Origin of the sequence: Kribbella sp. NPDC058245, from assembly GCF_042882005.1 — a bacterium.
Lineage (GTDB): Bacteria > Actinomycetota > Actinomycetes > Propionibacteriales > Kribbellaceae > Kribbella.
Genome location: NZ_JBHVWY010000018.1, coordinates 1 through 112964 on the forward strand (window position 1 = coordinate 1; position 112964 = coordinate 112964).

Sequence of the window (112964 nt, forward strand, 5' to 3'; positions counted from 1 at the left end):
GCAGGCCGACCGACAGATCCACGCGAAGACCCGAAGTCAGTTGAAGGGTGAGTCAGGACGGCCACTGCGGAGCCACACCCACATCATCACTGTTGACGGGTGCTCAAGGTGTCGGGGCACGATGGGGGCTCGCCACGACCCGATCCCACCGGCCCGCCCCGGCCAGACCCACACCGACCACCGCCGGAGCTCACCCAGTGACCATTCCCAGCCCCACCTCCATCACCGCCGCCGAGGGCACCTTCGGCCTCACCCCCGACACGTCCATCACCATCGGATCGCCCGAGCTCGTCCCCCTCGCCGCACTCTTCGCCACCGAGGTCGGACTCGACACGAACCTTCCGCACTTGTTCTCGGCCGATGGGACCGGGTCGGCCGGGGTTCAGGTGACATTCGGGTCGGAGGGACTGGACGGCGTACCGGCTGTGGCTGGAGTTCGGGCTGATGGGGCGGAGGTGGATGAGCGCTACGGGGTGGAGGTCAGCCTCGACGGGATCCGGGTGTGGGGTGCAACCGCTGAGGGTGTGTATCGCGGGCTCACCACGCTTCGGCAGCTGATCGCCGTACATGGGAATCAAATTCCCTGCCAACGCATCATCGACGGACCGCGGTTCGCCTGGCGGGGGTTGTCGTTCGATGTGGTCCGCACCTTTCATCCGCCGGAGACGGTACGGCGGGTGATCGACATGTGTGCGCTGTACAAGCTCAACGTCCTGCACCTGCACCTCACCGACGACCAGGGTTGGCGGTTCGAGGTGCACAGCCGGCCGGAGCTGGTGAAGTTCGGGTCGCTCGGTGCAGTGGCTGATCGCCCGGGCGGTCACTACACGCCGCTGGAGTTGGCCGAGCTCAACCGGTACGCCGAGGAACGGTTCGTCACGCTGGTTCCGGAGATCGACTTCCCGGGTCACACCGGCGCGGTCTCGCTCGCCTTCCCCGAACTCACCAGTGAGCTCCCGAGCATCCCGCTCCCGAACGGTGACAAGCTCCAGTTCCATTCACTCGACCCGGCCGACCCCGAGGTCTGGACGTTCGTCGAGGACGTCATGGACGCGGTCATCCCGCAGTTCCCCCGCAGCGCCTACCTGCACATCGGCGGTGACGAGGCCTGGGGAATGTCCGACGACGCACACGCTGCGTTTGTACGACGGGCCGCGGAGCTCGTGCGGGAACGCGGCAAGCAGGTGGTCGGGTGGCAAGAGATCGCCCGTGCCGACGTCGATCCGGCGGACCTCACGCAGTACTGGCTGGATGTCCAGGACATCGACGCGATCTCCGAGCGCCCCGAGGTCCCGGCGTTCCTGATCGAACACCTCGCCAAGGCCAAGCACGACGTACCGAAGGCCTTGGAGCGCGGCGGCAAACTCCTCGTCTCCGCCACCACCTACCTGTACTTCGACCGCCCCCACGCCGCCCCGTCCACCGACCCCGCCCAAGAGGAGACCCGGGCCCGCGTCGGCCTCCGCGCCTATCCGCCGGCGACGATCCAGGACGGCATCGACTGGGACCCGGTCACCAACACCCCCGGCGTCACCACCGACGACCAGGTCGCCGGCGTCGAGGCCGCGGTCTGGTGCGAGACCGTCACGAGCCGCGACGACCTCGAGTTCCTGCTCCTGCCCCGCCTCCCCGGCGCCGCCGAAAAAGCCTGGTCTCACCAGACCCCCACCAACTGGCCGGTGTATGCCGCCGACCTAGCGGTGCAGGCCCCCACCTGGCGGCACCGCGGCTGGACCTGGTTCCAGTCCTCCGAAGTCGCTTGGGATGTACAGAAGGACTGGTAGTAGGCATCTACGTATACCCGCCCGCACGCCTGAGCCACGTCGCGGCGACCGCGATCCAGCCGCCCACTACCCGTTCTTCTGTACACAAACGAAGGGGCAGGCCGCGACGGTCTGCCCCTCCCCAAGCACCGTCAGCAGGTAGCGGTGGGAGCTGCCCAGTCGGCGCGGTCGTTGTAGCCGCCGTCGCCGGCGTCGCCGACCACGAGGTCGAGGACGCGGACGTTGGTCAGGTCGACGTCGAACGGCTTCGGCGTGAAGCGGTCCACGGTCCCGCTGTCGAACAGCACCTTGCCGTCACCCACGACCTGAAAGGTCGACGTCCCGCCATCAGGGCCGACGTTCCCGACCACATCGTCGATCCCGACCGTCCCGCTCAGCCGCGTGCATGCCTTGCCGAGGTAGTACCGAACCAGCGAAGGCGAAGCGACACCGATCCCCGTCGGGTACGTCGTCCCGGTCAGCTTGATCGGGTTACCCCCACCGACGCTCTCGTCGACGGCCGGCGACATCCAGCCGCTGGTCGCGGTGATCCACTGATGATGCGACAGCGGCACGGTCCCCTTCGGCGGGACCGGCGCAACCACGACCGGCGACAACACCGTTGCCAACCGCTGCACGCCGTACCCGAGAGCGTCGTACGACGTGGAAGCCGTCAAGCTCGCCGTACCTGGCGCGGCGTTGGCGGGCAGCTTCACCGTGAACAGGAAGTTCGATTGCTTGCCGCCAGCAATCAACACCGGAGCCTCCGACAACGACTTGACTGTCCACCCGGTACCGCCGGCAACTGTCACGGCCGGCTTCAGGACCGGGAGGAGACCGTCGTTGCGGACGTTCACCTGCACGGTCAGTTCGTCGCCACCGGCAACGACCGGCGCTGCACCTTCAGGCTGGGCGTCCGTGCCGACCTTGGTGACCTGCGGGATCCCAGCGGTCACGTGCGATACGCCCGGCAGACCGACGCTCGGCGAGACCCGGAAGAGCGCCGTACCGTGCGCCGGCACCGCCGCGCTGATCGTCCCCGCGCTCTCAGTGACCTTGTTCGTCCACGCATTCTTCAGCGTGAACCGCGCGCCGCTCAGACCAACAGCCTTAGCAGTCGTGGTCAGAGTCTTGGCGCTGTCGCCACGGTTGAGCAGCACGACAGCTCGGCTTCCATCCGCGAGCCGCTTCACCCACGTCTCCGTAGTACCAGCAGCGCCAACCCGCACTGCCTGGACCGCGGCCTTGTCCTGGTTGATCGCCAGTACGTCGGGATCGGTCAGCATCGAGACCGTGGTCGCGCTCAGCTTCCGCACGTCGCTACCGACCACGAGTGGGGCAGCAGCCACGGCCCACAAGGTGAGCTGCGATCGGAACTCCTCATCCGACATCCCCAGCTCCGGCGCCAGATAGTCCGGGTCACTGAATGCGCCCGGCTTCACGACCTCCGGGTGCCGCGCGTTCGCGTCGTAGTTGCGCAGCACGTCCTTGAACTTGATGTCGCCCTGGAACCCGACATCGGTGTAGGTCCGCCATGACTGCGCGATCCCCGGCGCGTACGTCCACGAGTTGATCGACTGCTGCGACTCGGGGTAGTTGCCCCAGTCCGGCGAGGTCACCGGGTTGCACAGGTTGAAGATCATCGGCCGGTGGCTCGCGTTGTTCCGCAGCGCCTGCGCGAACTCGGTGAACACCGTCTTCGGGTCGAGGTTCGCCGCGATCCCGCACAGGTAGTCGACCTTCACCGCGTCGAAGCCCCACGCCGCGAACTGGTCGGCATCGCGCTGGTAGTACCCGCCGCTGCCCAGCCCGCACTTGCCCGGGATGTACGGTCCGGCATCGGTGTAGATCCCGGCCTTGAGGCCCTTGCCGTGGATGTAGTCGACCACCGGCTTCAACCCGTCCGGGAACTTCGCCGGGTTGGCCACCAGGTCACCCGCCGCGCTCCGCGACTGGTCAGCCTGCCAGCCACCGTCCAGCCAGACGACGTCGTACCCGGCCTTGGCCAGACCGCGGCTGACCAAGGAGTCCGCGACCGACTTGATCGTGTCCGCGGTGAAGTCGCCACCGAGACCGTAGTAGGTGTTCCAGCCCATGTACGGCGTCGGGCTGAGTACCGGGGCTGTGATACCGGCCGCAGCCTGAGCCGCCACAGCCGCGGTCGTCGTGGTGGTCGCGAACGCGCCGGCCACCAGGGCCGCCGCGATCACCCCACCCAGGTATCGCCTCATGTTTTCCCCTTACTGAAGAGCACTGCCGTTGAGCGGAACGGGGTGGTCAGTCGATCGGTTCGACGACCAAGCAGAGCGAGTCGGTGGTGCCGTCGAACGTGACACCGACCTGCAGCAGATAGCTGCCCGGGAGGGTCTCGTTCCCCACCCGGTAGTTCTTCGCCGGATCGAGACCGGCCAACGGGACCCGCCGCGGTCGTGTCGGCAGGGTGCCGCGCACGTTGCCGTCGCCGGTCTCCCACAGGAACACCACGGATCGCGTGGCGCCGACGTACTGGACGCCGCACTCCAATCCATAGACCTTGCTCTCGACAACCAGGTCGCGAATGTCCTTGTACTGCTCGATATTCCGGGCAGCGGTCTTCAACTGAAGATCGGTCCACCGTGAGAGGTCCGCTCCGATCCCCAGTACGCCGGCCATCGCGACATGGAAGCGGAAATCGAGCGAGCGCTCCCGCCCGTCATGGGTGCCCTCGGCATCAGTCACCCACGAGCTCATCAGATGCGGCGCGAACCCGGTCCGGAACCCTTGCTGAATCCTGAGCCGATCCAGCGGAGCCGTGTTGTCACTCGGCCACAACGCGTCCACACGTGCCGCCATCCCCAGGTCGACGCGGGCACCCCCGCCGGCACATCCCTCGACGATCACGTCGGGGTGCTCGGCCCGCAGCCGGTCGAGTACGGCGTACAGGTTCGCCACGACGCGACCGTCGAGATCACGGCGCTGATCTCCACTGTCGAGCCGCGGCCGGTTCGCATCCCACTTCAGGTAGGAGATGTCATACGTTGACAACAGTTGATCAAGTGTTGACGAAACGAATGCAGTTACATCATCACGACTCAAGTCCAGTAGCAGTTGATTCCGGACCAGCACGGGTTCGCGGTCGGGGGTCCGCAGAATCCACTCCGGGTGTTCGGCCGCCAGCCGCGACCGCGGGTTGACCGATTCGGGCTCCACCCACAACCCGAAGTCGAGCCCGAGCTCCTTCAATTGCGCGATGAAGGTGTCCAGCCCGTCCGGGAATTTGGCCGGGTCGACCTGCCAGTCCCCGAGCCCACCGGCATCGTCCACGCGCCCTGTGAACCACCCGTCGTCGACCACGAAGGTCTCGACGCCGATCCCCGCGGCTCGACGGGCTAGCTCCAACTGGTGCTCGGCCCGGATGTCGAACTCGGTCGCGAACCACGAGTTGTAAAGGACCTTCGGCGTACGACGTCGCGACCGTGCCCGCTCGTAGTCGTGGAACACCCGCGCGAGCCCGTCGGTACCTTCCGCACTACAAGCCCCCACCGCCTTGGGCGAAGTCCACGTCTCCCCCGGCTGCAACTGCAATCCCTGACTGGACGAGACCCGACCGGCCTGCACGCGCAGCATCCCCGTGGTGTCCGCCTCCGCGCTCATCTCCCACGACCCGGACCACGCCAACTGCACGCCGTAGGCAACATCCCCGTCAACCACCAGGTACGGCGAGTACGAGTGCCCGGTGATCCCCTGCGCACTCCCCACCGTGAACCGGCCACGGTCCAACGTGATGGAGGACGGCTGGAACTCAGAGTTCCACTCGCCCCACAGGTACTTCACCGTGTTCCCACCAGGCATCGTGAACCCGGCGGAGTCATGCCGATGCAACGTGAGCACATCGCCCCCACCGTTGCTCACAGCAACCCACCGCTCCACCGCATCACCCTCAACGCGGTAGTGCAGCGAGAGCCGCACACCACGAACGGAATCGACGAACACCAACTCCAGACTGTCTTCCCCCGTAACCACCTCAGTGAAGACTGGTCGAAGCTCATCCACCCCATCGGGTCCGCTCACCACGAGGTCCACCGGGCCGGCGTACCGGACACCGCGGACGGCGTACTCGAGGGGCTCCACGTCTGCGCGCGGGAGGAAGTGTTCCGTGCCCACCGGCGCGACCACCGACGGGCCGTCGGCAACGGAATGTGGGCCCCAGGCAACCAGCTGAGCCCATTCGCCATCCGAGGGGACACCGACGACGTACGAGGTGGTTGCTCCGCGCAACGTCCAGGTCTTCACTTGACGGCTCCGATCGCCAATCCCCCGACGAAGTGCTTCTGGAACCGCAGGAACACCGCCACCGTCGGTACGGCGGCGATCACGGTGCCGGCAGCAATGACGTTCCACGATGACACGAACAGCCCCTGCAGACCCAGCAACGCGGGCGTCACCGGCATCTTCTCGCCGGAGCGGATCACCGTGATCGACCACAGCAGGTCGTTGAAGATCCAGGTGAACGACAGTGCGCCGAGCGCCGCCATCGCCGGCCGCGTCAACGGCAGGATCACGCTCGCGTAGATCTTCCCCGGCCCGGCGCCGTCAATCGTCGCCGCTTCCTGGATCTCCCGCGGCAGGTCCCGCATGAACCCGTGCAGCACGAACGTGTAGAACCCGAGCCCGAACCCCACATGCACGGCGATCAACGCGATCAGCGTGTCGTAGTACCCGATCAACTCCACGAACCGCGAGATCGGGATCAGCAGGATCTGCGGCGGCAGCAGGTTGCCCATCAACATCAGCAACAACACCGTCCGCCGGAACGGGATGTTGTACCGCGCCAGCCCGTACGCCGCGATCGACGCCAGCCCGAGACTCAGCAGCACCGCCGGAATCGTCACCAGCAGACTGTTGATCAAAGCCCGGAACTCGTCCGCATCCTCCCAAGCCTGCTTGTACGTCGAGAACGTGAACGAGTGCGGCAGCGATCCGAGCCCGTTCGCTGCGACATCGTCGAAGCTCCGGAACGAGATCACGATCACCCACAGGATCGGCGCTATCCACAGGAACGACACCAGCCCCATGGACACGTGGTAGCCGGCCGTCTTCAGGCGGTTCACGCTTCCTCCCGGAAAGCTCGGATCAAGTAGCCGAGGATCACGGCCAGCGCGAGGATGAAGATCACCACGGCGATCGCCGACGCGTAGCCGAGCTGCGTCGACTGGAACGCGGTCGAGTACATGTACGTGCTCAGCAGCTCGGACGAGTGGTACGGACCGCCCTTCGTCATCGACCAGACGATGTCGAACGATCTCAGCGAGTCGATCACGATCACCGACAGCACCACTGAGTTGACGCCCTTCAACTGCGGGATCGTCACATAGAGCGTCCGCTGCCAGGCCGATGCACCATCGACCTTGGCCGCCTCATACAGCGCCGGGTCGACCGCCTTCAGGCCGGCCAGATACAGCACCATCACATAGCCGATCTGCCGCCACAACGCCGGCAGGATCACGGCGTACAGGGCAGTGTCGGGGTCAGCCAGCCACGGCCGGATGAAGTCGCCGAGACCGACCCCGCGCAGAACGGAATCGACCAGTCCATCGGGCTGGTAGAAGACGCGCCAGATCAGCGCGGTCACCACCAGCGAGAACACAACCGGCGTGAACAACGCGGCCCGGTAGATGCCGACGCCACGCCGTTCGCGCTGCAACAGCAACGCCATCCCGAATCCGCCGATGACGCTCAGCCCGCCGAACAGCACCAGCCAGATCGCCGTGTTCTTCAGCGCTGTCAGGAAGATCGGGTCGGACGCCATGTCCTTGAAGTTGCCGAAGCCAACAAACGTCGGTGCCGACAATCCGTCCCAGTGCGTCAGCGCCAGCCAGAACCCCTGCAACGCCGGCCAGAACACCCACACCGCTTCCACCACGAACGGCACGAACACAAACACCAGGATGAGCGGCGAAACCTTCCACGCCTTCTTCGTACGGCGATCGCCACCGCCGCCGGCCTGGTGAGCAGGCCGGTCGGAGGTAGCCACCGCTTCTGCAACAGTCACGCCCTGAAGACTTTCTCGGCTGCGGCCTGCCAGTCCTTGAGGATCTTGTCGATCTGGTCCGGCTTGTCGAGGAACTTGGTCAGCGCGGCATCCGCAGTGGGCTGAAGCGCGTCGCTCGAGTCGCGGTTGAAGAACTGGGTGAGCTCGGCGGCGCTCTCGATCATCGCCTTGCCCTTCTTCACCAGCGGGGTGTCGGCGGACTTACCGTCCGGGTTGGCCGGGATCGCCGTACCGGAGGAGCTCTGGACGTAGATCTCCTGCGCCTCGGCCGTCGCCAGCCAGGTCATGAACTTCTTCACGCCGTCGGGGTCCTTGGCCTTCTTCGACGCGAAGTAGCCGTCGGTCGGCGCCTCTTCGGCGACCGGTACGGCGGGGTCGATGATCGGGAACTGGAAGAAGTCGATGTCGTCCAGGGCGTCCTTCGGCGCGGAGTCCGCGAAGAAGGTGCCGATCAGGAACATCCCGGTCTTGCCGCCGAGCAGCGCGGAGGTCGCCTCCTGGAAGGGGAACGACTTGCCCTTCGGGTCGAAGTACGGCAGCGCCTCCTGCCACTTGGTGAAGACCGCCTTCACCTTCGGGTCGTCGAAACGGCCGCGGCCGGCCAGCAGGTCGCGGTGGAACGGCGCGCCGTTGATCCGGATGTTCAGGTAGTCGAACCAGGCCGAGGCCACCCACGGGGTGTCGCCGAGGCCGATGCCGATCGGCGGAACGCCCTTGCTCTGAATGGTTTTGCAGACTGCCAGGAACTCGTCCCACGTCTTCGGCGGGGTGACTCCCCACTTCGCGAAGTTCGACTTGCGGTAGAACATGCCCCACCAGTAGTAGCTGGTCGGCACGAAGATCTTCTCGCCGGAGCTGCTCGTCGACAGGGTCTGCATCGACTTCGGGTAGTTGCCCAGGCCCTCCCAAACGCTCGACACGTCGAGCAGCAGGCCCTTCTTCGCATACGAGTCCGCGACCGAACCGGCGTACCAGGTGTAGACGTCCGGCGGGTTGGCGGAAGTCAGGTACGTCGGGAGCTGGGTGCGGTAGATCTCGGAAGCCACCGTGTTGAGCTTGACCTGCGCGCCACCGGTCTTGTTGTAGGCGGCAACCAATTTCTCCATCGCGCCCTTGGCCTGCTCGGCCGACAGGTTGGACTGCAGCGAGAGCTCACCAGTTGCCCCGCTGCTCGCACCGCCGCTCCCCGGACTCGGCGCATTGGTCGCGCATCCGGGCACCAGAGCGGCCGCGCCGAGCAGCCCGAGTCCCTTGAGGAAAGTACGTCGATCTGCTGCCAGACCCGTCATGCCTGAACTCCTGAGATCTGCTCGGCCGGCTTGCCAGTCGAGGGAGTGGTGTGTTGCCGACGATCTTGCGGCGAGCGAACACAGGTGTCAATATTAATTCGTAAATTACGAGCAAATCGCTTGACGTGATCAGCCGATCACGGTCAACTGGTGCCTCGTTCATCGTTGGAACGTGCCTGTCCGCATGCTTGGGTGGGGATGGGCTTGTGGAGGAGGCGCGCGTGCGGCTGGCTGGGCGGGTGATCGTGGTGACCGGTGCCGCGTCGGGAATCGGCGCGGCGTGTGCCGAGCGCGCCCTGAGCGAGGGCGCCAAGGTGGTGCAGGTGGACATCCACCCGTCGCGCGAGGTGCCGGGCAAGGCGCTCAGCGTGGTCGGCGACGTGACCTCACCCGACACCTGGGCGGAGGTCGTGTCGCGCGGCCGCGACGAGCTCGGACCGATCGACGGATTCGTCAGCAACGCCTATATCTCCGACGTACGGCCGGCCCACGAGATGACGCCGGCCTCCTGGCAGCGCCAACTCGACGTGAACCTGACCGCCGCGTTCCTCGGCTTCCGCAGCCTGTACGACGACTTGGCCGCGCGCGACGGATCCGTCGTACTGGTGTCGTCGGTGCACGCCTTGGCCGGGATCCCGGGGCATGCTGCTTATGCGGCGAGCAAGGGGGCACTGGTTGCGCTGGCCCGGCAACTGGGTGTCGAGTACGGCGGTTCGATCCGGGTGAACTCGGTGTTGCCGGGGCCGATCAAGACCGCCGCGTGGGATCGGTACGGGCCTGAGGACTTGGCGCGCAGTGCGAAAGCGACGGCGGCTGGGCGACTCGGGCAGCCCGATGAAGTGGCACAGGTAGTGGCATTCCTGCTGTCGGCGGAGGCGTCATACGTCACCGCCGCGAGCATTGTGGTCGACGGCGGCTGGTCCGCTGCGAAGGATTCGGCATGAGGGAGAGCAGCGTGGCGGGGATCCAACGGGGACTGCACGGACAGATCGTGGAGGAGATGGCGCAGCGCATCCTGTCGGGAACGATCCCGGAGGGCGCGACCATCAACGTGCCCGATCTGCAGGCCGACCTGGGGGTCAGCCTGACGGCGGTCCGCGAGGCGCTGAAGGTGCTGACCGCCAAGGGTTTGGTCGATGCGCGGCAGAAGCGCGGCACGTTCGTGCGGCCCCGGACGGACTGGAACCTGCTCGACCCGGACATGATCCGCTGGCACTTCAGCGACTCCGACGTGCGGCCCGAACTGCTCGAGGAGCTGCACGAAGTACGTGGCATCGTCGAGCCGGCGGCCGCGCGACTGGCCGCCGTACGGGCTAAGGACTCGCATCTGGAGGCTTTGGACATTGCGATGGCAGCGATGGAGTCGGCCACCGACGACCACGCCGCCGTCGCCGCGGACCTCGCCTTCCACCGAGCGTTGCTCGCGGCAACGGGTAACGAACTGCTGACCAAGATGGAAGTGATCATGGAGACCGGCCTGGCCGATCGAGATCGCCTTGTCCACAAGGTGAAACCGTCCGACGACCCGGTACCGAGCCACCGCCGGGTCCTGGAAGCGATCCGGGCGCACGACCCCGTCGCGGCCGAGGAAGCGATGCGCAAGCTGCTGGCCAAGGCCGCCGAGGACCTGCACGAGGTGCGGGGCAAATGAAGATCGAACGCATCGAGACGTTCCTGGTCCCGCCGCGCTGGCTGTTCTGCCGGATCGAGACCAGCGACGGCGTCGTCGGCTGGGGCGAGCCGGTGGTCGAAGGTCGCGCGGAGGTCGTCCGGGCGGCGATCGACGTATTGTCGGAGTACCTGATCGGCCAGGACCCGCTGCAGATCGAGCGGCACTGGCAGATCCTCACCAAGGGCGGCTTCTACCGCGGCGGCCCGGTGCTGTCATCCGCGGTCGCCGGGCTGGACCACGCGCTGTGGGACATCGCCGGCAAGGTGTACGGCGCTCCCGTGTCGTCCCTGCTCGGTGGTCGGGTCCGTGACCGGGCGCGCGTCTACGCCTGGGTCGGCGGCGATGAACCCGCCGCCGTGGCCGACCAGGTCGCCGAACAGGTCGCGGCCGGGATGACGGCCGTGAAGATGAACGGCAGCGGCCGCATCTCGCCCTCACCATCCGTTGCCGAGATCAACGACATCGTCGCGCGCCTCACGGCAGCCCGCTCCGCCCTCGGCGACGATCGCGACGTCGCCATCGACCTGCACGGCCGCGTCGGCGTCGCCGGCGCGCGCCGCATCCTGCACGCCGTCGAGGACCTGCAACCGATGTTCGTCGAAGAGCCAGTGTTGCCGGAGCACATGCTCCACCTGGCCGACGTCGTCAGCAGCTCAACCGTCCCAGTCGCCTTGGGCGAGCGCCTCTACAACCGCTCCGAGTTCGTCGCACCCCTGAACGCCGGCATCGCTGTCGTCCAACCCGACGTCTCCCACGCCGGCGGCATCTCCGAACTCCGCCGCATCGCCTCCCTCGCCGACACCCACGGCGCCATGCTGGCGCCGCACTGTCCGCTGGGCCCGATCTCCCTGGCCGCCAGCCTCCAGGTCTCCTTCGCCACCCCCAACTTCCTCATCCAGGAACAGTCGCGAGGCATCCACTACAACGTGTCGAGCGACCTCACGTCGTACGTCGTAGACCCCACCCCCTTCACCTGGGTCAACGGTCACGCCGAGTACAACCCGTTGCCCGGCCTAGGCATCACCGTCGACGAAGAAGCAGTCCGAACCGCCGACAAGACCGGCCATGCGTGGCGCAACCCCGTCTGGACCCAAGAAGACGGCACCTTCGCCGAATGGTGACGATTGATGCCGCCGATGGCGGGCGGTGGACCTCGTTGTGGCTGGCCGACCGGGAGTGGTTGTGGGCCGGTCCGGGTCTGCTCGACGGACCGCGTACTGGGCACACCGCGTTCACGGACGCGGGTGGGTTGGACGAGTGCTTTCCCACGGTTCGCGGCACGCCCGACCACGGCGGGTTGTGGAACCAGCCTTGGTCCGAGTCGGTTGCCTACGACAACACGGTTTTGACGCGCACATTCACTACGGGGCGCGACACAGTCACCGTGGACTACCAACTAACCGCGCCAGCTGGGTATCGGTTCATCTGGGCGGCTCATGCCTTGCTGGACTGTGCGGTCGGCGCCACCATCTCCGCCGAGCCGAGTGAGTGCCGCCTCTATCCCGAAGCCGCCCAACTACTTGGTGGCTGGCCGGCCGACGCCCCGTGGGTCTCCGCTTCGTGGCCGGCACTCGGCCTGGATACCTACGGACCAACAGACGGTACGGCGGTTGGCGCGATGCTGGTCGACTGCCCACGAGCGACCGTGCGTGATCGCGACACCGAGCTCACCCTGATCTTGAGTTGCCCCGGGCAACCAGTCTCCACCGCGCTCTGGCGGAACCTGGCCGGCGTTCCGGACGGAGCGCCGTACCGGAGTCTCGGCGTCGAGCCCATGCTCGGCCGCGTCTTCGACCTGGCCGAAGCAGGCCCCGGCGACGCGGCCGTCGTACCGGCGAGTGGTGAACTGGCCTGGCGGCTGACCCTCTCCGCCAGGCCAGCGTGATGTCAGCCGAGCGGCAGGTCCAGTACGACGTTCGGCACCGTCGTGCTGTTGGAGGTGCGGATGCTGCCGATCTCCGCCGCGGTCAGCGCCCGCTTGTAGATCCGGACCTCATCCATCGAGCCGTCGAAGTGATGCGCGCCGTCGATCCGCTGCCCGACGAACATCTTGAACGGCCGCCCCGGACTGACCGATCCCTCGGGCGAGGCAACGGACGCGACCTGCGCGCCGTCGACCCAGATCGCCAGCGTCCCGGCCTTCCGCTGCAGGGCCACGTGATGCCACGCATTGTCGTTGTACGCCTTGGTTGTCGCTACGACAGCAGTCTTGCCACCGGTGGTGATCAGCCCACGAATCCGGCTGTCCCCCGGCTCGGCGCGCAGCCAGAACTGCGAGTACTCGTTGATGTTGTAGCCCCAGAAGATCGCGTGGTTCCCGGTAGTGGCGCCGTACTTGATCCACGTCATCGCAGTGAAGTCCCCAGCCCCGACCGCCAGCGATTCGGCGAACGGGAGCTGGATCGCGTCGTCGACCCCATCGAGGTCCCGCGCCTGACCGAACTTGCCCGCGACCGACGTCGTACCGCCGCGCAGGTAACTGTTGTTGCCGAGCCCGGACACGTCCGGAGTCGTCGCACCGAGCGGCGCATCCGGGTGGCCGATGTCGTTCTCGGTGAACCGCGCGAACCGGATCTGGTCCCGCGCGTCGACCGGCCCACCCTCATACAGCAACCCGATCTCGCCGGTGTCGAGGATCGCCATGTCCGAGTATCCGGACCAGTCGCTGGTGATTCGGGTGCCCTCGGCAACGGTCTGCCAGGTGTTGCCTTCGTCGAAGCTGGAGCGGATCGTCATGTAGCGACGGCGTTCCGGATCAGCAGGCCCGGCGAACAGAATCCGGTTGTACTTGTCGCCTTGATCAACCGCCCGCAACCGCTGAACCGAGGTCTGCACGGTCGGCGTCGTCAATCCGTCCACAGTCTTGTACGGCGCGGCATAGGTCTCGCCACCATCGTTGCTGACCGCGGTCATCCGGCTCGCACCCGGGCCGCCGGCGTTGTTCCGCGCCATCGCGAGAACCCCGCCGTTGACCTTCTCCACCACACTGATCTCCTGCGGAACCTGACCGTCGGTCCGCAAATCCGTCGCACCCTTGTGCCAGGTCTCGCCCTTGTCGTCGCTGTAGACGAGCTGGCCGGCGTCCTTCCCGTCGATGTCGTAGTTGGTCCCGGCAACCATCCGGCCGGCATGCGCACCCCGCGTCAACTGGATGCCGTGCATCGGCCCGGTCGCATACCAACCCCAAGCGGGGTCGTCGATCTGACTGCCGATGTTCGTGGCCTTGCTCCACGTCGCGCCGTCGTCATCACTGAATTGCACGTACGGCGTCCGCGGGTAACTCGACGTACCGGGGTCCATCGTGGTCAGCAGCACGATCCGGCCGGTCTCCTGGTCGACGATCGGTACCGGGTTGCCACGGGTCACGGGTGCGTTCGGGTCGGTGTCATTGCCTGCCAGCACGGTCGTCGCCGCCGACCAGGTCCGGCCGTCGTCGTCCGACCGCTTCAGCACCAGGTCGATCTCCTGCGAGTCGTCGCACCACGTTCGCCGGGCCTCTGCGAACGCGAGCAGCGCACCCGTCTTCGTCTTGACTATGGCGGGGATGCGATAGCAGCCGTAACCGGCGTCCCCCTTGTTGAAGAGCACGGTCTGCGTGATCGCGGCAGGCTGGTTGTCGGCCTGCGCCGGGACCGCGAACGCTGGTACCAACAGCGTCGCGGCCAACAGCAGGGAAAGTCGTTTGGGCATGGGCGGATGCCTCCACATGAATTGAAAGTAAACAACCTCAATGGCTGTTCTCGCAGTAATTTAGCTCCTTTTCGCACCGCAAACCAGAGCACATCAGACGTCCTATGTCTCCAGGAGTCCTCATGGACCTGCTAGCCGAACTCCGCCGCCGCAAGATCCTCGCGATCATCCGCGCCGACTCCCCCGAACGCGCCCTCGACTGCGTCGACACCCTGGTCGCCGCCGGCATCACCGCCCTCGAGATCTCCCTCACCACCCCCGGCGCCGTCGAAGCCATCGCCCAGGCCCGCTCCGACCACGACTCCAGCATCCTGATCGGCGCCGGCACCGTGCTCACCCCTGCCCAGGCCGACCAGGTAGCCGCCGCCGGCGCCACCTTCGTCGTCACCCCCGCCATCACCCAAGGCGCCCACCGAGCCGTCACCCTCGGCCTCCCGCTGCTCTGCGGAGCGCTGACCCCCACCGAGGTAGTGGCCGCCCTCGACCTCGGCGCCACCGCCATCAAGATCTTCCCCGCCAAAGTCCACGGCCCCTCCTACCTCCGCGAACTGGCCGCGCCCCTCCCCCACGCCCCCTTGATCGCCGTAGGCGGCGTAGACGCCGAGTCGGCCCCGCAATACCTGGCCGCCGGCGCTCTCGCCGTTGGCGTCGGTTCCCCTCTCCTCGGCGACGCGGGGAGCGGCGGATCCCTCGCGGATCTCGCCGACCGCGCCAAAGCCTTCCTCGACGTCTGATCCCGGAGCCAGCGATGACCGACCTGCTCACCATCGGCGAGACGATGGTCTCCTTGCGTACGCCGCGCGCCATGCGCCTCGGGGGCGACGCGCATCTGTCCATCGCGGGCTCCGAGACCAACGTCGCGATCGGCCTGGCCCGTCTCGGTCACACCGCCACCTGGTTAGGTGCTGTGGGCAACGATGAACCCGGCCGACTGATCCAGCGCACGCTCCGGGCCGAAGCCGTGGACACCGACTGGATCCGCTTCTCCGACACAGACTTCACCGGTTTCATCGCCTTCGACCAGCCGTCGCACGACATCACCCGCGTGAGCTACCACCGCCGCGGCTCCGCCGGTTCCACCCTCACCGCGGCCGAATGCACCAAGGCCTTGGAGGCAGTCCAGCCGCGGCTCCTCCATGTCACCGGCATCACCCCGGCCCTCTCCGAGACCACGCGCGCCGCCGTACTGGCCGTCGTACAGGCTGCGGCGGCGAACGGCGTACAGGTCTCTCTGGACGTGAACTATCGAGCACGCCTTTGGTCGCGCGAAGAAGCAGCCACCGCGCTCCGTGAGCTACTCCCTCACGTCCACACCATCTTCGCCTCTGACGACGAGCTCGACATCCTCACGACCGCGGACGACCCCGTCGCCGACCTCCTGAAGACCGCCAACGAGGTAGTCGTCACCGCCGGCAGCAAAGGCGCCTGGTCGCACACCACCACGGGTACCCGCCACAGCCCGGCCCTGCCCGTCACCGTCGTCGACAGCATCGGCGCCGGCGACGCCTTCGTCTCCGGCTACCTCTCCGCCACCCTCGACAATCTGCCGCCCGCGGACCGCCTCACCCGAGCCACCACCTCAGGCGCCTTCTGCGTCACCGCCCTCGGCGACTGGGAATCCCTCCCCACCCGCCAAGACCTGACCCTCCTCACCCACGCCCAAGGCACCGCCCTCCGCTAAAGCGGACCGCCACCACCCACCAACTCAGCGGCCCCGCAGCTCTTCACGCTCACCAGCACCGCCCCGATGGCAATCCGAGGCGGTTAGTGGGTGGTGGAGGTCCGCCTCGCCCAGGTATGGCGGTACCGCACGAGCCCCGCCAGCAACCACACCGCCACTGCTCACGCCCATCGGTCGCCCCGACCAACTCACCGGCATGCAGGAGCCGCTCGGCCAAAGATTCCAAGTCCACGCCGGCCGCTGCAGTTACTCGTCACCCGGAGGCTCCTCGACCGGAAACAGGATCGGACTGAGCAAGTAGCGAGCACGATCCGGAGCAGCCTCATTCACCAAGATGGGCAGGATCGCCGCACGCATTCCCGCGATCAGCTGCAGCACCTCGTCCGGGCTGAGCCACACCGCATGCTGGCGGTAGCCGACCAGATCCCGCACCGGGTCGACTCCCTGCCGATCGAGGTAGGCATTGAACTCCGCGATCAGTACGGCGGCCGCCGCCACGAACCCTTGTCGATGATCCTCGAGGCTCACCTGGGCGGCCTGCTCCGGCGTGATCGAGGCCCGGTCGGCCCGCAGCCGGTAGCGGCGTTCGGTCGCCCCGCGGACTCGCCGTTCCTCGGCCACCTCGAGGATCCCGCCGTCGAGCAGCAGATCGACATGCCGGTACAGCGTCGCCTTCGAAACGTCCGCGATGCGCTCACCGAGCTCAGCCGTCGTCAGCAGCCGGCCGCCGCGCAGCGCGTGCACGATCCGCAACCGGACCGGGTGCCCGAGGAGTTCGAGTGGACCCATGGCGCAACATTCTCACGCCATGCTACCTTTCTCAAACATTGAGAAAGGTTAGAGATGACCGACTGGACACCACCGCCGTACGCCGATCCAACGTCCTTCACCGAGGAGGAGATCACCCTCGACGCCGCCGACCGCCGTACCGGCGGCACGTTGACGCTGCCGCAGACTCCAACCGGCCGGGGCGTCGTGCTCCTGACCGGCGGCGGGCCGCTCGATCGCGACGAGACCAGCGGCCCGAACAAACCACTCAAGGACCTGGCGTGGGGCCTCGCATCCCAAGGCGTCACCGTCCTGCGGTTCGACAAGTTCACCACCGGCCACCCCGAACTGATGGGCGAACCTGGGTTCACGATGTCGGCCGAGTACGTGCCGCACGGCGTGGCCGCGGTGCGGCTGCTGCGGAGGTACGTCGACCAGGTCTTCCTCGTCGGCCACAGCATGGGTGGCAAGGTCGCGCCCCTGATCGCCACCGAGGAACCACGGGTCGCGGGCCTCGTCATCATGGCCGGCGATACCCAACCCATGCAGCACGCCTGCGTCCGCGTCATGCGCTACCTGCGCACCACGAACCCCGAGGCCGTCACCGATGAACTGGTCGACCAGTTCATCCGCCAAGCCGCCGTCGTCGACAGCCCCGACCTCAGCCTCGACACCCCAGCCGCAGACCTACCCTTCGGCGCCCCACCCTCGTTCTGGCTGGAGCTCCGCGACTACGACCCCGTCGCGACTGCCGCGGCACTCGACCGGCCGATCCTTGTCCTGCAAGGCGGCCGCGACTATCAGGTCACCGTCGCCAACGACCTCCCCGCCTGGCGCGAAGGCCTCCCCGCGGCCACCATCAGGATCCTCGACAACGCCAACCACCTCTTCATCCCCGGCACCGGGCCCTCCACTCTGAGCGACTACGAGCGCCCCGGACACCTGGACCCTTCGGCCGTGGCCACGATCCTCGCTTGGTTGCCCTCGGCATCGGAAATGCACGCGATGTAGCCGTCGGGCCGGATCAGCACCAGCGTGTGCTCGCCTGCGCCGTACGCATCGGCAAGATGACCTCCAGAGTCGACAACGTCGCCAGGCTCGACCGGCTCGTCGACGACCTGCAGGGTCCTGATACCAGTCGCGTCCAGCCGGTGCGCACCGAAGTTCAGCAGCGTGAACTGACCACGTCCGGTCAGGTCGAATAGACGACGTACCCCATCCACAGTCATCAGCTCGGTCGCATCCGGAGCGCGGTCCCCGGCGCGCAAACGGGCCGTCTCATCGCGGTCGTCCCACACCAGGGCGGATCCACGATAATTGAGGTTGAGCTGCTTCGAGTCCCCGTCGCTCCGTACCGGAATCCCCTTATCTGCAAGGGTTTGCGCAAGCCGAGCGTTCGACAACGCCAGTACGCCGGCCGCTACCGGCCGTCGCTCGTGCTCGTAGGTATCGAGTGGCGCACCCAGCGCAAGCTTCCACCCAAGGTTGTACGCGTCCTGGATGCCGGTGTTCATCCCTTGCCCACCAGCGGGTGAATGGATGTGCGCCGCGTCGCCGGCCAGGAACACGCGCCCCTCGCGGTACCGCTCAACCAGCCGGATGTTTGCCCGCCACAACGTGACCCACTCCGGTTCGCTCAGGCGGATATCGGTCCGACCGGTACGCCGTTCGAGCGTCGCCTGCAGGTTGGTGAGCTCCAGACCGGGATCCTGCCCCGGCCCGATACTCGCCTGGTACTGGAAGAGATCAGTCGAGGGCAGCGGGCACAGCATGACCATCCCTTCCCGATGCCGCCACATCTGCCACGCATCCCGATCCAGCCCGTCGACCGCGACATCGGCGACGATCATCCGTACGTCGTCCAGCGTCTCACCCACGAACGCGATCCCGGCCTGCTTCCGGACCACGCTGTGCCCGCCATCGCACCCGACCAGCCACTTCACCTCGACGGTCTCCGCCACACCATCCCGGACGACGACCGCCGCGACGCCGTCATCCGACTGCTCGAACCCACTGAGCGCCGTACCGAACTCCACTGCACCGCCGAGCTCCGCCAACCGCAGCCGCAGCGCCTCCTCGATCCGCCACTCCGGCGTGATCAGCCCCAACTGGTACGGCAGATCGGGCCGCTCCTCGACCGGCTCACCACCGCTCTCCGCGACCCGTCCATCGGGCCCGGTCGAGCGGATCGGCATCCCCACCCGTCCGTTGGCGAGCACCCGATCGACGATGCCGAGATCCTCGAACACCTCCAGCGTGCGCGGCTGAATCCCCTTCCCCCGCGATCCGGGCTGCGGCTCGGCCGCCGCCTCGATCAGCCGGAACGGCACCCCGCCCCGGGCCAGCACGCACGCCAGCGTGAGCCCCGTCGGCCCGGCGCCGACGATCAGAACCTCGGTCATCCCGATCCCCCTCTAGATAGTCATTCCTTTCTACGCCCAGTTGCCAAGAAAGGCAAACCTTTCTACGGTGAGAGGGTGACTCCACCCCGTCGCCGGTACGGCGCTGAGCTCGAAGCCGCCCTCCTCACGGCCGCGTGGGACGAGCTGATCGAGACCGGGTATGCGCGACTGACCATGGAGTCGGTCGCCGTCCGCGCCCACACGAGCGAACCCGTGCTCTACCGCCGCTGGGCCAACAAGGACGAGCTGGTCCTCGCCGCCTTCGAACGCCATCGCAAGGACAACCCGATCGAGGTCCCCGACACCGGCGCCCTACGCACGGACATGCTCGCCTACCTGGCGTCCGCAAGCCATGCCCTGGCCGGCTTTTTCGCGATCGCCACCGCAGCGACCTTCTCCGGCTTCCTGGTCGGCCGCGGCCTCACCCCCGCCCAGGTCCGCACCAAGGTCATGGATCCCGAGGCGCTCGTGCGATCCCGCGCCATCTACCAACGCGCCCACGACCGTGGCGAACTCGACCTCGATCACCTCGCCGACGCCGTACTGGATCTACCGTTCGAGCTGATCCGCCACGACCTGCTGATGCACCTGGAACCCCCGGGCCCCGCCCGCATCCGCGCGATCGTCGACGACGTCTTCCTCCCGCTGACTAAACAGCCTCCGACAGCAACTCCGAGCCGGCGCGGTCGTAGTAAGTGATCGTCAACGCCTGCGTGTCGAACGTCCACTTCTCGACCCCGGCCGCGGCGAACGCCCGCGACATCTCGACGTAGCCGACCGACTCCTCCTCGACCCGCTTGAGCTCGGCCAGGAACGCGTCCTTGTCACTACTCGGCGCCACCTCCAACACCTCATGGGCGGGTCCGGTCGACACCTCGTGCCCATCCGCGCCGACGTACGTCGTGTGCCCGTCGATCAGGTACGAGTCACTCGTGACCACCCCGATCTCCCGGAGCGCCTCCAGAAACGCGCCCAGCGTCGACGCCTTCCCCAACCGCTCATGAATCTCGTCGACCTGCTCCAAGGTGAACATGCCCTCAGTCTCCTAACGACAGGACGTAGTCGTCTACGTATATGCCCGTTTGAGCGTGACTCTCGGCCGCAAGACCCCCGAAATCGGCCACACCTCCTGTCCTTACGCACACGACACGCCGCTCAGCCAGGACCGCGTCGTACCGGGGCCAGCAGAGTAGGTGGATGCGCAGCTCACGGCGGGGCTTTCTGGGGATGGCTGTGGTCGCGGCCGCTGGTTCACGGATGCTGACGGCATCCGCCGCGGCCGACAGGTATCCGTCGAACACAGCCCTGTACGCCGACCCCGCACTGACCGAAGGCGTCGACTACGCGCGGCGCTTCCGCAGGCATGAGTGGTTCGACGACGACCTGACCCAGCGGTACGGCGTCCAGCGCACAGTGATGCTGGCGCCACACGGCGGCGGCATCGAGACCGGTACGTCGGAGCTCTGCCTGGCGATCGCGGGCTATCACCCCGCCACGCTGGAGCCGAGCAGCCCGGTCCACGACTACTGGATGTTCGAGGGCCTCCGCGCATCCAACAACGGCGAACTCCACGTCACGTCGACCAACTGCGACGACCACGTCGCCCGCGCGCTCGCTGCCGGCTCACTCAACGCCGTCGGTCTGCACGGATGCACGGCCGCCCAGGCCGGTCTCGCGGACGGGACTGAGGCCGTGCTGGTCGGCGGTCGCAACAACGCCTTCAAGTCGCGGCTGCTGACCAGATTGAACGCCGCCGGCATCCGGGCGATCGACGCCGCCTCGATCCCAGACCTCAACGGTGACGAGCCCACCAACCTCGCCAACCGCACCCTGCTCGGCGCGGGCGCTCAACTCGAGCTGACCACCCCGCTCCGCGTAGCGATGTTCGGCACCAACACTCGCGCCGACCGCAAGAACACCACCAAGCCGGTGTTCTGGGCCTTCACCAACGCCACCCGCGCCGCGATCGCCGACGTCGAAGCGACCCAACCGATCATCTGACGGGCAGCTCGTAGAGCAACTCCAGCCCGTCCTCGTCGTCCCACTCCTCACCTACATGCACAAACCCGTACTTCGCCACCGTCGCCAACGACGCAACGTTGCTCGGACTGATCGAAGCCCGCACCACCTGTACGGCGGCCTCCCCTGCCGCTCGCTCGAGCAGCGCCCCGAGCATCGCCGTCGCATACCCCTGTCGCTGGTACGCCGGATCCACCGTGTACCCGACCTCCACCATGCCGCGCTCATCCGGCGCCCCGTGAAACCCGGCGTACCCAACCACCACGCCCTCGGGCTCCGCAACCACCGCCCGCGCAATCCACCCCGCAGCCTCGGGCTCATCCTCCAGTTGCTTCAGCCGATAACCCCACAGCCACTTGGCCCGATCACCGACAAACAACTCACCCAACTCGACCCCAGCCGAAGCTCGAGCCGCCGCCAAATCCCCAGCCACCAACGATGCCATCACCGCGGGCGGCAACTCCACAAACCGAATCGCCATCCCCCGATCATCCAGCCCACGCCACCGGCTTGTCTTGTTTGTTGTTGCGACAACAGCTAGGTTTGTAGTCACGACAACAGTTGGAGCTCGGCATGTACACGATCGAAGCGGACAGCGTCATCACCGGCGACCTCACCGAGGTCTGGGCCATCACCTCCGACGTCGCAGGCTGGCCGAGCTGGGACCCGCACGAACAGGACGCGCGACTGGACGGCCCCTTCGCCGCAGGCTCGATCGGCTGGTCGAAACCACGATCCGGCCCGGGGACGGAATGGACGATCACCGAGGTCGAGCCCGAGCATCGCTGGAGCTCCGAGTGCCGGCTTCCCGGCGGGATGATGCGCGGCACCTCAACCTTCACCGCCGCCGGATCTGGTCAGATCCGCTGCCACAAGCTGATCACCATCACCGGGCCGTTGGTTCCGCTGTTCGCCCTGTACTTCGGGCGCCGCATCCGAGCGGACCTGACCCTCACCTGGTCCGCGCTCGAGCAGGAGATCGCCCGCCGACGCTTGGCTGCGGCGTGACACCCGACCGTCCCGACTCAGGCCCTACGGTCTCGACCGGGTTCTGGCTCCATCACGCCGCTCTCTCCTGGCGTGCACGGCTATCCGAAGCGCTCAAGCCGCTCGGGCTGACGCACACCCAGTTCCTGCTACTCGCCTCGGTCGGGTGGCTCGCCCACGTCGGCCCCGCGCCGACTCAGCAGGAGGTCGCCGCCGAGGCCGGTACCGATCGGATGATGACCTCCAAGGTCATCAGCACCCTCGAACAACGCAACCTGCTCACGCGCGAGCGCGACAACACCGATGCCCGGATGCTGCGTCTGCAACTGACCACCGAGGGGCGCAACCTCGTCCGGCGGGCGACCAAGATCGCCCGCGACATCGATCAGGCCGTCTTCGGTTCAGACTCCAGCGCCCTGCGGACCACCTTGCGCGGGGTCGCTGCCCCGGATTAGCGCGCGGCCGCGGCCACGCGCCGTACCGGAATTCTGTGTCACTAGGAGATCAAGGATCCCTGGGCCTGGATCTCTGCCTCGGGATCTACCGGCAGCACGATCTTGAACCAGGTCTCGCCGGGCTTGGAGTCGACCCGGAGGTCGCCGTGGTGTTTCTTCACGACGATGCGCCAGGAGATGTCGAGGCCGAGACCCGTGCCTTCGCCGATGGGCTTGGTGGTGAAGAAGGGCTCGAAGATCCGGGTGCGGATGTCGGCCGGGATGCCCGGTCCGGTGTCGCCGATCTCGACGACGACGTACTGGCCGTCGCGACGGGTGCGGATGGTCAGCGTGCCGGAGCCGTTCATCGCCTGGACCGCATTGTCGATGATGTTCGTCCAGACCTGGTTGAGCTCCGCGGCGTACGCCGGGATCTGCGGCAGCTCGGGGTCGAACTCCTTCACGACCGTCAGGCCGTCGAGCTTGCCCGACATCATCACCAGTGTCGACTTCAGCAGTTCGCGCAGATCAACCACCTGGTACGGCGCTCGGTCGATCTGCGAGTACTGCTTGGCGGCGCCGACCAGCGTGGAGATCCGGGTGACCGAGTCGTCGATCTCGTTCATCAGCGACTCGGTGTCGATCGTGTACATCAGCCAGCGGACAGCACCTTCGAGGTACTCGTCACCGACCGCCCCACGCACGCCCTCCATCCAGTCGGCGTCGAGGCCGACCGCGGCGAGCACCGGCGCGACGTCCCAGCTGTCACGGACTCCGTGGTCGTCCAGCCAGTCGGACAGCTCGTCCTCGGCGTCGCTCTGCTCCATGACGGACATATCGCGGGCCTTGGCCACGCGCTCGACCGCATCCTCTTGGATGGCGACGATCTTGTGCAGCTTGGTCGCGTCGAGCGTCCCGTCAGCCAGCATCGCCAGCTTGTGACGCATGCCGGCCACGCGCTGCCGCAGCGTCGCCGCAGCTCGGACCGCAGCCGCCGCCGGGTTGTTGAGCTCGTGGGTCAGACCGGCCGACAGCGAGCCAAGAGCCAGCAGCCGCTCACGCTGGCCGATCGTCTCGTTGCTGCGGCGGGAGCCCATCACGAAGCCCTCGATCAGGTGCACGGCCATCGGGAACCAGGTGTTCATCATCGTCGCCATCGTCCGGGCGTCGATCACGAAGAAGTCCGACGGCTCCAGCACGTACATCGACGTGTTGTACGTGTTGCTCTCCTCGTCACCGAAGAAAGCACTGAAGGCACCTGCGTAGACACCGCGCTGGGAGCTGCGGTTGGTCTCCACCTCTTCGCCCTGCAGCAGCTTGCACATCCGGAGCGTCCCGGAGAGCAGCAGGTAGCAGCAGGTCGCCTCCGCGCCCTCCTGGAAGACCCGCCCCTCCTCGACGTGGATGACGTACCCCTCGCGCGCGATCCAGTCGAGCTGCTCGTCGTTCAGTGCCTCGAACAGGAACAGCGTGCGCAGCTCGTCCCGAGTCATCCGGCGGAGTTCGCCGGTGTCGTTGTCAGCCACAGTCATCAGAGCATCTCCAGGTATCGGTGCACCAGGGTCACGGCCATCGCACCGTCACCGACCGCCGAGGCGACCCGCTTGACGGACTCGGCCCGCACGTCCCCGGCCGCGAAGACGCCGGGCATGCTCGTCTCCAGGTGGTAGGGGTCGCGGTCCAGGGCCCAGCCGGGTGGCCGTCCACGCAGGTCCGGTCCGGTCAGCACGAAGCCGCGCTCGTCGCGCAGCAGGTCGCCGGGCAGCCAGTCCGTCCGTGGGGCCGCTCCGATGAACACGAACATCCACTCCGTGTCCACCTCCCGGCTCTCCCCGGAGGCACTGTTGACCAGCGTCACGCGCTCCAAGTGTTCCGAACCCTTGCAGGAGACCACCTGCGTGCAGGTGTGCACCTCGATGTTGTCGATGCCGGCGATCTGATCGATCAGGTACGACGACATGGTCGCCTCGAGTGAGGGACCTCTTACCAGCATATGCACGCGTGACGCATGTTTCGAGAAATAGACCGCGGCCTGACCGGCGGAGTTCGCCCCGCCGATGATGTAGACCTCCTGGCCGGCACAACTCGGGCCCTCGGTCGTGGCGGCGCCGTAGTAGATGCCGCGGCCGTTCAGGTCGTCCATCCCGGGAGCATCGAGCTGCCGGTACGCCACACCGGTCGCCAGAATGACGGAGTGGGCAGAGATCTCGCTGCCGTCGGAGAACTTGAGTCGCCGAGCCGAACCGATCGTCTCGAGCCCAACCACCTGCCGGGCCGTCAGTAGCTCAGCACCGAACCGGACTGCCTGCCGCCGGGCCCGGTCCGTGAGCTGAGCACCGGACACCCCGTCCGGGAAGCCCAGGTAGTTCTCGATCCGGCTCGACTGACCAGCCTGACCACCAGTGGCGACCTGCTCGACCAGCACGGTCCGCAGCCCCTCACTGGCGCCGTACACGGCCGCACCGAGACCAGCTGGACCGCCACCGACCACTACGAGGTCATAGAACTCAGCTGCCGGGTTGGTGGCCAGACCGACCTTGTCGGCCAGCTCCGACTCGCTCGGCGCGACCAGCACCTCCCCGTCCGGCGTGATGATCACCGGCAGGGTCGAACCGTCCACACCGGCCGCTTCGAGCAGCCGCTTGCTCTCCTCGTCGTCCACACCGAGCCACTGGTACGGCACCGCGTTCCGGGCCAGGAAGTCGCGGGCGGCGAAGGAAGGGGCCGACCAGCGGTGGCCGATCACCCGGGTCTCGTCGGACGACACCGCCGGTGTCGACTTCCAGAGCTCCAGCATCGAGTCGACCACCGGGTAGAGCTTCTCCTCCGGCGGGTTCCACGGTTTCAGCAGGTAGTGGTCGAGGTCGACCACGTTGATCGCCTGGATCGCGGCGTCCGTGTCGGCGTAGGCCGTCAGCAGGACGCGGCGGGCGAGGGGATAGAGGTCCATCGCGGCCTCGAGGAACTCGATGCCGGACATCTGGGGCATCCGGTAGTCGGCCAGCAGGAGTGCCACCGGCTCGCCCCGGAGCTTGAGCTCCTTCAGGGCGTCCAGGGCCTGGCCCGGGGTCTCTGCCCGGACGATGCGGTTTTCCTCGGCATACCGCCGGCGGAGGTCACGGGCGATCGACCGGGAAACGCCCGGGTCGTCGTCCACGGTGAGGATCACCGGGCGGGAAGTCGACGCTGTCATGCCTCATTGATACCAGCGAAAACCCACAAACAGGCAGCGATCATCCACAGGCCCCGGTTCGGTCCGCGGGGGCGGGGCGCGGACCGAACGACGGGGCCGGGCTCACGGCTCCCGTTAGGGAAGGGCCGCAAGGTACGGGGCGTGGCTGTTCCGGAACTCCCAGTTGTAGTACTTGTCCCAGTTGATCGACCACGTCATCAGTCCACGGAACGCCGGTGAGGCGCCGCCCCGCAGGGTGTAGCCACCGCAGTTCTGGCCCTTGGCCAGACAGTCCACCGCCTGCTGTACGGCGGCCGGTGCGGTGTACCCGTTACCCGCACTGGTCGCGGCCGGCACACCGAACGCGATCTGGTCCTCCCGCAGCCCGGGGAACGTCTGTCCGGTGGTCCCGACCGGGAAGCCCGCCTTGACCATGTCGGTCATCGCGATGTGGAAGTCTGCGCCGCCCATGGTGTGGTACTGGTTGTCCAGCCCCATCACGGGACCGGAGTTGTAGTCCTGGACGTGCAGGACAGTGAGAGAGTCCCGCAGCGCGTGGATCACCGGCAGGTAGGACCCCCGGCGGGCGTCACCACCGTTCGTGCCCGGACCGTAGAACTGGTAGCCGATCTGCACGAAGAAGGTCTCCGGTGCCATCGTCAGCACGAACTTCGACCCGTACTTCGCCTTGAGCGACTTCAGCGCCGAGATCAGGTTCACCACGACCGGAGTGGTCGGGTTGCGGAAATCTGTGTCGTTGGGGTCCAGGTAGAGCGAGTGGCCCTCGAAGTCGACGTCCAGCCCGTCCAGACCCCAGCGGTCGATGATCGCGCTCACTGAGTTCACGAACGTGTCCCGGGCCCCAGCGGTGGTCAGCTGGACCAGTCCGTTCTGTCCGCCGATCGAGAGCAGCACCTTCTTACCTGCGGCCTGTTTGGCCTTGATCGCGGCCAGGAAGTCCGCATCGCTCTCGACGCTCGGGCACTCGCTCACCGGGCAACGGTTGAACCGGATGTCTCCGGACGTGGCCGAGGTCGGCTCCCCGAAGGAGAGGTTGATGATGTTCCACTCACTCGGTACGTCGGCCATCCGCAGATACCCGGAGCCGTTGGCGAAACTCGCATGCAGGTAACCGATCAACGCATGCTTCGGCAGCCCGGTGTTGGTACACCCAGTGGTCGTCCCGGACACCGCACCTGACTTGGGAGACTCCCCCACACTGTTGTACGCGGCAACGGTGTAGCTGTGGCTGGTGCACGCCGTCAACCCGCTGACCGTCGCCGTCGTACCAGTCACTGTCTGTACGACGGTCGATCCCTCGTACACGCGATAGCCGGTGACCGTGCCGGTCGCGGCGCCCCAACTCAGTCCGATCGCACTGTTCGTCGTACTGGTCACACTCGGCGCACCAGGAGCACCAGGCGCCCCTGGGTTGGAGGGACCGCCCGGCCCGTCCAGGTTGATGTCATCGGCCTGGTACGCCGGTTGTCCGTACCAGCCGTGGACGTAGATCTGGGCGGACGTCTGACTCGCCGTGGTCGTGAACGAGACGCTCAACTGCGTGTAGCTCGCAGCTGACGGCGTCCAGGTAGAGGAGCCGCCGGTGACGCCCAGGTAGACATAAGAGCCGCGCACCCAGCCGGACAGTGTGTACGCCGTATTGGGCAGCACCGTCACGGTTTGACTGCACTGGGCGAAGTCACCACTCGACACTGCACCGTTGAGCGCGAAGCCCCCGGTATGCACCGGACTGCTGACGACAGACCCGCCCGAACAGGTCCAGCCGCTCAGCGAGCCGGTCTCGAACCCTGGATTGGTCAGGATGTTCGCCGCCTGCGCCGTCTGGGCTCCGCCGACGACCACCAGCAGCAATCCGACGAGGACAGTCAGGAACCGTGAACGCCAGGAACGCATGGTGGACCTCCCGGGGGCGGTTGGGGTGCATTTAGTAGAGAGGCTTTATAACTCCGGGGTCAATGCGTTGGCCTGTCGGGTTGCCGTCCCTGTCCGATAACCGCCAGGTCAGGGCGGTCGCAGCAGGCTCAGGGCCCACAGCTGAGACACGGCCAGAACCGACCGCAGCGCGAGCACAAACCGTCCGCCCCAGGCGCCGGCAACCACACCGCGGCACTCGGCACCGGGTCAACAGCAGCGCTCGGGGCAACGACAGCAGTGTCGGCTCGGGGCACCGGAGCCGGGTCGGACCACCAGTGCAGCAAGGTGCGCCCGTCCGTGGCGTGCACGGCGAGGAGCGCTTCGATGCGATCCCAGCTGGAGGTGCTCGCCCAAGGCCCACGCCAGCGCAGCGCAACGGAGCCGTCGGACCACTCCACCCCCTCGGCCAGCGTGCCGGTCCCCCGCAGCCCGGAGGCGTCGGCATGCCGCACCAGCCGAAAGAGCCGAGCCTGCCGCCGCATCGTGTTCATGCCAACAAGAATTGCCCACCTGCGACCTGCCCCACCAGGTGTGAGCAGTGGGCTCCCCGAACAGCCCACACCTCCACGGAACCAGCCCACACCCCACAGCAGCCCACACCCCACAGCAGCCCACACGTCTACCGGCCCAACACCACCAGTTTTGTCGGAGAGGCCTTGTAGCGTTCACGCCACGCACCGCAACCACCAGGCGTACCAGCGAGCGGGCCGGAGGGCCCGCAGCACGAACGGGGGCGATCCTGTGACCGAGGCCCGGACCGAAACCACATCCATCACGGCATCCGGCAGGCCGGCGTTCGGCCTGCAGTTGAGACAGTGCAGGCAGGCGGCCGGCTTGAGCCTGCGCCAACTCGCCGGCCGCGTCGGCTTCGACCACAGCTACCTGTCCCAGGTGGAGCGCGGCCAGCGCCCGGGATCGGCCGACCTGGCGCGCCGCTGCGACGGCGAGCTCGGCACCGGCGACCGGCTGTCCGAGACCTATCGCCGGACCCATCCCAAGCCCCGACCCACTGCACCCGCGGTCCAGCCAGATCCACTGGCCGCCGCCTGGCAGCAACTGGCGGCCACTTGCCCGGAGGCAGCTGACTTCCCCGAGGCGGATTGGGCGGAGTGGCTCGGCGGTCTGCAGTGCCTCCCCGCAACGCAGCGGTTGCCCGAGCTGGTGCGTGAGTTGAGCGCGCTGCAGATCGGACGGCAGACAGCGGATGAGACCCGGCAGACAGAGCTCAGTCTCTCGATCGCGGAGACCCTCACCGCCTGCGGGCGCTCCGGTGAGGCCAGGCGCTGGTGGTGGGGCGCCCGACAGCTGGCCGAAGCACTCGGCGAGCCCGGGCTGCGCAGTCTCGTGCTCAGTCGCGAGGTGACCAGTGGGCTTGCTGAGGGGCGCGCGCTGCCGCAGCTTCTGATGCTGGCCGACGAGGCGGTGACGTTGGCCCAGCAAGAACCACTCCGTCCGGACTGGATGCTCAGGGCCCGCTCGGCGCGGGCACGAGTCCTCGCCGAGCTCGATCGTGTCGTCGAGGCACACGTGTTGCTGCCACAGGTGCTCAGCCACGCCAACGAGTTGCCTACGGCAAGCACCGGCGGCGGCTGGACGCCGTACGAGGTGCTTGCGGTGGAGGGGAGCGTCTGCGCGAGCCTCGGCTACTGGACGGCCGGTTGTCTGATGTTCGCGCGCGCACTGGAGCTCTGTCCCAGCGAGAGATTGGAGCAGCGGGCCCTGCTGGAGCTGGCGATGGCCGAGTGCTTCACCGGGAGTGGCCAGGGCGCGGCTGCGCTGGCGACCGCTATGCGCGTGCTGATCGAGCTGCCGGACGAGTGGCACACGACGTATGTGTATGCCGCTGCCGAGCGCGTGCTGACCAGCACTCGCAGGCGTGAGCCAGGGCTGACCGGCCTGCACGACCTCGAGCTGCTGACGGCTCGGCGCGCGTGGACCGGCCGCACTGTGGGCAGCGAGTCGTCGTGGGGCCGCGGTCGGGAGTAGCGTGCCGGGGGTGACTGCAGAAACGACGGCGAATGACGTGTGGGACTTTGCAGTGGAGCTGCGAAGCGATCCGGCCAGTGCCGAGGCACGGGAGGCCATCCTGGCCAACCCGACCTTCGGTCTGAAGTTCACCGACCACATGGTGGTGGCGAACTGGACGCTCGACGGCGGCTGGCACGACCAGAAGGTGACGGCGTACGCACCCCTTCGGGTGAGCCCGGCCGCCGCCGTACTGCATTACTCACAAGAGATTTTCGAGGGTCTGAAGGCCTACCGGCATGCAGATGGATCGGTGTGGGCGTTCCGGCCGGACCGTAACGCCGCCCGGTTCACTGCGAGCGCTCAACGGCTCGCACTGCCGCAGGTGCCCGAGGACGCGTTCGTTGCGGCACTCCGAGCACTGGTGACAGTGGACGAGGTGTGGGTGCCGTCGTCCACCGATGGTGAGACCAGCCTGTACCTGCGGCCGTACATGATCGCCACCGAGGCCGCACTGAGTGTGCGGCCTGCCCACGAGGTGCTGTTCGGCGTCATCGCATCACCGGCCGGCCCGTACTTCGACACTGGCCCCCGGCCCGTCTCGATCTGGCTGACCACCTCCACCGTGCGCGCGACGCCAGGCGGGACCGGGGCAGCCAAGTGCGGCAGCAACTACGCCGCCAGCCTCGTCGGCCTGGCGGAAGCCGTCGCGAACGGCTGTGAGCAGGTTGCCTTCGTCGAGGCCATCGAGCGCAAGTGGCTCGAAGAGATCGGCAGCATGAACATGTTCTTCGTGTACGCCGACGGCCGCATCGTCACCCCGGAGTTGTCCGGCTCGATCCTGGCCGGCGTCACCCGCGCCTCCGTGCTTGATCTGGCGGCCGACCTCGGGCATCAGGTGGAGGAGCGCCGGATCTCCGCCGACGAGTGGAAGGACGGCGTCCGGACCGGCGAGATCACCGAGGTCTTCGCCTCGGGCACGGCCGCCGTCATCACCCCGATCGGCCGCCTGGCCTGGCCGGACGGCGACCTGACCATCAGCGAGGAGACCGGCCCGGTCACCGCCAAGATCCGCGCTGCGCTGCTCGACGTGCAGTACGGACGAGTGCCCGACACGCGCGGCTGGCTGACGCGATTGGCGTAGTACTGCCGTTTGTCTGTGGCTGCGGTTAGGTTGTGGGCATGGCCAAGGAGAAGTCTCCGGCGGTTGAGCTGGAGGTCGGCGAGCGGACGGTCCGGATCTCGAATCCGGACCGGGTGTACTTCCCTGCCCGCGGCGAGACGAAGCTGGACCTGGTCAACTACTACCTGTCCGTGGCCGACGGCATCGTCCGCGCGCTGCGGGAGCGGCCGTGCATGCTGCACCGATTCCCATCCGGGGTCTCCGGCGACAAGGTGCATCAGAAGCGCCTACCGAACGGCGCACCGCCGTGGATGGAGACCGTCCAGGTCAAGTTCCCGCGGTACAACCGCACCGCCGACGAGCTGTGCGTCACCGAGGTCGCCCACGTGGCCTGGGCCGTGCAGATGTCGACAGTCGAGTTCCACCCCTGGAACTCCCGTCGTACCGACACCGAGAAGCCGGACGAGTGGCGGATCGACCTCGACCCGATGCCGGACTGCCCCTTCGACCGCGTCCGCAGCGTCGCTCACGTCGTACATGAGGTGCTCGACGACCTAGGCATGACGGGCTACCCGAAGACGTCTGGCGGTTCAGGGATCCACATTTACGTCCGGGTCGAGCCCGAGTACGGATTCGGCGACGTACGGCGGGCTGCACTCGCGTTCGCACGTGAGGTGGAGCGGCGTGCACCCGACGACGTGACCACCACCTGGTGGCGCAAGGATCGCGACCCCAAAAAACTCTTCGTGGACTACAACCAGAACGCCCGCGACCACACCATCGCCAGCGCCTACTCAGTCCGCGGCAACCCCGAAGGCACGGTCTCCACGCCCATCACCTGGGACGAGATCGACACCGTCGACCCCAAAGCCTTCACCATCGCCACGGTCCCGGCTCGCTTCGCCGACCTAGGTGACCTCCACGCCACCATCGACGACACCTCGTACAAGCTGGCGCCCCTCCTCGAGTGGGCCGACCGCGACGAACGCGAAGGCGCCGAAGAACCCCCTCCCCCCGAGGACTAGCCGGCCGGTCCCGTACGGCGTTCGGTCGCCCGCCGCTCCGATGCGGCCAGTCACGTACGACTGTGGTTGCCCGCCGATCCGACAGCGGCCGGGGACGCGGCTCGTGGTTGCTCGCCGATCCGTCTGCGGCCGGACATGTACGACGTGTGGTTGCTCGCCAATCCAACTGCGGCCGGAGACGTGCGCCTACGGTTGCTCGCCGCTGCGGCCGATTTACAGTGACGGGTGGCTGACGCCCGGCGCGTGGCTGAGGGAGATGGATCCGCCGGCGACCACGGTTCCCGTCGCCTGAGCTTCCGGGCTTCGGTTGCGGCCGGAGACGTGCGTCTTGTGGTTGCTCGCCATTCCGTCTGCGGCCGGGGATGTGTGCCTTGGGTTGCTCGCCGCTGCGGCCGATTTACAGTGACGGATGGCTGAGCCCGGCGCGTGGCTGAGGGAGATGGATCCGCCGGCGACCACAGTTGCCGCCGCCTGAGCTTCCGGGCTTCGGTTGCCGCCAGTAGCAACGAAGCCTGAAAAGTGACCCACCGTGGCGAACGCTCCCGCACAGGCCCCCGCCCCCTCCGCATCTCATGGGTTCCCCCACCAGCTTGTGGGTTCTGCACCCGCATGCGAGTCCAAAACCCGCCACCTCATGGGGTAACCCATCAGATGGCAGGGGCCGGGGGTGCTGGGGGTACTGCCGCGACCGGCAACCCTCGCTAATTGGTGGATTTTCGTCACCGGGTCCCTAAAACTCGCCAACTAACGCGACCCACCCCACGCTCCGGTCCGCCCGGCTCGCTAATTGGTGGATTTTCGTCACCGAGTCCCTAAAACTCACCAACTAGCGCGACCAACCCCGCGCTTGGGGGTCCGCCTGCTCGTTACCGGTGACTTTTTCGGCGCATGGACCCGAAAACTCACCGATAACGCGGAACAGGCCCGACGCCGGTCGTCCCCAGCCGCTGGGTGGAACATTTTGTGCAGATGGCGACCAGAAGTTTCCACTCAGCGCGGATCCTGGACCCCAGCCACAGCCCGGAAGCTCAAACAACGGGCACGCGATCGACTAGCGCACCATCCCCCTCAGCCCCGCGCCCAGGCCAGCCACCCGCCACTGTCAATCGGCCGCGGCGGCGAGCAACCACAAGCCCACGCCCCCGGCCGAAGACGGAATGGCGAGCAACCACCCCCGCCGTACCGGCTCAGCCACAGCCGCCACTCGGGGGCTTGAACAAGAAGCGGTGGGCGGGAACAGGTCATAACTTGTTGAAGGGCACGACAGGGGGTGCAAGCCCCCGACGAGTGCACATGAAGTGCGGCGACGAGCAACCAGACGTCTTACCGGACCGGGCGCAGCCGTGCCCAGCCCGAGGGGGTGAACCGGAACCCCGGCGGACCGCCAGCACTCACCAACCTCGCAGACGGGCCACCTCGTCACCGCATGCAGGCGGGAGCTCCGCGCCGTACCGGAGGTTGGTGAGTGTCAGCGGTCCGCGGCGCTCGATCAGCGAGGACCTGATGCAGAAGCACCTCGACGGCGACGAGTCTGCGATGGACCGCGGGGAGAGCACCCGACAGCTCGACATCTCCTACCGCGACCTCACCGACACCCGCCCGATCACCTCCGGCGACCGCGCCCCCGACGCCGTACTGATCGATGCCGACGGCAACCAGCTGCGCCTGTTCGACCTTTTCCGCGGGCCGCACGAAACCCTCCTCCGCTTCTCCCCCACCACCCCGGCCACCCACCCGCACACCGTCGACATTGGCCAGGGCGCTACACCTCCCCCAGCGCCTTCGCCGCCTACCACGCGGCCGACGGCGACGAGATCCTCATCCGCCCCGACGGCTACCTCGCCTGAGTTCACCCGCAGAGGGACAGGAGGTAGTCATATACGTAGATGCCGTCACAGGCGGGAAGCCACCGGCCCAGGCGTCGTCGCAGACGTATACGTCCTGTCGCTGCGCAGATCAGTCGCAGCCGAGGCCTCAGCCGATGTGGGTGATCTGCTCCTGGATGGTGAATTCGAGGCCGTCGGCGGCGGCGAGGTAGACGTCCTGGTCGACCAGGTTCCCGTCGAGCCGCATCAAGCCGCGTGGGCTGTCGTAGAAATGACCGCTCCGCAGCGCGGCCACCGAGCCGATGTCGATCGAGCCCGCGATCTCACCGAGGCGAGCCAGGAAGCGGATCGCCTCGTAGCAGGATTCCCCGACCGCATTCAGCGCCGGCGCGAACGGCCCGAACCGGGCGTAGTAGGTCCGCGCGAACTCGCCACTCTCGACCGTGTGCGGACCGTCGAAGTACGCCGCCGCAGCGAACAATCCGTCGTTGGCGCCAGCACCGGCGCCGAGGAGCGTGTTCTCCTCGATCGCCGGGCTGAGCCGAAGCAGCCGATCACTCAGCCCGGCCCGGGCGAACTGCCGGTTGAAGTGCACCGCGTCCTGACCCATCAGCAGCATGATCACGCCGTCGGCCGGCGTCGTCCGCAGCTCATCCAGTACGCCGCGAAAGTCCGACGTACCGAGGGGAACATAGGCCGAGTGGATGATCTCGGAACCCTTGTCCTGCAAGGCTTCTCGCGCCACTGAGCCGGTCACTCGCGGATAGACGTAATCGTTGCCTACGACAACCCATCGGCGCGCGCCATGATGTTCACGCAACCAGGCCGCTGCCGGGAGCAACTGATTGACCGGACGCTCCCCCAGCAGGAACACCCCGGGCGTATCGTCAGCGCCTTCGTGCATCGCGGCGAACGCATACACGACCCGCCCGCCGATCCGCCGCGCGAGCGCGACCCGGACCGCCGAAATGTGCCAGCCCGCTACTGCATCGACCCGGCCGCTGTCCACGAGCCGCCCGACCTCGTCCGCGACCACCTCCGGCGCGCGGCCGGCATCGACGTACACGAGCTCGATCCGTCGCCCCGCGATGCCGTTGCCGGCGTTGAGCTGCTCGACGGCGAGTTGGCCGCAGGCGAGGCAGGAGGGTCCGTAGAGGCCGGTCGGCCCTTGCCGGGGAACGACGAAGGCGATCGAGACCACGTCCGTACGACGCACTGTCACCTCCTCTGCCCGCGACCTGATCAGTGTGACCGAATCGGAGGCGGAACTTCGAGCGAAGAGCTATATTTCCCACCACGTAGACCGAGGGGGTGCCGTGCCGACCAGTTTGCTCCTACTGCTCAAGCGCGCCGAGCGCCGGATCGAGCTCGGTCTGCAGGAGCTGCTCGACGAGTTCGAGCTGACGATCGAGCAGTGGCGAATCATGGCTGCGTTGCATGAGGAACCGGGCCAGCCGATGTCGGTGCTGGCCGAGGCCGCCGTACTGCCTGCTGCCAGCCTGACGCGGCATGTGGACAAGCTGGTCGAGCGCGGTCTGATCGTGCGCCGGGTGCATGCGGCCGACAAGCGCCGGATCGTCGCCGCGCTGTCGCCGGTCGGGTCCACGGTCGCGGCGCGGGTGAGCGCCGTACAGCGGGAGCTTGAGGCTGAGCTCGCGGATTACTTCCAGATGGAAATACACGAACGTAGCGGATCGGCAACACAGCGGTAACACGCGCTTCCTAGGTTCCTTCCATTCGGGTGCATCCCCTGCCGGCAGCGTCGCCGGGCCACCGGAGCACCACTCGCCCGAAGGTGCCGCCAGGAGTTCCGCCATGTCTGTTGAACCCTCGCTCGACCACCGCACCACCCCTGAGCCAACTCAGTCTGCCGCGACGCGGGAGACGCTCGAGGACTACACGCTGCGGTTCGCGCCGCGCAGCTACCGCCGCTGGTCCACCGGCGTCGTCGCCGTCTCCGCGCTCGGCGGGATCGCGTACCTGGCCGACTTCGCGATAGGCGCGAACATCGGCATCTCATACGGGACCACGAACGCGCTGTGGGGCATCGGCATCTTCGCGGTGGTGATCTTCGCGACCGGTCTGCCGCTCGCGTACTACGCCGCCCGGTACAACATCGACCTCGACCTGATCACCCGCGGCAGCGGCTTCGGGTACTACGGCTCGGTCGTCACCAACGTGATCTTCGCGTCGTTCACGTTCATCTTCTTCGCGCTCGAAGGCTCGATCATGGCGCAGGGTCTGCAGTTGGGGCTCGGCATTCCGGTGTGGCTCGGGTACGCCGTGTCCACGTTGGTGATCTTCCCGCTGGTGATCTACGGGATGAAGGTGCTGTCGACGCTGCAGGTCTGGACGACGCCGCTCTGGCTGATCCTGATGGTGCTGCCGTTCGTGTATCTGGTGGTGTCGCACCCGGACTCGGTCTCGACGTTCCTCAACTACGGGCCGGATGCGAACTTCGGCTCGATGCTGCTCGCGGCCGGCGTCTGTCTGTCGCTGATCGCACAGATCGCCGAGCAGATCGACTACCTGCGCTTCATGCCGCCGAAGACGCCCGAGAACTCACGCCGCTGGTGGACCGCCGTACTGCTTGCCGGGCCGGGCTGGGTCATCTTCGGTGCGCTCAAGCAGGTCATCGGATTGTTCCTGGCTGTCTATGTGATTGCTCAGGTCGACGGCGGAGCGGCGATTGCGAACCAGCCGGTGCATCAGTTCCTGGAGATCTACCGCGGGTTCCTGCCGGGGTGGCTCGCGATGACGCTGGCCGTCGTACTGGTCGTGATCAGTCAGGTGAAGATCAACGTGACGAACGCGTACTCGGGTTCACTGGCGTGGACGAACTCGTACACGCGGTTGACCCGGCACTACCCGGGCCGGCTGGTGTTCCTGGCCGTCAACCTGTTGATCGCGCTGGTGTTGATGGAGGCGAACATGTTCGACTTCCTCAACACGATCCTCGGGTTCTACGCGAACTGCGGGATGGCGTGGATCGTGGTCGTTGCCTCCGACATCGTCTTCAACAAGTACCTGCTGAAGCTGTCGCCGCTGCACCCTGAGTTCCGGCGGGGCATGCTGTACGCCGTCAACCCAGTCGGGTTCGTGTCGATGGGTGTCGCTGCTGGGGTGTCGATCCTCGTGTTCTTCGGTGGACTCGGATCTGCGATCAGGCCGTACTCGCCCTTGGTCGCGATCGGGCTTGCCCTCGTCCTCCCCCCGGTGCTGGCTGTGGCGACTCGCGGTAAGTACTACTTGCGTCGTACCGACGATGGACTCGACCTGCCCATGTACGACGACCACGGCAACCCGTCTGGCGACGTACTGACGTGTCATGTTTGCCGCCAGGACTACGAGCGCCCCGACATGACCGCCTGCCTCACCCACGACGCCGCCGTCTGCTCACTCTGCCTGAGCACCGACAAGGTCGCCGATCACGTCCTACCATCGCAGTCATGAACTTCACCCCCTCCGACGTGGAGAAGCTCCTCCTCTCCGTGGCCGGCATGGTCGCCCGCGACCGGCTGGCCCGGGGAGTCCTCCTCAACCACCCCGAGGCGGTGGCGTTGCTGAGCACGTGGGTGATCGAACGCGCCCGCGAAGGCGCCGCCGTCGCCGACCTCATGCACACCGGCCGCGAAGTCCTCACCCGCGACCAGGTCATGCCCGGCGTCGCCGAACTCCTCCACGACGTCCAGATCGAAGCCACCTTCCCCGACGGCCGCAAGCTCGTCACTATCCACAACCCAATTATTTAAGGCGGCCCCGATGGCAGAGCCGAGTAGACTTAGTAAGGAAGAGCAGGGGACGCACCCAGCAGCACCCGCCCCGGGCGACGCTGTACCCACCTCAGGCGGCCCGACTGGGCCAGGGGCGATCCGCACCCGGCCGGGCACGATCGTGTTGAACGCCGATCGCACTCCGGACGAGCGTTTGCGACTGGTGATCGTGAACACCGGCGACCGCCCGGTCCAGATCGGCTCGCACCTGCACCTCCCCGATGCGAACACCGCCCTCGCCTTCGACCGCGAGGCAGCCGCCGGTTTCCGCCTCGACATCCCCTCCGGTACGTCGCAACGCTTCGAGCCCGGCGCATCCCGCGAGGTCAACCTGGTAGCGCTCAAGGGCGCCCGCCTCGTCCCCGGAATCCAGGTGAAGCGTCATGGTTGAGATTTCTCGGGCGGCTTATGCGGCGTTGTACGGGCCGACGGTGGGGGACCAGGTTCGGCTGGCTGACACCGATCTGTGGATCGAGGTGGAGGAGGACCGGACTGTCGGGGGTGAGGAGGTCGTGTTCGGGGGCGGGAAGTCGATCCGGGAGTCGATGGCTCAGGGGACGGCTACGCGGGCGGAGGGTGCGCCGGACACGGTCATCACCAATGTGGTGGTGCTGGACTGGTGGGGGATCGTTCGGGCCGACGTGGGGATTCGGGATGGGCGGATCGTTGCGTTGGGGCGGGCGGGGAACCCTGATATCGCGGACGGCGTTCATCCGGCGCTGCGGATCGGGCCGTCGACGGATGTGATCGCGGGTGAGGGACGGATCCTCACGGCGGGCGCGTTCGACTCGCACGTGCACCTGTTGTCGCCGTCGCAGCTGCATGAGGCGCTGGCGACTGGGATCACGACGGTGGCGGGCGGTGGGACCGGGCCGAGTGAGGGGTCGAAGGCGACGACCGTGACGCCGGGTGCATGGCACCTCGAGCAGATGCACCGGAGTCTGGACGCGTACCCGCTCAACATTCTCCTGCTGGGCAAGGGGAACACGGTCAGCGCAGAGGCACTCGCCGAGCAGGCGCTGGCCGGCGCGGCCGGGTACAAGGTGCATGAGGACTGGGGTTCGACTCCGGCGGCGATCGACACCGCGCTGCGGGCGGCCGACGACTGGGGGCTGCAGGTTGCCCTGCATGCGGACAGCCTGAACGAGGCCGGGTTCGTCGAGTCGACGCTCGGCGCGATCGCGGGCCGGTCGATTCACGCGTTCCACGTGGAGGGCGCGGGCGGTGGTCACGCGCCGGACATCCTGTCGATCGCGGCGTACCCGCATGTCATCCCGGGCTCGACCAACCCCACGCTGCCGCACACGGTGAACACGGTCGCCGAACACCTCGACATGCTGATGGTCTGCCATCACCTGAGTCCCGACGTACCGGAGGATCTTGCGTTCGCCGAGTCGCGGATCCGGGCGACCACGATCGCGGCCGAGGACATCCTGCACGACCTCGGCGCACTGTCGGTCACGTCGTCGGACGCGCAGGCGATGGGCCGGATCGGCGAGGTGATCACGCGGACCTGGCAGGTCGCACACGTGATGAAGCACCGGCGCGGTGCCCTCGACGGCGGGTTGCCGGCCGACAACGAGCGGGCCCGGCGGTATGTCGCCAAGTACACGATCAACCCGGCCATTGCCCACGGCATCGATCACGAGATCGGTTCGGTCGAGGTCGGGAAACTGGCGGATCTGGTGCTGTGGGATCCCCAGTACTTCGGGGTCCGGCCGCGCCTGGTGATCAAGGGCGGCGCGATCGCGTGGGCCGCATTGGGTGATCCGAACGCGTCGATCCCGACCCCGCAGCCGGTGCTGATGCGGCCGTCGTTCGGGGACGCGATCGGCGCGGACCTGTCGGTGACGTTCGTATCGCCGGCGGCGCTGGACGACGGGCTGGCCGGGCGCCTCGGGTTGCGTCGGCGGTTGGCCGGCGTACGGCCGACGCGCGAGATCGGGAAGGCGGACATGAAGAACAACTCCGCGCTCCCGACGATCGACATCGACCCGGAGACATTCGCGATCGCGGTCGACGGCGACCCCGTCGAGCCCTCCCCCGCCTCGGTCCTCCCGCTGGCCCAGCTCTACGCGATGTTCTGATGAGCACACTCGCGTTAGTTGGTCGTTTTTGGGTGCTGGGCGACGAAAAACCGCCAATGAGCGAGCTACCCACCACAGGCCGGTACGGCGGAAGTCGCGCGTCGCGTGAGGTGGTCGGGTGAGCTCGCCGGAGGTTGTCGCGTTGATGCTGGCGGATGGCCGTCTCCCCACCGGCGGCCACACGCAGTCGGCGGGACTCGAGCCCGCCGTCCGCGCGGGATTAGGTGCCGACGGCAAGCAGTTGGCCGACGTCGGCGAGTACGCCCGCGACCGGCTCCGCACGGTCACGCGGACCGAGGCCGCGGTCGCCGTACTGGCTCGGCACAACTCGGACCGCCAGGCTCTCACCGAACTCGAGGCGGCGTGGGCGGCGCGGACACCCAGCCGCGCGCTGCGGACCGCGTCGCGACGTCAGGGCCGGGCGTATCTGCGGTTGGCCGAGCGGGTCTGGCCCGACGTACTGAACTGCCTGCCAAGGGACGGCGAGATCGCACGCCCGGTCGTCATCGGCGTGATCGGCGCAGTGACCGGGCTGTCGGCCGAGCAGGTTGCGCGGCTGGTCGCGTACGACGACGCGCAGACGGTGGTCGCCGCCTCCCTGAAGTTGCTGCCGGTAGATCCAGCAGGCGCGGTCACCTGGCTGGCCGCGTTGCACGACGACATCGAGCGGCTCGTCAACGACGTCGCGCCACTGACCGACATCGAGAAGATCCCCTCCGGCGGCGCACCGCTGATCGACCAGTTCGCGGAGCAGCATGCCATCGAGAGAATGAGGTTGTTCCATGCCTGACACCACGACTCGTTCGTTCCGGCTCGGCGTCGCCGGACCGGTCGGTACCGGGAAGAGCTCGCTGATCGCGACCATCTGCCGCGAACTCGCCGACGAGCTGCGCCTCGGCGTGATCACCAACGACATCTACACCGACGAGGACGCACGTCTGCTCCGTTCGGCCGGCGTACTCGACCCCGAGCGCATCCGCGCCGTCGAGACCGGCGCCTGCCCGCACACCGCGATCCGCGACGACGTCACGCCGAACCTGATCGCCGTCGAGGATCTCGAACGCGACTTCGCCCCACTGGACGTCGTACTGGTCGAGTCCGGCGGCGACAACCTGACCGCGACCTTCTCCCCCGCCCTGGTCGACGCGCAGATCTTCGTGCTCGACGTGGCCGGCGGTGGTGACGTCGCGCGCAAGGGCGGCCCCGGCATCGCGCGCGCCGACCTGCTGGTGGTCAACAAGACCGACCTCGCCCAGTACGTCGGCGTTGACGTCGAGCAAATGGTGAAAGACGCCGAGGCCGCGCGGAACGGTAAGCCGGTACTCGCGCTGTCCCGGCATGACGCGGCATCGGTGGCCGGCCTGAAGGACTGGGTGCTGGCGATGACCAAGATCGTCCGGGACGGCGGCCACACCCCGGTCGACCCCGGCCCGATGGCACCGCACTCGCACGTCGACGAGAACGGCGTCATGATCTCGCACACCCATGCCCACTCGCATTGAGGTCGTCGCTGATCCGGTTCGCGACCGCTGTGTGCTGATCACGGATCACCTGTCGCCGCGCCGGCTCCCTGGGCCGGCCGGCGTCGTACGGGTTGCCCTGGTGGCGGCCGGTGCGTTGCTGCTCGCCGGGGATCAGGTGCGGATCGAGGTCGTGGTGTCCGGCCCGATCCGCCTCGAGATCGTCGAAACGGCTGGGACGGTCGCGTACGCGATGCGGGGTTCGTCTGCGCGGTGGGACGTTGCGGTCGAGCTCACCGACGGCGCGAGCCTGCATTGGTACGGCGAACCGTTCGTGGTCGCCGCCGACGCGGACGTCACCCGATCGACAACCGTGCGCCTGGAACGAGGCTGCACGGCCGAGATCCGCGAGTCCCTCGTCCTCGGCCGGTACGGCGAAGTCGGCGGCAGCCTGCAGACCCAGACCCGCGCGTGGGTCGGGTCGGAGCTGTTGCTGGCCGAGGACCTCGACCTCAGCCCGGAGAACCGCACGGGCTGGGCGATCCTCGGCCAGTCCCGCTGCCTCGACACCGTGACCGCCCTCGGCCATCGCCTGCCCGAGGCCCCGCACATTTTGCAGCTCGAGGGCTGCGGGTCGATCGCGCGCCGCCTGGTGGACCAGCAGCACGAGAGCGACCTCGGCGAACGGACGCCCATCACCCACTAAGTCCCCGAAACCGGGGCGCGCGCGCCGATGCTGAGCGTGCGGGCCGGCGTCGGCCAGGGGTTACTGGGTGATGGCGGTCCGCTTGCGTGCGCAAAGCGGGCGGCAGGCGACCGGGGCGTTCTAGGATCGGCGGGTGCGCACACTTGATTCGGAGGCCGCGTTCGACCTGGCGGTTGAGCTGGCGACCAGTGGTGAACGACGGATCCTGGGCATCTGTGGAGCGCCGGCCGCGGGGAAGTCGACGTTCGCCGAGCACCTCGCCGCGAGGCTGACGGCCGAGGGGCATCAGGTGGCGTTGGTGCCGATGGATGGGTACCACCTGGCGCAGTCCGTGCTCGAAGAGCTTGGGCTCGCGGAAGTGAAGGGCGCGCCGCACACCTTCGACGGCTACGGATTTGTTGCCTTGCTCAAAAGGTTGAAGGAGGCATCGACCGAGCCGATCTGGGCACCGCGTTTCGACCGCGGGCTTGAGGACTCGATTGCCGCCAGCATCGGGGTCGCACCGGAGGTCAGCCTGGTCGTGACCGAGGGCAACTATCTGCTGCTCGATGAGATGCCATGGGCAACTGTCCGCACGGTGCTCGATCAGTGCTGGTACGTCGAGGTCTCCGAGGAGCTGCGGCACCAGCGACTCGAAGCTCGGCACATGCACTTCGGCCGCTCCAAGGAGGAGGCGCACGAGCGCACCTTCGGCAGCGACGAGCGCAACGCCCAGCTGATCGCCGCGACGGCGAAGTCGGCGGACGCGATCGTCCAGCTCAACTGACCCGCTCAATGCTCAGCTGACCCGCTCGATGCTCAGCTGACCCGCTCGATGCTCAGCTGACTCGCTCGATGAAGGCCGCGACCCCGTCCAGGTAGAGCTGCAGCCCGAAGTCGAAGTCCTGCTCGCTGTTCTTTTCGAAGTCGCCGACGTCGTCGAAGACCCCCGCGTCCAGCACCCGCGCCAGCGCAGGCAGTTGCCGTGGGTCGATCACGCGAGCCAGCGTCGCGCCGTACTGGCGGAAAGTGTCCGGGTTGTCGGCGAACCCCGCCGCCAGCTCCAGCGACATCCGGATCTCACCCTGGACTAAGGTCATCAGGCCCATCACGATGCCGACCTTCGCCTCCGCCGAGAGTCCGGTGCCGGACAGCGCGCCGAGGGCGGAGTCGAACCAGGCAAGGTTGTTCGGGCCGGCGGGCGGTCCGGAGATCGGGAGCTTCGCGTACCAGCGGTGTTTGCGCACCGCAGTCATCACGGCGTCGGCCCAGATCGTCAGCCCGGTCCGCCAGTCGACGTCGGCGGGCAGCGACTCCGGGCGCTCGAGCGCCGCGTCCGACATCAGCACGAGGAGATCGTCCTTGCTCTTCACGTGCCGGTAGAGCGCCATCGTGGAGTTGCCCAGCCGCTCGGCGACCCGCGCCATCGAGACCGCGGCCAGGTCGTTGTCCGCGTCGGCGATCTCGATCGCGGCCCGGACGATGTCGTCCAGGGTCAGCGTCGGCTTCGGCCCGCGCCGCGGTGTCTCCCGCAGGCGCCACATCAGGGCCACGTCGGCCGGCAGCTCATCCACTCCCTCAGTCTAGGGCTTGCGAACCACCAATGCGTACCTGCTACGCTATTTAGCGTATTGGATACGCAATAAGGAGGGGATCATGATCGTCGAGACCACCGGACTCCGGAAGTCGTACGGCGCGACCGAGGTGCTGACCGGGATCGACCTGGCCGTGCCGGAGGGCTCCGTGCTCGCCCTGCTCGGCCCGAACGGCGCGGGCAAAACCACCATCGTGCGGATCCTGAGCACACTGATCCGCCCCGACGCGGGCCACGCGACCGTCGCCGGGTACGACGTCATCCGGCAGGCACCCGCGGTCCGGAGCGTCATCAGCCTGACCGGGCAGTACGCCGCGGTCGACGAGAACCAGACTGGTCGGGAGAACCTGGTCATGGTCGGCCGGCTGATGCACCTCGGCCGGAGCGGAGCACACCGCCGTACCGGCGAGCTGCTGGAGCAGTTCGGGCTCACCGATGCGATGGACCGGCGAGTGAAGACCTACTCCGGCGGCATGCGTCGGAGACTCGACCTGGCGATGAGTCTGGTCGCGCGGCCGCGGGTGATCTTCCTGGACGAGCCGACCACCGGACTGGACCCGGGCAGCCGCTCGACCATGTGGGAGGCGATCAGTGAGCTGGTCCGGGACGGGACCACCATCCTGCTCACCACGCAGTACCTGGAAGAGGCGGACCGGCTCGCCGACCGCATCGTCTTACTGGACCACGGCCGCATCGCTGCGGCCGGCACTGCCGACGCACTCAAGGCACGGGTCGGTGGAGAGCGGATCGAACTGCGGTTCGCCACCGAACCGGAGCTGCTGAAGGCAACCGCGCTACTGCGAGCCGTGCACACAGACGGCGTGCTCAGCGTGCCATCTGACGGCACAGCGATGCACCTGCACCACCTGCTGGACCTACTGCGCGACAACGGCCTCCACCCGGAGCGTGTGGCCGCCCATCGCCCGACACTCGACGACGTTTTCCTCGCGCTGACCGCCTAGGAGCTGCTCATGTCTCACCAGGGTGTTGCCGCCGCATTGTCGGACACGGCAACGATGATCGACCGCAGCGTGCGCCTGGTACGCCGCAACCTCGAAACGCTGTTCGCAGCGATCCTGCTCCCGCTCATGATGATGGCGCTGTTCGTCTACGTGTTCGGCGGTGCGATCAGCACCGGCACGCAGTACGTGAACTACGTCGTCCCGGGCATCCTTCTGCTCACCACTGGGTACGGCGCCGCGTCGACTGCCATGGCGGTTGCGGACGACATGAACAGCGGCATGATCGATCGCCTGCGCTCACTGCCGATTCGCAGCATCTCTGTGCTCACCGGCCACGTCGCAGCGAGCGTCGCACGCAATGCGCTGTCGACGGCGATCGTCGTACTGGCTGCACTCGCTATGGGCTTCCGGCCGAACGCAGGGGTCGTTGACTGGCTCGCTGCGATCGGACTGCTGCTCCTGTACGTCGTTGCGCTGTCATGGCTGGCTGCTGGTCTCGGTGTGATCGCGCGGTCGGTGGAATCGGCCAGCACACTCAGTTTCTTCATGTTGTTCCTGCCGTACCTCAGTAGTGCGTTCGTGCCGACGGACACGATGCCGGCGTGGTTGCGGCCGATCAGCGCACACCAGCCAATCACTCCAGTGATTGAAACGGTACGGGGGTTTCTGACCGGCGCACCGGTTGGAAACAACGGCGTCCGCGCACTCGCGTGGTGTTGTGGTCTACTCGTGGTCTCGGTCCTGCTGGCGACTTCGCTGTACCGGAAGCGGACTCGCCGTTGAGCGCACGAAACGCACCGCTCAGCGGACAGTGTTTCGGGAACCAGCGAAATAGTTCGGACATGACCCCGCGAGATTGTTAATGTCCAAGTCCCCCCCAACGTGTGGAGGTCCCACTCCCCCCGGGACCCACACGGACAAGCGCCCCGGTCATCGACCGGGGCGCTTCGTTGTTCCCAGCCAGAATTTTCCGAGCGGTGGTGTCAATTCCCGGGGTGCTGGTTCGACGTACCAGTAAGAGCAACCAGAGGAGAGGGTCAGGATGAACGCCACCACCACCATGATCATCACCATGCTGGCCGAGGGGAACCCGGTCTGGTACGTCGCAGCAATGGTGAACATGCGCAGCCACGACGTCTACGAGATCGGCCTCGCCGCTGGTTACCCGGACAAGGCCAAGCTGCGGTGTGCGCTGCTGGCCGCTCGGCGTGCCGCATAGGCTGCCCATGTGGAGCCTGTGAGCGTTGTCGACTATCACACCGCTGGAGAGCCCTTCCGCATCGTCACTGACGGCGGTCCGGCTGTTCCTGGCTCCACTGTGGCCGAGAGGCGGCTCACCGCGCAGTCCACTCCGGCTATCGACGCCGTACGGCAACTGCTGGTCAATGAGCCGCGGGGGCATGCCGACATGTACGGGTGCTTCGTCGTACCGCCGGATGATGCAGGCGCCCACTTCGGCGTGCTGTTCTGGCACAAGGACGGCTACTCGACCGCATGTGGACACGGGACGATCGCCTTGGGCGTCTGGGCAGTAGAGAGCGGCCTGGTCCCCGCTGCGCCAGATGGCGTCACCGAGGTAGTGATCGACGTACCGTCTGGGCGAGTGGTGGCTCGGGTGACGTCCTCCGACGTGACGTTCCAGAACGTGGCGTCGTACGTGCTGGCACGCGCAGTGCCCGTCGCCGGTGTCGTCGCAGACATCAGCTTCGGTGGCGCCTTCTATGCCTCTGTGCCCGCTTCCTCCGTCGGACTGTCCGTCGTACCGGAGCACTACGCCGACCTGATCGCGATCGGCCGCCAGATCAAGTGGGCCCTGAACGACGTCGCCGTACACCCGACTGACCCGCGGCTGAACGGCATCTACGGCACCATCCTGTACGACGACCTCGGGCCGACCGCTGACGGTCCGCACCAGCGCAACGTCGCCATCTTCGCCGACGGCCAGGTGGACCGCTCCCCGTGTGGATCCGGCACGTCCGCCCGCCTCGCCCTCCTGCACGCCGACGGCCTGCTGGGTGCCGGCCAGGTGCTGACACACGACTCCATCGTCGGTACGACGTTCCGCGGCCGCGTCCTCTCCGAGACACCAGCCGGAGTCCTGACTGAGGTGTCCGGCCTGGCGCACCGGACTGGCACCAGCACGTTCACTCTCGACCCGCACGACCCCCTCGGCACGGGGTTCACCCTGCGCTAACGTCAGACCCATGATCTTCATCACCGCGAAGTTCCGCGTGAAGCCCGAGTCCGCCGAGGACTGGCCGTCCATCGCCGCCGACTTCACCGCCGCCACCCGCGCCGAGCCCGGCTGCCTCTGGTACGACTGGTCCCGCTCTCTCGACGACCCGAACGAGTACGTCCTGGTCGAGGCCTTCGCCGACGACGACGCCGCCACGGCCCACGTCACCTCGGAGCACTTCAAGGCCGCTCAGCGCGACCTCCCGCCGTACCTGGTCGAGACTCCGCGCATCGTCAACTTCAAGGTCCCCCAGAACGACTGGTCCGAGCTCGGCGAACTCGCCGTCAAGTAGCTCATGTCGATCGCAGGTACCCAGAGCTACGCGGGCGCTGACGTCCCTGAGCTGGTCGCTGCCGCAGTGAGCCTGGCTGTTGAGCTCGGGTTCACCTCATCCTGCCGACTGGAGCAGGGGCGGCTGCTGATGGCGCTGGCCTCAGGAGCGGACAGTGTGATCGGCGAGACCGGCACGGGGTGCGGGGTGGGTCTCGCGTGGCTGGTGTGCGGCCGGCGGCCCGGCGTACGGATTGTGAGCATCGAGCGCAACGCAGAGCAGGCCGCTCGGGTGCGGCAGCTCTTCGCCGGGGTTGCCGACGTGGAGGTCGTGACTGGCGACTGGTCTGTCATCGCCGACCGGGCGCCGTTCGACCTACTGGTGCTCGACGGCGGCGGGAGCCTGACGGATGGGTCAGGTACCGACCCGTCGCTCCTGGTGCGTCCCGGCGGCACCGTGGTGAACGACGACTTCACTCCGATGACCGAGTGGCCGCCGATCCACGAAGGCGCCGTCGACGCGGAGCGACTGGCCTGGCTCACCCACCCGGATCTCCTGGCAACGGAGCTCCGGCTGGCGCCAGACTTCTGCACCCTCGTCGCTACGCGCCGGCCCGCTTCATAAGGCATGGTCCAGCTGACCGTCGCGTCGCTCAACACGCGCGGCATGCCACTACGTGGTTCGCGGCTCGGTGAGCGGTACGCCGCGATCGGTGCGGTCTTCGAAGCATCCGACGTGGACGTCGTGAACTTCCAAGAGGTGCTCACCTACTACCACCTCCGACAGCTCGTCCGCGCAATGCCGTCGTACCGGTTCGTCAGCTTCCGCAGGTCGGTAGCTGGTCCGGCGGGTGGACTGCTGACACTGTCCCGTACGGCGATCGCTCGGATCGACTACACGCACTTCCCACTGCCCGCCGCGGCTGATGTGGTCGGACTCCCCCGCCTGTCGCGACAGCAGGCGCGGCTGAAGGGTGTGCTCGTCACACACCTCGCGGGCGTCGCAGTGCTCAACACCCACCTGCTGGCCAACTTCGACGGCGACTGGTCCGAAACGAACCGCTACTACCGCCTACAACACCAGCAACTCACAACACTCGCCCACGCAGTCGCAGCCCTCGACAAGCCAGCCGTCATCACCGGCGACTTCAACCTCGCCAGCAACAGTCCCCTCTACCGCACCTTCATCCAGGACACCGGCCTGCTCAACGCCTTCGGCGACAACTGCCCGCCAACCTTCCACGCCTCGTACCTCAGATCCAACCAATCACCCCACTGCATCGACTTCCTCCTCCTCTCCGACTCATCAATCACCGTCAAGACAACGCAGCTCACCTTCACCGGGCCGCTACCCATGCCAGGCGGCCACGACTACCTCACCGACCACCTCGGTCTCCAAGCCCATCTCACGCTCTAGAGATCGGTCTGATTCGGGACCTTTATCTACAGAAGACGTGAAGGGTCGGGTGGGAGCCTAGGGTGAAGATCGGTAGCGGGTCGATCACGGAGCGTGGAGGAATTGTGCTCAGGACTGTTGTCACCCTGGCGAGTTGCACGGCGGTAGTGGTTGCCGGGGCGGCGTTGGGGGTGCCCGGGCGGGGCGTGGTGCGTGAGGCTGAGGTGCGGACCGTGCAGGTGTGGCTGAAGCCAGATGTGGCTGGGGCTGAGCGGTTTGCCTTGGCGGTGTCTACGCCGGGCAGTCCACAGTTCCATCGGTACTTGAGTCCAGATGAGTACACGGCTCGGTTCGGACCTACTGCGGCGGCGGCCAAGGCGGTTGCTGATCGGCTGACGGCCAGCGGGCTGACCGACGTACAGGTCAGTGGTGGGCGTGACTTTGTGTCGGCAACCGGACCTGTGTCGAGGCTGCAGTCGGTAGGCGGGCCGGATGTTCTTGCGGTGACCGGGTTGAACAGCGGGTCGCGTGCATTGGCTGCGGCGGCGTCAGCGAAGGCACCGGTCTGCTCGCAGTACTGGGCAGAGCACGTGCAGAGCTTCAAGCCGGCGTACAAGGGTCTGACCAAGGCACCGCTGCCGATCTGTGGTTACACCGCCAAGCAACTGCGCACCGCGTACGGCGTCTCTCCCGCCTTCAGCGGTAAGGGGCAGACCGTGGCTCTGACCGAGCTCGGGTTCGGGACCGCGATGCAGAAGACCATGCAGGAGTGGGCCAAGCGCAGCGGCCTGCCAGCCCTCAGGCCAGGTCAGTACCGGGAGCAGACCGTGGGCCGCGCATGCACCGCACCGAGTACCCGCAGCGCCAGCCGGTACGACGACGAGGCGGAGATGGACTCGCAGGCGGTCTACGCGATGGCGCCGCACGCGAACCAGTTGGTCGTCGTCGGCAACGGATGCGACGAGGTCGAGGGACTCCTGAACGCCGTCCACGGCGTACTGATCGGCAACGGCCACAAGCCGAGCGCCAGCATCGTCTCCAACTCCTGGGGACTCCCCGGTGACCCCGCCTCGACCAAGACCCTGCATGCGCTCACACTCCGGGCCGCAGCCGAGGGTGTCGGCCTGTACTTCTCATCCGGCGACTCGGCCTCTCTCGACGCGGTCGCAGAGGAGCCGTTCGCAACTGCAGTCGGCGGTACGACGCTGGGCCTCGGCAAACGGAATGAGCGAGTGTTCGAGACCGGGTGGTCGAGCAACGACGTGTCGCTCGACGACGGCAAGTGGAACGACCTCGGTGCCGGCTCAGCGGCCGGTGGCGGCACCAGCCTCGTCTATGCACAGCCCGCCTACCAGAAGGGCGTCGTACCGGCATCGATGTCACACGTCCGGGTCCACGGCAAGACCGTCGTCAACCGCGTGACGCCTGACATCTCCGCCGTCGCCGACTCGAACACCGGCATGCTGGTCGGCCACACCGACGACAACGGCCGCTACCAGACGCAGTCGACCGCAGGCACCAGCCTGTCCGCCCCACTGATCGCAGGGCTCGTTGCCGGTGCCCAGCAGGGCCGGCGAGCGCCCTTCGGCTTCATCAACCCGGTTCTCTACCGCCTGCACGGCACCCCCGCAATCCGCGATGTGCTCCCGCTCACTGCCAAGACGCCGCAGCAGAACCGCGTCGCCTACCTCCCGGCCACGCCCGGCTACAGCCCGAGCCTGGAGTTCTTCAATTACCAGGGCACCGGTACCGACCTGGTCACCGCCAAGGGCTACGACACGATGACCGGCATGGGCACCCCGAACGGTCTGTTCTTCACCCTGGCCCTGCGCCTCAGCCCCAGGTGAGAACGACGAAGGCCCGGACCTGATGGTCCGGGCCTTCGGAAAGTAGCGGGGGCAGGATTTGAACCTGCGACCTCTGGGTTATGAGCCCAGCGAGCTACCGAGCTGCTCCACCCCGCGCCGCTTCCTTACAAGTAGAAGTCTAGGCGATGGCCGGTGTGCATCCAAATCGGGCCCGGGGCGCGGTGGGTCAGGTCGAGCTTGTCGTGAGGTCGAAGAGTTGGCGGAGGGCGTCCAGGTACACGGGGCCGTCGAGGCTGGTGGAGAACTCTTTGGCGCGCACGGTCGGGCGGTGCAGGATCTTGCGGAGGATGCGGTGTACGGCGGCGTCGGTCTCGGCTCGTTGGCGTTCGGTCAGCTCCGGCAGCCGGTCGTGCAACCGGCCCAGTTCGATGTCCGCGAGTTGCCTGACCTGCGCGTGCATCGCGGCGATGACCGGTGCTGCCGCCGCCTGTTCCTGCTCGACGGTGTACGCCGCGACCGCCTCGGCGACGATGGCACGGACCTGTGGTACCTGGTCCGGGGTCTCTCGCTCGGCCAGGTGACGGCCGAGGGCGGTGAGGTCGACGAGCATCACTCCGGGCAGGTTGCCGACCGCGGAGTCCACGTCCGGCGGCATCCCCAGGTCGAGCACGAACAAGGGTCGCGCTCCGATCCGGGCCCGCGCCGCGAACACATGCTCAGCAAGCACGACCGGTACGACGGATCCGGTGGCCGTGACCAGGATGTCGGCCTCAGCGAGTTTCGCGGGCAGGTCGCCGGCCGGCAGGTGCCTGCCGTGCACCGATGCGGCCATCTCGGCGGCTCGCGATTGTCTACGGCTGGCCACTGACAACTGCCCGACGCCGGCCTCGTTCAGCAGCCGTGCCGCAAGTTTGCCGGTGGTGCCGGTCCCGAGCACGACGGCGTCGCGGCCGGCGAGCCCCCCGAGCTCGGTGTCGGCGACATCCAGGCCGGCCCGGACCAGCGAAATGCCTTCGGTACTGATCGTGGTTTGCGTGCGCGCCCGCTTGCTGGCCCGCAGCGCGGCGTCGATCATGCTGGTGATGGCGTGGCCGGTGGTTCCTGCCGCCGCGGCCACACCCGCCGCGGCCTTGAGCTGGGCGACGATCTGCTCCTCGCCCACGGCCATCGAGTCCAGCCCGCACGCTACCGAGAACAGGTGCTCGGCGGCTGCCTCGCCCACGCGCACGCGGGCAAACCCCATGACCTCCCCGACCTGGAGCCGCCCATGCTCTGCCAAGAGCTCCGCGACGACCTGAGCCACTTGCTCGGCGGGGCCGTTCGCCGCCGCATAGACCTCGACCCGGTTGCAGGTGGACAGCAGGATCACCTCGTCGACCGGCGGCTCGGCGTACAGGCGGGCCAGCACGCTGCCTCGTTGTGACGCAGGAACCGTGAGCTTTTCCAGAACGTCGGCCGGGGTGAACCGGTGGGACAAGCTCAGGCAGACAATCGTCATCGTGGTCACCGTTCGGCGGTGGGCTTTGGGTTGGGAGACTGGCAGTGGGTGACGTAGGCCCGGCACCCGGCCGGCGCCGGGGCCACGTCACGGTGCGATCTGGTAGCTCAGGACTGCCCGGCGCGGACGCCCTTCTCGACCCGCTGGCCGAGATCCGGGTCGACATTGCGCCAGTACTCGAAGGCGCGCAGCAACACCGGCTCGGTGACACCATCGAGAAGGTGGCCGACGATGTTGCCGACCAGTCGTTCGCGGGCCGCGTCGTCCATGACCTCGCGGACCAGCGTGCCGGCCTGACCCCAGTCGTCGTCCTCGGCGTGCAGCGTCTGGGCGGCGTGCACCATGTCTCCGTCCGAGTACCAGCCGGCCGGCTCGCCGTACCGTTCGGTGTCGGCCTGCGGACCGCCCTTGGAGTTGGGCGAGTACACCGGGTCGGTGGCGTTGCGGTAGCGCATGGCGCCGGCCGTGTTGTAGCTGTTCACGGCCGACTTCGGAGCATTGACCGGCAACTGGTTGTAGTTCACTCCGATCCGGGCCCGGTGAGCGTCCGGGTAGGAGAACATCCGGCCCAGCAGCATCTTGTCCGGGCTCGGCCCGATACCGGGCACCATGTTGCTGGGCTCTACGGCCAGCTGCTCGATCTCGGAGTGATAGTCGGCCGGGTTCCGGTCCAGGGTCATCGTGCCGACCTCGGTCAGCGGGTAGTCGGCGTGCGGCCAGACCTTGGTCATGTCGAACGGGTTGAACCGGTAAGCCGCGGCGTCCGCGAACGGCATCAGCTGCACCTTCAGCGTCCAGCTGGGGAACTCACTGCGCCGGATCGCCTCGAACAGATCGCGGACGTGGAAGTCGCTGTCCGTCCCCGCCAGCGCATCCGCCTCGGCCTGCGTGAGGCACTCGACGCCCTGGTCGCTGATGAAGTGGTACTTCACCCAGTGCCGCTCGCCCTGGGCGTTGACCCACATGTAGGTGTGGCTGGAGTACCCGTTCATGTGCCGCCAGCTGCGAGGAATCCCCCGGTCCCCCATCAGCCACGTCACCTGGTGGGCCGACTCCGGCGACAGGGTCCAGAAGTCCCACTGCATGTCGTGGTCGCGCAGGTTGTTGTCCGCACGGCGTTTCTGCGACCGGATGAAATGCTGGAACTTGATCGGGTCGCGCAGGAAGAACACCGGGGTGTCGTTCCCGACCATGTCGTAGTTGCCCTCGGACGTGTAGAACTTGAGCGCGAAGCCGCGCGGGTCGCGCCAGGTGTCAGGGCTGCCGTGCTCACCGGCCACCGTGGAGAACCTGGCCACCATCTCGGTCGTCGTCCCCGGCTGGAACAACGCCGCCTTGGTGTAGGCGCTGATGTCGTTGGTGACCTCGAATCGGCCGAACGCGCCGCCGCCCTTGGCGTGCGGCTGCCGCTCCGGAACCCGCTCCCGGTTGAAGTTGGCCATCTGCTCGATGACGTAGTGGTCGTGCAACAGGATCGGCCCGTCCGGGCCGACGGTGAGGGAGTGCTCACTGCTCTCGATCGGAATGCCGGCGTCCGTCGTCGTCGCCTTGGGATCCATGCTGGGCATGCGCTTTCTCCTTGCTGAGTTGGATGATGGCCGCGATCACTTGTCGGCCGGGTTGAGCGCCCGGAAGACCAGCCCGGCGGCGAGGCCGGCAATTGCCTGGACGACGAGATAGACCCACAGGGTCGACCACGCGAACAGACCGCCGGTGGCCGCACCGAGCGACACGGCCGGGTTGAACGCGGCGCCGGAGATCCCGCCGACGGCGAACGCGCCGGCCAGGACGGTGAAGCCGATCGCCAGCCCGAAGAAGGAGTTGCCCGGCTGATCCTTGCTGGTGGCAACGTTCAGTACGACGTAGCACAGGGCGAAGGTGAACAGCAGCTCCACCACCGCCGTCGCGCCGAGCTCATGACCGGACGGACGCAACCGCACCGTCCTCGCCGGGTCGACCACCGCGCGGGCGACCAGTCCGGCGATCACGCCGGCAACCAGCTGCACGATCCAGTACTGCACAGCGTCGGCCAGCCCGATCCGGCGCCGTACCAGCGCGGCCAGCGTGACGGCCGGGTTGTAGTGCCCGCCGGAGATGTGACCACCGGCGTAAACCATCACCATCAGGACTGAACCCGCGGCCAGCGGCGTGAATGCGCTGTGGCTCAGTCCACTGACTGCCACTGTGAATACGAGGAAGAACGCCCCGATCGCCTCGACCGAGTCCTTCCGCAGTGCGAGCGCCCAATGGTGGGGCAGTGTCACGGCCTCTCGCCCGTTTGTGACGACGTCAGCCATTTCGTTTCCACCTTCTCTCAGAAGTCCGATATGGCTCAACGATTCCGCTGAAGCGATCGCGAACCATCGTGGCCAGCGGCCGTCTACTGCACCCGTCAGTGGGCCCGGCCGGGTTCCTGCTGGCCGGTAGCCGGATTGGGTGCCTGCCGGGCAGACCCCGGTGGGACGTCGCGCGATGGTCGGGACAGGAAAGCGCGCGGACCGAGGAGGCAGTGATCGTGAGCAACGGACAGACGGCAGCCGGGGTAACGGTTCCGGACACGAAGGTGGCGCGTGATGCCACGGACCTGGTCCGCGACACCACGACCGACCTGATTTACCACCATTCCCGCCGGGTCTTCTGGTTCGGCAGCCTGCAGGGCCGCAACCGTGGGCTCAGCTTCGACCCCGAACTGCTGTACCTCGGCGCGATGTTCCACGACCTCGGTCTGAACGAGCGGTTCCGCACCAGTGGCCGGCGGTTCGAGGTGGACGGCGCCGACGAGGCCCGCCGGTTCCTGCAGAGCCACGGCGTGCCCGAGGACAGCATTCGCAGGGTCTGGACGGCGATCGCTCTGCACACCACGCCAGGTATCCCGCAGTTCATGGAACCCGAGATCGCCCTGGTCACCGCCGGCGTCGAGTACGACGTACTCGGCATCGGTTACCACGACGTCAGCGACGCCGACCGCGCCGCGATCGTCGCTCTGCACCCGCGCCCGGACTTCAAGCACAGCATCCTGCGGGCCTTCACCGAAGGCATCGCGCCGAAGCCGGAAACGACCTTCGGCAACGTCAAGGCCGATGTGCTCGAGCGATTCGTCCCCGGTTACGAGCGGACCAGCTTCGTGGACATCATCGAGAACTCCGACTGGACCGAGTAGGTGACGGGGCCGGCGGACGCAGGAACATCCGGTACAGCCCGGTTGGGGCCGGCGCGGCTGCGGCAACTGGTGGATGAGCAGGCCGCCCTGCGGCGGGTGGCCGTGCTCGTAGCCGGTGGTGCTCAGCCACCCGAGGTGTTCAGCGCGGTCGCCGACGAACTGGGGCACCTGATCGGCGCCGAGGCGACGTTCGTCTTCCGTCTCGATCCGTCGTCCAGCGACGGCGGCGACCTGGACAGGTACCTGGCCGTCGTTGGTTCCTATGGCCGGCTGAGTGATCAAGTACCGGTGGGATCCCGGCTCCCGCTGACCGCCGGGACGATTCATCATTCCGCGCTGCACAGCGGGCGCCCGGCCCGGATGACCGGCGACGAACTGGCGCAGAGCCCGTTCGGCGAGTGGATCAGCGGGCTGGGCGTGCGGGCCGAGGTGGCCGTGCCCATCGTGGTCGGAGGCCGCAACTGGGGCGTGACGGTGGCTACGACCTCGCAGGAGGACGTGCCGGCCGGCACCGAGTCCCGGATGGCGGACTTCATCGAGCTCGCCGCGACGGCGATCGCCAAGGCCGATGCCGACCGGGAACTGCTCGAACTCGCGAACACCCAGGCGGCGCTGCGGCGCCTCGCCACACTGGTCGCACAGGGCGAATCACCCGAGGCGGTGTTCGCGGCCGCGACCAAGGAAGTCCTGCGGCATCTCGGCAACGACACCGCCAGGATGATCCGGTTCGAGCTGGACGGAACGGCGACGCTCGTCGCCAACGAGGGCCGGACTGCTCCCGACGTACGGGTCGGGGAACGATGGACCGGTTATCCGCCGACCGGACTGACGGCGACCGTCCTGCGCACCGGCGAGGCCGCCCGGGTCGACGACTACGGTGCCATTCCAGGCGGGGAGGCCACCCTCCGCGAAGGCATCCGGTCCGCCGCCGCGGTGCCGATCCACGTCAACGGACGGCTCTGGGGAATGATCGCCGTCGGCCCCGGGCCGCTGCCACCGGACACCGAGCAGCGGATGACGGAGTTCACCGACCTGGTCGCCACCGCGATCGCGAACGCGCAGAACCGTGGCGCGCTCGAGACGAGCCTCGACGAGCTCGCCCACCTCCTGCAGGAGCAGGCAGCGTTGCGCCGCGTCGCCACGCTGGTCGCCCGGGGAATTCCCGCTGCCCGGATCTTCTCGGCGGTCGCCGACGAGGTCGGCCGGTTGCTGGGCGCGGACAACGCGGGGATAGCCCGCTTCGAGGCTGACGGGACGACGGTCGTCGCCGGCTGTGCTGCGGGAGATGCAGGCACGCTGCCGATCGGGACGCGGGTGGAGCCGGTCGAATACCTTCCCCCGGCGGTGGTGTGGCGGACCGGCCGGGCCTCCCAGCTCGATGAGGACGCGTGGGCCGGCGTACGGGACCCGGCGGCCGACGTCCTCCGCGCGTGGGGAATCCGATCGATGGTGGCGAGCCCGATCATCGTCGAAGGCCGCCTGTGGGGCGTGGTACTCGCGATGACGAAACGAGCGCCGTACCCTCCCGGCACCGCGGAACGGCTGGCCGACTTCACCGAACTGGTCGCCACCGCGGTCGGGAACGCCGACAGCCGGGCCGAGGTCGCCGCCTCGCGGACACGGATCGTCGCCGCCGCGGACGAGGCCCGGCGGCGGATCGAGCGGGACCTCCATGACGGGACTCAGCAGCGCCTGGTCTCACTGGGCCTCGAGCTACGCCGTACGCAGTCGGCAGTGCTCGCCCAGCTACCTGAGCTCGCGGCTGAGATCCGCGGTGTCGCGGACGGGCTCAACGAAGTCGTCGAGGATCTGCGCGAGATCGCCCGCGGCATCCACCCGGCGGTCTTGTCGGAGGGCGGGCTGGGACCGGCCTTGCGGACGATCGCCCGCCGCGCCGCGATCCCCGTCGAGCTCGAGATCGCCGCGATCACCCGGCTGCCGGGGCCGATCGAGGTGGCGGCGTACTACGTCGTCTCGGAGGCCCTCACGAACGCGACCAAGCACGCACAGGCATCGGTCGTCCGGATCGCCGTCGAACAGCGCGAGGACTGCCTTCGCCTGTCGATCCGCGACGACGGCAAGGGCGGCGCCGAGCCCACCCGTGGATCGGGTCTGATCGGTCTGCGCGACCGGGCCGAAGCCTTGGGCGGATCGATCGAGGTCGACAGCCCCGCGGGCCACGGAACCCAACTCCTCGTCCAGCTCCCGCTACGGCTCCACTGACCCCAGGGCCTATCGGTGATGGTGATATTGGGCCAAGTAGCCACTGGCGTGGCCCGAGAAGATCAGGGCGAGCGCGACCCCGGCCGCAAGACCCGCCAAGATACCGACGCGGCGCCCCCACAGACCTGAAACGATGCGGCTCCGCCGGGGGAAGAAATCCCTTGCCGTCAGGCGGAACGTCTCCAGAAAGTGCGCAATCACGTGAGAGGCAAGGGCGGCGAGCCAAAGGTAGAACGACGTTTGATGCGTCAGCAACGCCGTCGGATGAGCCCATGACGGCCCGACATAGGTCACCACACCGCTGATCAGCAGGACTACGGTCAGCGCCATCAGAACAGGACCAAGCACCCGAAGGAACGGGCTGGGCGGGCCGTACCGTCGATAGTCCGCGTCGCGGCGGTAGTACCGGACAATTCGCCAGCTCGTACTCGCTATCTTGAGGAACACCAAGGGAATCAGCAAGAAGCCGATGGCGGCGTGTGTCGACAGGACCTGCTTGGCGCCCAGGACGACAGTGACGACCTCGGCTGCGAACAGGGCCAGCAGCACGACTCCCGTCATCGCGGTCAGTCGAGCATTGGCCTCGACTCGATCGGAACGATCGTGAGCCTGCTCGTCAGCCAACACAGCACCGCCGGTGAACATTGCAGCCTCCACTGGTGTTGGTCACCGGTGCCACTACACCTGTGAACTCCTTCCAGCCTCGCGACCACGACGACTCCTGTCTTTACGGCCAGCGGTCGTTCTGCCTACCGGCCAGCCAGAGTCCTGAGACCGCTCTTTCGCGCACCGAAAGGCAGCATTCCGGGTAGCCGGTACACCAGAACACAAGCCTTCAGGGGTGGGGCGCTGGTGCTGGCAACACAGACTTCTCACTCATTCCGAGGAATCTTTAAGCAGTGAATCGCACGGAACGCCGCCATTCGTTCCTCGTTCGAATACGAGAGCTGCGTCCTGCGTAATTACCCATAAACCCCCCAGAGGAGCAGCATGTCCAAGCCCACATGGGTGGTCGGCGGAACCGCGGCCGTCGCCGTGCTCGGCCTGGCCGGCGTCGCCGCCGGGTGGGCGGTCAAGCAACTCAGCCAGTACGGCGCCGTACAGCGGATCACCGCCGACGACCGGGAAGAGCGACCATGACAGCGCAACCTGACAACAGCGGCACTGCGGAGCAGCGGATGCTCGGCGCCGTACCGGACGAGCCCGCGCTCGGACGTGGGCCTGCTCCGGGAAAGTACTCCCGCCACGAATACCACCATCCCGCCGCGGGATGGGGCGCCGCCGGCAGCGTCGCCCACGTGCTGAAACGCGCCGGCGAGCCGGCCGACGGCGTGCACGCGTTGTTCGTGATGAACCAGGAGGACGGCGGTTTCGACTGCCCGGGCTGCGCGTGGCCGGACGACCCGAGCGGGCTGCGTCTCGACATCTGCGAGAACGGCATGAAACACGTCACCTGGGAGCTCGCGCCCCCGAAGGCAGATCGCGAGTTCTTCGCTGCTCACACCGTCAGCGAGCTGGCCGGGTGGAACGACCATGACCTCGAGGCGGTGGGCCGGCTCGACGAGCCGATGAGCTACGACCCCGCCAGCGACACGTACCAGCCGATCTCCTGGGATGACGCCTTCGCGCTGATCGGGAGCTCCCTGCGCGGACTGAGCAGTCCACATCAGGCGTCGTTCTACACCTCCGGGCGGCTCAGCAACGAGGCGACTTTCCTGTACCAACTGTGGGTGCGCGAGTTCGGCACCAACAACCTGCCCGACTGCTCGAACATGTGCCACGAGGCCAGCGGCCGGGCGATGACGGCGGCGATCGGCAGCGGAAAGGGGACCGTCGACCTCACCGACTGGGAGGCCGCGGACGCGATCTGGCTGATGGGCGACAACGCGGCGACGAACGCGCCGCGGATGCTGACCTGGCTGGCCGAGGCGGACAAGCGTGGCGCGCAACTGGTCCACATCAACCCGCTGATCGAAGCGGCGTCGAGGCGGACGATCGTGCCGCACGAGTTCGTCGACATGGCCAGGTTCCACACCACCGCGACCGGCACGATGAACGTTCAGGTGCGGATCGGTGGCGACCTGGCCCTGCTGCGCGGCGTCGCGAAAGCGCTCTTCGAGGCGGCGGACAGGGACCCGGAGGTGCTCGACCAGGACTTCATCAGGCGTTACACCAGCGGCATCGACGAGTACCGCGAGGTCGTGCGGACCACTGCCTGGGCCGACCTCGTCCACGACGCCGGCGTGGACGAGGAGGCAATCCGTCGCCTTGCCGACTCCTACCTCGGATCGCAGCGGGTGATCATCGCGTGGTGCCTGGGCCTCACGCAGCACGAGCACGGCGTCGACACCGTGCGCGAGATCGTCAATCTGCTGCTGCTCCGCGGCAACATCGGCCGCGAAGGAGCCGGGCCCTGCCCGGTGCGCGGACACAGCAACGTTCAGGGCAACCGGACCTGTGGCATCAACCACCGTCCGGACAAGGCGTTCCTCGACCGGATCGCCGAGGTCTGCGGGTTCGAACCCCCGCGCGAGGCGGGACTGGACACCATCGAGACGATCGAGGCCATGCGCCGCGGCGACGTCAAGGTGTTCGTCGCGCTGGGGGGCAACTTCGCGCTCGCCACCCCTGACCTGCCCTACACCTTCGACGCGCTGCGCAACTGCGACCTGACCGTGCAGGTGAGCACCAAGCTGAACCGCAGTCACATCGTGCACGGCACGCGGGCGCTGATCCTGCCCTGCCTGGCCCGCAGCGACAAGGACCAGCAGGCCGGCGGCGTACAGGGCGTCACCGTCGAGGACTCGATGGCGATGGTGCACATCTCGTACGGGATGAAGGATCCGGGCTCGCCCCAGCAGCGGTCGGAGTGCGCGATCCTCGGCGGGATGGCACAGGCGACGCTGCCGGACAGCCGCACACACTGGCAGTGGTACGTCGATGACTACGACCGGATCCGCGACACGATGGCACGAGTACTGGACGGGTTCGAGGACTTCAATGCCCGGGCTCGCCACCCGCACGGCTTCCGCATCCGCCAACTGGCGCGCGAGCGCGTCTTCCTGACGGCGACCGGGCGGGCCGGGTTCTCGGCCACGCCGCTCCCCGACGACGTCGATCCCGGCGAGGGCCGGCTGATCCTGACGACGGTCCGGTCGCACGACCAGTTCAACACCACCATCTACTCCAACGACGATCGCTACCGCGGTATCAAGGGCCTGCGCACGATCGTGTTCCTGAACGACCAGGACATGGCCGACCGCGGCCTCGAGGACTTCGATCTGGTCGACATCACCAGCTTCTCCAAGGACGGGACGACGCGTGCGGTGCACGGCTACCGGGCTGTCCGCTACGACATCCCGCCGAGTTGCGCCGCCGGCTACATGCCCGAGCTCAACGTCCTCTGCGGCATCTCCGATGTCAGCACCCAGAGCGGCCAACCGCTCACGAAACACCTCGTCGTCGAAGTGACCCCGAGCCACCAGAACGCGGCAGCCGGCTGACGAACATCGTCCATCAGGCCTGACCGTCCGGCTGCATCGTGGCGAGGACGAAGGTCGAGGTCGCGCAAACGAAAAGGCAGATGATGCCCAGGGCACGGAGCAGGCCACCGTCGGCGAAGACGGTGAGCGTCGCACCGGCAAGGAGGGTGACGCAGGCAGCGGCCCCGAGCACAGTGGCTCTCGCCACGGGTGCAGCAGCGCGAAGGGGGACGACGGGCGTGCTGGTCTCCGCCGTCGGGTCGAAGCGGCCTCGAAGGAAGAGGCGGAACAACAAGATCAGAGAGGGAATCAGCACGACCGCCCCGGCCGCGACGGCGACGACGACGGCGAGCAGGGTCGAGCGACCCGCCGCAGCCTGCTCGACGGTCAACCCGGGCAGGAAGCGTGGTTGCTGAGCGAAGGCCCAGCCCGCGACGATTGCCGCGACAGCGACAGCCGCCGAGACCCGGGCCGCGCCGAGCTGGTCGCGCCAGACGAGCAGCAGGGTTCCCAGCCCCGCCGCCGCGGAAACGGCGACCATGACGACGCCACCACCACTGGTCAGTCCCGCGAACAGCGCTGGGGCGTCGAAGTGAACGACGAACAGGCCGACCAGCGCCACCGCACCCGCGAAGAGCCCAGATATCAGGGCTCGGGTGCGGAACGCACGTTCGAAGGTCTCCGAACCGAGCCGCCGGGCATCAGCTGCGAGGTAGACGGCGGCCAGGTAAGCGCCGGTGGCGACGGCCAGTACGCCGATGAGCACCGACGTCGGGTTGAGCCAACTGCTGATCTGGTCGCCCTGCGCGTTGCCTACCGGCACCCGCCCGGCGGCGATCGCGCCGGCGACCGTGCCCAGCGCGAACGGCGTGAGGATCGAGGAGAGAGCGAACAGGTACTCGATCGCCCGTCCGCCACGAGCACCGTCGAGCTGCCCGCGCAGAGCGTAGGAAGCGCCGCGGAGGATGATCCCGATCGCCGCGATGAACAACGGCACCGCCAGGGTGGACGTGATCGACCCGTACGCGACGGGGTACGCCGTCCAGCACACCACCAGCACCAGGATCAGCCAGACGTGGTTGGCCTCCCAGATCGGTCCCATGGCATGCCGCGCGTACGACCGGATCGCGTCGTCATCTCGTTCGCCGCCGGCCAGCAGCGTCCACAGCCCGGCTCCGAAGTCCGCGCCCGCCAGTACGGTGTAGGCGGCGAGACCGGCGAGGATGATCAGCATCGGGATCTCAGCCATCCAGCCCCTCCTCCAGCGGTACCCGGCTGAAGCGACGCAGCATCCACCAGACCCCGCCGGCAAGTCCCAGGTAGACCACGATCAGGGTGCCGTAGCCCACCGGGATCCCCGCCGCGCCGGTGACCGCCTGGGTCGTGCGCATCACGCCGTACACGATCCAGGGCTGGCGTCCGACCTCGGTGGTGATCCAGCCGGCGATGAGCGCGACCACGGACAACGGCCCGGCCAGTACGACGGCACGGTAGAACCAGCGCGAGCGGGGCAGGCGCTTGTGCCGGATGCGGATGTAGAGATACACGACGGCCAGCAGCGCCATCAGCGTCCCGATGCCGACCATCGTCTGGAAGGCGAACCGGACGACGTTGACCGGTGGCTGGTCCGCCGGCGGCACGGTGCCGAGACCCTGGACCGTCGCGTTCGGGTTGTGGAAGGCCAGCAGCGACAGCAAGCGCGGGATCGCGACGCCGTACACGACGTCGTGACCGTTGTACCAGCCCAGCAGGTGCTCGGGTGCGCCACTCGTGGTCTGGCCGAGCCCCTCCAGCGCCGCCAGCTTGACCGGTTGCTGCTCCGCGACGTCGCGTGCGGCCATATCACCGACGATCACCTGCAACGGTGCGGCGACCGCCGCGGCCGACAGCCCGACCGTCAGCGCGGTGCGCTGGTAGCGCCCCCACCGGCCCCGCAGGAATCCCCACGCGTACGGAACGGAGATCAGGAACCCGGCGACGATGTATCCGGCGAAGTACATGTGCACGAACTCCGGCCAGAAGTAGGAGTTCGCGAACAGCGCCGACCAGGGATGCGCGTTCACGGCCCGCCCGTCCTGCAGTTCGAACCCGCCAGGATGGTTCATCCAGGCGTTGACCGCGATCACGAACAGCGAACCCGTGATCCCCGCGATCGCCACCGGAACACCGGACAGCAGGTGCCACCTTGGCGGGAACCGGTCCCAGCCGTAGACATAGATGCCGATGAAGATCGCCTCGACGAAGAACGAGAAGCCCTCCAGGGTGAACCCCAGGCCGAACACGTTGCCGAAGGCAGCCATCCATCCCGGCCACAGCAGACCCAGCTCGAAGCTGAGAATCGTTCCGGTCACCACACCGACGGCGAACAGTCCCAGCATCACCTTCGACCAGCGCCGGGCGACCGTGCGGAACACCAGGTCCCCGGTGCGCAGGTAACGCCACTCGCAGAACAGCACCATCGCCGGGAAGGCGAGCCCGAAGCACACGAGCGGGATGTGCACCGCCAGCGACAGCGCCTGCAACTGCCGGGCCTGGAAGAGGTAGTCCTGATCCGGCGACGCGAGCACGCCCGCCATCGCGGCGATCATCGTGGGCGCTCCGTTCTAGACGGTCAGGTGAAAACCGGCGGCCAGGTTCAGCGTGACGGCGAACGTCAGGTACATCAGCCACATCCCGGTCACCAAGCGAATCAAACCGAGGACGGATTCGAAAGGCCTCGCCCCGAGTGCGATGAAGAAGTCGGTGACATAGATCCCGGCCAGACCGACGAACAGCAGTCCGACGGGCCAGTCGCCACCGTGGAAGAAAACCGTCACGCCGAGTGCGGACAGGACGGTGAACGCGATCGACATGCCGGCGTTGGGACGTGCGTCGTTGCCGCGGTAGCGGTTCCAGCCGAGTGCGAACCAGTGGATGCCGTACGCCGAGAACGCGAGCGCCGCCATGTAGAGGATCCGGTCCGAGCTGAAGACCTGGAACCAGGTCAGGCCGACGAACAGGATCAGGCCGGTCACCAGTTGGCACAGCCCGGGCAGCCAGAGCCCCCAGACTCCGAGCGAGCGGTCGACTCGTTCGTCTCGCTCGGGGAACCCGAACAGTTCCTGCGTTCCCCAGATCAGATAGCCGGTCCCCAGGCCGAAGAACCCCAGGGCCAGCGGCGGAAACTGCGAAGCCGCGAATGTGACACTCATCAGGGCGTCTCTCTCCTCGCGTGATGTTCGGGACCGCCGGCTCGTCGAGCCGCTTCCTCCACCATCCGGCGCGGCGTACCGGCCAGGAACCCGGCCAGCAGGTATGGCCGATGCCCGTTGGCGGTGAGGATTTCAGCTCAGCGCAACGGCAGCCTGGCAACGACAGTCCAGAAAGGAACCCGACCATGGCCAAGGCCTGGAGAACGCTGAGCTGGCTGCCTGCTCTGCTCGCTGCCGGACTGCTGACCGGGTGCGCCTCTCAGGCCCCCTTCCAAGACCTCCCGGCCGGCGGCGTGGACGTCACAACCGGACCACTGGTGATCGACGACATCTGGGTCGACGGGCCGCAGGGACTCGAGCCGGGAGCGGACGCGGCGCTGCGACTGACCATCACCAACAAGTCCCCCGCGACCGCTGACACTCTCGTCGCTGTGTCGAGCTCCGCAGCCCAGCACGCCGTACTTCGAAGCGGCGGGCGCACCGTCAGCCGGATCGTCCTCGGCGCGAACAGTCTGACGGATCTCGAGTGGACCAACGGAATCGAGCTGGACGGCATCCGTGAGCGGCTGACTCCCGGCCAGGCGATTCCGGTGACTCTCACCTTCGCCGAGGCGGCCCCCGTGACGGTGCAGGTGGACGTAGGCCCCCTCGCAGCCTCGGAGATCCCGACCAGCCCACCCTCAGGGACCGGGCAGCAGCGCCTGATCCGCGGCTAGTCGGCAGGGTCGGGGTCCGGATGGTCGGTACCGGTGGAAATGGGCAGGTCACAGGTGACTGCCGTCCCCTCACCTACGGGGCTGTGCACCGCGAACGTTCCGCCCAGCGCCTCGATCCGGTCCTTCAGCCCGACCAGGCCTGAGCCCCGGCGGGGGTCGGCCCCGCCGATACCGTCGTCCCGCACCTGCACGCGGAGCCTGCCATCGGACGTCTCCAGGTTCACCTGGACGACCGAGGCGCGGGCGTGCTTCGCCGCGTTGGTGAGCATCTCCGAGACGACGTAGTAGACGCCCACTTCGAGCGCCTCGGGGAGCCGGCCAGCGAGGCGTACGTCGACCTCCGCCGGGACGGCCGATCGTCGCGCGAGCGCACGCAGTGCCGGGCGAAGTCCCGCCTCGGTCAGGATCGCGGGGTGGATGCCCCGGGAGATCTCCCGCAGATCGTCGATCACGCTCATGATCTGCTCGGCCACGTCCCCGATCTCGGTGTCGACGCCGCACGGCCGTCCTGATGCCGCGGCCGAACGCAGCCTGAGTGCCAGCGCCACCAGGCGCTGCTGCGCGCCGTCGTGCAGATCGCGCTCGATCCGCCGCCGGACGTCGTCGGACGCCGCGACGATCCGGGCGCGGGACGAGATGAGCTCGGCCCGGCTCTGCGCGTTCGCGACCGCTGTCGCGACCAGGTCGGTGAACTCCGTCAGCCGGTGCTCGGTGTCGCGCGACAGTGGCCCGGTCGCCGACCCGACCGCGATCATTCCCCATACCCGGCCATGGACGTGGACCGGCATCGCGACCGCCGCGAGCAGTCCCTCGAGGACATAAGGCTCCCCGCCCTCGATCTCGCGGTAGTCGTCGATCCTGGCCGGCCTGCCGGTGCGCAGAACGGTCGAGGTCAGCCCGGTCGGCGGATAACCTTGCCAGCGCTCACCGACCCGCACATGAGGACCCGCTGTGCCCTCGTTGGCCACCACCGTCGCGGTTCCGTCGAGCTCGAACCTGATCATTCTGACCGTGTCGTAACCGAAGTGCCGCAGGACCTCCGAGGTCACGGCCGCGAACACTGCCTCGGGCGATTCCCCCCGCGCGACCAGCATGGCCAGTCGGCGCAGTGCCGCCTGGGTGTCGGCCAGGTCGCGCAGGCTCTGGTCGGCCTGGGCGTTGGCGATTGCGGTCGCGGCGAGTTCCATGAAGTGCGCGATGCGCCCCTCGGTGCCGCTGGCAAGATCCGGGCGCGAGGTGGCCGCGAGGATCACGCCCCACTGGCGCCCCGCGACCGTGATGGGCGAAGCAACCGCGGCCGGGAGGCCGAGCTTCCCGACAACCTCAGCGAACGGGCCGTTCGCAAGCCTCTCGCCGCTGATCCGGGCCGGCTGCCCGCTGCTGAGCGCCGCCGCACTGACCGACCTGGAGTCCAGCCTGCCTTGGAACCCGACCGCTACGGTGTCGCCGACCCGGCCGTAGCAGCCCACCACGGTCAGATAGAGCTCTTGATCGCCGCCCGCCCCGGGCCGGAGATCGGCGCGGGCAACGAACGTCACCTCGGCGCCGACCAGGTGCGCGAGCTCGTCCGCGACCGCCGTGAACACCTCGCCCGGCAGGGCGCCTTCGGCGACCAGGGTGGCCACCCGCCGCAAAGCGGCCTGCTCTTCGGCCTGCGGGCCCACGCGTGCCGGATCAGCCGGCTGAGGGTCGACGACCCGCTCCGAGTCCGCTCCCGGGTCCGGCACGTTCACAAGGCCGACCGTAGTCCCTTGCCGTCTCCGACGACAGCCACGGTCGAGGACGTACCTGCTAGCAGGTGGCGCGGATCCGCGCCAGCAGCAGGCCGTGACGGCCACCACCGGCCATGCCAGACGGCGTCCGGGACGCAAGCATGGTGGCACCTGGCTCGACGACGTGAGGGGGCCGCGATGAGTCTCATCGATCTGTCCCGCTGGCAGTTCGCCATCACCGTGATCTTCCACATGACCTTCCCGGCCATCACCGTGGGGCTGTCGGTCCTGCTGTGCGTGCTGTACGCCCTGCACTGGAGGTCGGGGAGGCTCGTCTACCTGCAGATGTTCCGGTTCTGGCGGCGGATCTTCGCGGTCGGGTTCGCCATCGGCGTCGTCGCCGGGATCGTGATCACCTTCCAGCTGGGGCTCGACTGGGGCGTCTACGCCGCGAAGACCGGCCCGATCATCGGCCCGATCGTCGGGATGGAGGTGGTCACCGCGTTCTTCGTGGAGGCCGGCTTCATCGGCATCCTGCTGTACGGCGACGGCCGGGTCCGGCGGGGCACCATGTTCGCCGCGACCGTGATGGTCGCGCTCGGAACGCTGCTGTCGTCGAGCTGGATCATCGCCGCCAACTCGTGGATGCAGACCCCCGCGGGCTTCACGGTGCGGAACGGGCAGTTCGTGCCGACGAACTGGATGGACGCGATCTTCAACCCGTCGTTCGGCTGGCGGTGGCCGCACATGGTCCTCGCGGTCCTGATCTCGGCCAGCTTCTTCGTCGCCGGGATCGGGGCGTACTACCTGGTCAAGGGACGAGCACTGCCGTTCGCGCGGCGCACGGTCTCCATCGCGCTGGGCGTCGCGGCCGTGCTGCTGCCGGTCCAGATCTCCGTGGGTGACCAGGTCGCCGAACACCTGTTCCCGTTGCAGCCTTCGAAAGCCGAGGCCGCCGAAGGCAACTGGAGCAGGCCGAACACGGGCTGGGTGCTCTTCGCGATCCCCGACCAGGAGGCGAGGCACAACATCGCGGAGGTCTCGATACCCTGCCTGGGCAGCGCGTTCTACGGCGACCTCAGCTGCAAGACCGCCAATCCCCCGTTGGAGCTGACACCCACGGCAGACCAGCCGGCCATGACGCCGGTCTTCTGGGGATTCCGGATCATGTTCTTCGCCGCACTGTGGATGTTCGGCTGCGTCTTCTACGCAACGATCCTGCGCCTGCGCCGCAGGCTGTGGACCTCCCGGCGGTTCCACCGGTTCCTGCTGTGGACGACGCCGGTCGGCATCATCGCACTGCTCGGCGGGTGGGTCCTCGCAGAGACCGGCCGGCAGCCGTGGCTGGTGTTCGGACTGCTGCGGACGTCTGCCGCGGTCTCGCAGCTCGCACCGGGCGAGCTCCTGTTCTCCGTCCTCGCCTTCTCGTTGCTGTACCTGGTGATGCTGGCGGGGTACGTCGTCTACATCGTGCGGGCGATGCGGATCGGACCGGAAGGCGACGACCCCGATGAGGTTGTCCGCGCCCGGTCGATCGGCGCCCGCGTACCCGTGCCCGGCACCGACCAGCAAAGGCTGAGCTGATGGCATACGTGTGGATCGTTCTGATGCTCCTGTGTCTGTTGATGTACATCTCGCTCGACGGATACGACCTCGGGATCGGCATCGCCACCCTGTACGAGCGCGACGAACGGCATCGACGGGAGATGCTCGAGCAGGTCGCCCAGGCCTGGGACGGCAACGAGACGTGGCTGGCCCTGCTCGCGGTGGGCCTGTGGGCCGGCTTTCCCGAGGCGTTCGGCACGATGCTCCCGCACGCGTACCTCCCGCTGATCGTCGTACTTCTTTCGCTGATCGTCCGTGGGGTCAGCGTGGAGCTGGTGTCCCAGTCACCGCCGGCGCGGGGATGGACGAAGGCGTTCGGCATCGCGTCGCTGATCGCCGCGCTGGCGCAAGGCATCGTCTTCGGCACCCTGACCACGCAGCTGACGGTGGTGAACGGTGCGTTCTCCGGCTCCCCCTTCGGTGCGATCAGCTGGTACTCCTTGTTGACCGCGGCAACGGTCACGTCCATCTACCTGGCCTTGGGCCATGCATTCCTGAAGTGGAAGGCAACCGGGGAGCTGCGGGTCCGGGCCGGCCGCCTCGGCACGATGTGGACCGTACTCGCGTCGGTGCTGGGCGCTGCGTCGCTGTCCGCCGCCGACGCCACGGCCACACCACTGAACCTGCACAGCCCGGCGCGCGCGATCGCCTTCGCCGGCCTCCTGGCGTTCGCGGTCGCGGGCGTGGTGATGACGCTGGCTACGCTGCGGCCCACCTCCCGGTACGACGCTCTGCCGACAGCCGGCCTGGTCGTCACCATCGTGGCGCTGGCCGTCGCCATCGTGGTGGCTCGCTACCCGGTGCTCGCCCCGCCCGCGCTCACGATCGGCAACACGGCAGCGCCGGGCGCCACGATGGTGTTCCTCGCCGTCGGGATCGGCCTCAACGTGCCGTTGATCCTGTTCTACAACTGGTTCTCCCACCACGCCTTCCGGGGCAAGCTCGACAGCGGACCGGGCGGCCGGGACCTGCCCACGCCCGGCCTGAGGAGTCACCTGTGACGCGCGGATCCCAGTTGCTGCGGACGGCGCTCCGGGTGCTCACCCGGGTGGTGCTGACCGCCCTGAGCGTCGTCGTCGCGATGTTGCTCTACCTCGTCTGCCAAGGGGTGTTCTCGGGCTACCCGAAGTACCACACCCGGCTGCTCAGCATCATCGCGATGATTCTCGTCGCCGTGACCGGCGGCGTCGTCTGGATCATCGACCAGAGGCGGATCGATGCGGACGACTGACGACAGGGCTGACGGCTCGCCAGGGGAGGCACGCAGCTGGCTCGAGGCCGTGGCCGGTCCCGGGCGGAGCCGGCTGCGACTCGCAGGGCTCTGCCAGACGCTGGGGACCGTGTTCAGCATCGTCCAATGGGCAGCGCTGGCCTGGGTCGCCCAGGATGTACTCGTGCACCGGTCGCCACCGGGCCGGCGGCAACTGGGCTTGCTGATCGCCGGCAGTCTCCTCGCGGCCGCGGCGTCCTGGAGCGCGGCCAGATTCCAGGCCGCGGGCCGGCGGCAGATCGCCCACGTGATCCGGCAGCGTCTGGTCGCCGGGCTACTGCCATCCGGTCAGTGGCGCCACGAACCCGACGCAGCAACGGCAGCGCTGGCGACCGTCGAGTCGACCGATGACATCGCCGATCATCATGCCCAAGCCATATCTGCGCGCCTGTCCGCTCCGCTGTCGATGGCGGCCATCCTGCTGGTCACCGCCGCCGTGCAATGGCCCGCCGCTGTCATCCTCCTGGTGGCCAGCCTGTTCATCCCTGCGAACCTGCGCCTGGCCGGTCTGCTTGCGCAGGAAGGCGCGGACGAGCGCGCGGCGGCCATCGACCGGCTCGCGGCCGTCGTCCTGGACAGCTTCCGCGGCCTGCGCACGCTGCGGGGCATCGGGGCGGTGGCGCGCCGGCGCGACGAGCTCGCCGACGCGGCGGCCACCCTGGACACCACCACGATGGCCGTCGTCCGGCGAGCCTTCGTCTCCGGCGCGGTGATGGAAGTCGTCATCACGTTCTCGATCGCGGCCGACGCGACCTACATCGGACTCTCCCTGCTGGGGTACGTCCGGCTCGCCGTCGCCCCCACCATGACGCTGTTCAGTGGACTTCTCGTACTTCTCCTGTGCCCGCTGTACTTCCGGCCGTTTCGCACGATGACCGCCGCCTATCACTCCAGGGAACGGGCAGCGGCGGCCGCGCCGACGATCATCCGGTTGCTCGCCGGCGCGGAAGTGCTGGACAGCGCCGTACGCCCGGTACTGCCACCCGCAGAACCGGTCACGGTCGTCCTCGACGCCGTCACCTTCCGTCCTGCCGACTCGGGCGACCCTGTCCTCGCGGGCGTGAACACGGTCCTCGACTCCGGCGGCTGGACCGCCGTGGTCGGGCCTTCGGGTGCCGGTAAGACGACCTTGCTCTCGCTGATTGCGGGCCTTCGGCAACCAACTGGCGGCTCCGTCCGATGGGTCACCGGCACCGGCGCGTGGACCCCACAGCTCGGAAGCTGTGCGTGGATCGGCCAGCAGACCGTACTTCTGCCCGGATCGATCAGGGACAACATCCGGATCGGGCGACCCGGCGCGGGGCCGTCCGAGGTCGAGAAGGCTGTTGCGGCGGCCGGGCTGACAGACGTCGTCGCCCGGCTGCCCCAGGGGCTGGGAACCCCGCTGGGAGAGGGCGGCTCAGGAGTCTCGACGGGCGAGGCGCGCCGCATCGCCATCGCTCGTGCGTTCCTCAGCGATGCCTCGCTCTGGCTTCTCGACGAGCCGACCGCCCACCTCGATCCCGAGGCCGAGGCACACGTCATCGACGCGCTGCGCCGGGCCACGCGGGGCCGAACCGTAGTGGTGGCGACGCACTCGGCGGCGCTGGCCCGTGCCGCTGACACCGTGCTCGGTCTCGCGGACGGAGCCATCATCGCCATCAAGGTGGCGACGGCGGCATGAAGCAACGCGCCGGGTCCAGGCCCAACACCATGGTCGCCGTCGCCGGCCTCGCTCTCGCCGTTCTCGCCGAGAGTTGTTCGGTGGGGCTCGTCGGACTGTCCGGATGGTTCATCGCAAGCTCGGCCGTGGCGGGAGCCACCGCGTACAGCGTCTTCTCCTACCTGGCTCCCAGCGGCGGCGTGCGAGCCTTCGCCCTGGGCAGGATCGCGACGACCTACGCCAGCCGAGTGGTCCTGCACTCCGCGGCACTCGGACGGATCACCGCTGCCCGACTCAGGTTCTACGACCGGGCCGCCGCCGATCGAGGTACGCACGGGGTGTGGTCCGGGCAGAGCCTGGACAGGGTCATGGCCGACGCCGACACCGTGGGCATGACGCTGATCCAGGCCACGGCGCCGATGATCGTTGCCGCCGCGATGGTTGCCGGTGGGTGCCTGACGATCACGCTCGCGGGCTATCCGGTCGTCGCGCTGGTACTGGCCGCCGGGGCTGCTGCCTGTGCCGCACTGGCGATCTTCAGACCGCGTCGGACGGACGACGCAGGCAGTCTGCGCAACCTTCTGCGGACCGAGCTTGTCACTGCGGTCGGAGCCTGGACGGAGATGGCGTCGCTGGGCGCTGCGGACCGACTGGCAGACCGGACAGCGCATCGGCTTGCCGCCCTAGAGCACGATCGGTTCCACCGGGACATGGCGGCCGCGCGGACCCAGGCAGCCAGCCGGGCGGCGGCCGCGGCCACGGTGCTGCTCAGCATCGCACTGGCCGCAAGAGGTGGCGCGACGGTCTCGGCCCTCGTCTTTCTCGCCCTGCTCACGGCCGGCGTGCTGGCGAACGCCGATCATCTCGTCGCCGCCATCGAAGCGCGGGCCGGCTCACGCCGAGCAGCCGCGCGCCTGGAAGACGTCGGCGACGAGAACAGGCGGGGCCGGCCGCCGATCGCACAGGCGAGCTACGACCCCCGCGGCCTGACCGTGTCCGGGTACTGGTTGCCCAGCACGCCGACGCGGGACCGGCGTCAGCTCGACTTCGCGGTCGCCGCCGGTCACACGATGGTCGTGACCGGCGCGTCGGGAAGCGGCAAGACCACTCTGCTGAACGCGATCGCAACTGCCGCCGGGCGTGGAGTGGTGACCTCCGTACTGGCGGATGACTACCTGTTCACCGGCACCCTGGCCGGCAACATCCGTCTCGCCGACCCGACGGTGGATGCGAACGAGCTCACGGCCCTGCTCGCCGACCTGGAACTGGACCTGTCCGGCCTTGCTCCGGAGACCGAGATCGGGGTCGGGGGACGCAGCCTCTCCGGCGGGGAGCAGCGACGCGTCCATATCGCCCGGGCCTTGGCCACGCGGCCCGACGTGCTGCTCATCGACGAACCGACCACCGGCCTCGACTCGGTCACAGGCAACCACGTCCTCGCGGCCCTGCGCCGTCGGCTGCCTGCCGCCGTACTCGTGCTGGCCATGCACGAACCGCCGGCAACCCCGGACGTTCTCGGCACCGGCTGGTCCGCCCTGTCGTTGGACTAGGCGGGATCAGTACTCAGGTGGTGTTCCCGTCACGATTCAGGGGAAGCGATACGTGGATCGCCGTACCCTGTCCGACCGGACTGACCACGAGGATCGAACCGCCGAGGGACTCGACCCGGTCGTGCAGCCCGACCAGGCCGGATCCGCCGCGCGCTTCGGCGCCGCCTGCGCCGTCATCCCGGACGGTCAGCCGCAGACTGTCGTCCCGCTCCTCCAGGGAGACCACCGCACGCGATGCGCGGGCGTGCTTGGCCGCGTTGGTGAGTGCTTCGGACACCACGTAGTACGTCGCTACCTCCAGCGCCGTCGCGTACCGGGACCGTGTCGCGACCGTCAGGTCGACGGGGACGGCCGAGCGGCGGGTCAGGGTCTGCAGTGCTGGGCCGAGGCCGCCCTCGACCAGGACCGAGGGATGGATGCCCCGGGCCAGTTCGCGCAGGTCGTCCACCACCTCGGTGAGCTCCTCGGCGGCGTTCCCGATGTCCGCCCGCAGCATCGGCAGGTGGGCCGGAACCCCGGCCTGGGCGAGCCGCAGTACGAGCGCGAGCGACACGAGCCGTTGCTGCGCCCCGTCGTGCAGGTCCCGCTCCAGCCGGCGCCGCATCTCGTCCCCGGCGGCGACCACCCGAGCCCGGGAGGCCTTGAGCTGTGCCCGGCTCTCCGCGTTCGCGATGGCGGTGGCGACCAGCTCGGTGAAGCCGGCGATCTGGGCTTCCGTGGACGCCGCGAACGGCTGATCGCTCCTCGTCGAGGCCGCGATCACGCCCCACACTTTTCCGGCGACCAGGATCGGGCCACCGACGGACGAGCGGATGCCCAGCCCCCGTGCCTCCTCGGCGATCGCTCCGGTGGCCCCCACGAAACTGTCGAGCCGGACCGGACGGCCGGTCTTCAGCACCTCGCCGGCAACACTCAGCCCGTCCAGTTCGATCCGGGTGCCGACCACGAGCCGGCCCGGCACCCTGCTCCAGGCCCCGACACCGGTCACGGTCCCGTCCTCCTCGTAGCGCTCCAGCCGGGCGAGATCGGCCCCGCACAGCAGCCCGACCTCCCGGGAGACGGCCTCGAAGACGGCTGCCGGCGCATCCGACTCCGCCACGAGGGTCGCGACCCGCCGCAACGCCGACTGCTCCTCGGTGAGGCGTTCCGACTCCAGTGCTGCCCGCCGCGACCGGGCCGCCAGCTCCGCCACCAGGAACGAGGTCACCAGGAACACCCCCAGTGCCACCAGGTTCCGGGAGTCGGCCGTCACGGCCGACCTCTGCTGCGGCACCAGGAAGGTGAACGCCGCGACGCTGACCACCGAGGTGACCGCCGCCAGCCGGGCGCCCCACATCACGGCGACCGGCAGTACGGCGAGCAGGTACAGGACGAGCAGGCTCAGCACCGGCACGTACGGCCTGAGCAATGCGACGACGCCGGTCACGACCGCGACCAGGACCACGCACGCCACCAGACCGCGCAGCCAGGAGGTGCTGCGCGGATCCAGCCGGCTGCGTTCCATCAGATCGCTTCCTCGCCGTTCGCTCGCCGCAGGCTCCTGCGACGGACCCGCCGAACGTACCCGATTGTGCCACCCGCCAGCAGGGATGCGGGCTTCCTCCTGGCAGGCACGCGATACTGCCGCTGGTCGCGATGCCGGCAGCGACCGCTCCGCGAATGCTGATAGCTGTGGACAACGGGTTGAAAATCGGCGCCGACACCGTGGACTACGTCCTGATCCTCGGTTACTTCGTCGTCGTGGTGCTGATCGGCTGGGCGGCTCGCCGCCGGGTCCTCGACAGCCTCGACTTCTTCCTCTCGGGCCGGTCACTGCCCGCCTGGATCACCGGACTGGCCTTCATCTCGGCCAATCTCGGCGCGGTCGAGATCATCGGCATGTCCGCCAACGGCGCGGAGTACGGCATGCCGACGATGCACTACTACTGGATCGGCGCCGTACCGGCCATGCTCTTCCTCGGCGTGGTGATGATGCCCTTCTACTACGGGTCGAAGGTGCGCAGCGTCCCCGAGTTCATGCTCCGGCGCTTCGGCCCCGGCGCCCACCTGGTCAACGCGATCAGCTTCGCCCTCGCCCAGATCCTCATCGCCGGCATCAACCTGTACCTGCTGGCCACCGTGGTGAACGCCCTGCTCGGCTGGCCGCTGTGGGTCGCGTTGATCGTCGCGGCCGCGATCGTGCTCAGTTACATCACGCTCGGCGGCCTGCGGGCGGCGATCTACAACGAGGTCCTGCAGTTCTTCGTCATCGTGGCGGCCCTGCTGCCGCTCACGCTGATCGGCCTGCACCGGGTCGGCGGGGTCAACGGGCTGATCGGCAAGGTCAAGGTCGCCGTCGGCGGTGGCGCCGCGCAGTTGAGCTCGTGGCCGGGCAACCAGTTGTCCGGGTTCAGCAACTCGGTCCTGTCGGTGATCGGCATCGTCTTCGGGCTGGGGTTCGTGCTGTCGTTCGGCTACTGGACGACGAACTTCGTCGAGGTCCAGCGGGCGATGGCGACCCGCTCGATGTCGGCGGCGCGCAGTACGCCGGTGCTCGCGTCGTTCCCGAAGATGTTCATGCCGTTCATCGTGGTGATCCCCGGCATGATCGCGGGGGTCCTGGTACCGCAGATCGCGCAGCTCAAGGCGGGTGGCGCCGCCGGCGGAGTCAGCTACAACGACTCGATCATGCTGCTGATGGGCCAGATCCTGCCCAACGGCCTGCTCGGTGTCGCGCTGGCCGGCCTGCTCGCCGCCTTCATGGCCGGGATGGCGGCCAACGTGTCCGCCTTCAACACCGTCTTCAGCTACGACCTGTGGCAGCGGTACGTCCGCAAGGACCGGCCCGACGGGTACTACCTGAAGGTCGGCCGGTGGGCCACCGTCGGCGCCACCGTCCTGGCCATCGGCACCGCGGCCATCGCGTCCGGCTACGGCAACCTGATGAACTACCTGCAGACCTTGTTCGGCTTCTTCAACGCCCCGCTGTTCGCGACCTTCATCATCGGCATGTTCTGGAAGCGGATGACCGCCACCGCGGGCTGGGTGGGCCTGGTCTCCGGGACGGTCGGCGCCGTGGCGATCTGGGTGGTCAACCTGGTCGGCATCATCAACCTGCCCGGCCAGGGCGCGGCCTTCGTCGCCGCCGGGGTGGCGTTCGTCGTGGACGTGGTGGTCAGCGTCCTGGTCAGTCTGGCGACTGCCCCCAAGCCCGCGGTCGAGCTCGCCGGGCTCGTGTACTCGCAGACCCCCAAGGAGCAGCGCACCGATCCGCTCGCCGGGCGGCTGGCCTGGTACCGCTCCCCGGCCAGGCTCGCCGGCCTGTCCCTGGTCCTCGTGATCGCACTCAACGTGGTCTTCCGCTGAGCACCATGATCCTCCACCGAAGGAGTTCGACATGAGCAACGAACAGGCCGCCCCGTCAACGCACGACGACGATGCCGCCGTACCACCCAAGGCCAGGGTCTTCGACATCCGCACCGTCGTCGGCGCGCTGATCGGGTTCTACGGCCTCGTACTCGTCGTCGTCGGCCTCGTCTCGGACTCGGCGCGCGAGCTCGCCAAGACCGGCGGCGTGCATGCCAACGTGTGGGCCGGCGTCGTCATGGCCGTCTTCGCGACCGTCCTGCTGGTGTGGTCACGCCTGCGGCCGGTGACCGGCGCATGACCGCGGACATGACAGGGCCACTGTGGCTGCGGATCTGGCAGTCCTCTCGGCAGGGATCCATGATGCCGACTGTTCTAGCGATGCACCGGTCCGTCGAGCTGCACGTCGCCCGCACAACAGGCGTCGCGTTGACCATCCAGCAACTCCGCCGGGCAGGCGTCTACACAGTTCGGTACGACGAAGCCAGCGACCGGCTGCTGCACGAGGTGTTCGCGCCGTACGGCATCCCCTGTCGGCCCGTGGCTGGATGAGCGGCATGGAGGCGATGTCGGCGTCCGAGGCGTCCGTCCATCCGATGCGCTGGCGGACGTTGGCGGTCACCCAGTTCGCGGCGTTCATGGCGCTGCTCGACGTCAGCATCGTCAATGTGGCGCTGCCGTCCATCGAACGAGGGCTCAGTGTGTCGGCTGGAACCACGCAGTGGGTGGTGTCCGGGTACGCGCTCAGCTTCGGACTGGCGCTCGTACCGGCCGGCCGGCTCGGCGACGTGCTGGGCCGGCGCCGAATGTTCCTGATCGCCCTGACCGCGTTCGTGCTGACCAGCGCTCTCACCGGTGCGGCACCGACCATCGGACTGCTGATCGCGGCGCGGCTGCTGCAAGGCGTCGCCGGCGGCATGCTGCTGCCGCAGAACTCCGGATTGATCCAGGAGCTCTTCCAGGGAGCCGAGCGGGGCAAGGCGTTCGGCGTCCTCGGTGCCACGGTTGGCCTGGCCACCGCGGCCGGTCCGGTGGCCGGCGGGCTGATCATCACCCTGATCGCCGGTCCCGATGCCTGGCGCGGGGTGTTCTACGTCAACGTGCCTATCGGAGTGGTCGCGCTCCTCCTGGCCACGCGATGGATTCCAGCACGGTCGACAGGCAGCCGGCCCAAGCTCCAGCTGGACCTCATCGGATCACTGCTGCTCGGCGCCGGCGTTCTCTGCCTGCTCCTCCCGGCGGTGGATGCCGAGAGCAACGGTCTGAGCCACGACTGGTGGCTGATCGTCGTAGCCGTACTGCTGCTCGCCGCCTTCGCCCAGTGGGAACTCCGGACCGTACGCCGGGGGCGGGAGCCGGTGCTCAACCCAAGGCTGGCCCGCACCCCGGGCTTCGCGACCGGCTCTCTGATCAGCCTGGTCTACTTCATCGGCTTCACCGGCATCTGGCTCGTCCTCGCACTGTTCTTCCAGGACGGCTCCGGCTACTCACCGCTGCGCTCCGGCCTGACGGTGACGCCGTTCGCGCTGGGTGTCGCGGCTTCCGCGGCCATCGCCGGGCGTCTGGTGTCGAGATTCGGCCGTCTGCTGACCGTGCTCGGCCTGACAGCGACGATTGCCGGTCTGGTGATCACCGCGCTCCTGCTGCGACACGTCGCAGGAGACGCCGCGCAGTGGGCGGTGGCCGGCCCGCTGCTGGTCGCCGGACTCGGTGGGGGCATGGTCACCTCCCCCAACGTCACGCTGTCACTGCAGCACGTCCCGGTGCGGATGGCCGGTGCGGCAGGTGGCGCTCTGCAGACCGCCCAGCGGATCGGCTCGGCGATCGGTACCGCCGTCCTGGCGACGATCTTCTACCAGGTCCTCACGAGATCCGGCCATGCCTACCAGAAGGCGGTGTCGGACGCCCTGCTGAGCGCCGCCGCTCTCATGCTCCTGGCCCTGTTGATAGCTGTCGCCGACTTCCGTCGGCACCGCCGTGCGGCACCCGCCGTCGGCAAGGAGGGATGAAAAATGCATGTCTCGCGGGTGTTCTCCAACCTGACCCCGAACTGGTACGCGTCGATCATGGGGACCGGAATCGTCGCGGTCGCAGCTGTGTCATTGCCGTGGCAGCCGCCCGGCCTGCACACGGGCGCGCTGGCCATCTGGGCTCTTTCCGCCGTCCTCCTGGTCGCCCTCACGGTTGCGTTCGGCATCTCGTGGGCGCGGGACCCCGGCGCCGCGCGACGCCATCTCCTGAACCCGGTAATGGCGCATTTCTACGGCGCTCCGCCGATGGCCGTACTGACGGTCGGAGCCGGAACGATCCTGCTCGGCCGCGACGTCCTGGGATTGCGGACTGCCGTCGACATCGACTGGATCTTGTGGTCGATCGGCACCGTGACCGGACTGGCCGCGGCGGCGGTCGTTCCGTACGTCATGTTCACTCGCCACCGTGTGAAGGTCGACAGCGCGTTCGGCGGCTGGCTGATGTCGATCGTGCCGCCGATGGTGTCCGCCTCCACTGGCGCGTTGCTCGTACCGTACGCGCCCGCCGGCCAGGCCCGGCTCGCGTTGCTGCTGGCCTGCTACGCGATGTTCGGACTGTCGCTGCTCGCCTCGATCGTCACGATCACCCTCATCTGGTACCGCCTCGCCGTCTACAAGACGGGCGACGCGGCGATGGTGCCGACCCTCTGGATCGTGCTGGGGCCGCTGGGCCAGTCGATCGCCGCCGCCAACCTGCTCGGCGGTGTCGCCCACGAAGCCCTGCCGGCCCCGTATTCGACCGCCCTGCAGGCTTTCGGCGTCGTGTACGGCGTACCCGTCTGGGGCTTCGCCCTGCTGTGGGGGGCGATCGCCGGGGCCATCACCGTTCGTACCGCCCGCCATCGCCTGCCGTTCTCCCTGACATGGTGGTCCTTCACCTTCCCCGTCGGCACCTGCGTCCTGGGTACGTCCGAGCTCGCCCTGCACACCGCATCGGACCTGTTCGACGTGGCAGCCGTGGTCTTCTACGTCGGCCTCGTCGCCGCCTGGATCACCGTCGCGCTCCGCACCGCGCGCGGCAGCGTCCGCGGAACCCTCTTCGCAGTACCGGCCGCATCAGCCGTCGGACAGCCCTGACGCTACGATCGGGCCGGCGGGGTGCGTGCGGTGATCGTAGGGATGACGGCCGAGTAGTCCAGATCGCCGGCGCCGGCTTCGGCGGCCTGCTGGAGCCAGTCACGTGAGGCCTCGGCCAGGTCCAGCCGCCGGCCGGACCGACCGGCGATCTGCACGACCAGGTTCAGGTCCTTGAGGGCCAGACTGAGCTTGAAGTTGGCAGGATAGTTGCCGGACTCAACATTCGCGCGCTTGGCCTCGACAGTGCTCGCGATCGGAGTGTCGCCCAGCACGTCCAGTACCACGGAACGCTCGAGTCCGAAGTCGTCGCCGAGGGCAAGGGCCTCACCGAAGGCGGCGATGGCCGCGCCGAGCGTCGAGTTCACCACCACCTTGGTGGCTGCGCCGGCTCCCAGCTCGCCGACGTGGTGCAGTGTGCCCAGTGGCGCGAGGATCGGCTGCACACGCGCGAAGCCGTCCTCGTCGGCGCCGACGTAGACGGCCAGCCGACCCGTTGACGCCTGAGGAACACTGCCACGTACCGGGGCGTCGACCACGACGACGCCATCCGGCAGGCGGGAGGCGATCGAGCGCACTGCGTCCGGACCCACCGTCGACATGTCGATGAGCAACTGGCCCGGTGCCAGTGCGGCGGCCACCCCGTTCTCGCCGAACACCACCTGCTCGAGCGCTGCCGCGTTGGTCACCATGGTGATGGCGGCATCGACACTCGCGACGGCCTCCATCGGCGTCGCCGCGGCGGTAGCGCCCCGGTCGGTCAGCGGTTCGGTCTTCCCAGCGGTCCTGTTCCACACGGTCACGTGATGACCGGCCTCGAGCAACCGAGTGGCCATGGGTGTCCCCATCAGGCCGAGACCGATGAATGCCAGCTTCGCCATTGCGTACTCCTCTCAGATGCCTTCCGGGTGCGGACCCCACACCGGAAGGGCGTCTTTCATGATGGTGTCGATCTCCTGCAGGTCCGTCTCGGAGAGCTCGAGCTCGGCCGCCGCGGCGGTCTCGTCGAGCTGGGCCGGCCGGCGTGCGCCGACGATGGTGACCTGGACTGCCGGGTTGGCGAGGGTCCAGGCGACCGCCAACTGAGGCAGGGTGACGTCCCGCGCCCGCGCCAGGTCCTTCAGCCGCTCCACCACGGTGAGGTTCCAGCCGAAGGTGTCGCCGGTGAAGTCGGGGCTCTTGCTGCGCCAGTCGTCGGGGCCGAACGTCGTGGAGGCGCTCATCCGGCCCGACAGCAGACCGTGGGCCAGCGGTCCGTAGACCAGCACACCCAGGTCACGCGCGGAGGTGTAGCGCAGCACGGCCGACTCGATGTCGCGGCGGAACAGGTGGTACGGCGGTTGCAGCGTCTCTACTCGCCCGAAGTGGCTCAGCGCCTGCAGCTGCCCGACGTCGTAGTTGGACACGCCGACGTGCCGGATCTTGCCTTCGGCAACGAGTTCTTCGAGCGCGGCCGCGGTCTCCTGCGGCGGGGTGTGCAGGTCGGGCCAGTGGACCTGGTAGAGGTCGATGTAGTCGGTTCCGAGGCTGCGCAAGCTGGACTCCACACCCTCACGGAGCCATCGCCGGCTGTTGTCACGCACCACCCGGTCGCCGTCCGGGCGTAACCCGCCCTTGGTGGCGATGACCACCTCGTCACGACGGGTCCGCTCCCGCAACGCCTCGGCGAGGAGCCGCTCGGACACGCCGAACCCGTAACCTTGCGCGGTATCGAAGAAGTTGATGCCGAGTTCCACGGCGCGATGGATCGCGTCCTTGCTGTCCTGGAGATCGGCGGCGCCCCAGTCGCCACCGAACGCCCAGGTCCCGAACGCGATCGTGGAGACCCGAAGTTCGGTCTGTCCCAGTCGAACCTGTCGCATGCTGCTTTCCTTTCTGTCCGATGTTGCTTCCTGCCACCGGCAGGGGATTCACCGTGCGGGGGTGACCACGGCGTAGATGTGGTGGAATCCGAGCACGTCGATCTTTCCGTCGAGGAAGTCCTGCGCGTTGACGCGATCCACCGCCGCGTAGCCGGGTTCGTACAGGAGCAGGTCCGTACCCTCTCGGCCGATCAGCAGGACGTAGTGCCGCGGGATCCAGCCCCCGATCAGTACCGGCACCGGCTGACCGGCGGTGGCGGCCCTGACCGCGTCCCCGAGCGCCGACGAGCCGCCGGTCCCGATGACGAGTCGCGACTCGTACCGGGTTCCCAGCGCGTCGGCGTGCCGGTTCAGCTCGGTGGTCAGGCCGGCCGGTGTCGAGCCGAGCCGTTGCGGCCAGAAGCGGTTGGTCGCGGCGTGGATGCGATGATCCTCGGCCGTCAGCCGTGCCTGGAACTGTTCCGCGCTCGCAGCAGCCCGATCGGCGCTGTCGCCGGTGGTGAGGTACAGGGCGTACAGCGGATCAGTCATTGCTCGGGCCATCAGCACTGTCATGGACCCGCAGCTCGTGTTGTCGGCCTGCTCCACCGGAGAGAACCGGTACGTGACCCAGTGCGAGCCGTCGGGGTCGATCAGATCGAGATGTCTGCGCAGCCACTGGGATTTCTTGCCGTGGATGAGCCGCGCGAACGTGACGAGCTCGGCGGCGCTGTGTCCAGCCGCCAACGCCTGAAGGAGATACGGCCGCTCCGCCGGACCGGCCGCGGCCAGCGTCGCCTGCACCCGGGCCCGCTCGGCCGGCGTCGCGGCGTCCAGCGTCTTCGCCACCCGGGCCGCCTTCGTCGCCGGCTGCGGCGGATGGCGGTCGGGCTGCGCCTGCGGACTGATCCCGTACCCCGTCACGGACAGCAGGAGGGTCGATATCACCGCGGGCCTGCGCGCCATCGCGGTCCAGCGCCGAAGCGTCCGACCAGGCCAGAACGCCTTGACCCTCGACCTCGATCCGATGACCACGATCATTCCCTTCCGGCCAGCGCGGGCGCACTTCCTCCGTCCCTTCAACGGTGTCGCGGGAACGTCCGGAAATCGTCACGGCGAGCGGCCATTCGCCGTACCGGCTGGCGGTAAGCCGCTGTGCTCAACGGACCTGGCGACGCTTCCTGCGGATCCGGAGGACGACGACGGCCACGGCAACTGCGATCAGTAGCAGCGGCACATAGGTCAGAGCGTTGGCCACCGTTGCCAACGACGCGGCGAAGGCGTAGCCGAGCAGCACGCAGCCCGCGCCCCAGATCAGCGCGCCAGCGGCATTCCACGGCAGGAAGGTGCGCAGGTACGGCATCGCGGCCATCCCTGCCATCCCCGGCATCAGGGCACGCAGGACGGCAGTGAATCGGCCGAGGAGCACCGCGCGTCCGCCGTACCGCTGAAGGAAGTCATCGCCACGCCGCCATCGGTCGGCACCGACCCGGCGGCCCAGGCGGGACGAGCGCAGTCCGGGTCCGAGCCGGCGGCCGACCTCGTAGCCGATGCTGTCGCCGACGGCGGCCGAGAACACGGCGACCGCGACCATCGGCCACAAGGCGATCCAGCCCTGGTGGGCGGCGAATCCCGCCACCAGCAAGGCCGTCTCGCCCGGGAACACCAGCCCGGCCATGACGGCGGCCTCGGCACAGGCGAGACCGCCCGCGATGACGTAGAACCACGCCCCGAGGTGTCCGCCGAGCTGCTGCAGGAATCCGAGCACCGTCAACCGGCCCGCTGCCGGCCCCTGCTGATCGAGTGGTCCACGCCCTCCACGGTGCCAGTCCGCCCCGCGTTCCTCTTTACCGCCAGCGCTGCCACCGGGTACCCGGTAGCAGGAATCCCGGGCCCGGCGACACCTTGGTGCAGCTAGCCGGATTGTCCGAAGAGCGGACGGTTGACATGCTGAACCCATGGAGTTGCGCTGCTTGATCGTTGATGACAGCCCTCACTTCCTGTCGGCTGCTCGCGGTCTGCTGGAGCGTGAGGGCATGGTGGTCGTGGCCGTCGCCACGAACGGGGACGACGCTGTCCGGCTCGCCCGCGAACTCGGACCGGACGTCACTCTCGTCGACATCGACCTCGGCGGCGAGAGCGGCTTCGACGTGGTCCGGCGGCTGACCCGCGAGACCGGCCTGGAGCCGGCCACGGTGATCCTGGTCTCCACCCACGCCGAGGAGGACTATGCCGAGCTGGTCTCGGCGAGCCCGGTCGCCGGTTTCCTGCCCAAGACCAGGCTGTCCGCCGGCGCCATCCGTGGCGTCCTGGGGCGCTCGGCCTGACCTCAGCGGGACTCGAGCCTGACCTCAGCGGGACTCGAGCCTGACCCTCAGCGGGACTCGAGCCTGACCCTCAGCGGGACTCGAGGAAGGCGACCACGGCGAGCACCCGCCGGTGGTCGTCGTCGGTCTCCGGCAGGCTCAGCTTGGCCAGGATGTGCCGGACGTGCTTCTCCACGGTGCCCTCGGTCACCCACAACCGCCGGGCGATACCAGCGTTCGACCGTCCCTCGGCCATCAGCGCCAGGACTTCCTGCTCACGGCTGCTCAGTCCGGCGAGCGGGTCGTTGCGCCGCCGCGCGCTCACGAGTTCCTGCACCAGAGCGGGGTCCATCACCGAGCCGCCGCGGACGATCCGCTCGAGTGTCTCGATGAACTCGTCGACGTCCGTCACCCGGCTTTTCAGCAGGTAGCCGATCCGTTGACCGGTCGCCAGCAGTTCCATCGCGTGCTCGACCTCGGCATGGGCCGACAGCACCAGAATGCCGATCTCCGGAAACTCCGAGCGGATCTCCCGGGCGGCGTCCAGACCCTCGGTGGTGTTCGTCGGCGGCATCCGGATGTCGGCCACGACGAGATCGGGCTTCAACTCGCGCACCAGCGGCAGGATCCACACGCTGTCGCCGGTCTGGCCGACCACTTCGAACCCGGACCGCTGCAACAGACTGGCCAGGCCCGCACGGAGAAGGACATCGTCCTCGGCCAGCAGAACGCGCGCCGCGGGCGCAACCTCGTCGCTGTGCTGATTCTGGTGGGACGGCCCTTGCGTCATGGCAAGCAGTATCCCGCATGCCGGACCGCCGGGTCTTCCGGCCAGCAGGAATCCCTGCTGGGGGCTGACCGGACGACCGCCCGCCGAACCGGCATCAGCGAACCGCGGTCCACGGCTCTCGGGACCGGGCGAGCCGCCGGGCGCTGAGGCAGACGACCACGAGCAACACAGTGGCGATCAGAAGCACCATTGCGGCCCGGCCACCGTGCAGGAGAAGCGCCCCGACGAGGCCGCCGAGGAACATGGCTGCCGCCGACAGCAGCCGCCGGCCGGCCCGGGAGCCGGGACCGCCCGCAAGCCGGCTGTCAGCGGCCGTACCGGTGATGGTGAGCGTCAGCACGGTCGTCGTCAGGTCCGGGACGGCCAACGACCTGGCTGCGGCGTTCTGTATCCCCAGACCGAGGCCGAGCAGGATGAGCAGCGGATAGCGGGTGCCGTCCTGTCCGGGCGCAGCCGACACCTCAGCCAGGACGTACGCCGCGCCGACGAGGAGGACCTCCACCACCAGCGCGCGGTACAGAATGCCCGCTCGGTGCGCCTCGCCGAGGCGAATCAGCCGGCCGCCGAGCAGGGCTCCGCAAGCAAAGGCTCCCAACGCGACGACCGTCGCGACGAGTGAGAATCCGCCGACGCCGGCGATCGCGAAGCCGCCGAACACGACGTTGCCGGTCATGTTCGCGACGAAGACGTGGCCGAGCGCCAGGTAGCTGAACGCATCGACCAATCCGGTGACGACGGTGAGCACGAGCATCAGTGGCTGCAGCGGACCATGCGGGTCGTCGGGCTCCGGTACGGCGGTATGCCACGCCTCTCGCAGAGTGCGGATCATCAAGATCTCCTGATCAATCGGCGCCGAGGGCGCTGCGAGCGGCCTCGACGGTGAGCCGCCGGTCAGGCAACTTGGCGAGCAGCCCTTCGATCACCGGACGCAGCGCGCCGGCGTGCACGAACGGTCCCGGCGCGTCCTCCAGTACAGCGGCCGGCGTGGCGACGACCGAGACCCGGCTGAACGGGGGCCTGCCCTCGACCGCGGCGAACAGGGCGGCCCGGATCACTTGCTTGACCGCGACCGGCCGATCCAGCACCTCGTCCTGGGCCAGCCAGACGATCCCCATGCTGCCACGTCCGAGCTGGGATCGAAGCCGGTACCGGCCCGCGACCAGCCGTCCGGCCGGTTCGGCCGGCGGACGCTCGAACAGGAGCGCCTTGACGGTAGCGACCGTGTCATCCCATCGCGTTGCGGTGATGCCGGATGCAGCCTCCATACCCTCAACGATGATCCGGACCGGACAACCTGTCGTCCGGGCGGGCGTCCACACCGGCTACCGGCTAGCGGGAATCTCCACCGTCCTCGCCGGCCAGGAATTGGCTGGGATCGCCGGCGGCGCTGGCGTTGTCTCCCAGCCAGGCGTTGAGTCCGCGGGGATGGCGTCGTTCGAGTTCGTCCAAATAGTGCTGCCTGGCTTCGACGATGCGCAGCCGGGCCTGCGGCGTGGTCGCAACGCGGAGCGCCTCGTAACTCTCCTGCCACCGCCTGCACAGCTCGGCCGTCGTGAGCAAGCCGTTGTAACGCCTGCCCGGCACGTGCCCCAGTCGGCGACCGAACCACCGCAGCGCGGGTGGCGACGTGACACCGAGCAACACCGCCCAGAACGGACCAGCCGGCCCGAGGAGGACGGCATAGCCCGCGCACGCGATGATCACCCCGATCACCGCGCCGGCGACGGCAATGCCTCGCCAGGCCTTGGCGGCCGCTGTGGCCTCCTCCTCCTTCGACCGGGCCGTGGCAGCCACGATCGATCCGATCAGACCGGCGAGGAAGAGCAACGGGAACATCAGGTCCCGCGGCACCAGCAACACTCCCGCCGCGAGGCCCACTACGCCGGACACGCCCGACACACCACTCCACAGCAGCCGGTACGCCGTCAGCGGGCGGCCGCGATGCCTCGAGTCCATTCCACACCTCTCAGAGCTCTCGTCGTCCGACCCGCGATGGAGCGGCAGACCCGGCGCCGAGGGGAGGGGGTGCCCTCAAGACGCCGGGTCCGCCGGTCTGGTGGAGCTGCTCCGCGACCTTCAGCGGCAGTTGCGCCGCCTTCAGGCGATAGCCCAGCCCGCGGGCGGTGACCAGGTGCTGCGGAGTCGCGGGGTCGCGCTCGACCTTCAGGCGGAGCCGGCGGACGTGCACGTCGACGATCCGGCTGTCACCGAAGTAGCCATAGCCCCAGACCTTGGACAGCAGGTGCTCCCGGCTGCAGATCGCCCCCTCCGCACCGGCCAGCTCGGCCAGCAGCTTGAACTCGGTCCTGGTCAGCGGCAACGGCACGCCGTCCCGGGTCGCCTCCAGGGAGTCGACATCGATTCGCAGATCGCCGACGGTGAACTGGCGCGACGGCGGCGGGGATGCGGACCCGATCCGGCGCATCACCGCCCGGATCCGGGCGGACAACTCCTTGGCGACAAGGGGTTTCCTGACGTAGTCGTCGGCTCCGGACTCCAGGCCGGCGACGACGTCGTGGCTGTCGGTCCGGGCCGTCACCATGATCACCGCGACGTCGGTGTCGCGGCGGATCTCACGGCAGACGTCGAACCCGTGCCGGTCCGGCAGGATCAGTTCGAGCAGGACGACGTCCGGCGGTTCGAGGCGCAACGCCCTGAGCGCATCCGCCCCGTTGGCGGCTTCCAGAACCCGGTATCCCTCGTCCTCGAGGGCGTGTCGCAGCCGCCTCCGGACCAGCGGATCGCTGTCGACCAGCAGCAACCGCTGAGCTGTCATCGAGCTGTGCCGCCGGTCGGGCGCGGTGTTGTCGATCATCATCGGACGTCCCGTCCCATCACACGGCCGGTGCACAGGTGGGCGGTCGCAGCCGCTCCTTCAGAGCCTTCCGGCCGCGATGCAGCCGCGACATCACAGTCCCGAGGGGAATCCCGACCATCCCGGCGATCTCCCGGTAGCTGAACCCCTCGACATCGAAGAGGAGGACCACCTGGCGGTATGCCTCGGGCAGCGCCGCGAGCGCCTCCAGAAGCCGTGCGCTGGGGATCGCGCCGATCACGTCGGCCTCGGCGGACGCCGCGAAGTTGCGCTGGGCACAGAAGGTGTTGTGGTACCACTCCTCGGGAACGGTTCGCGGTTCGCGCAGCCCCTTGCGGTAGGTGCTGATGAACGTGTTGCGGAGGATCCGGAACAGCCATCCGGTCAGATTGGTTCCGGGCTCGAATCCCGAGAATCCCCGGTAGGCACGCAGGTACGTCTCCTGCAGCAGGTCCTCCGCGTCGGCGGGATTTCCCGTCAGCCGCACAGCGGAGGCGTACAAGCGAGCACGGAGTGGGACCGCTTCGGCCTCGAAGCGGTCGTTCAGCTCGTGGGGGCTTGCAGTTGATCGCACCCCTGGAGCATCGCGCGGCGGTGGTGGCGCCGTCTTCACGGTGAGCCCCCAGCGACAGGCCCGCTGACAGCAATTCCGGCCTGCCCGCTAGCTGGAATCCCCAGCCCCTGATCCGTCGCCGAGGAGCCGGCGGACGGCTGCGGCCGACAGGCGCGACTTGGGCAGGAATCCCGCGACCGGGGCGGCCGCGATCAGCTCGCGGAGATCAACCTCGGCATGGGTGGAGATCATCACCAGCCGCGATCGATCCAGGCCGGTCTCCTGCGCGAGCCGGCGGGCGACATCGAAGCCACTCTCATCGCCGAGCTCGACATCGATGAGTACTGCGTCCGGCCGGCTGTCCCGCACGCGCAGTACGGCCTCGTCGGCCGTCGAGGCGGTGCCGACCACCAGGAAACCCTGTTGCTCCAGCAGCGCCCGGGCGGCGGTCAGAAAGTGAGGGCTGTCGTCAACGAGGAAGCAACGCAAGACCATGACACGAGCATGCCGCCGCTCGGCCCCCAGCGCATTCCGGCTAGCCGGACAGTTCGCATCAGCAGTCCGCGCACCGGGTCACGAGACCACAACACATCGTCACCGCTCCGCAGGAGTGGACTGCCTTCGAGGCCGCGGGAGAGGCACGAAATGACGAAGGCCCTCCGACCAGCGTGTCGCCTGGTCAGAGGGCCTTCCGTGGTAGCGGGGATAGGATTTGAACCTATGACCTCTGGGTTATGAGCCCAGCGAGCTACCGAGCTGCTCCACCCCGCGCCGCTTCCTTACGAGTTGAAGTCTAGAGGATCGCCGGTGCGCAACCAAATCAGTTATCGGTAGGCCCGAAATCCCGTGTCGCAAGGGCGGCGGCGCGGCGTACCGTCCGGGTATGTCCCGACTCGACATCCGACCGTTCGAAGCAACGGATCTGCCGGCTGCGGCCGCGCTGCTGGCCGAGCGGCATCGCAACCATCGCACGCGGCATCCGCTGCTGCCGGCCGGCTACGAGGACCCGCAGCGTGCGCTGGCCGAGGTGACGGCGCTCTGGGAGTCCGAAGACGCCTCGGGCGCCGTACTGCGCGACGGTGGCGAGGTGACCGGCTACTTGCTCGGGGCACCCAAGAAGTCGCCGGTGTGGGGACCCAACATCTGGGTGGAGGCCGCCGGGCACGCAGTGCGAACGGCAGAACACATCAGAGACCTGTACGGCGCGGCCGCGGCCAAGTGGGTCGACGACGGACGGACCGCGCACTACACCCTCGTCCCGGACGACGCCGAACTGCTCGACGCGTGGTTCCGGCTGGCATTCGGTTCGCAGCAGGCACACGCGATCCGCCCCGTTCCCGAAACGCCGATCCCGCCGCGTCCTGGACTGACGGTACGGCGTGCTGTTCGCGACGACATCCCCGTGCTCGCGCAACTGGAGCTCGCGCTGCCGCAGCACCAGGGCCTCTCGCCGGTGTTCTCCGCCGGCACGCTGCCGACGTTGCAGGAGGCCCTGGACGAGTGGGAAGAGGATTTCGACGATCCTGACTACGCGACGTTTGTGGCCGAGAGCAACGGTTCGGTGATCGGGGCGTCGATCGGTTCGTCGATCGAGAAGGGCAGCACGCACAGCGGGTTGTCGCAGCCGGACAACGGCGGGTTCCTGGGGTTCGCCGCAGTGTTGCCCGAGGCGCGCGGCCTCGGTGCCGGGCGAGCGCTCGGTGAAGCGGTACTCAATTGGTCTGCCGAGGTCGGCTACACCTCGGTCGTCACCGATTGGCGAGTGACGAACCTGTTGTCGTCACGGGCCTGGCCGGCGCTCGGATTCCAGCAGACCTTCCACCGCTTGCATCGGCTGATCGGGCACTGAGTTGTCCACAGATCGGAAATCGCCCGTCCGGAACGGGTAGCGATCACTGCATCTTCTTGGGCAGAGGCGCCGTGCGGAAGAGTGCGGTGCCGAGGTGACCAGGAGGCAACCATGATGCGTTCATCCCTTCGTTCCCGAGCCGTGCCACGTCTGAGCCGTATCGTGCTTCGGAGCGCGGTGGTCCTCGCAGCCTTGGGTGTCTGGACGACCGCCACCGCGGCGGCCGTCGGATCCTCGGCGCCGCACGCCGCGGTCTCCCCGTCGATCGAGCAAAGGGCACGCACCGTGGACGGCTTCGTGATCGAGCATCTCCCCGGCGGCATCGGGACACCGAGCGACTTCGAGTACGAGTGGGAGGACGTGATCTTCCACAGCCGGGTCTGGGAGACCGGGCCGGATCCGGAGGGCGCGTTCAAGGTCGACCTGACCGTCAAGACGCTGCGCGGCGCGAAGCTCACCGATCTCGAGGCGCTGAAGACCTTCCTCGTCGAGTACGAGGAGAAGGACCCGGCCGGCTGGGAGCTGCGCCCGGTCAAGATCGGCCCGTACGACGGTCTGGCCGCCGCGGACGAGGTGTTCTACTTCGTCTCCCCCGGGGTGGCCGCGGAGGTCTCTCTCGACCGCACCCGGTTCGCCGAGAGCGACCTGCTCGACACCGCCACGGGCTTCCATCCGGAGGCCTGATCCGATGCCGTAGGCAACGAAAAGGGCGGTGACCCCGACAGTTGCCGGTGTCACCGCCCCTCGCGGAGCTACTTCGTGCGCAGAGGTCAGCCGGTCGGCGAAGTCGGCGGACTGGTCGGTGTGGTTGACGGCGTTGGGCTCGGGGTCGTCGTCGGTGCAGCTCCGGCCGACGCGGCCCGGTCGATCGCGGCCTTCATCCTCTCGACCTCCTTCTGGTACGTGGCCAGATCACCGTTGCGCAGGGCCGCCTGGGCTGCGGTGTAGGCGGCCTGGGCTTCGGCCAGGGCTTGCTTGATCGTCTGGTTCGCGGGCTGCTGGTTCGGGGGCGGATTGGTCCCGCCCGGGTCCTCGCCCGTATCGACGCTGGTGTTGAAGACCTTGGTCAGCGCCTCTTGCAGTGTCGATCCGAAGGCGACCCGATCGCCGAAGGAGACGAGCACGTAGCGCAGCACCGGATAGCTACCCGGCCCGCTGGTCCGCACCGAGTAGACAGGCTGCACGTAGAGCAGACCACCGCCCAGAGGCAGCGTGAGCAGGTTTCCGAACTGTGCTCGCGCACCACTGTTCGGCTGGTTGAGCGGGAGCAGCGCCGTTCTGATCCCCTCGTCGGTCTGGAACTTGTTGAAGACCTGTCCTGGACCGGGGATCTGCACGTTGCCGGGCAATCGGAGGATCCGGAACTTGCCGTAGTCCTTCGACGAGGCGTCGGCATCGACCGCCATGAACGCGGTCAGGTTCTCCCGCTCCGCGTTCGGCACGTAGACCGACGTCAGTGAGAACTTCGGTTCCGGCTGGTCGGGCATCCGCAGCGAAAGATAGAAGGGAGGCTGGTTTTGCGGAACCGTATCGGTGCTCGACGGGACCGCCGTCGGGTCGGCCGGGACGCGCCACAGGTCGCTGTTCTGGTACCAGGTGGTGGAGTCCGTCACGTGGTACTTGGCCAGCAGGTCGCGCTGGACCTTGAACATGTCCTCGGGGTAGCGCAGGTGCGCCATCAGGTCCGGCGAGATGTCCGAGCGCGGCTTGACGGTGTTCGGGAAGGCCTTCATCCAGGTCTTCAGCACCGGGTCGCCCTCGTCCCAGGCATACAGCTCGACCGAGCCGTCGTAGGCGTTCACGACCGCCTTGACCGAGTTGCGGATGTAGTTGATCTCCTCGCTCGGCTGCTGCGCGATCGTGCCCCGGCCGGTGGTGGTGTCCCGGGTGCTGTCGTCCAGGGCGACCTTCTGCGCGTACGGGTAGTTCGCGGAGGTGGTGTAGCCGTCGACGATCCAGACCACCTGGCCGTCGACGATCGCCGGGTACGGGTCACCGTCCGGCGTCAGCCACGGCGCGGCCTTCTCGACCCGCTCCCGCGGGGTGCGGTCGTAGAGGATCTTCGAGTCCGGGTTGACCCGGCTGGACAGCAGCAGGTTCGCGTCGCGGAACTTGGTGGCGTAGAGCAACCGGTTACCGAAGCTGCCGATGCCGACGCCGCCCTTGCCGTCGTAGGTGTTCAGGGTCGGATCGCCGCCGACCTTGCCCTCGGGCGTGTCCAGCTCGACCGCCTGGCCGCCCTTCGGGCCGCCGACGATCGAGTAGGTCGGCGACTTCTCACCGAAGTAGATCCGCGGCTCGTAGTCGCCGAGCTGGCCGACCGGCGGCAGGTCCTTCTCCGAGAAGACCGGCGTACCGTCGGCGGCGCGCTGGTTGCCGTTGGCGGCCACGACGCCGTAGCCGTGGGTGTAGACGGTGTGGTCGTTGTTCCAGTTGCGCTGGCCGGCCGGCAGCCGGTCGACCTCGACCTCGCGGACCGCGATCACGGTGTCGGCGGTCTTGCCGCCGATCTTGTAGCGGTCGACGTCCAGATCGGTCGGGAACGAGTAGAAACCACGGACCTGCTGCAGTTGCTCGAAGGTCGGGCCGACGACGCTGGGGTCGATCAGCCGGATACCTGGGAGCACCTCGGCGTCCTGGGTGAGCTCCGACGGGGTCGCTGTCGTCTTCGCCTGGTAGTTGACCACCTCGGCACCTTCGAGGCCGTAGGCCTGCCGGGTCGCCTTGATGTTCTTGTCGATGTACGACGCTTCCTTCACCGGCTCGCTCGGACGGACCCGCACCTGTTGCAGGGCGGCCGGCCAGAGTGCACCGAGCAGGATCGCGGACAGGATCAGCACCACCGTGCCGACACCGGGCAGCAGCCACGTCCGCCGGACCACGTTCGCGAAGAACAGGCCGGCGCACAGCACCGCGATGACGGCGAGGATCTCCTTGCTGGGCAGGATCGCGTGGTCACCGGTGTAGGAGATACCGGTGAACAGCCTGCTGTTCGAGGTGGTCAGGCCGAAGCGGTCGAGCCAGTAGCTGAAGGCCTTCAGCAGGACGAGCAGCCCCAGCAGCACCGAGAACTGCACCTGCGCCGAGCCCGAGGCCTTCTGCCCCTTCGCGGACGGGCGGAAGCCGCCGTACAGGTAGTGGGTGATGATCGCGGCGACCAGCGAGAGCAGGACGATCGAGTAGCCGAAGCCGAGCAGGACGCGCAGCCACGGGTAGTCGAAGACGAAGAACGCGATGTCCTTGTTGAAGTGCTGGTCGGTGACACCGAACGGGGTCCGGTTCCGCCAGGCCAGGAAGACCTTCCACTCACCCGAGGCGGCCGAGCCACCGAAGACCAGCATCAGCGCCGCGACCACTCCGATCGCGATCTTGCCGCGCTGCTGGAGCAGGTCGCCGTAGCGCTCGAAGCCGGGGCTCGGCGACGGCGCGAGGGCCACTCGCGGCCGGGTCCGGAAGGCGACCACGACATTCGCGACGACGGCGATGGCCATCACCAGACCGACCACGACGAACAGCAGCACCCGGGTGCCCAGGACGGTGCTGAACACCGATCCGAGGTCGATCGAGCGGTACCAGAGACGCTGGGTCCAGACGTCGGTGAAGACGCTGAACAGGATCAGCAGCACGATCAGGGTCGCGATCGTCGGGAGCAACGCCCGGGGACGGCGCCCCGGTGTTCGCGCCCGGCGCGGCTCGTCCGGCATGTCGTAGACGCCGTCGCTCATGGTCGGTTCTCCTCGTCGTCACTGCTGCCGTCGACCCCAGGACCCGCGCCCGGCCAGCCGCCGGTGGAGGGTTCGAATGTCAATGACAGTACTTCGCACAGCGTGGGGACCAAGTCGGTGCCGGTGAGTACGGCGCTGTCCTCGTCGTGGGAGCGCAGCCGGACCGCGCCGAACCGGTCTCCCTCGCGCAGAACGGCCGCGACCATCCGGACCTCGTGGCGGCGTGGATCACTGCCTGCCATCCGGGCGACCTCGGCATCGGCGTCGGCGCTCGACAGGCCGGCCTCGGCCGCGGCCGGGAGGACGATCCGCTCGATGGCGAGGGCGCAACCGCTCACGCCGTCGGGCCATTCGATCCGGGCCAGGGCGTCGGCCAGGTGCTCGTCCTCGAGCACGCCGGGCAACTCGCCCTGGGCCACCGGGGTGAGCGGCTGGGACACGTCATCTGCCCCGAGCTCGGCGGCCAACTGGGGCTCGGCCCGCAACAGCTCGTCAGTGGGAACCAGCGCGAACAACTGCGCGGGCTGGTCCCAGCCCGCGCTGCTCACGTGCTTCTCGATCTCGATCACCGCTCGGCTGAGCGCGTCAGGGGGCAGGATGCCTACGGATTCCATGCCGCTAGTGGCCCGGGTCTGAAGTTGCTTGGCAGTAGGCGGTGTTCAGGTGCGTGCATCGTGGTGACGGAGAAGCTGCCTCGATGCTCTTTATCGTGGCTGTTTCCCCGGTGCCGCGAGGTGCGTGCCTGGGCGCCGCATACGTCAAGGAACTTCGGACTCGGGTCACTCGATCTCTCCTTCGGCCGGCAGATTCTTCTCGATGACTCACGGCGTGCATGCGGGGGCGTTGCCCTTCCCGCTGCTGACCGCCTTCAGGGCGGCGATCGCGTCGTCCAGGGTGCTGATCTTCACCAGCTGGATGCCCTTCACGCCGGCATGCAGTGCGGCCGCACAGTTCGGGGCCGGTACCAGGAACACCGTGGCACCGTCGTTCTTGGCACCGGCGATCTTCTGCTGGATGCCGCCGATCGCGCCGACCTGACCGAGGGCGTCGATCGTGCCGGTACCGGCGACGTGCTTGCCGTCCAGCAGCGCGCCGGGCGTGAGCTTGTCGTAGATGGCCAGGGCGAAGGCCGTTCCCGCGCTGGGGCCGCCGATGTCCTGGCCGAGATTGACCGTCACCTTGACCTGGGAGTCGACGCCGATGCTGATGCCGACCATCGGCCGGGTCTCTTCACCCGGGGTGGCCGCGGTCCTCAGCTGGACCGTCTGCTCCTTCTTGTCCCGGCGGATCAGGAAGGTGACCGTCTCGCCGACCTTGTGCTTGCGGACCGCGTCGCCGACCTGCGGGATCTGGGTCATCGGCTGGCCGTCGACCTGCAGGACGACGTCACCCGGCTTCAGCTTGCCGTCGGCCGGGGAGCCCTTGGAGACCGTCGAGACCTTCGTGTGGAAGGGCACCTTCGCCGCCTGCAGCGCGGCCGCGACCGCGCTGTCCTGCGAGCCGGTCATCTCCGCGGTGTTCTGCTCCTCGACCTCGTCGGCGCTCTGGTCCGGCGGGTAGATGATGTCGCGCGGGAACAGGTCGTGGTGCGGGTCGAGCCAGTTGCGCATCGCCTGCGGCAGCGTGAGCTCGCGGTCCGGCGAGGTGACCGAGACCGTGGTCAGGTCGAGCTGGCCGGAGGTCGGGAACGTCTCGTACCCGGTGATCTCGATGACGGGCTTGTTCTTCGCCGTCCCCAGCGTGTCCTTGACCGGACCCGGGCTGAAGGACACGAACGGCACCGGGAACGCGGTGAGCAGTCCGAGCGAGATGACGAGCACGACGATCGAGGTGACCAACGTTGCGGTACGACGTGTCACGAACCCTGCCCTGCGGTCTTGGTGGAATCCAACGTCTCGGCCGAACCGAGCTTCTTGCCGACGTGCCCCTCTGCCGACCCCAACGTCCGGGTCGGGCGAACCGTCCCCGTCGTGTCCGAAGCGTTGCCGACCGGCCGGCCCCGGGTTAGCCGGGCCTTCAGCGGGCGGCGGTTCGGGGTGGCCTGCGGGCCGGGCGCGGCCAGGGCGTCGCTGAAGCGGCGGAAGTCCTCGACCGAGGCGAAGGCGCCGCCGGACCGGCGCGGACCACGGCTGCGCCCGCGCCACGCGGCCCAGCCCATGGCCAGGACGGTGGCGGCCAGCGGGAACACCAGCCACGCCAAAACCTTCATCCGGCCACCTTCATGCGCCCAGCGTACGGGTCAGTGTGCGCCGACCCACTCGCTGGCACCGTCGGTGAAGTGCTGGTGTTTCCAAATCGGGACCTCGGCCTTGAGCTCGTCGATCAGCTGCCGGCAGGCGGCGAACGCGACGTCCCGGTGCGCGGCGGCGACCGCCACGACGACGGCGGCGTCCCCGATCCTCAGGTCACCGATCCGATGAACGGCGGCCAGAGCTGTCACGGCCGGGTCCGCACAGATCCGCTCGGCCACCAGCCGCAACTGCTTCAACGCGTCCGGATGGGCCTCGTAGCTCAGCCGGTCGACGGGCTTGGACTGGTCGTGGTTGCGTACGGTCCCGATGAACAGAGCAGTACCGCCTGCTGTGGGGTCGGACACAGCGGCCAGCACCTCGTCGCTGGACAGCGCCTCCGCGCGGATGTCCAGAAGCCTGATCGGGTCGCTCATGTCCCCCATTCTCCCCTGACATACCACCCTGGTTCACCACACCCCCGTTCGCCGGAGGCGGAACCGGCCGGTGGAACCAGTACGTTGGAGTTGTACGCCGTACCCGCACAGGAAGGCCACTCCGATGAGCGACGAACCGGACAACCCGTTCAAGGGAACTCCGTTCGAGGCCATGTTCCAGCAGTTCTCCGGTGCGGCCGGCGCGGGTGGCACGCCGGACCTGAACGCGATCTTCGCGCAGGTCCAGCAGCTGCTGAGCGGCTCGACCGACGGCAGGCCGGTGAACTGGGACCTGGCCAAGGACATCGCGCGCAAGACAGTGTCGGCCGCCGGGGACCGGTCGATCACCGCGACCGACTCCGACCGGGTCGCCGATGCGGTCCGGCTGGCCGAGCACTGGCTGGACGAAGCCACCACGCTCCCCGAGGTCTCCACCACGTCCGCGGCCTGGAGCCGCGCCGAGTGGGTCGAGAACACGCTGTCCGTGTGGCAGACAGTCGTCGACCCGGTCGCCGAGCATGTCGCCGGTGCGATGGGTGGCGCGCTGCCCGCCGAGGCCCAGCAGCTCGCAGGCCCGATGCAGGGGATGCTGCGTCAGCTCGGCGGTTCGATCTTCGGTGCTCAGGTCGGTCAGGCGCTCGGTGAGCTCGCCGGCGAGGTGGTGAGCTCATCGGACATCGGGCTGCCGCTGGGGCCGACGGGGCAGGCCGTTCTGCTGCCCGACAACATCGTGAAGTTCGCCGAGGGCCTGGAGCTGGCGGACGAGGACGTCCGGCTGTATCTCGCGCTGCGTGAGGTTGCGCACCAGCGGCTGTTCGCGGGTGTGCCGTGGTTGCGGCAGCACCTGTTCGCCGCGGTCGCCGACTACGCGGCCGGTATCGAGGTCGACCGGGGCAAGATCGAGCGTGCGATGGCCGACATCGACCCGCAGAACCCGGAGGCCATGCAGGAGGCGCTGGCCGGTGGGCTGTTCGAGCCCGAGGACTCCGAGCAGCAGAAGGCGGCGCTCGCCCGGCTGGAGACGGCGCTCGCGCTCGTCGAAGGCTGGGTCGACGACGTCGTCCGCCAGGCAACCAAGGATCGGATGCCGGCCGCCATCCAGCTCGCCGAGACGGTACGGCGTCGTCGTGCGGCCGGTGGTCCGGCCGAGCAGACGTTCGCCACGCTGGTCGGTCTGCAACTGCGTCCCCGCCGGCTTCGTGACGCCGCGAACCTCTGGGCCGCCGTCCGGGACGCTCGCGGCGTCGACGGTCGCGACAACCTGTGGTCGCACCCGGACCTGCTGCCCAGCACCTCCGACCTCGACGATCCGATCGGTTTCGCCCAGCACGCCGGCGAACTGTCCGACATCGACATCACCGACTTCCTCGACAACCCGACGGACGACGGACCCAAGGACGACGGCCCGGCGACCGAGAACCCCGACAACAAGTAGGCGGCCCCGCCTGCGGGGACCCGGCATCAGAGTTGGGATGCTGGGCGGGTGCTTCATGACGATGCGGTTGAGGTTCTGACTCGGTGGGATGCGCCTGCAGGTGAACAGCAAGACCTGCGGGCGCATTACCTACGCCATCTCGCCGAACATCCGGACGGGATGTGGCGGGAGTGCCGGCCTGAGCACCTGACCGCTAGCGCGTTGGTGGTGGACGGAGCCGGTGAGCGGGTCCTGTTGACGCTGCACCGGACGATCGGGCTCTGGCTCCAGCTAGGTGGGCACTGCGAGCACGGCGACCAGACCCTCGCCGGGGCCGCACTGCGTGAGGCAACGGAAGAATCCGGGTTGACCGGGCTCACGATCGACCCGATGCCGGTACGGCTCTCGCGGCACCAGATCCTGGCGGGCGGATGCGCCGGGACCTACCACCTGGACGTTCAGTTCCGGGTCACGGCAGCCGCTGGTACGGCGTACGTGGTGAGCGAGGAATCCTACGATCTCGCGTGGTTCGGGGTGGACGAACTACCGGCGGGTCTGGACGACTCGGTGCTGCAACTGGTCGCTAGTGGCGTCCGCTGAGGTTTTCGGTGAGCAGGTTGATGGTGAAGTCGAAGCGGTCGTGGCCGGTGCCTGAGGTCAGCTCGGTCGCGTAGCGCTGGGTGTTGGGGTAGCGATCGGCTGGCAGAGCGCTGAACCTGCTGATGACCTCCTCACGACTGAGCACCCAGTCGTCGCCCTCCTGCTGCTGCCGCTGCAGCACGACCGCGCGCTCCAACGCGTACGCGTTGACGTAGAGGGTGAGCGCATCGCGCGCCCAGGCAGCCGTCTGGGCGTCGAGTCCGCCGGCGAGCAGGATCGACAAGATCCCTTCACCGACCCGCAGCGTCTCGAGATGGGTCGAGACCACCGCCATCGCGGCACGCGACAAGCCGGGGTACTTCAAGTACTCGTCGCGGAGCTGCGCGTACACCTCGAGGAGCTGCTGCCGCCAGGTCTCCGGATCAGGCTCGGGCAGCACGATCCCGGCGTACAGGCGGGCGATGAGCAGGTCGTCGAGGTCGTCCTTGTTCACGATGTGCGCATAGAGGGAGGACGGGCCGGTCCCGAGGACGGCGGAGACCCGGCGGATCGTCAGCGCGTCGTACCCCTCGGTGGCGATGACCTGCAGCGCGGCGTCGGTGATCCGCTCCGCGGTGATGGGCTCCTTCCGCGGCCTGGCGGGCGCGGAATCCGCGAGCGGCTGCGCGTGACGGGCAGCGCGGCGTTGTCTGGGGTCGGCAGGCATGGTCATGACTATAGCTTGACACGAACTTAGTTCGAAGAGTAGAACATTGTTCGTGACTACCGAACAAAGTTCGTCAGAGCGCGCCACAGCTGATCTCCAGGCCGTCGCGCCGCTCCCCCTTCGCCAGGCGTGGCTCGTCCTCGTGGTCGTGGTCATCGCCGAACTCATGGACCTCATCGACACCAGCGTCGCCAACCTCGCCGGTCCGTCGATCCGCGCCGACCTCGGCGGTGGCCCGATGACCCTGCAGTGGGTCCTGTCGGCCTACACCGCCGCCTTCGCGCTCGGCCTGATCACCTCCGGCCGGCTCGGTGACCTAATCGGCCGCCGCCGGCTGTTCCTGCTCGGCATGATCGGCTTCACGCTCGCGTCACTGGCCTGCGGCCTCGCGCCCAGCCCGGCGTTCCTGATCGTCGCCCGCGTGTTCCAGGGCCTGTTCGGATCGGTGATGATTCCCCAGGGCATCGCCCTGATCAAGATCGTCTTCCCGCCCCAGCACCTGCGCAAGGCGCTGATGCCGATGGGCCCGATCATGGGCCTGGCCACCGTCGCCGGTCCGATCCTCGCCGGCTGGCTGCTGCACCTCGACCTGTTCGGCAGCCAGTGGCGCTCGATCTTCCTGATCAACATCCCGTTCGGCCTGCTGTCGCTCGCAATCGGCTGGCGCGTCCTGCCGCGCCACAGCGGCGAGGACCGCAACACCCGCCTCGACCTCGTAGGCGTCGGTCTACTCACCGTCGCATCAGCGCTGCTGATCGTGCCGCTCATCCAAGGTCGCGACCTCGGCTGGCCCGCTTGGACCTACGCGATGCTCGCCGGTGCCGTCGTCGCCTTCGCACTGTTCGTCGGCTCCGAGCGTCGCAGCCGCCACCCGGTCATCACGCCCTCGCTGTTCGGCAAGCGCAGCTTCGTCGTCGGCCTGCTGATCACCGGCGGTTTCTACGCTTCACTCAGCGCCTTCGTGCTGATCGTCAACCTGCTACTGCAGTCCGGCATGAACTGGACACCGCTGCAGACCGGCTTCGCCCTGATTCCCTGGGCCGCCGGTACGGCGATCGCCACACTGGTCTCCGGCGCAGTGCTCGCCGAGAAACTCGGCCGCGCCAACCTGCAGCTCGGACTCGCCATCGCCATCGTCGGCCTGCTCGGCCTCTGGTGGACCACCGCGCACTTCGGTGACTCGATCACGATCTGGAAGCTGACCCCGGCTCTGTTCCTGACCGGCGTCGGTGCAGGTCTGCTGTTCATCCCGCTGTTCGACTTCATCCTCGGCGATGCCACGCCGGCTGAGGTTGGTTCCGGTGCCGGTGTGCTCAACGCCGCCCAGCAGTTCGCCGGTGCCATCGGTGTCGCCGCTCTCGGCACCGTGTTCTTCAGCCGAGTCGGCCAGCCGTCGACGCACTCCTACTTCGCCGCCGCCCAGCTGGTGATGGCCATCTGCGCCGCGCTCTACCTGATGGCGCTCGTGCTCGTCTGGCTGCTGCCGAAGAAGTCCCAACAAGCCGGCCACTGAGCCGTGGACGGCGAAAGTCCTTACCTGCAAGGGATTTACGAGCGGCGCCGGGGTGAACACCTACCTGATGTGTTCACCCCGGCGTTACGTCTGTGGTGCCTCACTACTGCCCCACAATCCCCGTGCTCCCCCCGCTTTCCCCGTGCATCCCCCCGCTTCACTGCACCCCCCACTGCGGTACTGCGTTTCCCCCGCTGGTATTGCGATCCCCGTGCATTCCCCGTAGTACTGCGATCCCCGTGCGTACTGCCTTACCCCGCTGGTACTGCGCTTCCCCGTGCACTGCGATCCCCCGTGGATCCCCCCGCTGGTTCCCCGTGCTTCGGTGCATCCGCGGCCGACTCAGGGGTGGCCCCGGACGCGGCCCACTCCCCCAAGCGAGCCTGTCGCGACGGGTCTGCACCGTTTGCCGATCTCCGCCCCTGAACGGCACCGACGGCTGGTGCGGCCTCCCCCAGAAGCCCCCGCTGCATGGTGAACGAGCCACCACGGCGAAGGTGACGGGTCACTGACGACGAAGTAGAGATCTTGTCGCATCCCAGCCCTCGAGGCCGGGATCCAGTTGCGCTAGGTCAGCGGACGATCGCAGACGGTGCCATCCGGGGCCGACCGCGACCGCGTGCCGACGAGGCTTCACGGCCTCGAGTTCGGCGAGCGTGGTGTCGAAGGTCGGCGCAGCGTCCTGGACCCACGAGGCGATCGGGAGATTCACACCGATCGCGGCCAGGGAACCGTCGGTCGCCGGGGTGACGGCGATGTCGGCCGAGCCGAGGGCGCGGAACAGCTTGCCGATCAGCAGCCCCGGAAGATCCGGTACGTCGTAGCTCACTGCCACGACCGCGGCGGCCGGCCCGGCCAGCTCGATCGCACTCAGAACGGGGCTGGCACCTGAGACGGCATAGACCGGCGTACCGGGCCAGGTGAGGTCGCGGATCGTAGCCAGCGACGAGTCGTCCGCACCTACTACTGCCACAGCTACGTCCACCTGGGCCAAGTCGGCGAGGAGTTCGTAGGTGTCTTCGGCCAGCGCATGGTGCCAGGCGGTGGGCGTGCGGCCGGGCGGGGCCCAACTGGGAGCCGCCGGGACCACCATGACCACCACGCGTCGATCTGCGGAGGTGGCCATGGTGGTAGAGCGTAGCGTCAGACTTTGGGAGCCAGGAGTCCGCGCTGCAGCGCAGTCATGATGGCCTGGGCCCGGTTGGAGACTTCGAGCTTCTCGTAGAGGCGTGCCACGTAGGTCTTCGCCGTGGAGATGCTGACCGAGAGAGCGACCGCGATGTCGCGCACCGAGAGGCCCTGCCCGAGCAGGTCGAGGACCTGTGCCTCGCGCGGGCTCAGTAGAGCCTGCGTGGTCGAGTGGTCCCGACGGGCCATCGCAAGGCCCAGCCCGGTCGCGGTGAACGAGGTAGGCGCGACAGCAGCGTGCCTGATCGCAGCGACGATCTCGTCGGTCGGAGCGCTCTTCGCCACGAACGCGGAGACGCCGGACTCCAATGCGGAGAACAGGACGTCGTCCTGACCTTCCGGAGCGAGCAGGACGATGCCGAGCTCGGGATAGCGGTGGCGGAGGTCGCGGGCGAGGCGCAGCCCCGCCAGGTCGGGTGGCGAGACGTCGAGGACGACGACGTTCGGGCGCTCGGACAGGACCATCCCGAACACCTCTGCCCGTCGGCCGCTGTCACCGACGACGTCCAGGTCGGGTTCGGTGCCCACCAGGCCGATCAGGCCGTAGCGGACCAGTGTGTGACCGTCGATGACGACGACCTTGACCAACTCGTTCATGGATCCCCCCGCGGACCAAACTACGCAGCGTGATGCCTTCGCGATAGAGGCCGGAGCCCGCGGTGTTACTCGACACGACACCATCAGCCGGCGCGCCACCAGCCGAGGACGGTCACCGCACGCCGGCCTGCGTCGGGATGCGCAGGGTCTGCGTCGACCAAACCGATCCGCGCCTGCAGCGACGGCCTGCCGCTGGCGGGGCAGAGCAGTGCGCCCGGACAGATGTACGCCGTCAGCTGTACCCCGAACGTGAACCCGGGCGAGTCGTCCGGTCGACTGATCACCACGCCGGACAGCTTTCCCGTCGCCGTGATCCGCAGTGCTCGCACTACAACCCCGCCAGACACGACAGGCGGCGTACCGGGTGCGACTGTCAGATCGAGTACGCCCAAAGGCGCATCCACCGTTCCTTGGACGAAGACTGGTCCAGAGACCAGCGCACAAGCGCTTGTATTACTGGGATACGGCCCCGCAGTCACGCACCCGTCCGCAGCGCGCAGTGCCGGTGCGGTGTAGCGGAGTTCCAGCCGTACGGCGTCGATGTCTTCGGTGTCGTCCTTCGCAGCGAGCCGTGCAGTCAGTGCGATGCTCAGACCGTCGAAGGACCCGTCGTACACGGCCTGCGCCAAGGCATCCGAGTCGAGCGGCACGGTCTCAGTCCGGTACGCCGTTCCGCCCGGTCCGCCGGCGACCGACGCAGCGACCGGCGTACCGGCTCCCACATCGACCGACAGATCCAGCCGGTCCGCCGTACCGGGGTCGCTGTGCCGATGGGTGATCTTCAGCGCCGCCGACTCCAGCACTGATCCGGACGGGATCGCACTGCCCGGCTTGTAGCCACTGAGCGTAAGCGGCGCACTGTCATTGACCGCCGTGCTCTTCCAGCTAGCAGCGACCCCGTCTACAGCAGACAACCGTGCAGGAGTCGCGGTGAGGCCGAACTTGCTCAGCAGCGACACCGACGTCGGCCGACCGTCCAGAGCGGTGACACTCTCCGCACCGCTAGTCAGACCCTGTACGGCGATCGGTGGCTCGGTCGCGGAGTAGGTCCCACACAGCTCAGCCCTACCGCCCTTGACGACCAGCCGACTGTCGCCGCCGAACACGAACCGGACACCGTCAGCCGCACCGTCCAGTGGACTCGCACAGGCGTCGGGGAACGTCCCGGTCCGCGTGCCGCCGACGAGAGTGCCGCTGTCGATCGTCCACGCATGTGAGCCGGTCGCCAGGAGTGGGTTCTCGGAGTTGTGGAAGTCGAAGTAATAGGTCCCGGGCTTGAACCACCAGGTGCTGCCCCGGCAAGGACTGTCACTCTTCATGAGTGCAGTCAGCCCGGCAGCATCGTCGTAGTAGCCGGGAAGGAAAGTGACGACCGCATTGGGCGTCGTGCAGCTCGGCAGTGCGCGATGACCAGGCACCGACGAGATGGCCGGGTACTCCGGGTCGCTACCGGACGTGGACAGCAAGCCACTCGTCTCGAGCTGACCGGCCAGCACGGAGACCGGAGAGTTCGCCACGACGGTGCCGTGGATCTGCAGCGTCGAGTCCGCTGGCTGGTCAACCACCAAGCCGCTCTCTCCGGGGATGCGCCCCAAGGCGAGTACCGCGTTCGTCGGGCGGTTGCAGCAGTTGACGACGACCTGTTTCGGGTCCGGCCGACACGTCACCGCAGCAGAGTCCAGTCCGTTGAACAGCACCAGCGACAACGTGTCGGACAGCCCGAAGCACTTCTGCCCTGACTCGCCGTTGTAGGAGCTGTTGCGCAGGTTGTTGATCGCAGCCTCCATAGCGCCGTCCGAGGCGTACGACGCGACGGTCTGATCACGGAGACTCTTCGACACCCGCTCGGCGGTGTCTGCCCGAGACAGCAGTGCAGACAGCGCGGTAGCGATCACCGTGATCACCACGAGGACCAGCAGCAACGAGGACCCACGCTCGTCACGCGACCTCACGACTGCCTCCGCAGCCCACTCAGCACGACCGGGTAGTCACCAGCAGCCGGCTTCGTCAGCACGAAGCGCAGCGTGACACCGAGCGGCACGTCGGTCGACGTACACGCGGTCGAGCAGCTCACCGTGAGGCTGCCCGGTTTGATGTTCGCTGCTACTCGAACATCAGACGCGGGCGCCGTACTGGGGGCGAGACAACTCGCCCGATGCAGTTCGCCCTCCTGAAGGTAGTACGCAACCACCGCAGTACGTCGAACTGCCGGCGTGACCGACGTGTCCCAGTGATCTGACAGCAGGCGGATCGCCGCATCAGGCAGCGGACCGCAGGTGACTCCACCCGCGGACGCTCCAGCATCAAGCTGCACCGACTGTTTGAACGGCTGCGCGCCGTCCGCCCCCACGGTGCCGTAGTCGCGCAGCCCCATCGCTGCAACGTCACGGGCGAAGTACGTCGCTCCCAACTGCTCATCCTGGGCCATGTCCATCCGGTCCGACGTCGCACTGATCTGCCGCAACGCTGTGGTCACCAGATCGGCGAGAGCCAGCGTCACGACCCCCATCAGCGTCATGGTGATCACCAGCTCGACCAGAGTGAAGCCCCGCTCGGTCCGTCTCACGCGCACGGCGGATCCTCAACCCGGCAAGGCTTCCGCAGTACGACGTCCAGCGTCTGTGCCGCACGTCCGTCCGTACTCGCAACAGCCACCCGCACTCGCTGCAGCCCACGGTCCGGCAGACACAGCGGCAGCCACAACGCACCGGTCCAGTACTGCACCGACCCGCTGACCACCTTCGCTGTGAACCCCTCCGGCACAGCAAACCCCGGTACGGCGTACGTGGTGGCGCACGCCATGTAGTGGCCGTTGGCAACGTAGTTCTGCAGCGCCTCGGCGTAGTTGCGCACCGTCGCCACCGCAGTCGCCTCTTTGCGCTGGGTATCCGACATGAGCACCGTGGTGGTCAGTCCGGCCATCACGGCCACAATGGCCACCCCCATCAGTGCGATGGCGACGACCAGCTCCAGGAGGCTCTCACCCCGCTCACGCATCAGCCCTGCACCTGCCGGAAGATCCCGTACATCGCCGATACCAGTGCGATCGCCACGAAGCCGACCACACCACCCATCACCAGGATGACCGCCGGCTCGAACAGGCCGATCAGCTTCTTCAGCTTGTAGTCGAGCTCACCCTCGTAGTACTGCGCGGTGACCTCGAGCTGGGCGTCGAGGGTGCCGGTGTCCTCGCCCACGCGGAGCATCTGCGCGGCTGTGGTCGGGAAGAGTCCGGTGGCGGCCAGCGGCCGAGCCAGACCCTCGCCCTGCAGCATCGACTCCATCACGCGCCCCAGCGAGCGCCGATAGACCCGGTTGGGCAGTGAGCCGGTCGCAACCCGCAGCGCTTGCGGCAGCTGGACACCCGCGCCGACCATGGACGACAGAATCCGGCAGAACCGCTCCACCAACGCGTACTGGACCGTCGGCCCGATCACCGGCAGCGCCAGCACGATCCGATCGCGCAGGTAGCGGCCGGCCGTCGTACTGGTTGCGTAGACGAGCGCAAGGATCAGGATGCCGGCGCCGATCATCAGCGCCCACCACCAGCTGCTCAGGAAGTTGGTGATGCCGAGCAGGATGCGGGTGGGCAGCGGCAAGGTCGCACCGAGGCTGTCGAAGAACACCCGGAACCGTGGCAGCACAAAGCCGGCCAGGACAATCAGAGTGACCACGGACATCGCTGCGACGACCGCTGGGTAGATGGTGGCCTGCTTGATCCGGCGACGCGCTTCGAGGTCCCGTTCCAGGTATCGCGCGAGCTGAGCGAGCACGGTGTCCAGCCGGCCGCTCAGCTCGGCGGACCGGAGGATGCCGCGATAGAACTCGGGAAAGATCCGCGGGTGCCGGTCGAAGCAGTCCGACAGCCGTTCGCCATCCCGCAGGCCGTCCTCGACCTCCAGCATCATCCGGCGCACGGTGGAGTTCTCTGCTTCGCGGGCCAGGCTGTGCACCGACTCAGTGAGCGGTAGTCCCGCAGCGACGAAGGCGCCGAGCTGCCGGGTCAGGTGCATCACCTCTTCCCGTTTCACTCGCCGGGCGGTGATCTCCAGCTTCAGCAGGCTTGGCTTCTCGGTCAGCCGGACGTTGCGGAGCTCCCGCTCGTACAGGGCCAGCTCCGCGTCCTCACGGCTCTCGGCACGCGTCGTACCGCGTTTGGTGCTCCCGTCAGCCTCAACTGCGACGTATGCGTACCTGGTCATCGCATCCCTACTGTGTAGATCGACCGGAGCACCTCGGCGACAGTGGTGATCCCTGCCTGCGCCAGCCGGGCGCCCTCCTCCTGCAGCGAGCGCATGCCCTCGTAGCTGGCGACCTTGCGCACCTCCGCGAGTGGTGCGCGATCCACCACGAGCTCTCGGATCGGATCGGTCACCGCCAGCAGCTCGTACACCCCAGTCCGCTCGTGGTAGCCGGTCTGCACGCAGAAGGTGCAGCCGGTACCGCGGACCAGCCCACGAGCCGGCACTTCGGCTCCCGCGCTCTGTAGAAACGCCACCTCAGCAGCTGGTGGTTCGTAGTACGAGCGACAGCTCTCGCAGACCTTGCGGATCAGCCGCTGCGCAATCACTGCACTCACCGACGAGGCCACGAGGAAGTTCTCGATCCCCATGTCCAGCAGGCGATGCAGCGCGGTGGCAGTGTCAGTGGCGTGCACCGACGACAGCACCAGGTGCCCGGTCAAAGCAGCCTGTACGGCGATGCGCGCGGTCTCGGAGTCGCGGATCTCGCCCACCAGGATCACGTCGGGGTCCTGGCGCAGGATCGCGCGCAGACCGGTCGCGAAGGTGATCCCGCCGGCCTCGTTGATCTGGATCTGGTTGATCGAGGCGTAGCTGTACTCGACCGGGTCCTCGATCGTCATCACGTTCCGCTCCGGACTGTCGATCTCCCCGAGCGAGCCGTACAGCGTGGTGGTCTTGCCACTCCCGGTCGGTCCCGCGCAGATCACCATCCCGTACGGCGTGCGCAGTAGCGCCGAGTACCGCTCGGCCAGCTCCGGTGACATCCCGAGCTCTTCGAGTTGGAGCAGTGCACGGCTCTTGTCGAGCAGCCGCAGCACCACCTTCTCGCCGCCGACCACGGCTGCGGTGGAGACTCTGATGTCGACGTCGCGTTCGGCCACCTTCATCCGGATCTGGCCGTCCTGAGCCCGCCGGCGCTCGATGATGTCCAGATCGGCCAGCACCTTGATCCGGCTGACCACAGCCGGCCCGATCGCGCCAGGCAGCTCGACCAGATCGCGTAATGCGCCATCAACCCGCAGCCGCACGCGGACGACGTCGTCGTGGGGCTCGATGTGGATGTCGGACGCCCGCTCCCGCAGACCCTCCTTGATGATCCGCTGGACGACCTCCACCACGGGCACGTCCTCGGTGTGGTCCTGTCCGCTGTGCTTCATGAGACCGCCTTGGCACGTGGGCGGAGCTCGATCTCTTTCGGGTACGAACTGCGCGCGTACGCGTCCTCGACCGAGATGTCACCGCTCTGCACCAGAGCAGACAGGGACTGCTCCAAGGTGATCATCCCCTCGCGCCGGCCGGTGACGAGGGCGTTGCGCAGCTGGTGCGTCTTGCCTTCCTTGATCAGGTTGCGGATACCGGCGTTGGCGACCATGACTTCGAACGCCGCGACCAGTCCGCCACCGGTCCGCGGTATCAGCCGCTGGTGAACCACTCCGCTCAGTGCTGCGGCCAGTTGCACCCGCACCTGGGACTGCTGCTCCGGCGGGAAGACGTCGATGATTCGCGCGAGTGACTGCGCGGTGTCGTTGGTGTGCAGGGTCGCGAAGACCAGATGGCCGGTCTCGGCGATGGTGAGAGCGAATCTGATCGACTCCAGGTCCCGCATCTCACCCACCAGCAGTACATCGGGGTCCTCCCGCAGGGCAGCGCGTAGTGCGTCTGGGAACGAGGCTGTGTCGCTACCGACCTCCCGCTGGTTCACAGCGGACTTCCGGTGCTCGTGGACGTACTCGATCGGGTCTTCGATGGTGATGATGTGGCAGGCCCGCTCGGTGTTGATCTGATGGATGATCGAGGCCAGCGTGGTCGACTTGCCCGAGCCGGTCGGCCCGGTGACCAGCACCAGCCCCTGGAACGCGCGGACGAAGGTGCCGAGGACAGGCGGCAGCCCTAGCTCCGACATGGTCGGGATGCTGCGCGGAATCACCCGCAGTGCGACAGCGGTGTCACCGCGCTGGGTGAACGCGTTCGCGCGGATCCGGGCGTTGTCCCGCCAGGAGAACGAGAAGTCGTGCTCGTACGTCGTCTGCCAGACGTTCGAGCGGTGTGGATTGAGGATCTCCGCCAGCATGGCGTCGGTGTCGCGCCGGGTCAGCGGTGTTCGGTCGGCCACCGGCCGCAGCACGCCGTGAACGCGTAGCTGCGGCGCCATGCCGACAGTGAGGAGCAGATCGGTACCACCGGCGTTCCAAAGCTCTTCCAGCAACAGATCGACCCGGCTACCGGGCACGGGGATGCGCATGAGGTCCCTTCGGCATGAACGGCAGGACTGCCCGGAGTGGACCGGCCCCCTCAGAGCCGGTCCGCCCCCTGGGAGGGGACTCAGGTGCAGGCGCCGGTAGCCGTGACGCTGCCGTTGACGCCCAGACCGATCGTGTAACCGGTTCCGGCCGGTTTGCTGCGCAGCAACTGGTTGACGCCGGAGGTGAGCTCGAGCCAGCCGGGATCGCCGGCCGGCGGATAGGCGCCGTTCTTCGCGAAGTACGCCTCGACGGCCACCTCGACGCTCTTCTTGTCGGTCTTGCACGCGGCGGCGTTACCGCGGTCCTGGATGCCGGAGACGGCGAAGACGACGATCCCGGACAGGACTCCCAGGATCACGATCACGACGAGCAGTTCGATCAGGGTGAACCCGGATTCGCTCTTGGTCCGGGTTGGGCGGTGAATGCGTGCGACGACTGCCCGAAGGCGGTGGTTCATGGTGCTTCCTTCACGGATGCTCCGCAGGCGACGGAGACGGGGTCTATCAGGCGCGACAGCGCGCGGACCCGACTCAGCTCGACCCCTGTAAATCCAGCTGAGCCCGGCTCACATCCCCCCGGATGAGCACCCGCTGCCGGTCACAGCCTGATCGCTCAGGGACCTGCGTCACAGCGGGTGAACGCCCGACGCTACCGACCACCCGGCCGACACCTGTCAGCCAAACGGCCGACAGTCATCCCTTGATCGTCTGGTGGAGCCGGAGTGCGACTTGCAGGTTCAGACTGCGCTCCGGCGACTGCCATTCGGTGCCGAGTAGCGCAGTGACTCGGTCCAGTCGCTGCTGCACGGTGTTGGGATGGATGTGCAACTCAGCAGCAGCTCTGGTCGGACTCTGCCCAGCTGCGAAGTACGCGTGCAGTGTTCCGACCAGGTCGGTCCCCCGCTGTGCGTCGTACTCGATCACTGCACCGAGGACGTGCTGAACATGAGCCTGTACGTCGACCTCCGGCGCACCGACCAGACCGGCGACACCCAAGTCATCGGGCGTCGCCGCCTCGTTGCACCGACCGAGCCGCACCATGGTCGTCGCCAACCGTGTCGCCTGCCGGTGTGCGGCCACCACATCGCTCCAAGCCGTGGGACCCACGACTGCAATGGTCACACCCTTTGCGACCTCAGACAGGTCGCGGGCTGCCGTCACTGCGTCGGTCCGCGCGAGGAGGAGCACCAGGTCCCCGCCGTACGGGCCGGACAGCACCAGCTTGTCTGCAAGCGGCGCAGACAACCGAGCCCGTACGGCGCTGTGGTCGCCGCGGCAGACCGCCACCACGAAGTGGTCGTGGACTGGCGCCAGTAGGCGGAGCCGCTCGGTCAGAGCACGCACATCACCGTTTCCGCTGAGCGCATCAGTCAGGAGGTCGGCCTGTGCACGCTGCGACTGCTCTGCGGCCTGGCGGCGGAACAGGAGGACGAGTGCGGTGACCACAGCCGCGCGTTCGACGATGCGCTGGTCTGCACCGGACAGGTCGTCGACACCGCCAATGACCAACGCACCAAGCCGTTCACCCTTGGCCGTGGCGGCTACGACCCAACACTCGTCAGCTCGGGTCAGTCGGCCGGACGACGACTCCTGCCACGGCACCGTCGTACCGGAGGCGCAGCCGGCCACTGCGAGTTCGTTGCCGACAGCATCGACCAGGACGACCCAGACGCCGAGCAACTCGGCCAGTGCGGCAGCAACCGCATCTACATCGCCACCCGACAGCACGAGGTCGGCGAATCGATCATGCGCCGCCGCAGCGTGCTCAACACCCGCATGAGCCTCAGACAGCTGGTCGAGAGCCACCGCAGTCTCGGCCGCCGCGCGCACCTGCACGATTGTGACGGCCGCCAGCGCAGCGAGCGAGCCGAGCAGCAACACCTCTTCCCGGCTGAACGGACGAGCAGTCCGGTTCGAGGCGAACAGCACGCCGACAAAGGCGTCGTCCACGAGCAGGGGTGTACCGCAGATGGCGATCAGGCCCTCGTCGCCAACAGCGTGGTCGATCGGACCGGTGTGCTTGAAGCGCTGATCGGACGGATAGTCGGTAGTCCAGTACGGCCGACGGGTGGATGCGACCAGTCCGCCCAGACCAGCTCCCGTTGGCACTCGCAACTGCTGGAAGGCAGCGGACAGCGATCCGTCGGTTGCCCGCATGTAGGTGTCGCCACGCGCCTCGTCGTACAGAGTCAGGTAGGAGACGTCCGCGCCGACCAGCGTGCGCGCCCGATGCACGATGGTGTCCAGTACGCCGCTCGGGTCGCTGGCTGAGGCCAGTTCGCGAGCTACCTCGACCAGTGCGGTCAGCTCGGCCTCACGCTTCTTGCTGGCGTCGATACCGGCCCGGATGCGCAGAGCGAGGTCCCGGGCGACCGCATCCTCACCTGCCACCCGGGCCAACTCGCTACCGGACGCGTCCTCGGCCAGTAGCCGCAGAAGGTCCCTCATCCTCGCGATGATGCCACCTACAGCGTTGTCAGGTCTCGCTTGCTGGTTTCGGAGTACAGGGTGACTGCGAGAATCGAGATCACCGCGCAGACGGCGACGTACACGGAGATCGCGTAGCCGGAGTCATACGCCTTCAGTAGCGCGACTGCGATGAACGGTGCGAGGCCACCGGCGATGATCGAGGCCAACTGGTAGCCGACGGACACACCTGAGTAGCGCACGCGCGTTCCGAACAGCTCGGTGAAGAACGACGCCTGCGGTCCGTACATGGCACCGTGCAGCACCAGTCCGACAGTCACTGCGAGTGTGGCGAGCCCGAAGTTCTTTGTGTCGACCAGTGCGATGAAGACGAAGCCCCAGACCCCCACTCCGATCGCACCGATCAGGTAGACCGGCTTGCGACCGATGCGGTCCGACAGCGCACCCCAGAGTGGGATGGCGCAGAAGTGGATGGCTGCGGCGATCAGAACGGCGTTCAGCGCAAAGGACTTCCCCAGGCCGAGGTGTTCCTTGGCATAGGTCGCGATGACGATCGTGAAGATGTAGTAGCTGACGTTCTCCGCCATCCGCGCACCCATCGCAGTCAGCACCTCACGCGGGTAGCGCGTCAGCACCTCGACCAGCGGCATCCGGTCCGCCGGCTCCTGCCGAGCACGCGCCGCCTCGAACACCGGCGACTCCTCGATCTTCAGCCGCACCCACAGCCCCACCAGGACGAGCACTGCGGACAGCAGGAACGGAATCCGCCAGCCCCACGCGTTGAACGCGGACTCCGACTGAAAAGCCGCCAGCCCAGCCAGTACGCCGTTGGCGATCAGCTGACCCGCCGGAGCACCAGCCTGCGGCCAGGACGCCCAGAAACCACGCCGTGCCGGATCACCATGCTCCGACACGATCAGTACGGCGCCTCCCCACTCACCGCCGAGCGCGAAGCCCTGGATGAGCCGCAGCACGGTCAGCAGGATCGGAGCGAGCGCACCGACCTGCGCGTACGTCGGCAGCAGGCCGATGGCGAAGGTGGCGACCCCCATCATCAGCAGGGACAGCACCAGCAGGTTCTTGCGGCCCAGCCGGTCGCCGAAGTGCCCGAACACCACACCGCCGATCGGACGGGCGAAGAACCCGACCGCAAAGGTGGCGAAGCTCAGCAGCGTCCCCGTGAGCTGTTCACCCTTCGGGAAGAACAGATCGCCGAAGACGACCGACGCTGCGACGCCGTACAGGAAGAAGTCGTACCACTCGACCGTCGTACCGACGAGGCTGGCACCGACGATGCGAACGATGGAGCCACGCGTGCGGACCGGTTGTGTTGCTGTCATGGGGCCCTCCTAGAGCTAGTGGGCGGTCCAGCCGCCGTCGAGTACGAATGAGCTCCCCGTGATGGAGGCAGAGGCCGGACCGCACAGCAGTGCGACCAGCTCCGCCACCTCAGCCGGCTCGATCAGTCGTTTCACCGCGACTGGTTCGAGCATGACGTTGTTCAGCACCTCGGGCTCGGTGAGACCGTGTGCCTTGGCTTGGTCCGCCAGCTGAGCTGTGACGAGCGGCGTCCGGACGTAGGCCGGGTTGACGCAGTTGCTGGTCACACCGTGCGCCGCACCTTCCAGTGCGACGACTTTGCTGAGTCCTTCGAGACCGTGCTTGGCTGCGACGTACGCCGCCTTGAACGGGCTGGCCCGCAGTCCGTGGACCGAGCTGATGTTGACCACGCGTCCCCAGCCCACGCCGTACATGTGTGGAAGCGTCTGGCGGATCAGCCGGAACGGTGCCTCCAGCATCAGCCGCAGCAGGTAGCTGAAGCGCTCCGGTGGAAACTCCTCGACCGGAGCGACGTGCTGGACCCCAGCGTTGTTCACCAGGATGTCCACGTCGGTGGGCAACCCAGCAAGCCCGTCCAGGTCAGACAGGTCCGCCACGACCGGCTGCACCCGCGAGGACCCGCGGACGGGGACCCGGTCGACGGCTACGACATGGAGGCCGTCCGCGACGAGCCGTTCGACACAGGCAGCACCGATACCGGAAGCGGCTCCGGTAACAAGGGCGCGACGGGTCTCCATGGCCGATGACTGTAGGAATCCACGACCCTCAGCACTATGGGATCGGAGCACACACCCCGACGGCAGATCGTGGGGGCTGACGCCACCTACAGGCCCACGCGAGCAGCGAAAGCGACCAGCTCGTCGCGCTGCTGCGACGGGTCGGTCGCCGAACTGCTCACGACCAGGCGGGTCACGCCCTGCGCCGCGTACGCCTCGACCCTCTCGGCGGACACGTCGATGGACGCCCAGCGGGTGTACTCCAGAGCGTCGGGATCGCGACCGGCCTGTACGGCGCTCTCCCGGGCGAGCCCGAACTGGACTCGCCGCTCTTCGTCGCCGAGCGCTCCACCCGGGAAGTACCCGTCCCCACGTCGCCCGGCCCGACGAGCCGCCGCCTGACTCGATCCACCGACATGGATCGGCAGGTGCACAACGTCGAGCGGCTTCGGATAACTGCAGACGCTCTGGAAGCGGTAGAACTCACCATCGAAGCTGACGCCGTCCGCACCGCCCTCCCACAGCAGGCGAAGGACGTCCATCGCCTCGTCGGTACGGCGTCCTCGGGTGCCGAAGTCGACCCCCACGGCCTGGGCTTCCGCCGGCAGGCTGCCGACGCCGATCGTCAGCAGGCGCATCCGGCCCTTCGAGAGGTGGTCGATCGTCGCCAACCGCTTCGCCAGTCCGACCGGGTGGTGATACGGCAGGAGCAGCACCCCGGTTCCGAGCAGGATCCGCTCGGTGGCCGCGGCCACGAAGGTGAGGCAGTCCAACGGGTCGGGGTACGGCAGGGTCGACGGGAGCGTCATCCCGCCGAGCTGTGCGCCGGGCGACAGCGCCACGTGTTCCGGCACATAGATCGCCTCGAAGCCCGTGTCCTC

General features: G+C 67.9%; 109 protein-coding genes and 2 tRNA genes (1 of these 111 running past the window's edge). 53 read left to right on the forward strand and 58 right to left on the reverse strand.

Annotated elements, in window-relative coordinates:
• Positions 1-197: 197 nt before the first annotated feature.
• Positions 198-1784, forward strand: a complete 1587-nt coding sequence (locus ACFVWG_RS33580; RefSeq protein ID WP_391547489.1) for a family 20 glycosylhydrolase — start codon at positions 198-200, stop codon at positions 1782-1784.
• 131 nt (positions 1785-1915) lie between these two features.
• Here ACFVWG_RS33580 and ACFVWG_RS33585 read toward each other — a convergent pair whose 3' ends face one another.
• From ACFVWG_RS33585 to ACFVWG_RS33605, 5 genes are read right to left on the reverse strand one after another with little or no spacing between them, the layout of a single operon-like run.
• Positions 1916-3994, reverse strand: a complete 2079-nt coding sequence (locus tag ACFVWG_RS33585; protein WP_391547490.1) for an NPCBM/NEW2 domain-containing protein — start codon at positions 3992-3994, stop codon at positions 1916-1918.
• 46 nt (positions 3995-4040) lie between these two features.
• On the reverse strand, positions 4041-6035 hold the full coding sequence (locus tag ACFVWG_RS33590; protein WP_391547491.1) for an alpha-galactosidase: 1995 nt from the start codon (positions 6033-6035) through the stop codon (positions 4041-4043).
• Positions 6032-6853, reverse strand: coding sequence for a carbohydrate ABC transporter permease (locus ACFVWG_RS33595; protein WP_391547492.1), 822 nt, complete (start codon positions 6851-6853; stop codon positions 6032-6034). Before ACFVWG_RS33595 ends, ACFVWG_RS33590 begins: the two co-directional genes overlap by 4 nt.
• Complete coding sequence (locus ACFVWG_RS33600; RefSeq protein ID WP_391547493.1) at positions 6850-7794, reverse strand: carbohydrate ABC transporter permease; 945 nt, start codon at positions 7792-7794, stop codon at positions 6850-6852. The genes ACFVWG_RS33595 and ACFVWG_RS33600 overlap by 4 nt, the downstream gene beginning before the upstream one ends.
• Entirely contained in the window at positions 7791-9083 is a 1293-nt protein-coding gene (locus ACFVWG_RS33605; RefSeq protein ID WP_391547494.1) for an ABC transporter substrate-binding protein, read from the reverse strand. The genes ACFVWG_RS33600 and ACFVWG_RS33605 overlap by 4 nt, the downstream gene beginning before the upstream one ends.
• Positions 9084-9289: 206 nt before the next feature.
• Here ACFVWG_RS33605 and ACFVWG_RS33610 point away from each other — a divergent pair, with 206 nt between their 5' ends.
• From ACFVWG_RS33610 to ACFVWG_RS33625, 4 genes are read left to right on the forward strand one after another with little or no spacing between them, the layout of a single operon-like run.
• The gene (locus ACFVWG_RS33610) at positions 9290-10027 is read left to right on the forward strand and encodes an SDR family NAD(P)-dependent oxidoreductase (protein ID WP_391547495.1); all 738 of its coding nucleotides are present in this window, start codon (positions 9290-9292) and stop codon (positions 10025-10027) included.
• Positions 10024-10734 carry a FadR/GntR family transcriptional regulator gene (locus ACFVWG_RS33615; RefSeq protein WP_391547496.1) on the forward strand — a complete coding sequence of 237 codons (711 nt, stop codon included), beginning with the start codon at positions 10024-10026 and terminating at the stop codon, positions 10732-10734. The genes ACFVWG_RS33610 and ACFVWG_RS33615 overlap by 4 nt, the downstream gene beginning before the upstream one ends.
• Positions 10731-11876, forward strand: a complete 1146-nt coding sequence (gene dgoD, locus ACFVWG_RS33620; protein WP_391547497.1) for a galactonate dehydratase — start codon at positions 10731-10733, stop codon at positions 11874-11876. The genes ACFVWG_RS33615 and dgoD overlap by 4 nt, the downstream gene beginning before the upstream one ends.
• Positions 11870-12640, forward strand: a complete 771-nt coding sequence (locus ACFVWG_RS33625; protein WP_391547498.1) for a hypothetical protein — start codon at positions 11870-11872, stop codon at positions 12638-12640. The genes dgoD and ACFVWG_RS33625 overlap by 7 nt, the downstream gene beginning before the upstream one ends.
• A 2-nt stretch (positions 12641-12642) precedes the next feature.
• Here the strand turns inward: ACFVWG_RS33625 and ACFVWG_RS33630 are convergent, their stop codons facing one another.
• Positions 12643-14445, reverse strand: coding sequence for an exo-alpha-sialidase (locus ACFVWG_RS33630; RefSeq protein WP_391547499.1), 1803 nt, complete (start codon positions 14443-14445; stop codon positions 12643-12645).
• Between the two features lie 122 nt (positions 14446-14567).
• Here ACFVWG_RS33630 and ACFVWG_RS33635 point away from each other — a divergent pair, with 122 nt between their 5' ends.
• Complete coding sequence (locus ACFVWG_RS33635) at positions 14568-15179, forward strand: bifunctional 4-hydroxy-2-oxoglutarate aldolase/2-dehydro-3-deoxy-phosphogluconate aldolase (protein WP_391547500.1); 612 nt, start codon at positions 14568-14570, stop codon at positions 15177-15179.
• Positions 15180-15193: 14 nt separating this feature from the next.
• The gene (locus tag ACFVWG_RS33640) at positions 15194-16126 is read left to right on the forward strand and encodes a sugar kinase (RefSeq protein WP_391547501.1); all 933 of its coding nucleotides are present in this window, start codon (positions 15194-15196) and stop codon (positions 16124-16126) included.
• Positions 16127-16372: 246 nt separating this feature from the next.
• Here ACFVWG_RS33640 and ACFVWG_RS33645 read toward each other — a convergent pair whose 3' ends face one another.
• Positions 16373-16915 carry a helix-turn-helix domain-containing protein gene (locus tag ACFVWG_RS33645; protein WP_391547502.1) on the reverse strand — a complete coding sequence of 181 codons (543 nt, stop codon included), beginning with the start codon at positions 16913-16915 and terminating at the stop codon, positions 16373-16375.
• A gap of 54 nt (positions 16916-16969) precedes the next feature.
• On the opposite strand from ACFVWG_RS33645, the gene ACFVWG_RS33650 reads away from it, so the two are divergent.
• On the forward strand, positions 16970-17905 hold the full coding sequence (locus ACFVWG_RS33650) for an alpha/beta hydrolase family protein (protein WP_391547503.1): 936 nt from the start codon (positions 16970-16972) through the stop codon (positions 17903-17905).
• Here the strand turns inward: ACFVWG_RS33650 and ACFVWG_RS33655 are convergent.
• A complete protein-coding gene (locus tag ACFVWG_RS33655) occupies positions 17818-19296 on the reverse strand; it encodes an FAD-dependent oxidoreductase (protein ID WP_391547504.1) in 1479 nt (492 codons plus the stop codon). The genes ACFVWG_RS33650 and ACFVWG_RS33655 overlap by 88 nt on opposite strands.
• Before the next feature lie 75 nt (positions 19297-19371).
• Here ACFVWG_RS33655 and ACFVWG_RS33660 point away from each other — a divergent pair, with 75 nt between their 5' ends.
• The gene (locus tag ACFVWG_RS33660; RefSeq protein ID WP_391547505.1) at positions 19372-19995 is read left to right on the forward strand and encodes a TetR/AcrR family transcriptional regulator; all 624 of its coding nucleotides are present in this window, start codon (positions 19372-19374) and stop codon (positions 19993-19995) included.
• Here ACFVWG_RS33660 and ACFVWG_RS33665 read toward each other — a convergent pair.
• Positions 19946-20329, reverse strand: coding sequence for a DUF1398 family protein (locus ACFVWG_RS33665; RefSeq protein WP_391547506.1), 384 nt, complete (start codon positions 20327-20329; stop codon positions 19946-19948). The two genes, ACFVWG_RS33660 and ACFVWG_RS33665, sit on opposite strands and share 50 nt — an antisense overlap.
• 164 nt (positions 20330-20493) lie before the next feature.
• Between ACFVWG_RS33665 and ACFVWG_RS33670 the strand changes: the two genes are divergently transcribed.
• Positions 20494-21297 carry a poly-gamma-glutamate hydrolase family protein gene (locus tag ACFVWG_RS33670; RefSeq protein ID WP_391547507.1) on the forward strand — a complete coding sequence of 268 codons (804 nt, stop codon included), beginning with the start codon at positions 20494-20496 and terminating at the stop codon, positions 21295-21297.
• Here the strand turns inward: ACFVWG_RS33670 and ACFVWG_RS33675 are convergent.
• Entirely contained in the window at positions 21290-21796 is a 507-nt protein-coding gene (locus ACFVWG_RS33675; protein WP_391547508.1) for a GNAT family N-acetyltransferase, read from the reverse strand. The two genes, ACFVWG_RS33670 and ACFVWG_RS33675, sit on opposite strands and share 8 nt — an antisense overlap.
• A gap of 92 nt (positions 21797-21888) precedes the next feature.
• Here ACFVWG_RS33675 and ACFVWG_RS33680 point away from each other — a divergent pair, with 92 nt between their 5' ends.
• Together ACFVWG_RS33680 and ACFVWG_RS33685 are read left to right on the forward strand one after the other, a co-directional pair.
• Entirely contained in the window at positions 21889-22323 is a 435-nt protein-coding gene (locus tag ACFVWG_RS33680) for an SRPBCC family protein (RefSeq protein ID WP_391547509.1), read from the forward strand.
• Entirely contained in the window at positions 22320-22757 is a 438-nt protein-coding gene (locus ACFVWG_RS33685) for a MarR family winged helix-turn-helix transcriptional regulator (protein WP_391547510.1), read from the forward strand. Before ACFVWG_RS33680 ends, ACFVWG_RS33685 begins: the two co-directional genes overlap by 4 nt.
• 41 nt (positions 22758-22798) lie before the next feature.
• On the opposite strand, the gene ACFVWG_RS33690 is transcribed toward ACFVWG_RS33685, so the two are convergent.
• From ACFVWG_RS33690 to ACFVWG_RS33705, 4 genes are all read right to left on the reverse strand, one after another.
• Positions 22799-24268, reverse strand: a complete 1470-nt coding sequence (locus ACFVWG_RS33690; protein WP_391547511.1) for an ATP-binding protein — start codon at positions 24266-24268, stop codon at positions 22799-22801.
• Positions 24268-25929: an FAD-dependent oxidoreductase gene (locus ACFVWG_RS33695; RefSeq protein ID WP_391547512.1), complete on the reverse strand. Its 1662-nt coding sequence runs from the start codon at positions 25927-25929 to the stop codon at positions 24268-24270. The genes ACFVWG_RS33690 and ACFVWG_RS33695 overlap by 1 nt, the downstream gene beginning before the upstream one ends.
• 114 nt (positions 25930-26043) lie before the next feature.
• Positions 26044-27822, reverse strand: coding sequence for a chitinase (locus ACFVWG_RS33700; protein ID WP_391547513.1), 1779 nt, complete (start codon positions 27820-27822; stop codon positions 26044-26046).
• A 128-nt stretch (positions 27823-27950) separates the two neighbouring features.
• Positions 27951-28334, reverse strand: coding sequence for a hypothetical protein (locus tag ACFVWG_RS33705; protein ID WP_391547514.1), 384 nt, complete (start codon positions 28332-28334; stop codon positions 27951-27953).
• A 250-nt stretch (positions 28335-28584) separates the two neighbouring features.
• On the opposite strand from ACFVWG_RS33705, the gene ACFVWG_RS33710 reads away from it, so the two are divergent.
• The 3 genes from ACFVWG_RS33710 to ligD are packed head-to-tail and all read left to right on the forward strand — an operon-like array spanning position 28585 to position 31956.
• On the forward strand, positions 28585-29829 hold the full coding sequence (locus ACFVWG_RS33710) for a multiprotein-bridging factor 1 family protein (protein WP_391547515.1): 1245 nt from the start codon (positions 28585-28587) through the stop codon (positions 29827-29829).
• 1 nt (position 29830) lies between these two features.
• Positions 29831-30952, forward strand: a complete 1122-nt coding sequence (locus ACFVWG_RS33715; RefSeq protein WP_391547516.1) for a branched-chain amino acid aminotransferase — start codon at positions 29831-29833, stop codon at positions 30950-30952.
• A gap of 38 nt (positions 30953-30990) precedes the next feature.
• Complete coding sequence (ligD, locus tag ACFVWG_RS33720; protein ID WP_391547517.1) at positions 30991-31956, forward strand: non-homologous end-joining DNA ligase; 966 nt, start codon at positions 30991-30993, stop codon at positions 31954-31956.
• A gap of 1419 nt (positions 31957-33375) precedes the next feature.
• Here the strand turns inward: ligD and ACFVWG_RS33725 are convergent.
• A complete protein-coding gene (locus tag ACFVWG_RS33725) occupies positions 33376-33648 on the reverse strand; it encodes a hypothetical protein (protein WP_391547518.1) in 273 nt (90 codons plus the stop codon).
• 282 nt (positions 33649-33930) lie between these two features.
• The gene (locus ACFVWG_RS33730; RefSeq protein WP_391547519.1) at positions 33931-34998 is read right to left on the reverse strand and encodes a substrate-binding domain-containing protein; all 1068 of its coding nucleotides are present in this window, start codon (positions 34996-34998) and stop codon (positions 33931-33933) included.
• Between the two features lie 100 nt (positions 34999-35098).
• On the opposite strand from ACFVWG_RS33730, the gene ACFVWG_RS33735 reads away from it, so the two are divergent.
• From ACFVWG_RS33735 to ACFVWG_RS33775, 9 genes are all read left to right on the forward strand, one after another.
• The gene (locus ACFVWG_RS33735; protein WP_391547520.1) at positions 35099-35494 is read left to right on the forward strand and encodes a MarR family winged helix-turn-helix transcriptional regulator; all 396 of its coding nucleotides are present in this window, start codon (positions 35099-35101) and stop codon (positions 35492-35494) included.
• 103 nt (positions 35495-35597) lie between these two features.
• Positions 35598-37235 carry a purine-cytosine permease family protein gene (locus ACFVWG_RS33740; protein WP_391547521.1) on the forward strand — a complete coding sequence of 546 codons (1638 nt, stop codon included), beginning with the start codon at positions 35598-35600 and terminating at the stop codon, positions 37233-37235.
• Positions 37232-37534, forward strand: a complete 303-nt coding sequence (locus ACFVWG_RS33745) for an urease subunit gamma (protein WP_391547522.1) — start codon at positions 37232-37234, stop codon at positions 37532-37534. Before ACFVWG_RS33740 ends, ACFVWG_RS33745 begins: the two co-directional genes overlap by 4 nt.
• Before the next feature lie 118 nt (positions 37535-37652).
• Positions 37653-37946 carry an urease subunit beta gene (ureB, locus tag ACFVWG_RS33750; RefSeq protein ID WP_391547692.1) on the forward strand — a complete coding sequence of 98 codons (294 nt, stop codon included), beginning with the start codon at positions 37653-37655 and terminating at the stop codon, positions 37944-37946.
• Positions 37939-39642 carry an urease subunit alpha gene (locus tag ACFVWG_RS33755; RefSeq protein ID WP_391547523.1) on the forward strand — a complete coding sequence of 568 codons (1704 nt, stop codon included), beginning with the start codon at positions 37939-37941 and terminating at the stop codon, positions 39640-39642. The genes ureB and ACFVWG_RS33755 overlap by 8 nt, the downstream gene beginning before the upstream one ends.
• Before the next feature lie 118 nt (positions 39643-39760).
• Positions 39761-40432: an urease accessory protein UreF gene (locus tag ACFVWG_RS33760; RefSeq protein WP_391547524.1), complete on the forward strand. Its 672-nt coding sequence runs from the start codon at positions 39761-39763 to the stop codon at positions 40430-40432.
• Positions 40425-41144: an urease accessory protein UreG gene (gene ureG / locus ACFVWG_RS33765; protein WP_391547525.1), complete on the forward strand. Its 720-nt coding sequence runs from the start codon at positions 40425-40427 to the stop codon at positions 41142-41144. The genes ACFVWG_RS33760 and ureG overlap by 8 nt, the downstream gene beginning before the upstream one ends.
• Complete coding sequence (locus tag ACFVWG_RS33770; protein ID WP_391547526.1) at positions 41128-41808, forward strand: urease accessory protein UreD; 681 nt, start codon at positions 41128-41130, stop codon at positions 41806-41808. Before ureG ends, ACFVWG_RS33770 begins: the two co-directional genes overlap by 17 nt.
• A 133-nt stretch (positions 41809-41941) precedes the next feature.
• Positions 41942-42574 (forward strand): nucleoside/nucleotide kinase family protein, encoded by a 633-nt coding sequence (locus tag ACFVWG_RS33775; protein ID WP_391547527.1) that lies wholly within the window; start codon positions 41942-41944, stop codon positions 42572-42574.
• 52 nt (positions 42575-42626) lie between these two features.
• Here the strand turns inward: ACFVWG_RS33775 and ACFVWG_RS33780 are convergent, their stop codons facing one another.
• Positions 42627-43361, reverse strand: coding sequence for a TetR/AcrR family transcriptional regulator (locus ACFVWG_RS33780; protein WP_391547528.1), 735 nt, complete (start codon positions 43359-43361; stop codon positions 42627-42629).
• Between the two features lie 82 nt (positions 43362-43443).
• Here ACFVWG_RS33780 and ACFVWG_RS33785 point away from each other — a divergent pair, with 82 nt between their 5' ends.
• From ACFVWG_RS33785 to ACFVWG_RS33820, 8 genes are all read left to right on the forward strand, one after another.
• Complete coding sequence (locus ACFVWG_RS33785; RefSeq protein ID WP_391547529.1) at positions 43444-44343, forward strand: ATP-binding cassette domain-containing protein; 900 nt, start codon at positions 43444-43446, stop codon at positions 44341-44343.
• A gap of 9 nt (positions 44344-44352) precedes the next feature.
• Positions 44353-45126, forward strand: coding sequence for an ABC transporter permease (locus tag ACFVWG_RS33790; RefSeq protein ID WP_391547530.1), 774 nt, complete (start codon positions 44353-44355; stop codon positions 45124-45126).
• Positions 45127-45385: 259 nt separating this feature from the next.
• Positions 45386-45562, forward strand: a complete 177-nt coding sequence (locus ACFVWG_RS33795) for a hypothetical protein (RefSeq protein WP_391547531.1) — start codon at positions 45386-45388, stop codon at positions 45560-45562.
• Positions 45563-45571: 9 nt separating this feature from the next.
• Positions 45572-46537, forward strand: a complete 966-nt coding sequence (locus tag ACFVWG_RS33800) for a proline racemase family protein (RefSeq protein WP_391547532.1) — start codon at positions 45572-45574, stop codon at positions 46535-46537.
• A 10-nt stretch (positions 46538-46547) separates the two neighbouring features.
• The gene (locus ACFVWG_RS33805; protein WP_391547533.1) at positions 46548-46871 is read left to right on the forward strand and encodes a putative quinol monooxygenase; all 324 of its coding nucleotides are present in this window, start codon (positions 46548-46550) and stop codon (positions 46869-46871) included.
• Between the two features lie 3 nt (positions 46872-46874).
• The gene (locus ACFVWG_RS33810; protein WP_391547534.1) at positions 46875-47474 is read left to right on the forward strand and encodes an O-methyltransferase; all 600 of its coding nucleotides are present in this window, start codon (positions 46875-46877) and stop codon (positions 47472-47474) included.
• A 3-nt stretch (positions 47475-47477) separates the two neighbouring features.
• Complete coding sequence (locus ACFVWG_RS33815) at positions 47478-48266, forward strand: endonuclease/exonuclease/phosphatase family protein (protein ID WP_391547535.1); 789 nt, start codon at positions 47478-47480, stop codon at positions 48264-48266.
• Positions 48267-48328: 62 nt separating this feature from the next.
• Positions 48329-50092 (forward strand): protease pro-enzyme activation domain-containing protein, encoded by a 1764-nt coding sequence (locus tag ACFVWG_RS33820; RefSeq protein ID WP_391547536.1) that lies wholly within the window; start codon positions 48329-48331, stop codon positions 50090-50092.
• Positions 50093-50135: 43 nt separating this feature from the next.
• On the opposite strand, the gene ACFVWG_RS33825 is transcribed toward ACFVWG_RS33820, so the two are convergent.
• From ACFVWG_RS33825 to ACFVWG_RS33840, 4 genes are all read right to left on the reverse strand, one after another.
• Positions 50136-50209 (reverse strand) — tRNA-Met (locus tag ACFVWG_RS33825).
• 70 nt (positions 50210-50279) lie between these two features.
• On the reverse strand, positions 50280-51551 hold the full coding sequence (hemA, locus tag ACFVWG_RS33830; protein ID WP_391547537.1) for a glutamyl-tRNA reductase: 1272 nt from the start codon (positions 51549-51551) through the stop codon (positions 50280-50282).
• A 107-nt stretch (positions 51552-51658) separates the two neighbouring features.
• Complete coding sequence (locus tag ACFVWG_RS33835) at positions 51659-53119, reverse strand: catalase (RefSeq protein ID WP_391547538.1); 1461 nt, start codon at positions 53117-53119, stop codon at positions 51659-51661.
• A gap of 36 nt (positions 53120-53155) precedes the next feature.
• Positions 53156-53848: an MIP/aquaporin family protein gene (locus ACFVWG_RS33840; RefSeq protein WP_391547539.1), complete on the reverse strand. Its 693-nt coding sequence runs from the start codon at positions 53846-53848 to the stop codon at positions 53156-53158.
• A gap of 218 nt (positions 53849-54066) precedes the next feature.
• On the opposite strand from ACFVWG_RS33840, the gene ACFVWG_RS33845 reads away from it, so the two are divergent.
• The gene (locus ACFVWG_RS33845; protein WP_391547540.1) at positions 54067-54711 is read left to right on the forward strand and encodes an HD domain-containing protein; all 645 of its coding nucleotides are present in this window, start codon (positions 54067-54069) and stop codon (positions 54709-54711) included.
• Positions 54712-56934, forward strand: coding sequence for a GAF domain-containing protein (locus ACFVWG_RS33850; RefSeq protein WP_391547541.1), 2223 nt, complete (start codon positions 54712-54714; stop codon positions 56932-56934). It begins immediately after the preceding gene.
• Between the two features lie 9 nt (positions 56935-56943).
• Here ACFVWG_RS33850 and ACFVWG_RS33855 read toward each other — a convergent pair whose 3' ends face one another.
• Positions 56944-57579 (reverse strand): hypothetical protein, encoded by a 636-nt coding sequence (locus ACFVWG_RS33855; RefSeq protein WP_391547542.1) that lies wholly within the window; start codon positions 57577-57579, stop codon positions 56944-56946.
• 345 nt (positions 57580-57924) lie between these two features.
• On the opposite strand from ACFVWG_RS33855, the gene ACFVWG_RS33860 reads away from it, so the two are divergent.
• On the forward strand, positions 57925-58074 hold the full coding sequence (locus tag ACFVWG_RS33860) for a hypothetical protein (RefSeq protein ID WP_391547543.1): 150 nt from the start codon (positions 57925-57927) through the stop codon (positions 58072-58074).
• Positions 58071-60437, forward strand: coding sequence for an FdhF/YdeP family oxidoreductase (locus ACFVWG_RS33865; protein WP_391547544.1), 2367 nt, complete (start codon positions 58071-58073; stop codon positions 60435-60437). Before ACFVWG_RS33860 ends, ACFVWG_RS33865 begins: the two co-directional genes overlap by 4 nt.
• A 13-nt stretch (positions 60438-60450) precedes the next feature.
• Here the strand turns inward: ACFVWG_RS33865 and ACFVWG_RS33870 are convergent, their stop codons facing one another.
• The 3 genes from ACFVWG_RS33870 to ACFVWG_RS33880 are packed head-to-tail and all read right to left on the reverse strand — an operon-like array spanning position 60451 to position 63607.
• Positions 60451-61665, reverse strand: coding sequence for a cytochrome d ubiquinol oxidase subunit II (locus ACFVWG_RS33870; protein WP_391547545.1), 1215 nt, complete (start codon positions 61663-61665; stop codon positions 60451-60453).
• The gene (locus ACFVWG_RS33875) at positions 61658-63004 is read right to left on the reverse strand and encodes a cytochrome ubiquinol oxidase subunit I (RefSeq protein ID WP_391547546.1); all 1347 of its coding nucleotides are present in this window, start codon (positions 63002-63004) and stop codon (positions 61658-61660) included. The genes ACFVWG_RS33870 and ACFVWG_RS33875 overlap by 8 nt, the downstream gene beginning before the upstream one ends.
• Before the next feature lie 15 nt (positions 63005-63019).
• Entirely contained in the window at positions 63020-63607 is a 588-nt protein-coding gene (locus ACFVWG_RS33880) for a hypothetical protein (RefSeq protein WP_391547547.1), read from the reverse strand.
• A gap of 185 nt (positions 63608-63792) precedes the next feature.
• On the opposite strand from ACFVWG_RS33880, the gene ACFVWG_RS33885 reads away from it, so the two are divergent.
• A complete protein-coding gene (locus ACFVWG_RS33885; RefSeq protein ID WP_391547548.1) occupies positions 63793-64323 on the forward strand; it encodes a copper chaperone PCu(A)C in 531 nt (176 codons plus the stop codon).
• On the opposite strand, the gene ACFVWG_RS33890 is transcribed toward ACFVWG_RS33885, so the two are convergent.
• Positions 64320-66056, reverse strand: a complete 1737-nt coding sequence (locus ACFVWG_RS33890; RefSeq protein ID WP_391547549.1) for a GAF domain-containing sensor histidine kinase — start codon at positions 66054-66056, stop codon at positions 64320-64322. The two genes, ACFVWG_RS33885 and ACFVWG_RS33890, sit on opposite strands and share 4 nt — an antisense overlap.
• A 177-nt stretch (positions 66057-66233) precedes the next feature.
• Between ACFVWG_RS33890 and ACFVWG_RS33895 the strand changes: the two genes are divergently transcribed.
• From ACFVWG_RS33895 to ACFVWG_RS33915, 5 genes are read left to right on the forward strand one after another with little or no spacing between them, the layout of a single operon-like run.
• Positions 66234-67619: a cytochrome ubiquinol oxidase subunit I gene (locus ACFVWG_RS33895; RefSeq protein ID WP_391547550.1), complete on the forward strand. Its 1386-nt coding sequence runs from the start codon at positions 66234-66236 to the stop codon at positions 67617-67619.
• On the forward strand, positions 67619-68641 hold the full coding sequence (locus tag ACFVWG_RS33900; RefSeq protein ID WP_391547551.1) for a cytochrome d ubiquinol oxidase subunit II: 1023 nt from the start codon (positions 67619-67621) through the stop codon (positions 68639-68641). Before ACFVWG_RS33895 ends, ACFVWG_RS33900 begins: the two co-directional genes overlap by 1 nt.
• A complete protein-coding gene (locus tag ACFVWG_RS33905; protein WP_391547552.1) occupies positions 68638-68871 on the forward strand; it encodes a hypothetical protein in 234 nt (77 codons plus the stop codon). Before ACFVWG_RS33900 ends, ACFVWG_RS33905 begins: the two co-directional genes overlap by 4 nt.
• A complete protein-coding gene (locus tag ACFVWG_RS33910; RefSeq protein ID WP_391547553.1) occupies positions 68858-70573 on the forward strand; it encodes an ABC transporter ATP-binding protein/permease in 1716 nt (571 codons plus the stop codon). Before ACFVWG_RS33905 ends, ACFVWG_RS33910 begins: the two co-directional genes overlap by 14 nt.
• Positions 70570-72102 (forward strand): ATP-binding cassette domain-containing protein, encoded by a 1533-nt coding sequence (locus ACFVWG_RS33915; protein ID WP_391547554.1) that lies wholly within the window; start codon positions 70570-70572, stop codon positions 72100-72102. Before ACFVWG_RS33910 ends, ACFVWG_RS33915 begins: the two co-directional genes overlap by 4 nt.
• A gap of 13 nt (positions 72103-72115) precedes the next feature.
• Here ACFVWG_RS33915 and ACFVWG_RS33920 read toward each other — a convergent pair whose 3' ends face one another.
• Complete coding sequence (locus ACFVWG_RS33920) at positions 72116-73606, reverse strand: DUF4118 domain-containing protein (protein WP_391547555.1); 1491 nt, start codon at positions 73604-73606, stop codon at positions 72116-72118.
• Positions 73607-73761: 155 nt separating this feature from the next.
• On the opposite strand from ACFVWG_RS33920, the gene ACFVWG_RS33925 reads away from it, so the two are divergent.
• The 5 genes from ACFVWG_RS33925 (at position 73762) to ACFVWG_RS33945 (ending at position 78554) form a co-directional block, all read left to right on the forward strand.
• Complete coding sequence (locus tag ACFVWG_RS33925) at positions 73762-75447, forward strand: sodium:solute symporter family protein (RefSeq protein ID WP_391547556.1); 1686 nt, start codon at positions 73762-73764, stop codon at positions 75445-75447.
• 31 nt (positions 75448-75478) lie between these two features.
• Complete coding sequence (locus tag ACFVWG_RS33930) at positions 75479-75748, forward strand: hypothetical protein (protein ID WP_391547557.1); 270 nt, start codon at positions 75479-75481, stop codon at positions 75746-75748.
• Positions 75749-75810: 62 nt separating this feature from the next.
• Positions 75811-75999 carry a hypothetical protein gene (locus ACFVWG_RS33935; protein ID WP_391547558.1) on the forward strand — a complete coding sequence of 63 codons (189 nt, stop codon included), beginning with the start codon at positions 75811-75813 and terminating at the stop codon, positions 75997-75999.
• Entirely contained in the window at positions 75996-77456 is a 1461-nt protein-coding gene (locus ACFVWG_RS33940) for an MFS transporter (RefSeq protein WP_391547559.1), read from the forward strand. Before ACFVWG_RS33935 ends, ACFVWG_RS33940 begins: the two co-directional genes overlap by 4 nt.
• A 3-nt stretch (positions 77457-77459) precedes the next feature.
• On the forward strand, positions 77460-78554 hold the full coding sequence (locus tag ACFVWG_RS33945; protein ID WP_391547560.1) for a TDT family transporter: 1095 nt from the start codon (positions 77460-77462) through the stop codon (positions 78552-78554).
• A 2-nt stretch (positions 78555-78556) separates the two neighbouring features.
• On the opposite strand, the gene ACFVWG_RS33950 is transcribed toward ACFVWG_RS33945, so the two are convergent.
• The 4 genes from ACFVWG_RS33950 to ACFVWG_RS33965 all read right to left on the reverse strand — a co-directional run bounded on the left by ACFVWG_RS33950 (position 78557) and on the right by ACFVWG_RS33965 (position 82160).
• Positions 78557-79432: an NAD(P)-dependent oxidoreductase gene (locus tag ACFVWG_RS33950; protein WP_391547561.1), complete on the reverse strand. Its 876-nt coding sequence runs from the start codon at positions 79430-79432 to the stop codon at positions 78557-78559.
• Between the two features lie 12 nt (positions 79433-79444).
• Entirely contained in the window at positions 79445-80413 is a 969-nt protein-coding gene (locus ACFVWG_RS33955) for an aldo/keto reductase (RefSeq protein WP_391547562.1), read from the reverse strand.
• A gap of 48 nt (positions 80414-80461) precedes the next feature.
• Positions 80462-81340 (reverse strand): hypothetical protein, encoded by an 879-nt coding sequence (locus ACFVWG_RS33960; RefSeq protein WP_391547563.1) that lies wholly within the window; start codon positions 81338-81340, stop codon positions 80462-80464.
• 211 nt (positions 81341-81551) lie between these two features.
• Positions 81552-82160 (reverse strand): DedA family protein, encoded by a 609-nt coding sequence (locus ACFVWG_RS33965; protein ID WP_391547693.1) that lies wholly within the window; start codon positions 82158-82160, stop codon positions 81552-81554.
• 190 nt (positions 82161-82350) lie between these two features.
• On the opposite strand from ACFVWG_RS33965, the gene ACFVWG_RS33970 reads away from it, so the two are divergent.
• On the forward strand, positions 82351-82719 hold the full coding sequence (locus tag ACFVWG_RS33970; RefSeq protein WP_391547564.1) for a response regulator transcription factor: 369 nt from the start codon (positions 82351-82353) through the stop codon (positions 82717-82719).
• A 70-nt stretch (positions 82720-82789) separates the two neighbouring features.
• Here ACFVWG_RS33970 and ACFVWG_RS33975 read toward each other — a convergent pair whose 3' ends face one another.
• The 8 genes from ACFVWG_RS33975 to ACFVWG_RS34010 form a co-directional block, all read right to left on the reverse strand.
• A complete protein-coding gene (locus ACFVWG_RS33975; RefSeq protein WP_391547565.1) occupies positions 82790-83488 on the reverse strand; it encodes a response regulator in 699 nt (232 codons plus the stop codon).
• Between the two features lie 94 nt (positions 83489-83582).
• Positions 83583-84317 (reverse strand): DUF1275 family protein, encoded by a 735-nt coding sequence (locus tag ACFVWG_RS33980; protein WP_391547566.1) that lies wholly within the window; start codon positions 84315-84317, stop codon positions 83583-83585.
• A 13-nt stretch (positions 84318-84330) separates the two neighbouring features.
• A complete protein-coding gene (locus tag ACFVWG_RS33985) occupies positions 84331-84753 on the reverse strand; it encodes a hypothetical protein (RefSeq protein WP_391547567.1) in 423 nt (140 codons plus the stop codon).
• A 64-nt stretch (positions 84754-84817) separates the two neighbouring features.
• On the reverse strand, positions 84818-85444 hold the full coding sequence (locus tag ACFVWG_RS33990) for a hypothetical protein (RefSeq protein WP_391547568.1): 627 nt from the start codon (positions 85442-85444) through the stop codon (positions 84818-84820).
• Between the two features lie 10 nt (positions 85445-85454).
• Positions 85455-86306, reverse strand: a complete 852-nt coding sequence (locus ACFVWG_RS33995; protein ID WP_391547569.1) for a response regulator — start codon at positions 86304-86306, stop codon at positions 85455-85457.
• A 16-nt stretch (positions 86307-86322) separates the two neighbouring features.
• A complete protein-coding gene (locus tag ACFVWG_RS34000) occupies positions 86323-86877 on the reverse strand; it encodes a sigma-70 family RNA polymerase sigma factor (protein ID WP_391547570.1) in 555 nt (184 codons plus the stop codon).
• Between the two features lie 87 nt (positions 86878-86964).
• Positions 86965-87351 (reverse strand): response regulator, encoded by a 387-nt coding sequence (locus tag ACFVWG_RS34005; RefSeq protein ID WP_391547571.1) that lies wholly within the window; start codon positions 87349-87351, stop codon positions 86965-86967.
• 199 nt (positions 87352-87550) lie between these two features.
• Positions 87551-87627: transfer RNA gene (locus tag ACFVWG_RS34010), tRNA-Met, on the reverse strand.
• Between the two features lie 112 nt (positions 87628-87739).
• On the opposite strand from ACFVWG_RS34010, the gene ACFVWG_RS34015 reads away from it, so the two are divergent.
• Both ACFVWG_RS34015 and ACFVWG_RS34020 read left to right on the forward strand, forming a co-directional pair.
• Entirely contained in the window at positions 87740-88705 is a 966-nt protein-coding gene (locus ACFVWG_RS34015) for a GNAT family N-acetyltransferase (protein WP_391547572.1), read from the forward strand.
• 162 nt (positions 88706-88867) lie between these two features.
• A complete protein-coding gene (locus tag ACFVWG_RS34020) occupies positions 88868-89389 on the forward strand; it encodes a hypothetical protein (protein ID WP_391547573.1) in 522 nt (173 codons plus the stop codon).
• A gap of 86 nt (positions 89390-89475) precedes the next feature.
• On the opposite strand, the gene ACFVWG_RS34025 is transcribed toward ACFVWG_RS34020, so the two are convergent.
• From ACFVWG_RS34025 to ACFVWG_RS34045, 5 genes are all read right to left on the reverse strand, one after another.
• Positions 89476-92430 (reverse strand): UPF0182 family protein, encoded by a 2955-nt coding sequence (locus ACFVWG_RS34025; RefSeq protein WP_391547574.1) that lies wholly within the window; start codon positions 92428-92430, stop codon positions 89476-89478.
• Entirely contained in the window at positions 92427-93044 is a 618-nt protein-coding gene (locus tag ACFVWG_RS34030) for a PPA1309 family protein (protein WP_391547575.1), read from the reverse strand. The genes ACFVWG_RS34025 and ACFVWG_RS34030 overlap by 4 nt, the downstream gene beginning before the upstream one ends.
• Before the next feature lie 207 nt (positions 93045-93251).
• Entirely contained in the window at positions 93252-94289 is a 1038-nt protein-coding gene (locus ACFVWG_RS34035) for a PDZ domain-containing protein (RefSeq protein WP_391547576.1), read from the reverse strand.
• Positions 94286-94639 carry a hypothetical protein gene (locus tag ACFVWG_RS34040; RefSeq protein ID WP_391547577.1) on the reverse strand — a complete coding sequence of 118 codons (354 nt, stop codon included), beginning with the start codon at positions 94637-94639 and terminating at the stop codon, positions 94286-94288. The genes ACFVWG_RS34035 and ACFVWG_RS34040 overlap by 4 nt, the downstream gene beginning before the upstream one ends.
• A 30-nt stretch (positions 94640-94669) precedes the next feature.
• Entirely contained in the window at positions 94670-95095 is a 426-nt protein-coding gene (locus ACFVWG_RS34045) for a molybdenum cofactor biosynthesis protein MoaE (protein ID WP_391547578.1), read from the reverse strand.
• Between the two features lie 124 nt (positions 95096-95219).
• On the opposite strand from ACFVWG_RS34045, the gene ACFVWG_RS34050 reads away from it, so the two are divergent.
• The gene (locus ACFVWG_RS34050) at positions 95220-96530 is read left to right on the forward strand and encodes a zinc-dependent metalloprotease (RefSeq protein ID WP_391547579.1); all 1311 of its coding nucleotides are present in this window, start codon (positions 95220-95222) and stop codon (positions 96528-96530) included.
• Positions 96531-96578: 48 nt separating this feature from the next.
• Complete coding sequence (locus ACFVWG_RS34055; RefSeq protein ID WP_391547580.1) at positions 96579-97109, forward strand: NUDIX hydrolase; 531 nt, start codon at positions 96579-96581, stop codon at positions 97107-97109.
• Here ACFVWG_RS34055 and ACFVWG_RS34060 read toward each other — a convergent pair.
• Positions 97093-97815, reverse strand: a complete 723-nt coding sequence (locus ACFVWG_RS34060; protein ID WP_391547581.1) for a TetR/AcrR family transcriptional regulator — start codon at positions 97813-97815, stop codon at positions 97093-97095. The genes ACFVWG_RS34055 and ACFVWG_RS34060 overlap by 17 nt on opposite strands.
• Before the next feature lie 52 nt (positions 97816-97867).
• On the opposite strand from ACFVWG_RS34060, the gene ACFVWG_RS34065 reads away from it, so the two are divergent.
• Entirely contained in the window at positions 97868-99328 is a 1461-nt protein-coding gene (locus ACFVWG_RS34065; RefSeq protein ID WP_391547582.1) for a DHA2 family efflux MFS transporter permease subunit, read from the forward strand.
• Positions 99329-99833: 505 nt separating this feature from the next.
• On the opposite strand, the gene ACFVWG_RS34070 is transcribed toward ACFVWG_RS34065, so the two are convergent.
• The 13 genes from ACFVWG_RS34070 to ACFVWG_RS34130 form a co-directional block, all read right to left on the reverse strand.
• Entirely contained in the window at positions 99834-100454 is a 621-nt protein-coding gene (locus ACFVWG_RS34070) for a hypothetical protein (protein ID WP_391547583.1), read from the reverse strand.
• Positions 100455-100471: 17 nt separating this feature from the next.
• Entirely contained in the window at positions 100472-101113 is a 642-nt protein-coding gene (locus ACFVWG_RS34075; RefSeq protein ID WP_391547584.1) for a LuxR C-terminal-related transcriptional regulator, read from the reverse strand.
• Between the two features lie 83 nt (positions 101114-101196).
• Positions 101197-103065, reverse strand: a complete 1869-nt coding sequence (locus ACFVWG_RS34080) for a hypothetical protein (RefSeq protein ID WP_391547585.1) — start codon at positions 103063-103065, stop codon at positions 101197-101199.
• Positions 103062-103685: a type II secretion system protein J gene (locus ACFVWG_RS34085; RefSeq protein ID WP_391547586.1), complete on the reverse strand. Its 624-nt coding sequence runs from the start codon at positions 103683-103685 to the stop codon at positions 103062-103064. The genes ACFVWG_RS34080 and ACFVWG_RS34085 overlap by 4 nt, the downstream gene beginning before the upstream one ends.
• On the reverse strand, positions 103676-104110 hold the full coding sequence (locus ACFVWG_RS34090; protein WP_391547587.1) for a type II secretion system protein: 435 nt from the start codon (positions 104108-104110) through the stop codon (positions 103676-103678). The genes ACFVWG_RS34085 and ACFVWG_RS34090 overlap by 10 nt, the downstream gene beginning before the upstream one ends.
• Positions 104110-105315, reverse strand: coding sequence for a type II secretion system F family protein (locus ACFVWG_RS34095; protein WP_391547588.1), 1206 nt, complete (start codon positions 105313-105315; stop codon positions 104110-104112). The genes ACFVWG_RS34090 and ACFVWG_RS34095 overlap by 1 nt, the downstream gene beginning before the upstream one ends.
• Positions 105312-106514, reverse strand: coding sequence for a GspE/PulE family protein (locus ACFVWG_RS34100; protein ID WP_391547589.1), 1203 nt, complete (start codon positions 106512-106514; stop codon positions 105312-105314). The genes ACFVWG_RS34095 and ACFVWG_RS34100 overlap by 4 nt, the downstream gene beginning before the upstream one ends.
• Positions 106511-107599 carry a type IV pilus twitching motility protein PilT gene (locus ACFVWG_RS34105; protein WP_391547590.1) on the reverse strand — a complete coding sequence of 363 codons (1089 nt, stop codon included), beginning with the start codon at positions 107597-107599 and terminating at the stop codon, positions 106511-106513. Before ACFVWG_RS34105 ends, ACFVWG_RS34100 begins: the two co-directional genes overlap by 4 nt.
• Positions 107600-107679: 80 nt before the next feature.
• Positions 107680-108057: a type II secretion system protein gene (locus tag ACFVWG_RS34110; RefSeq protein ID WP_391547591.1), complete on the reverse strand. Its 378-nt coding sequence runs from the start codon at positions 108055-108057 to the stop codon at positions 107680-107682.
• A 235-nt stretch (positions 108058-108292) separates the two neighbouring features.
• On the reverse strand, positions 108293-110047 hold the full coding sequence (locus tag ACFVWG_RS34115; RefSeq protein WP_391547592.1) for a helix-turn-helix domain-containing protein: 1755 nt from the start codon (positions 110045-110047) through the stop codon (positions 108293-108295).
• A 17-nt stretch (positions 110048-110064) separates the two neighbouring features.
• Complete coding sequence (locus ACFVWG_RS34120) at positions 110065-111366, reverse strand: MFS transporter (RefSeq protein ID WP_391547593.1); 1302 nt, start codon at positions 111364-111366, stop codon at positions 110065-110067.
• A gap of 15 nt (positions 111367-111381) precedes the next feature.
• Positions 111382-112104 carry an SDR family NAD(P)-dependent oxidoreductase gene (locus ACFVWG_RS34125; protein WP_391547594.1) on the reverse strand — a complete coding sequence of 241 codons (723 nt, stop codon included), beginning with the start codon at positions 112102-112104 and terminating at the stop codon, positions 111382-111384.
• Between the two features lie 86 nt (positions 112105-112190).
• Positions 112191-112964, reverse strand: partial view of a TIGR03619 family F420-dependent LLM class oxidoreductase gene (locus ACFVWG_RS34130; protein ID WP_391547595.1) — the 3' portion only. It continues 78 nt past the right edge of the window; only the last 774 of its 852 coding nucleotides appear in the window; the start codon falls outside the window, past its right edge; it ends in the stop codon at positions 112191-112193.

What these genes read in the sequence shown, in the direction of transcription:
- ACFVWG_RS33585 (WP_391547490.1), bottom strand. Translation starts at nt 3,994, where the DNA reads ATGAGGCGATACCTGGGTGGGGTGATCGCGGCGGCCCTGGTGGCCGGC.
- ACFVWG_RS33605 (WP_391547494.1), bottom strand. Translation starts at nt 9,083, where the DNA reads ATGACGGGTCTGGCAGCAGATCGACGTACTTTCCTCAAGGGACTCGGG.
- ACFVWG_RS33615 (WP_391547496.1), top strand. Translation starts at nt 10,024, where the DNA reads ATGAGGGAGAGCAGCGTGGCGGGGATCCAACGGGGACTGCACGGACAG.
- dgoD (WP_391547497.1), top strand. Translation starts at nt 10,731, where the DNA reads ATGAAGATCGAACGCATCGAGACGTTCCTGGTCCCGCCGCGCTGGCTG.
- ACFVWG_RS33625 (WP_391547498.1), top strand. Translation starts at nt 11,870, where the DNA reads ATGGTGACGATTGATGCCGCCGATGGCGGGCGGTGGACCTCGTTGTGG.
- ACFVWG_RS33630 (WP_391547499.1), bottom strand. Translation starts at nt 14,445, where the DNA reads ATGCCCAAACGACTTTCCCTGCTGTTGGCCGCGACGCTGTTGGTACCA.
- ACFVWG_RS33635 (WP_391547500.1), top strand. Translation starts at nt 14,568, where the DNA reads ATGGACCTGCTAGCCGAACTCCGCCGCCGCAAGATCCTCGCGATCATC.
- ACFVWG_RS33640 (WP_391547501.1), top strand. Translation starts at nt 15,194, where the DNA reads ATGACCGACCTGCTCACCATCGGCGAGACGATGGTCTCCTTGCGTACG.
- ACFVWG_RS33645 (WP_391547502.1), bottom strand. Translation starts at nt 16,915, where the DNA reads ATGGGTCCACTCGAACTCCTCGGGCACCCGGTCCGGTTGCGGATCGTG.
- ACFVWG_RS33650 (WP_391547503.1), top strand. Translation starts at nt 16,970, where the DNA reads ATGACCGACTGGACACCACCGCCGTACGCCGATCCAACGTCCTTCACC.
- ACFVWG_RS33655 (WP_391547504.1), bottom strand. Translation starts at nt 19,296, where the DNA reads ATGACCGAGGTTCTGATCGTCGGCGCCGGGCCGACGGGGCTCACGCTG.
- ACFVWG_RS33665 (WP_391547506.1), bottom strand. Translation starts at nt 20,329, where the DNA reads ATGTTCACCTTGGAGCAGGTCGACGAGATTCATGAGCGGTTGGGGAAG.
- ACFVWG_RS33670 (WP_391547507.1), top strand. Translation starts at nt 20,494, where the DNA reads ATGCGCAGCTCACGGCGGGGCTTTCTGGGGATGGCTGTGGTCGCGGCC.
- ACFVWG_RS33675 (WP_391547508.1), bottom strand. Translation starts at nt 21,796, where the DNA reads ATGGCGATTCGGTTTGTGGAGTTGCCGCCCGCGGTGATGGCATCGTTG.
- ACFVWG_RS33680 (WP_391547509.1), top strand. Translation starts at nt 21,889, where the DNA reads ATGTACACGATCGAAGCGGACAGCGTCATCACCGGCGACCTCACCGAG.
- ACFVWG_RS33690 (WP_391547511.1), bottom strand. Translation starts at nt 24,268, where the DNA reads ATGACTGTGGCTGACAACGACACCGGCGAACTCCGCCGGATGACTCGG.
- ACFVWG_RS33695 (WP_391547512.1), bottom strand. Translation starts at nt 25,929, where the DNA reads ATGACAGCGTCGACTTCCCGCCCGGTGATCCTCACCGTGGACGACGAC.
- ACFVWG_RS33700 (WP_391547513.1), bottom strand. Translation starts at nt 27,822, where the DNA reads ATGCGTTCCTGGCGTTCACGGTTCCTGACTGTCCTCGTCGGATTGCTG.
- ACFVWG_RS33705 (WP_391547514.1), bottom strand. Translation starts at nt 28,334, where the DNA reads ATGAACACGATGCGGCGGCAGGCTCGGCTCTTTCGGCTGGTGCGGCAT.
- ligD (WP_391547517.1), top strand. Translation starts at nt 30,991, where the DNA reads ATGGCCAAGGAGAAGTCTCCGGCGGTTGAGCTGGAGGTCGGCGAGCGG.
- ACFVWG_RS33740 (WP_391547521.1), top strand. Translation starts at nt 35,598, where the DNA reads ATGTCTGTTGAACCCTCGCTCGACCACCGCACCACCCCTGAGCCAACT.
- ACFVWG_RS33745 (WP_391547522.1), top strand. Translation starts at nt 37,232, where the DNA reads ATGAACTTCACCCCCTCCGACGTGGAGAAGCTCCTCCTCTCCGTGGCC.
- ACFVWG_RS33755 (WP_391547523.1), top strand. Translation starts at nt 37,939, where the DNA reads ATGGTTGAGATTTCTCGGGCGGCTTATGCGGCGTTGTACGGGCCGACG.
- ureG (WP_391547525.1), top strand. Translation starts at nt 40,425, where the DNA reads ATGCCTGACACCACGACTCGTTCGTTCCGGCTCGGCGTCGCCGGACCG.
- ACFVWG_RS33770 (WP_391547526.1), top strand. Translation starts at nt 41,128, where the DNA reads ATGCCCACTCGCATTGAGGTCGTCGCTGATCCGGTTCGCGACCGCTGT.
- ACFVWG_RS33785 (WP_391547529.1), top strand. Translation starts at nt 43,444, where the DNA reads ATGATCGTCGAGACCACCGGACTCCGGAAGTCGTACGGCGCGACCGAG.
- ACFVWG_RS33790 (WP_391547530.1), top strand. Translation starts at nt 44,353, where the DNA reads ATGTCTCACCAGGGTGTTGCCGCCGCATTGTCGGACACGGCAACGATG.
- ACFVWG_RS33795 (WP_391547531.1), top strand. Translation starts at nt 45,386, where the DNA reads ATGAACGCCACCACCACCATGATCATCACCATGCTGGCCGAGGGGAAC.
- ACFVWG_RS33805 (WP_391547533.1), top strand. Translation starts at nt 46,548, where the DNA reads ATGATCTTCATCACCGCGAAGTTCCGCGTGAAGCCCGAGTCCGCCGAG.
- ACFVWG_RS33810 (WP_391547534.1), top strand. Translation starts at nt 46,875, where the DNA reads ATGTCGATCGCAGGTACCCAGAGCTACGCGGGCGCTGACGTCCCTGAG.
- ACFVWG_RS33815 (WP_391547535.1), top strand. Translation starts at nt 47,478, where the DNA reads ATGGTCCAGCTGACCGTCGCGTCGCTCAACACGCGCGGCATGCCACTA.
- hemA (WP_391547537.1), bottom strand. Translation starts at nt 51,551, where the DNA reads ATGACGATTGTCTGCCTGAGCTTGTCCCACCGGTTCACCCCGGCCGAC.
- ACFVWG_RS33835 (WP_391547538.1), bottom strand. Translation starts at nt 53,119, where the DNA reads ATGCCCAGCATGGATCCCAAGGCGACGACGACGGACGCCGGCATTCCG.
- ACFVWG_RS33840 (WP_391547539.1), bottom strand. Translation starts at nt 53,848, where the DNA reads ATGGCTGACGTCGTCACAAACGGGCGAGAGGCCGTGACACTGCCCCAC.
- ACFVWG_RS33855 (WP_391547542.1), bottom strand. Translation starts at nt 57,579, where the DNA reads ATGTTCACCGGCGGTGCTGTGTTGGCTGACGAGCAGGCTCACGATCGT.
- ACFVWG_RS33860 (WP_391547543.1), top strand. Translation starts at nt 57,925, where the DNA reads ATGTCCAAGCCCACATGGGTGGTCGGCGGAACCGCGGCCGTCGCCGTG.
- ACFVWG_RS33865 (WP_391547544.1), top strand. Translation starts at nt 58,071, where the DNA reads ATGACAGCGCAACCTGACAACAGCGGCACTGCGGAGCAGCGGATGCTC.
- ACFVWG_RS33870 (WP_391547545.1), bottom strand. Translation starts at nt 61,665, where the DNA reads ATGGCTGAGATCCCGATGCTGATCATCCTCGCCGGTCTCGCCGCCTAC.
- ACFVWG_RS33875 (WP_391547546.1), bottom strand. Translation starts at nt 63,004, where the DNA reads ATGATCGCCGCGATGGCGGGCGTGCTCGCGTCGCCGGATCAGGACTAC.
- ACFVWG_RS33880 (WP_391547547.1), bottom strand. Translation starts at nt 63,607, where the DNA reads ATGAGTGTCACATTCGCGGCTTCGCAGTTTCCGCCGCTGGCCCTGGGG.
- ACFVWG_RS33885 (WP_391547548.1), top strand. Translation starts at nt 63,793, where the DNA reads ATGGCCAAGGCCTGGAGAACGCTGAGCTGGCTGCCTGCTCTGCTCGCT.
- ACFVWG_RS33895 (WP_391547550.1), top strand. Translation starts at nt 66,234, where the DNA reads ATGAGTCTCATCGATCTGTCCCGCTGGCAGTTCGCCATCACCGTGATC.
- ACFVWG_RS33900 (WP_391547551.1), top strand. Translation starts at nt 67,619, where the DNA reads ATGGCATACGTGTGGATCGTTCTGATGCTCCTGTGTCTGTTGATGTAC.
- ACFVWG_RS33910 (WP_391547553.1), top strand. Translation starts at nt 68,858, where the DNA reads ATGCGGACGACTGACGACAGGGCTGACGGCTCGCCAGGGGAGGCACGC.
- ACFVWG_RS33915 (WP_391547554.1), top strand. Translation starts at nt 70,570, where the DNA reads ATGAAGCAACGCGCCGGGTCCAGGCCCAACACCATGGTCGCCGTCGCC.
- ACFVWG_RS33920 (WP_391547555.1), bottom strand. Translation starts at nt 73,606, where the DNA reads ATGGAACGCAGCCGGCTGGATCCGCGCAGCACCTCCTGGCTGCGCGGT.
- ACFVWG_RS33925 (WP_391547556.1), top strand. Translation starts at nt 73,762, where the DNA reads ATGCTGATAGCTGTGGACAACGGGTTGAAAATCGGCGCCGACACCGTG.
- ACFVWG_RS33930 (WP_391547557.1), top strand. Translation starts at nt 75,479, where the DNA reads ATGAGCAACGAACAGGCCGCCCCGTCAACGCACGACGACGATGCCGCC.
- ACFVWG_RS33935 (WP_391547558.1), top strand. Translation starts at nt 75,811, where the DNA reads ATGCCGACTGTTCTAGCGATGCACCGGTCCGTCGAGCTGCACGTCGCC.
- ACFVWG_RS33940 (WP_391547559.1), top strand. Translation starts at nt 75,996, where the DNA reads ATGAGCGGCATGGAGGCGATGTCGGCGTCCGAGGCGTCCGTCCATCCG.
- ACFVWG_RS33945 (WP_391547560.1), top strand. Translation starts at nt 77,460, where the DNA reads ATGCATGTCTCGCGGGTGTTCTCCAACCTGACCCCGAACTGGTACGCG.
- ACFVWG_RS33950 (WP_391547561.1), bottom strand. Translation starts at nt 79,432, where the DNA reads ATGGCGAAGCTGGCATTCATCGGTCTCGGCCTGATGGGGACACCCATG.
- ACFVWG_RS33955 (WP_391547562.1), bottom strand. Translation starts at nt 80,413, where the DNA reads ATGCGACAGGTTCGACTGGGACAGACCGAACTTCGGGTCTCCACGATC.
- ACFVWG_RS33970 (WP_391547564.1), top strand. Translation starts at nt 82,351, where the DNA reads ATGGAGTTGCGCTGCTTGATCGTTGATGACAGCCCTCACTTCCTGTCG.
- ACFVWG_RS33975 (WP_391547565.1), bottom strand. Translation starts at nt 83,488, where the DNA reads ATGACGCAAGGGCCGTCCCACCAGAATCAGCACAGCGACGAGGTTGCG.
- ACFVWG_RS33980 (WP_391547566.1), bottom strand. Translation starts at nt 84,317, where the DNA reads ATGATCCGCACTCTGCGAGAGGCGTGGCATACCGCCGTACCGGAGCCC.
- ACFVWG_RS33985 (WP_391547567.1), bottom strand. Translation starts at nt 84,753, where the DNA reads ATGGAGGCTGCATCCGGCATCACCGCAACGCGATGGGATGACACGGTC.
- ACFVWG_RS33990 (WP_391547568.1), bottom strand. Translation starts at nt 85,444, where the DNA reads ATGGACTCGAGGCATCGCGGCCGCCCGCTGACGGCGTACCGGCTGCTG.
- ACFVWG_RS33995 (WP_391547569.1), bottom strand. Translation starts at nt 86,306, where the DNA reads ATGATGATCGACAACACCGCGCCCGACCGGCGGCACAGCTCGATGACA.
- ACFVWG_RS34005 (WP_391547571.1), bottom strand. Translation starts at nt 87,351, where the DNA reads ATGGTCTTGCGTTGCTTCCTCGTTGACGACAGCCCTCACTTTCTGACC.
- ACFVWG_RS34015 (WP_391547572.1), top strand. Translation starts at nt 87,740, where the DNA reads ATGTCCCGACTCGACATCCGACCGTTCGAAGCAACGGATCTGCCGGCT.
- ACFVWG_RS34025 (WP_391547574.1), bottom strand. Translation starts at nt 92,430, where the DNA reads ATGAGCGACGGCGTCTACGACATGCCGGACGAGCCGCGCCGGGCGCGA.
- ACFVWG_RS34030 (WP_391547575.1), bottom strand. Translation starts at nt 93,044, where the DNA reads ATGGAATCCGTAGGCATCCTGCCCCCTGACGCGCTCAGCCGAGCGGTG.
- ACFVWG_RS34040 (WP_391547577.1), bottom strand. Translation starts at nt 94,639, where the DNA reads ATGAAGGTTTTGGCGTGGCTGGTGTTCCCGCTGGCCGCCACCGTCCTG.
- ACFVWG_RS34045 (WP_391547578.1), bottom strand. Translation starts at nt 95,095, where the DNA reads ATGAGCGACCCGATCAGGCTTCTGGACATCCGCGCGGAGGCGCTGTCC.
- ACFVWG_RS34050 (WP_391547579.1), top strand. Translation starts at nt 95,220, where the DNA reads ATGAGCGACGAACCGGACAACCCGTTCAAGGGAACTCCGTTCGAGGCC.
- ACFVWG_RS34060 (WP_391547581.1), bottom strand. Translation starts at nt 97,815, where the DNA reads ATGCCTGCCGACCCCAGACAACGCCGCGCTGCCCGTCACGCGCAGCCG.
- ACFVWG_RS34070 (WP_391547583.1), bottom strand. Translation starts at nt 100,454, where the DNA reads ATGGCCACCTCCGCAGATCGACGCGTGGTGGTCATGGTGGTCCCGGCG.
- ACFVWG_RS34075 (WP_391547584.1), bottom strand. Translation starts at nt 101,113, where the DNA reads ATGAACGAGTTGGTCAAGGTCGTCGTCATCGACGGTCACACACTGGTC.
- ACFVWG_RS34090 (WP_391547587.1), bottom strand. Translation starts at nt 104,110, where the DNA reads ATGCGTGAGCGGGGTGAGAGCCTCCTGGAGCTGGTCGTCGCCATCGCA.
- ACFVWG_RS34095 (WP_391547588.1), bottom strand. Translation starts at nt 105,315, where the DNA reads ATGACCAGGTACGCATACGTCGCAGTTGAGGCTGACGGGAGCACCAAA.
- ACFVWG_RS34100 (WP_391547589.1), bottom strand. Translation starts at nt 106,514, where the DNA reads ATGAAGCACAGCGGACAGGACCACACCGAGGACGTGCCCGTGGTGGAG.
- ACFVWG_RS34105 (WP_391547590.1), bottom strand. Translation starts at nt 107,599, where the DNA reads ATGCGCATCCCCGTGCCCGGTAGCCGGGTCGATCTGTTGCTGGAAGAG.
- ACFVWG_RS34110 (WP_391547591.1), bottom strand. Translation starts at nt 108,057, where the DNA reads ATGAACCACCGCCTTCGGGCAGTCGTCGCACGCATTCACCGCCCAACC.
- ACFVWG_RS34115 (WP_391547592.1), bottom strand. Translation starts at nt 110,047, where the DNA reads ATGAGGGACCTTCTGCGGCTACTGGCCGAGGACGCGTCCGGTAGCGAG.
- ACFVWG_RS34120 (WP_391547593.1), bottom strand. Translation starts at nt 111,366, where the DNA reads ATGACAGCAACACAACCGGTCCGCACGCGTGGCTCCATCGTTCGCATC.
- ACFVWG_RS34125 (WP_391547594.1), bottom strand. Translation starts at nt 112,104, where the DNA reads ATGGAGACCCGTCGCGCCCTTGTTACCGGAGCCGCTTCCGGTATCGGT.